This is a genomic window from Streptomyces geranii (genome assembly GCF_002954775.1).
GTDB lineage: Bacteria > Actinomycetota > Actinomycetes > Streptomycetales > Streptomycetaceae > Streptomyces > Streptomyces geranii.
Genome location: NZ_PJME01000033.1, coordinates 1 through 107,710, shown reverse-complemented (window position 1 = coordinate 107,710; position 107,710 = coordinate 1). Strand labels below are relative to the sequence as shown.

Below are 107,710 nucleotides of genomic sequence, written 5' to 3'. Positions count from 1 at the left end.
CAAACTCCGGACGGGCTGGGTATCTCAGCCCGTCCGGCGTTTGAGGACGAGGCCGTTCAGCGGGGGTCTGGGGGCGCAGCCCCCAGAAGGATGGGAACGGGTAGGGGCGGCGGGGGCGAAGAAAAGGGGCCTCAGTCGTCCAAGCCCTCCGCCGCTCTTCTCTCCCTCAGTTCCATGATCGCCCTCCTCCGGGCCAAGCGGTGGGTGCGGCGGATCTGGGCCTCCTGGTAGCGGCGTTCGTCTCGGTCCGTCTCCGGGAGGACCGGGGGGACCCTGCGGGGCTTGCCCTCCTCGTCCACCGCCGCGAAGACCAGGTACGCCGAGCCCACCTGTGTCGCCGGGGTCGACTCGTTCCAGCGCTCCGCCAGGACCCGTACGCCCACCTCCATGGACGTGCGGCCGGTCCAGTTGACCTGGGCCTTCACGTGGACCAGGTCTCCCACCCGCACCGGCTCCAGGAACGCCATCTCGTCCATGGACGCCGTCACCGCGGGGCCCCCGCTGTGCCGGCCTGCAACCGCGCCCGCCGCGTCGTCGACCAGTTTCATGATCACGCCGCCGTGCACCGTACCGAGGAGGTTGGTGTCGGCGTGGGTCATGATGTGGCTGAGGGTGGTCCGGGAGGCGGAGGTCGGCTTGCCCGGGGGCGCCGCTTCTGTGCCGGTGGCCTGGTCTGTCATGGCCCTCACCTTATGCCGGGCGTACACATGGGCGATTTGTGTCAGCTTCGCAACAGCCCTGCTCCTAATTTCCTTCGACCCTTGTATAGGAGACACCCCGGCACTGCACACTGGTCGGCATGAACGATTGGCCTGACGCCTGGTCCGACGACAACCGCAACAACCGGTACGGTCGCGGCAGCGCGAACGCACAGCCCGAGGGTGCGCGCGTGATGCGACAGGTCCAGCGCGGCCAGGGTGGCCAAGGCGGCCAGTACGGGCAGGGGGCCTCCGCACCGCCGTACGGTGGCGGGGTTCCGCAGCAGCAGCCGTACGCCGACGATCCCTACGGGAACCAGAGCGGCAACGGCTACGGCAATGACTACGGCAACGGCGGCTACAACACCGGGCAGGTCTACGGCGGCGGCAGTGGAGGCGGTGCCGTGGGTGGCGGTGGGCGTGGGGAACGGTCGGCTCCCGACTGGCGCAAGCGGATCAAGTGGACCGCCATCACCCTCGTGACGCTGCTGGTCGTCGTCTCCGTCAGCACGTACTTCTGGGCCGACTCCAAGCTGAACCGCGAGGTCGACCTCTCCAAGGTCATCGACCGGCCGGACGCGGGCAAGGGCACGAACTACCTGATCGTCGGCTCCGACAGCCGCGCCGGGCTGTCCGCCGAGGAGAAGAAGAAGCTGCGTACCGGCTCCGCCGAGGGCAAGCGCACCGACTCGATGATGATCCTGCACACCGGCGACAACGGCCCGACCCTCGTCTCCCTCCCCCGTGACTCGGACGTGGAGATCCCGAGCTTCGTCGGCTCCGAGTCCGGCAAGACGTACAAGGGCACCGGCAGGCACGTGAAGCTGAACGCGGCCTACGCGGAGGACGGTCCCGAACTGCTCGTCCGTACCGTCGAGTTCAACACCGGACTGCGCATCGACCACTACGTCGAGATCGGCTTCGCCGGCTTCGCCAACATCGTGGACGCGGTCGGCGGCGTGGAGCTGACCATCCCCAAGGGCGGGATGAAGGACACCAAGTCCGGCGCCAACTTCACGGCGGGCAAGCAGACCCTCAACGGCGAGCAGGCGCTGGCCTTCGTCCGTACCCGGTACGCCCTCGCGGGCAGCGACCTGGACCGTACGAAGAACCAGCAGAAGTTCCTCGCGGCGCTGGCGAGCCAGACCGCGACGCCGGGCACGGTCCTGAACCCCTTCAAGCTGTACCCGACGATGAGCGCGGGCCTCGACACCCTGATCGTCGACAAGGACATGGGCCTGTTCGACCTGGCCGACATGTTCTGGGCGATGAAGGGCGTCACGGGCGGCGACGGCAAGTCCATGAACATGCCGATCTCGGGCTCGACCGGCGGAAACCTCCTCTGGGACAAGGCGAAGGTGAAGACCCTCGTGACCGAGCTGAAGAACGACGACAAGGTCACCGTCACCGGTAACTGAGCGCCATAGCGCCCTAGCGCCATACGTGAGTCGGCCCCTGCCCGGTACTTCGGGCAGGGGCCGACTCACGTCCTCGGGTGTTACGGCAGGTTCCTCGCCATCACGATCCGCTGGACCTGGTTCGTGCCCTCGTAGATCTGGGTGATCTTGGCGTCGCGCATCATCCGCTCCACCGGGTAGTCACGCGTGTAGCCGTAGCCGCCCAGCAGCTGGACCGCGTCCGTCGTGACCTCCATCGCCACGTCCGACGCGAAGCACTTCGCCGCCGCGCCCTGGAAGGTGAGGTCGCTGTCGAGGCGTTCCGAGGCGGCTGCCGCCTGGTACGTCAGGGCGCGGGCCGCCGCGATCTTCATCGCCATGTCGGCCAGCATGAACTGGATGCCCTGGAAGTCCGCGATCGGCTTGCCGAACTGCTTGCGCTCCTTGACGTAGCCCTTGGCGTAGTCGAGGGCGCCCTGGGCGATGCCGAGGGCCTGGGCGGCGATCGTGATGCGGGTGTGGTCCAGGGTCTTCATCGCGGTGGCGAAGCCGGTGCCCTCGTCGCCGATGATGCGGTCGGCGGGGATGCGGACGTTGTCGAGGTAGACCTCGCGGGTCGGGCTGCCCTTGATGCCGAGCTTCTTCTCGGGGGCACCGAAGGAGACGCCCTCGTCCGACTTCTCGACGACGAAGGCCGAGATGCCCTTGCTGCGCTTCGTCGGGTCGGTGACCGCCATCACCGTGTAGTACTCGGACTCGCCCGCGTTGGTGATCCAGCGCTTCACGCCGTTGAGGACCCAGGAGTCGCCCTCGCGGACCGCCCGCGTCTTCATGCCGGCCGCGTCCGAGCCCGCGTCGGGCTCCGAGAGGCAGTACGAGAACATGCCCTCGCCCTTGGCGAGCGGGGTCATGTACTTCTTCTTCAGCTCCTCCGAGCCGGAGAGGATCACCGGGAGGGAGCCCAGCTTGTTGACGGCGGGGATCAGGGAGGAGCTGGCGCAGACCCTCGCCACCTCCTCGATCACGATCACCGTGGCGAGGGCGTCGGCGCCCGCGCCGCCGTACGACTCCGGTACGTGCACGGCGTGCAGGTCGCTGGCGACCAGCGCGTCGTGGGCCTCCTGCGGGAAGCGGGCCTCCTCGTCCACCACCGCGGCGTACGGCAAGATCTTCGCCTCGGCCAGGGAGCGGATCGCGTCGCGGAGCATGTCGTGCTCCTCGGACGGGCGGTACAGGTCGAAATCAGCCGATCCGGCCAAGGTCTCTCACGCTCCAAAGACGCTGTGTGACTGACGTCGTGCGACGCAGGCTGACTGCCAGGCTAACTACCGTTAAGTAACCCAAATTTTAGCGCCCGCCCACGGGACTGATACGTGAGCTTGGCGACAGGGGGAAATCTGCCCGGTGAGGGGCCTTGTGACGCCCCGACTATGCTCGTTGATCGCACGTACGACCCATACCCCAGGAGCACCGATGGCTCTCAAGATCACTGTGATCGGCACCGGCTATCTCGGTGCCACCCACGCCGCCGCCATGGCCGAGCTGGGGTTCGAGGTGCTGGGGCTGGACGTCGTCGAGGAGAAGATCGACCTGCTGCGGCGCGGGCAGGTCCCGATGTACGAGCCGGGGCTGGAGGAGCTGCTGCGCAAGCATGTCGCGGGGATCGAGGGGTCCACCGGGCGGCTGCGCTTCACCATGGACTGGGCCGAGGTGGCCGCCTTCGGCGACGTCCACTTCGTCTGTGTGAACACCCCGCAGAAGCACGGCGAGTACGCGTGCGACATGTCGTACGTCGATGCCGCGATCGAGTCCCTGGCCCCGCATCTCACCTCCCCCGCCCTGGTCGTCGGCAAGTCGACCGTGCCGGTCGGCTCGGCGGACCGGCTGGCCCGGACGATCAGCGGGCTCGCGCCCGCCGGCGCGGACGCCGAGCTGGCCTGGAACCCGGAGTTCCTGCGCGAGGGCTTCGCCGTGAACGACACGCTGCACCCGGACCGGATCGTGGTCGGCGTGCGCAGCGAGCGGGCCGAGAAGCTGCTGCGCGAGGTGTACTCGACGCCGATCGGGGAGGGCACGCCCTTCGTCGTCACCGACTTCCCGACCGCCGAGCTGGTGAAGACCTCCGCGAACTCCTTCCTGGCCACCAAGATCTCGTTCATCAACGCCATGGCGGAGGTCTGCGAGGCCGCCGACGGGGACGTCGCCAAGCTGGCGGAGGCGATCGGGTACGACGACCGGATCGGCGCGAAGTTCCTGCGGGCCGGGATCGGCTTCGGCGGCGGCTGTCTGCCCAAGGACATCCGGGCGTTCATGGCGCGCGCCGGTGAGCTGGGCGCGGACCAGGCGCTGACCTTCCTGCGGGAGATCGACTCGATCAACATGCGCCAGCGCGGCCAGATGGTGGAGCTGGCCCGGCAGGCGCTGGGCGGCGGGCCCTTCCTCGGCAAGCGCGTCGCGGTGCTGGGCGCCACCTTCAAGCCCGACTCGGACGACGTCCGTGACTCGCCCGCCCTGAACGTCGCCGGGCAGATCCACCTCCAGGGCGGCCAGGTGACGGTGTACGACCCGAAGGGCATGACCAACGCGCGCAGGCTCTTCCCGACGCTCGCCTACGCCGACACGGCCATGGAGGCGGTCCGGGGCGCCGACGCCGTACTGCATCTCACGGAGTGGCGGGAGTTCCGCGAGCTGGACCCGGCGGCGCTGGGCGAGGCAGTGTCCCAGCGGCTGATCCTGGACGGGCGCAACGCCCTCGACCCGCAGCTGTGGCGGAAGGCCGGGTGGACGTACCGGGCGATGGGGCGGCCCACGGCCTGAACGACCCCTGGTCCGCGCGCGGGGAGGCCGGTGTCTCCTGAGTGCGGAGGGACGCCGGTCCGGCCGAGGCTCAGTCGGCCGGACCGGCGCCTGGGCCCATTCTCCACATCCCCGCCACACTTCGGGAACCACATTCCAAATCCTGGGCGCCCGCAGCACATGGCCAGCCTGTGCGGGCGCCCTATTTCGCGCGGTACCGCCGCATCTTCGCGCGCGCCCCGCACACCGACATGGAGCACCAGCGGCGCCGGCCCGCGGGGCTGCGGTCGAAGTACGCCCAGTGGCAGTCGGGGAGTTCGCAGGCCTTGAGGCGCAGCCAGGTGCCGTCGGTGAGCGCCTCGGCGACGGCGGCGGCGACGCGGGAGAGCAGCGGGCCCTCCTCGGCGGGGGTCAGGCGGGCCGAGCCGTCCTGTTCGTCGACGGTGACCAACAGGGGTGCGCGGGCGAGCAGTCGACCCAGGGGCTGGACGGTGTCGTGCGGTGGGTGACCGGCGTGGGCGAGGCAGACGGCCCGCAGGGACTCGCGCAGGTCCTTGATCTCCGCCAGCTCGCGCTCGGCGATCTCCTCGATGCCGAAGGGGACCCGTCCCTCGGCGGTGTCCAGCGCGTCCCGGTCCGAGTCCAGGCTCCGGGTGTTCACCAGGGCCTCCACGAGGGCCAGTCCCCCGGGTGCGGACGCGTTCTCGCTCATGTCGCCGACGTTACCTCCTAGGCGCGGGCATACGGTAACCGCTACGGTGAGGGCGTTACCTGATGACACCCATCAATAGGTAACGGTGAAGGCAATCAACGGAGGAAGCCATGCCCATCGCCAAGCTCGAATCCGTCGTACTGGACTGTCCCGACCCCGGCGCGCTCGCCGCGTTCTACTCCGCGCTGCTGGGCGGCACCCCCGTGGTCGAGGAGGACTGGGTCGACCTGCGGCTCCCGGACGGGCCCACGCTGGCCTTCCAGGCCGCCCCCGGCCACGTACCGCCGAAGTGGCCGTCGCCCGACGCCTCGCAGCAGTTCCATCTGGACGTGGCCGTGGCCGACCTGGACGTGGCCGAGCGGGAGGTGCTCGCGCTGGGCGCGAGGCCGCTGGAGACGGAGGACCGGGCGCGTTCCTTCCGGGTGTACGCCGATCCGGCAGGGCATCCGTTCTGCCTCTGCCGGATCGGGTGAGCGTCGGAGGGCCCGGCGGCCGTCAGCCGTCCAGTTCCGCGATGCGGGCCGTGGAGGGCTCGCGGCGCTGCTGGGCGGCCTTGGCCGTGAAGTCGGCGGTGCGCAGGACTCGTTGGACGTTGCCCCAGGTGAGGAGGGCGATGTCGGGTTCGGTCCAGCCTCGGCGCAGGAGTTCGGCGATCAGGTTCGGGTAGCAGGAGGCGTCCCCGAGTTCCTGCGGGTGGGCGCTGCCGGAGTCGTACGTGCCGGACAGGCCGACGCACTCCGGGCCCGCGACCGCGCGGACGTGGTCGAGGTGGTCGGCGACGTCGCGGACGGTCGGCCCGGTCTGCTCGGCCGTCAGCGGCACCAGGCACAGGCCGCCGGCCGCGCCCAGCTCGGCGAGGGTCGCGTCGGGCAGGTTGGCGGGGTGCGGGCGCAGGGCGCGGGCGGCGGAGCGGGTGCACAGGACCGGCGCCTTGGAGATGCGGACGGCGCGGTGGATGGTGGCGTCGGAGGCGCCGGAGAGGTCGGCGAGCACCCCGAGCCGGTTCATCTCGCGGACCACCTCCTCGCCGAACCGGGTGAGCCCGGCCTCGCTCGCCCAGGACGTACCGGAGAGAGTGAGCACGCGCAGGCCCAGCGAGTGCAGGACGCGCAGGATGCCGAGCGAGTCGTCGAGGGCGGCTGCCGCGGCGGGCCCGAGCACGACGGCGACGCGTCCGCAGTTGCGGGCGTCGGTGACCTGGCCGGCGTCGCCCGCGAGCCGCAGGCCCTCGGGGTGGCTGCGGGCGACCGTCTTGACCAGGTCCAACTGCTCCAGGGTGGCCCCGACGGCCCGGTCGACCGCGAGGCCCTCCGGCAGGTGCAGCGCCCAGAACAGCGCGCCGACGTGGCCACGGCGCATCCGGGGCACATCGGTGTCGATGGTGCTCTCGCCCAGCTCCAGGTCGTACCAGGGCAGGTGCCGCAGCGCCCAGGGCAGCCCGCTGTAGCCGTCGGCGACGGGGTGCGCGGCGAGGATGGTGTGGGCGCGGTCGAGGGGGGCGGCGTCCTGGTCGGAAAGGGGCGCGAGGCAGGGCTCCGCGACGAGGGCGTGCTCGTCGAGGTCCGGCAGCTCCGGCAGCTCCGGCAGAGGGGTCGGCGGGGACACCGGCGGGTCGAGTTCCCCGACCTCGGCTGTGATGTGCAGTTCGTCCTGTAGGTCGGCCATGACGGGGCTCCGTACGTCGTGATCTACCTCGTGATCGCAATACGGTCACCGTCGCACGGAGGCGAGGGGGCTACCTGGTGGGTGGGGCGTTCGGGGGTACGCCCCACCCGGGGCCTGTCCTGGCCCCTCGTCTCAGCCGTCCAGCTGCTCCAGCGTGGCGTTGGAGGGGCCGCGCCTCGCCTGTACCTCTTGCGCCACGTCCTCCGCCGCGCCCAGGACCCGCACCGCGTTGCCCCAGGTCAGCTTGGCGAGGTCGGTCCTCGACCAGCGCCGGTCGAGCAGCTCGGCGACGAGGTTCGGGTAGCCGGAGACGTCGTCCAGGCCCTCCGGGGTGAACGCCGTGCCGTCGTAGTCGCCGCCGATGCCCAGGTGGTCGATGCCGGCCACCTCGCGCATGTGGTCCAGGTGGTCGGCGACCGTCGCGACCGTGGCGACCGGGCGCGGGTTCGTCTCCTCGAAGGCGCGGTGGACCTTCATCGCCTCGGGGGTGGTGGCGAGGTGGTGGAGGCCGTGGGCGCGCATGTTGTCGTCGGCGGCGGCCGTCCAGTCGACGGCGGCCTGGAGGACGAACTTCGGTACGAAGGTCACCATGGCCATGCCGCCGTTGACGGGCAGGCGCTCCAGCACGTCGTCGGGGATGTTGCGGGGGTGGTCGCACACCGCGCGCGAGGAGGAGTGGGAGAAGATCACCGGCGCGACGGAGGTGTCCAGTGCGTGCCGCATCGTCGTCGCGGCGACGTGCGAGAGGTCGACCAGCATGCCGAGGCGGTTCATCTCCCGGACCACCTCGCGGCCGAACTCCGAGAGCCCGCCGACGCCCGGTTCGTCGGTCGCCGAGTCCGCCCACGCCACGTTGTCGTTGTGGGTGAGGGTCAGGTAGCGCACGCCCAGCTCGTACAACTGCCGCAGGGTGCCGAGGGAGTTGGCGATCGAGTGACCGCCCTCGGCGCCCATGAGGGAGGCGATACGTCCCTCACGGCGGCCCGCCTCCATGTCGGCGGCGGTCAGCGCGGGCCGCAGTTCGCTGCCGTACCGCGCGATCAACTGACGTACGCAGTCGATCTGTTCGAGGGTCGCGGGCACCGCGTCGGGCAGGTCCGAGCGGACGTACACCGACCAGTACTGCGCGCCGACCCCGCCCTCGCGCAGGCGCGGGAGGTCGGTGTGCAGATGGGCGCCCTGGTGGGTGGCGATGTCGCGGGCGCCGAGGTCGTAGCGGACCTGTTCGCGCAGCGCCCACGGGAGGTCGTTGTGGCCGTCGACGACCGGGAACTCGCGCAGGAGTTCCCGGGCCGCCGCCAACGAGCCGCTCACGGGCGTCACTTGCCGAAGCCGAAGCCGCCGCTGCCCGCGCCGCTCTCGACCTTGGCGCGCAGCCGCTTGCCCTTCTCGGTGGCCTGGTCGTTCAGCTCCTGCTGGAACTCCCGCATCCGGCCGAGGAGTTCCTCGTCGTGCGAGGCGAGGATGCGGGCCGCGAGCAGACCGGCGTTGCGCGCCCCGCCGACCGAGACGGTCGCGACCGGCACCCCGGCCGGCATCTGCACGATCGACAGCAACGAGTCCATGCCGTCGAGGTACTTGAGGGGGACGGGCACGCCGATCACGGGCAGCGGGGTCACCGAGGCGAGCATGCCGGGGAGGTGGGCGGCGCCCCCGGCCCCCGCGATGATCGCCTTCAGCCCGCGCCCGGCGGCCTGCTCGCCGTACGCGATCATCTCGTGCGGCATGCGGTGCGCGGAGACGACGTCGACCTCGTACTCGATCTCGAACTCGTCCAGGGCCTGGGCGGCGGCCTCCATGACGGGCCAGTCCGAGTCCGAACCCATGACGATGCCTACAACGGGGCTCATTCGGTGATGGTCCCTCTCAGATAGCCGGCTGCGTGACGGGCGCGCTCCAGCACGTCGTCCAGGTCGTCGCCGTAGGTGTTGACGTGGCCCACCTTGCGGCCGGGCTTCACGTCCTTGCCGTACATGTGGATCTTCAGCTGGGGGTCGCGGGCCATGCAGTGCAGGTACGCGGAGTACATGTCGGGGTAGTCGCCGCCGAGGACGTTCGCCATGACCGTCCACCTGGCGCGGGGGCGCGGGTCGCCGAGGGGGAGGTCGAGGACCGCGCGGACGTGGTTGGCGAACTGGCTGGTGATCGCGCCGTCCTGGGTCCAGTGGCCCGAGTTGTGCGGGCGCATCGCCAGTTCGTTGACCAGGATGCGGCCGTCGGCCGTCTCGAACAGCTCTACGGCCAGGTGGCCGACCACGCCCAGTTCCTTGGCGATGCGCAGGGCCAGCGCCTCCGCGTGGAGGGCCAGTTCCTCCGCGATGCCCGGCGCGGGCGCGATGACGGTGTCGCACACGCCGTCGACCTGCTGCGACTCGACCACCGGGTACGCGACCGCCTGGCCGTGCGGGGAGCGGACGACGTTCGCCGCGAGTTCCCGTACGAAGTCGACCTTCTCCTCGGCCAGGACCGGGACGCCCGCCCGGAAGGGGTCGGCGGCGTCGGCCTCGGACCGGACGATCCACACGCCCTTGCCGTCGTAGCCGCCGCGGACCGTCTTGAGGACGACCGGGAAGCCGTCCCCCTCGGCCGCGAAGGCGACGACGTCGGCGGGATCCGTCACGATCCGGTGCCGTGGGCACGGCACGCCGATCTCGACGAGTTTCGCCCGCATCACGCCCTTGTCCTGGGCGTGCACGAGCGCGTCCGGGCCGGGGCGGACGGGGATGCCGTCCGCCTCCAGGGCCCGTAGATGCTCGGTCGGGACGTGTTCGTGATCGAAGGTGATCACATCGCACCCCTGCGCGAACGCGCGCAGCGTCTCCAGGTCGCGGTAGTCGCCGACGACGACATCGCCGACGACCTGCGCAGCGGATTCCTGCGGGGTGTCACTGAGGAGCTTGAACCTGATGCCGAGCGGGATGCCCGCCTCGTGTGTCATACGAGCGAGCTGCCCCCCGCCGACCATGCCGACTACCGGGAACGTCACCCTCCAAGAGTATCGGCCCGGCCGTCCCGCCCTCATTACACGCCTGTGACCCCGTACACACAGGCGAGCCCCAGAGGGGGTGGTTAGCATGGCTGGGTTGACGAAATCCCACAGGGCGATCCCACAGACGGGGGCCGACAGACCATGGAACGTGGTTCCAAACGCGGTTCCGACGGGCCGCGTACGAAGCCTCCGGGCGCCGTACGCCGGCGCTTCGACCAGTTCGCGGCCGAGGTCGCGAAGTTCGGGGCGGTGGGCACGGCGGGACTGCTCGTCAACCTCCTCGTCTTCAACCTGGTCCGGCACACGACCGACCTTCCGGTGGTCCGCGCGAGTGTGGTCGCCACGGTCGTCGCGATCTGCACGAACTACATCGGCTTCCGGTACTTCACCTACCGGGACCGCGACAAGAGCGGTCGTACGAAGGAACTGTCGCTGTTCCTGCTGTTCAGCGCGGTGGGGCTGGTCATCGAGAACGGGGTGCTGTACGCGGCGACGTACGGCTTCGGTCTTGACAGTCCGCTGCAGAGCAACGTCTTCAAGTTCGTGGGGATCGGGGTCGCGACGTTGTTCCGGTTCTGGTCGTACCGGACGTGGGTGTTTCGTACGTTGCCCGCGCGGGAGGCTGTGGCGAGTGCGGAGGCGTTCCTGGAGGAGGCGCCTCTCCCCGAGGGTGGGGCGATCCCGGGGCGCCGGAATCAGCGGCAGCGGGTGGGTTGAGCGGGTTCGGTTCGGTGCAGTGCGGTGCGGCGCCGTCGTGGCTGGTCGCGCAGTTCCCCGCGCCCCTGAGGGGCGCCCCCTGAGCGTCACCCGTTAACGCACCGTGCGCTCTTCCTCGCCGCCCTGGTTCTTCTTCAGCGGGGTCCGGGACAGGAAGAGGCCGAAGACCGGGGGCTGCTGCTGGAGCAGCTCCAGGCGGCCCGCGTCGGCCTCTGCCAGGTCTCGGGCGACCGCCAGGCCGATGCCCGTGGAGTTACGGCCGCTGATCGCTCGCTCGAAGATGCGGGCGCCCAGGTCCGCCGGGACGCCTGCGCCCTCGTCCGTGACCTCGATCACCGCCTGGTTGCCGATGACGCGGGTACGCAGGGCGACCGTGCCGCCGCCGTGCATGAGGGAGTTCTCGATCAGGGCGGCGAGCACCTGAGCGACCGCGCCCGGGGTGCCGACGGCCTGCAGATGGCGTTTGCCCGAGCTGACTATGGCCCGGCCCGCGCTGCGGTAGGCGGGGCGCCACTCGGCCAGCTGCTGCTGGATGACCTCGTCGAGGTCGAAGGAGACGGCGGAGCCGGTGCGCGGGTCGCGGGCGTTGGTGAGGAGCCGTTCGACGACGTCCGTGAGGCGTTCGACCTGCGTGAGCGCGATCGTGGCCTCCTCCTTCACCGTGTCCGGGTCGTCGGTGAGGGTGATCTCCTCCAGGCGCATCGAGAGCGCGGTGAGGGGCGTACGGAGCTGGTGCGAGGCATCTGCCGCCAGGCGCCGTTCCGCCGTGAGCATCCGGGCGATACGTTCCGCCGAGCTGTCCAGCACGTCCGCGACCCGGTCCAGCTCCGGGACGCCGTACCGCTTGTGCCGGGGGCGCGGGTCGCCGGAGCCGAGGCGTTCGGCGGTCTCGGCGAGGTCGGTGAGGGGTGAGGCGAGGCGGTTGGCCTGGCGTACGGCGAGCAGGACGGCGGCGATGACGGCGAGCAGCGCGACGGCGCCGATGATCAGCAGCGTGCGGCCGACCTCACGGGTCACGGAGGAACGGGGTTCCTCGACCCGGACGGTCTCGCCCTCCTCGCCGTCCTCCTCGGCGGAGATGACGTCCCCTACGGGCTGGTCCCCGACCTCGATCGGCGCCCTCCCCGGGATGCGTACGACGGCGTACCGGTCCCCGGTGACGAGTCCGCGCAGCACCTTTGAGTTGATCTGCTCGTCACCGAGTATCCGGCTGTCCACGATGCTGGCCAGCCGCACGGCCTCGGAGTCCACCCGCTCCTGAGCACTGGCACTGATCGTCCGCGTCTCGACGATGACGAGGGACACCCCGAACACGGCGATGACGACGAGCACGACAGCGAGGGTGGATTGGATGAGACGACGACGCACGGCCCCTCCGGGCGATGACTGACGGATGGGGGGACGGGCCCTGGGCGCCCCGCAGGGGCGCTTCCAGGGGCGCGGGGAACTGCGCGATCAGCCCCCACCGGCGGCCGGCCGCGCACCGAACAGAACCCCCAGGACGTTACGCGCGTCCAGCCCCGTCAACTCTTCTCGAACCGGAACCCGACACCCCGGACAGTAGCGATGTACCGAGGGTTAGCCGCATCGTCGCCCAGCTTCTTCCGCAGCCAAGAGATGTGCATGTCGAGCGTCTTGGTCGACGACCACCACGTCGTGTCCCACACCTCGCGCATCAGCTGGTCGCGGGTCACCACCCGCCCCGCGTCGCGCACCAGCACCCGGAGCAGGTCGAACTCCTTGGCGGTGAGCTGCAGCTCCTCGTCGCCCATCCACGCCCGGTGCGACTCGACGTCGATCCGCACTCCGTGGGTGGCGGGCGGCTGCTGCGGTTCCGAGGCGCCGCGCCGGAGCAGGGCCCGGACGCGGGCGAGCAGTTCGGCGAGCCGGAAGGGCTTGGTGACGTAGTCGTCGGCGCCCGCGTCGAGGCCGACGACGGTGTCCACCTCGTCGGCGCGCGCGGTCAGGATGAGGATCGGGACGGTCAGCCCCTCGGCACGCAGCCGGCGGGCCACTTCGAGGCCGTCCATACCGGGCAGTCCCAGGTCGAGCACGACCAGGTCGATACCGCCCTGGATGCCTGCGTCGAGCGCGGTCGGTCCGTCCTCGCGCACCTCGACCTCGTAACCTTCCCGGCGCAGTGCGCGGGCCAGCGGCTCCGAGATGGACGCGTCGTCCTCAGCGAGCAGTACACGGGTCATGACCTGATGGTAGACCGCCCTGGACGCCGTCTGGGGTGTGACCAGGCGTTCTTGCTTCTTACCTTCGGACGCTATGACGGGTACGCCCCGCACGACGCGGCCGGTGAACACCGCACCCCCACCACCGGACCTGTGTCTCTGCGATGAGATCCTGTCTCTTACCTTCGAATAAGCGACTGCCGCGCACCCGTCACCTGTGATCCGCGTCTCAAGTCCTTTCATTTACCATAGTGAACTGTCGTATGGTGAAAGCAGCTCTTAACGGCACCTGGGGACCTTTGGCGAATTATCTGCCGAAGGTCTTTTTTCGTGCGCCCCGACAGCAAGGAACGACCCATGGCGTCCAGCCTGACGAAGGACTCCCCCGTCTCCGGACGGTCCTTCTTCGGCCACCCCCGCGGACTGGCCACGCTCTTCATGACCGAGATGTGGGAGAGGTTCTCCTACTACGGCATGCGGGCACTGCTCCCCCTGTACCTGATCGCGCCGAGCGGACTGCACCTCAGCGCCACGGCCGCGACCGCGATCGGCTCCGTCTACGTCTCGCTCGTCTATCTGCTCGCCCTGCCGGGCGGCTGGTTCGGCGACCGGGTCTGGGGTCCCCGGAAAACCGTCGCCGTGGCGGGCGGCATCATCATGCTCGGCCATCTGACACTGGCCCTGCCCACGGCGGGCACCTTCTACGCCGGGCTCGGGCTCGTGGCGATCGGCTCGGGTCTGCTCAAGGCCAACATCTCCACCATGGTCGGCCACCTGTACGACGGCCCGGACGACCCGCGCCGCGACGGCGGCTTCACCGTCTTCTACATGGGCATCAACGCGGGCGCCTTCGCCGCGCCGCTGGTGATCGGCACGATCGGCGAGAAGGTCGACTGGCATCTGGGCTTCGCCCTCGCCGCGCTCGGCATGGCGCTCGGCCTCGCCCAGTTCCTGCTGGGCAGCCGCCACCTGGACGCGCGCTCCAGCGTCGTCCCGACCCCGCTGTCCGCCGCCGAGAAGTCGGCGACGCTGCGCAAGGCGGGCCTCTGGGCGGGCATAGCGGCCGTGTTCTACGCGTTCGTCGGCTTCTCCGGCCACTACACGCTGAACTGGGTCATGGTCCCGCTGATCCTGCTCGGTCTGATCGTCCCGGTGGTCGTCCTGGCCCGTATCAAGCGCGACAAGGACCTCGGCAAGGCCGAGCAGTCGTCGATGTCGGCGTACATCTGGTTCTTCGTCGCCGCCGCCGTCTTCTGGATGATCTACGACCAGGGCGCCACGACCCTGTCGATCTTCGCCGACGGCAAGGCCGAGAACACGGTCTTCGGCTGGGAGTTCCCGGTCTCCTGGTACCAGTCGGTGAACCCGGTGCTGATCATGGCGCTGGCCCCGGTCTTCGCCTGGTTCTGGCTGGCGCTGAACCGGATGGGCAGGGAACCGAGCACGATCGTGAAGTTCGCCTCGGGTCTCGTCCTCGTCGGCGTCTCGTTCTTCCTCTTCCTGGCGCCGCTGTCGATCGCCGGGGACGGCCACAGGGCGGCGGCGATGTGGATCGTGGCGATCTACTTCGTCCAGACGGTCGGCGAGCTGACCCTCTCCCCGGTCGGTCTGTCGGTCACGACGAAGATGGCCCCGGCGAAGTACGCCTCCCAGATGATGGGCGTCTGGTTCCTGGCGGTCACGGCGGGCGACGCGACGACCGGCCTGCTCTCGGTCGCGGGCGTCAACCTCGACCGGATGGGCGTGGTGGCCCTGGAGGCGGTCCTCGCCGTGGCGGCGGGCGCGGCGGTCTGGGCGTACCGCGACAAGGTCAAGCGGCTCATGGGCAGCGTCAACTGAGCCTCAACTGGCCATGCTCGACAGTTGGTTGTACGCGGCTGGGGCCGCCGTGTCCGGACGGGCGCGGCGGCTCCGGCCGTTTCGGCGGTACGTCGGTCAGCGGGCACGGCCGGCCTGCAACGCGCCCCCCGCCGAACGTGTCAACCCGGCCCTGTCCGCGACGTTTTCACCCGGTTCAGGCGTCATGCTCGTGGCCCAGGCATTCGCCGGTACCGCCCGCCCGAGGAGTGAACCCGCATGACGACGACCACCCTCCCCCTGCTCCCCCGCCGTGTCCCCGCCCCCGTCGCCCGCCGTACCGCCCCGCTCCCGGCGCCGGTTCCGCCGCCCGGCGTCTGGGCCGAGCCCACCGTCGAGGTCCTGCGCTCGCTCGCGTCGGCGCTCGCCAGGTGGTCGGCGTGACGGCGGTGCCCGCCGGGGCGGAGCCGGCGCCCTGCGATGTGTGCGAGGCGCTGGCCGCACAGCGGGACGCGGCACGGGAGGCCGGGCGCGCTGGTGAAGTCGTCGACTGTGAGCGGGAGTTGAGCGAGCACGGCCGGCATGTGCGGGAGTGCGCGCCCTGACCCCGCGCCGGCCCGGCCTGGCAGTCCTGGATGCCGGACCCCGCCCGGAGATGGTGCTCCGGAGCGGGGTCCTGACGTTTCCTCGGGTCAGCCGTCAGCGGTCAGCCGTCAGCGCAGGCGCTTACGGCCCGGCATGAAGGTGAACACCGCCACGCCAGCCAGGATCGCCGTCCCGGCGACCAGGCCCAGCGCCTTCAGGGCGCCGTTGTCCTCGGCGCCCGTGTTCGCGAGGCCGCCACTGGTCGACGTACTGCCGGAGCCGGAGGTCGTGCCGCCCGATGTCGAGGAGCCGCCGGAGGCTCCGCTCGCCTGTTCCTCGGTGTCCAGGGTGAGGGAGACCATCGTGGTGGTGGGCGTGCAGGTGGTCGTCGTGCCGAGGGCGCTCACCGTCAACACGCCTGGTGCCAGGGTCGATTCACCGGTCGCGCCCGGCTTGTAGGTGCCGGTCATGTCGGAGATCGTCATCGGGTCGCCGGTCTTGATCGGGTCGGCGTTGGCCGGGCCCTCGACATGGACCGTGCCCGTGTCGGACCCGCCCAGGACGACCTCCATGGACGGCTTCACCGAGTCCGCCGGAAGGTCGGCGGGACTGTTCATCACCGAGCCCTTGAACTGGACCGTGAGGTCGTAACTCCCGCCGTTCTTCTTGGCGTTGATCTGGATCGGCGAGGTCACGTCCTTGTCGCCGATGGGCGTCACGCACTTGTACGGGACCTGCACGAGGTCGCCGGTGAAGTCGGTCTGGCCGTCGTCCGACGGGCTCGCCGAGCTGCTCGCCGACTCGCTCTCGCCGTCCGTCGGGGTCGGGGTCGAACTCGGGGTCGGGGACTCGGAGTCGGTGGGGGTCGGGGTGGGTGTCGTCGTCGGGGTGGGGGTCGGGCTGGTCGAACCGCCGTCCCCCGCCGTCACCTTGATCGTCACCGACGGCTGCACGGTCTCCGTCGGCGCACACTTGGTGTCCGTGCCGAAGGCGTTGATCGTGTAGGCGTCCGGCGTCAGCGTCACGTCCCCCGCCGTCGTCAGCTTCACCTTGCCCTTCATGTCGGACAGGACCATCGCCCCGCCCTTGGGGATCGCCGGGTTCTCGCGCGGCCCGGTCATCGCGACGTCGGCGGTCTGCGCTCCGGCCGCCTTCAACACCCCGCTGGGCTGCACCGAGTTGGCGGGCAGGTCGATCAGGTCGGGGTTCTTGGAGGCGGCCTGGGTGAACTTCCAGACCACGTCGACCTCGTCGCCCACCTTCGCCGTCGCGGGCGCGGTGATCTGCACCTTGGTGGTGCCGTTGACGGGGTCGAGGCCGGAGGCCGCCGGGGGCACGCATCTGGTCGCGTACGACACCTCGGCGGCCTGGGCGGGCCCCGCCGCGGCCATGCCCAGCAGGACACCGCCCGCTCCGCCGAGCAGCAACAGGGCCCCTGCCGCACTCGCGCTCCGTCTCCGTTGCGTTCTCACGTGTTCCCCTTCGTCTTCGTCGTGCTCGTCGTCGGAGTGCTCGTGGTGTTCGTGGTGTTCGCGACGCCTGCCGTGGTCGTCGCCTCTGCCGTGGTCGCCGTGTCCGCCGCGCTCGTCGTGGTCGTCGTGCTCGTGCCGGGGTCGGCGTCCGGGGTGAACCACGGCAGGGCCGAAGTGGCCTCCACGGGCGCGGAGTTGTCCGGGTGCGGAGAGTCGGCGTCCGGGTCACTGCGTACGGGCCGCCCGCCGCGCGGCCGTACCCGGTCCACCACCGCCATCCCGACGCGGAACAGCGCGGCCGGTACGACGACCGCGGCCAGGAACCAGAACAGGGTCACGCCCCAGGGCCGGCCCACGCCCCACGGCTGCTCGGCGAGCACCTTGCCGCCGTACCGCAGTGAGATCGAGTAGTCGCCGTGCGCCCCGCTCGCCAGGGAGACAGGTACCTCGACGCGGGCCTTCTTCCCCGGGCCGATCGTGCCCTGCCACTGCTGTTCGTCCCACTGCGGGGCGAACACCCCGTGGGCGGTGCCGACTTGGAAGACCGGGTCCTTGACGGCCGCCGTGCCGAGGTTGCCGACGGTGACGACGAGGGTGCGGGTGGGCGGTGCCCCGAACCAGGTCAGCAGCCCGCTCGAACCGTCGAGCCGGGGGGTCGTGAGCACGGTGAGGCGTCCGGTGCCGACCGCGTCGGGCAGCGGCTCGACGGCGTGGCCGGCCACCGCGAACACCGCGTCTGCGGCCGTGTCGGACGATCCGGTCACCGTCGTCACATGGACCACGCACGGGCACGGCACCGGCGGGCCGACCACCGGCAGGCTCTGGCTGAAGGCGCCCTGGGTGTCCGTGGTGACGGCTCTGCCGTCCGCGTTGGCACAGGAGTTGGTGCCGCCGATGACTCCCCGGGACGGCTCGGACCGGCCGCAGATCAGCATCATCAGCAGCGTCTTCGGCCGCCAGCCGGTCCCGGTCACGATGATCGAACCCCCGGTCGCCGCCTGCGACTTGGAGACCTTCACGGTCGGCCCGTCGGCCGCCGCGGCGGTCGTGGCCGACAGGGGGCCGGGCAGCAGGAAGGCGAGCGCCAGTGCCGCCGCCACCAGTGCGGGAATCCGCCGCTTCACGTCATCGCCCCTGTCAGCTCGTCCGCCAACCGCCCTTGCCCGTACGTCGGTTCGCCGTGCCCACGGCCTCGCGCGCAGCGGCGGCTGCCGTGGTCGACCGGCCGTGCCTCAGCGGCGTACCGTCTGCCCGTCCCGTGCCGTCGGATTGCGGCGGGTCAGCCACAGGGCGCCCGCCGCGCCCACGAGCAGGACCGTGCCGCCGAGGGTGCCCAGTGCGATCACCGAGTCCTCGGGGCCGGTCTGCGGGAGTTCGGAGCCGCCGCTCGTACCGCCCGACCCGCCGGTGCTGCTCGAACCGCCCGTGCTCCCGCCGTCCGAGGCGCCCGTGACGTCGAGCGTCAGGGACGGGCCGGGGTTGTTGGTGGGCGTGCACGTGGTGGTCGTACCGAGGGCCTTGATGGTGAGGATGCCCGCGGTGAAGGTGACCTTGCCGTTCTTCGCCGGTTTGTAGGTGCCGCTCAAGTCGCTGATCTTTATGGGGGTGTTGGCGGGCACCGCCTCGGCGTTCGCGGGTCCGCTGACGTTCAGGGTGCCGCTGTCCGCGCCGCCCAGCTTGATCGTGGCGCTCGGGTTCATCGCGCCCTTGCCGAGTTCCACCGGGCTGGACGAGACGCCCTTCTGCCAGGACATGGTGATCTGGTAGGCGCCGCCGCTCTCCACCGCCTTGATGTCGATGGGCGAGAGGGCGCTCTTGTCGCCGATCGGCGTCTTGCACTGGTAGTTGACGTCCACGACCTCGGCCCGGGCGGCGGGGGCGGCCAGCAGCACCGCCGATCCGGCCAGGGCCGCGACAGAGGCGAGCGCGGCGCTTCGTTTCGGGTGCGTGCGGCGGCATGTCCGGTGGTACGACATCGTCGTCCCCCATTCCTGGCGGTCCGGCAGCGTTTCTGACGGCACATCAGATCGCGGATCGGCCGTCAAGGTACGCCGGGGAACTAGGAGAAGGAAGACACAGCGCACACCGGATCGGCGGAAAATCGACCGCGCCCGGCGGGATCCCGGTGGGGTGGCGGAGGCCCAGCGGCAGCGGTCACGCCGGAGCGCCCAGCTCCGCCCACACCTTCTTGCCCGCGACGCCCGGGGTCCGTACGACCCCCCAGTCCAGGCACAGCCGCTGCACGATGAACATGCCGTGGCCGCCCGGGCGCCCGGCGCGGTGCGGGGTGCGCGGGGCGGGCTGGCCGGTGCCCCGGTCGGCGACCTCGACGCGGATCACCTTGTTGTCGCAGGTGATCCACATCTCGTCCGGGCCGTCGGCGTGCAGACAGGCGTTGGTGACGAGTTCGGAGACGACGAGCAGCACGTCCTCGGCGGCGGCACGCCGGTCGGCGGTCTCGGCGGGCAGCCAGCCCCAGGCGTACAGCGCCTGCCGGGCGAAGTCCCGGGCGAGCGGCACGACTCCGCTCTCACCGCCGAGACTCAGACTGCGGGTCTGCCGACCCCCGGAAGCGCCGCTGGACTCGGCGGACTCCGGAGAGCCCGGCGAGTCGGGCCGGGTGGTGCTCATCAGCGCTTCACCTCACCGATTCACCAATTCACGTACACGGTCGTCGTTGCGCGCGGTTCACCGCGCACAGTTCACTACGCATCACTACGCACGCCCTTGTGCGCATATTCAGGATGTCTCCTGCCCGGCAGGACCGACAGAACACCCCTTGGACGTCGCACATGGGAAGGCTAGGCCGACTCGGGCGGTTCATCGGCCAGGGCGTCGGCGAGCGAGTCGTGCACGGTGAACACCGCGTCCGCCCCCGTGATCTCGAACACGCGCGCGACCACCGGCTGCATTCCGGCCAGATGGACCCCGCCGCCGGCGGCCTCCGCCTTCAGCCGGGCGCCGAGCAGTACGTTCAGGCCGGTGGAGTCGCAGAACTCCAGCCGTTCGCAGTCGACGACCAGCCGCGCGAGACCCTTCGCGAGGCAGTCCTCAAGCGGCTCACGCAGCAGATCGGCGGTGTGGTGATCCAGCTCACCCGCCGGAGTCACGACGGCGCTGGAGCCCTCCTGCCGCACTTCGACAAGTAGCCGGCCAGACTGTGCGCTGCCGACCGTCCCGCGGTCCATGCCGTCTGTCTCCCGAGGTCTTGGCTGCTCGCCGGCGCTCGCCCGCGCCCGCAGATGTCCTCGAACACTACGCCTTCCTCACACTCTCCGACACCTGAACTAACGCCCATATATGGACATACCGCAAGGGAACGCACTTGCGGCGGGCTCGGGAAACCGGGTAGGGCTAGAGACACGTACCCGACACGGCCGGCATTGGAGGCGCCGCTACACCGCACGTGCACACGCACCGGCTTCGGCAGCCTCATGCCGAGAACCATGGAGGACACCATGTCACCCCGGCTCGACGCATCGCATACCCAGACGGCGACGTCGACACCCCCTCCGGAACACACGGACCCTCGACTCCCCGAATCCCACCTTCCGGACCCCCTGGACGGGCTCCCCGAGATCCCGCCGTACGACGAGGTGGGGGCGGTCGACGCGCGAGCCCTGTCGAAGACCCTCTTCGCGCGGCTGGAGTCCCTCGAAGAGGGGACGCACGACCACGCCTACGTCCGCAACACCCTGGTCGAGCTGAACCTCGCCCTGGTCAAGTTCGCCGCCTCCCGCTTCCGTACACGAAGCGAACCCATGGAGGACATCATCCAGGTCGGCACCATCGGCCTGATCAAGGCGATCGACCGCTTCGAACTGAGCCGCGGGGTCGAGTTCCCGACCTTCGCGATGCCGACGATCGTCGGCGAGATCAAGCGTTTCTTCCGCGACACCTCGTGGTCCGTCCGGGTACCGCGCAGGCTCCAGGAGCTCCGGCTCGACCTGGCCCGCGCGGGCGACGAACTGGCCCAGCAGCTCGACCGCGCCCCCACCGTGGGCGAGCTGGCCGACCGTCTCGACCTCTCCAAGGACGAGGTGGTGGAGGGCATGGCGGCCTCGAACGCCTACACCGCCAGCTCGCTCGACGCCCAGCCCGAGGAGGACGACTCCGAGGGCGCCCTCGCCGACCGCATCGGTTACGAGGACCACGGCATCGAGGGCATCGAGTACGTCGAGTCGCTGAAGCCGCTGATCGCCGGACTCCCGCCCCGGGACCGGCAGATCCTCTCGCTACGGTTCGTCGCCAACATGACCCAGTCGGAGATCGGCGAGGAACTGGGCATCTCGCAGATGCATGTGTCACGGCTGCTGTCGCGGACACTGCACCGGCTGCGGAAAGGCCTGACGGTCGAGGACTGACCCGCCCCGGGCCCACCGGCCCGGGAGCGGCCTCCGCCGGGGAGGGGTTCTCCGGTTACTCACAGAAACCCCTCCCCTCTTTCCTCAAAGGCCCCATGCGTCACCGGCGCCGCCCTCAGACTGGCTGGTACGTCAGGACGGACGGGGGTCCGAGGAGGCGGCCGGATGGCTCAGCACATCGACGACAGCGGGCTGTACGCGAGCGTGTCCGACGCCCGCCTCACCGAGCTGCTGCGGACCAACTCCCCCACCGCGTACCTGGCGTTGCAGGAACTGCGGGCCCGCCATCGCGCGGCCGTCCTCGCGTACGCCAGGCTGTGCACGACGAGCGACTCCACGGCGGGCCAGCTGGCGGCCCAGGCCTTCACGAAGGCGGCCCGGGACACGGCCCGCGGCGCCGAGCCGAGCGTACCGTGGCGCCACCAACTCCTGCTGCTGACCGCGGAACTGGCGGCCGGCTGGGCGACGGACGAGCGGGCGGCGGGCCTCGACCCGAGCCTGCTGCTCGTCCTGAACACCCTCAACACCGCGGCCGGGGAGCAGCTGTTCACGCCCCCGCCCATGCTGAGCCCCTTCCAGTCGCTGCCCGCCCGCACCCAGGGGCTCGTCTGGTACGGCATCGTGGAGCGCGAACCCGAGGAGCGGGCCGCCGAGTTGCTCGGCCTGACGCACGAGGACGTGACGCACGAGACGGAGTCGGCGCTCCAGGCCCTGGCGCAGGCCTGTCTGCGGTCCCGGCTGGCCGCCTCCCACGACCCGCGCTGCCAGGACTTCCGGCGGCTGATCGAGGAGTCGGTCCGCCCGGTCAGCCCCCGGCACAGCACCGACCTGAACTCCCACATGGTCATCTGCCCGCACTGTTCGGTGGCCTACGAGGAACTCGCCGCCCTGCGCGACAACCCGCGTACTGCGCTGGGCGAGGGCCTGCTGCCCTGGAGCGGCACGGCGTACGCACGGGACGCGCCGACCGTCACCCGCACCAACTCCCTCCCCTCGAAGGCCGGTTGGCCCCCGCCGCCACCGCCGCCGGGCCCGGCCCCTGCCAAGTCTCCGTCTCGCCGTCGGTTCGCGCTGGCTTCGGCGGTGCTGGGCGTGACGCTGGTGCCGCTGCTGATCGTGCAGCTGTCCTCGGGCGACGGCTCGTCGAGCCCCCAGGGCGCCTCCAACACCTTCCCGGTCGCCGTGCCGAGCAGCTCCGGGGCGACGGCTCCCTCCGCACCTCCGGTCACCAAGTCGCCGTCCCCGTCGCCGACTTCACGGCCGCCGACCTCGTCCGCCCCGGCACCGGAGCCGACCCCCACGGCCAGCCCCACCCCGGCGCCCACGGTGGTGTTCCGGGCGCCGGGAGCCTCGTACGCCCAGGTGGTGAACGTCGCCAACGGTCGCTGTCTGGACATCCGGGACGGGCTGCTGGAGAAGGGCACGGATGTGCTGACGGCGCCCTGTTCCGCGACGTCCAAGACCCAACGCTGGTCCGTGGACACCGACTTGGGGGTGCTGCGCTCGGGCGCGGACACCGAGCTGTGCCTGGACAGCCGGGGTGATGTGGCCAAGCGCGTCGGGATCTGGGAGTGCTCGGCGGTGGACGGTGACAACGGCGACAACCTGCGCTTCACCGTGGACGACGACGGGGTGATCCGTCCGGCGATCGCCTTCGCGACGGGGCTGGTCCCGGCGGCCGACGGCGGGGTGAAGTTCGTGGGGCTGACGGGCGGGACGGGGCAGCGGTGGCGGGCGGGCGCCGGTTGAGAGGCGTCCGCCGTAGCCGAAGAACGCGGGCCCGCCAACCGGCCCCGGGGGCGGCGCGTTTCACTCCGGTGCGGGCGGAGTGAGTGAAAAGCGGCCGGGGGCGGGTCGGCAACCCCGGCTCCGGGCGGTGGCGACCCGTGGGTGAATCCCGTTCCCCACAAAGGGAGTTCACCGATGCGCAAACACATCGCACGTCTGCTGGCCGTGCTGGCCGCACTGGCCGCGCTGATCGCGGCCCCCGGTCTGCCGGCCGCGTTCGCCGCCCCCGGCACGGCGGCGGCACCGGCACCGGCCGCGGCTGCCGTCTGGAACCCGCCCACGAACCTCGTACAGCCGCTGAACGAGGTGTGGAACCACGTCGAGTCGACCTATCCGAACCTCTACGGCTTCCGCAACTACGGCTGGGACCAGATCATGGCCAACCGGGGAAGCGTCAACTACTGCGTCCGCTGGGAGTCGGACGCGCCCGTCAGCGCCGCCCTGCGCGACCGGATCCACACCGCGCTGAAGAAGCAGTTCGGCAAGTGGATGTCGGCCATGCTCGACAACGGCACCGGTCACAACGCGTGGCCGTACACCAACGTGCCGGTCAATATCGTCGGTTGGGCCGTGAAGAACCGCTCCACCCTTCAGTGGACGGACAGTTCGGTCGACATCTACGCCGGGAACCTCGACGGCGGCGGCGCCCCGCAGTGTTCCCCGGACTGCGGGCGCTTCTTCCACCAGGACGGCAACTACTCGCGCTGCCCGGGCGGTGCGGCCCGCCACTACGACCAGTCGCTGTGGCTGACGAAGGGCCTGTCGGGCGGCTTCGGCGGTGACTGGGGCCAGCGGGTCGGGCAGGAGTACTTCGTCAACACGCTGGACCAGGAGAACATCCACATCTTTCTGCACGAGGTCGGCCACACCTTCGGGCTCGACGACTTCTACGACTGGAGCCCGACCGGCCAGTGCTGCTTCCTGATGAAGGCGGGCAGCGCGGCGCAGATCACGGAGTTCGACAAGTGGATGTTCCGTGACTTCTGGCGCCACCTGAAGAGCCGGTACGGCCTCTGAGCAGCGGCTTTCAGAGGATCATCGGTACGCCCCGCCGCCACACCCCGCTGACCAGCGGGACGCCCGGCCGGTAGGCCAGGTGTACGTGGCTCGGGGCGTCGAGGAGGGTCAGGTCGGCGTACGCCCCCGGCGCGATACGGCCGATGTCGTCGCGCCGGAGGGCTTGCGCGCCCCCCGCCGTGGCCGACCAGGCCGCCTCGTCCGGGGTCATGCCCATGTCCCGTACGGCCAGGGCGATGCAGAAGGGCACGGAGGAGGTGAAGGAGGACCCCGGGTTGCAGTCCGTGGACAGCGCGACCGTGACGCCCGCGTCGAGGAGGCGGCGGGCGTCCGGCCACTGGGCGCGTGTGGAGAACTCGGCGCCGGGGAGGAGAGTCGCGACCGTACGACTGTTCGCGAGGGCGTCCACGTCGGCGTCGGTGAGGTGGGTGCAGTGGTCGGCGCTGGCGGCGTCGAGTTCGACGGCCAGTTGGACGCCGGGGCCGTACGAGAGCTGGTTGGCGTGGATGCGCGGATGGAGCCCCTTCGCCTTCCCGGCCGTGAGGATCGCGCGGGCCTGGTCGCCGTCGAAGGCGCCCTTCTCGCAGAAGACATCGACCCAACGGGCGTACGGGACACAGGCGTCGAGCATCTCGCCGGTGACCAGGGCGACATAGGCGGCCGGGTCGTCGGCGTAGTCCGGGGAGACGATGTGGGCGCCGAGGTAGGTGACCTCGTCGGTGTGGGCGGCGGCGATGCGCAGGGCGCGGGCCTCGTCCTCGACGGTCAGGCCGTACCCCGACTTGGTCTCGAAGGTCGTCGTGCCCTGGCGGAGGGCCTCGCGGAGGTAACGGGTGAGGTTGGCCTCCAGTTCCGCGTCGGTGGCGGCGCGGGTGGCGGCGACGGTCGTACGGATTCCGCCCGCCGTGTAGCTCCGCCCGGACATGCGGGCGTTGAACTCCTGGGTCCGGTCGCCCGCGAAGACGAGGTGGGAGTGGGAGTCCACGAAGCCCGGCAGAACGGCCCTGCCACCTGCGTCGACCCGATTGTCAGTGGCGGGTGCTTTGCTGTTCTCACCGGTCCAGACGACGCGGTCGCCCTCTATGACGACGGCCGCGTCCAGGATCAGTCCGAGAGGGGATTCGTCGCCGAGAGAGGGGTCGTTGGTGACCAGGCTGCCGATGTTCGTGATGACGGTCGTCGTGCCGGTGGTGGTGTCGGTCGTGCTGCCGATAGCGCTGTTCGTCCGGTTCGGGCTGCCCGGACTGCTCGGCGTGCTGGTGCTGTTCATGGCGTCCTCGTGGGTGGCGGGGCGGAGGGCCGGGGTGCGTACGGGAGGGGTGCGTACGGGGGTCAGGCGCGCAGGGCTTCGACAGCCGCCGCGAGCGCCTGCGGCACCTCCGGTACGAGGGTGTGGACCCCGTCGCGCACGACGTGCCGACCGCCCACGACCGTATGGCGCACATCCGCTGCCGACGCTGCGAATACCGCCGTCTCCGCGCCCAGCCGAGGCACCGGTCCCGCAGTTCTGACCGAGTCGAGCGCGATCGTCGTGAAGTCGGCGAGGGCGCCCGCCTCCAGGTCGCCCGCGTCCGCCCAGCCGAGCGCCGCGTGGCCGTCGGCGGAGGCCGCCCTGAGCAGGGCTGCCGCTGTCCAGTGACCCCGGGTGCGGGTGCGCAGGCGCTCGTTCAGCTCCATCGCGCGGGCCTCTTCGAGCAGGTCGATGACGGCGTGGCTGTCGGAGCCGAGACAGAGCGGTGAGCCCGCGCGCTGGAGGGCGACGGCGGGGCCGATGCCGTCGGCGAGGTCGCGCTCGGTGGTGGGGCACATGCAGGTGCCGGTGCCGCTGTGGCCGAGGAGCGCGATGTCCTCGTCGGTGAGGTGGGTGCTGTGGACGCCGGTGGTGCGGGGGCCGAGGACCCCGTGGTCGGCGAGGAGGCGAGTGGGCGTGCGTCCGTGGGCGGCGAGACAGGCGTCGTTCTCGGCCGTCTGCTCGGACAGATGGACGTGAAGGGGCGCCCGGCGTTCCTCGGCCCAGCGGGCCACGGTCGCCAACTGCCCGGCGGGCACGGCCCGTACGGAGTGGATGGCGGCGCCGATCCGCGCGTGATCCCGTTCCTTGAGAACTGAACAGCGTTCCGCCCAGGCGTCGGCGGTGCCGTCGGAGAAGCGGAGTTGGTGGCGGTTGGGGGCCTGTCCGAAGCCGGAGGAGAGGTAGGCGGTGTCGAGGAGGGTGATACGGATCCCGGCGTCGGATGCCGCTTCCAGCAGGGCCTCGCCCATGGCGTTCGGGTCGGCGTAGGGGGTGCCGCCGGGGGCGTGGTGGACGTAGTGGAACTCGCCCACCGCGGTGATGCCGGCGAGGGCCATCTCGGCGTACACGGCCCGCGCGAGGGCGTGGTAGGTGTCCGGGGTCAGCTTGTCGGCGAAGGAGTACATGAACTCGCGCCAGGTCCAGAAGGTGCCGGAGCCGACCTGGACGGTGCCGCGCAGGGCGCGGTGAAAGGCGTGCGAGTGGGCGTTGGCGAGCCCGGGGAGGGTGAGTCCGCGGAGGATCTCGGCACCCGGGGGCGGGGAGTCGACCCCCGTCCGGACGGCGGCGATACGCCCGTCTTCTATGTCCAGGGCGACGCCCGGCTCGACGTTGGTGTCGAGCCAGGCGTGCTCCAGCCAGTACGTCCGTGCTTGGGGGTGGGTCACGTGCGGTCCAGCCCTTCCAGTACGTCGGCGAGTGCGGTCACCCCGGCCACGCAGTCGTCCTCGGCGGCGTACTCCGCCGGGGAGTGCGAGACGCCCGTGGGGTTGCGCACGAACAGCATGGCGGTCGGGATGCTCCCGGAGAGGATCCCGGCGTCGTGTCCGGCACCGGTGCCGAGGACGGGGACGGTGAGGGCGGTGTCCTCTCCGCTCCTGCCGAGGATGCGGGCGAGTTCGTCGCGCAGGGCGTGGTCGAACTCGACGACGGGGGTGAAGGACTCCCGGACGACGTCGAGGTCGATGCCGTGCGCGTCGGCGTACTCGCGGGCCGCCCGTTCGACGCCGGAGACGACGGTGTCGAGGGCCTTCTGGTCGGCGGCGCGGGAGTCGAGCCAGCCGCGCACGAGGGAGGGGATGGCGTTGACGCCGTTGGGCTCGACGGAGATCTTCCCGAAGGTGGCGACGGCACCGGCGAGTTCGGCCTCGCGGCGGGCGGCGAGGACGGTCTCGGCGTACGACAGCATGGGGTCGCGCCGGTCGACGAGCCGGGTCGTGCCGGCGTGGTTGGCCTCGCCCCGGAAGTCGAACCGCCAGCGCCCGTGCGGCCAGATGGCACTGGCGATACCGACCCGGTCGCCGCTCAGGTCGAGCGCGCGTCCCTGCTCGACGTGCAGCTCGACGAAGGCACCGATCCGGGCGAGCCGCTCGGGGTCGGGCCCGATGGCGTCGGGGTCGTACCCGGCGGCCTCCATGGCACGCGGGAGGGTGATCCCGTCGCCGTCGGTCAGCCGCAGCGCCTGCTCGACGGTGACGGCCCCGCCGGTGAGCCGCGACCCGACACAGGCGAGCCCGAACCGGGCGCCTTCCTCGTCCCCGAAGTTGACGATGCCGAGGGGCTTGGAGAACTGCACCCCGCGCGCCCGAAGCTCGTCGAGAGCGGCGAAGGAGGACACGACACCGAGGGGCCCGTCGAAGGCCCCGCCATCGGGCACGGAGTCGAGATGCGACCCGGTGACAACAGCGTCCCCGGCGGCGGGGTCCCCGAGCCAGGCCCACTGGTTCCCGTTCCGGTCGACCTCGTAGGCCAGCCCCCGAGCCTCGGCCTGCTCCCTGAACCAGGCCCGACATTCGAGATCGACCCCGGTCCAGGCGTAACGGCGGTAGCCGCGGGATTCGGGGTGCCGGCCCAGAGGGGCGAGGTCGCGCCACATCGCGTGGAAGGAGGCGCCAACCAGGCCGGGCTTCGGCCCGCCAGGCTTCCCGCCACCGGCTTCCGCCGCGCCTGGCCGGGCAGCCGACCCTCCAGGCTGCGGGGTATCGGCGCCTCTTTCAGCGGACGGCGCACCAGTCCGGGAACCACCCGCGCCCGCAGGCGTGTCCGGCCCCCCAGGCTGTGGGCAGGCGTTCCGCAGGGCGATGGGGGTCCCCCCGCTCGAACGGAGTTGAGAGTGGGGGAGGGTGGGCACAGACGCACCACCCGCAGTCGGCGACGAACCCTCAACCCCCACCGAGGAGTTGCCGTCCCGCCCGTCAGAACCCTCGCTCACGCGTCGTCCCCTTCACGCATAGGCACCCGCACACCCCGCTCGTCAGCGACCGTCTCCGCGATGTCGTACCCGGCGTCCACGTGCCGGATGACACCCATCCCGGGGTCGTTCGTCAGTACCCGGCGGATCTTCTCCCCCGCCAGCTTCGTGCCGTCCGCCACCGACACCTGACCGGCGTGGATGGACCGCCCCATGCCGACGCCACCACCGTGGTGGATGGAGACCCAGGACGCGCCCGAGGCGACGTTCACCATCGCGTTCAGCAGCGGCCAGTCGGCGATCGCGTCGGAACCGTCGAGCATGGCCTCCGTCTCCCGGTAGGGGGACGCGACGGACCCGCAGTCCAGGTGGTCGCGGCCGATCGCCAGCGGTGCCGCCAGTTCGCCGCTCGCCACCATGTCGTTGAAGCGCTCGCCGGCCTTGTCACGCTCGCCGTAGCCGAGCCAGCAGATGCGGGCGGGGAGGCCCTGGAAGTGGACGCGCTCGCCGGCCAGCTTGATCCAGCGGTGCAGCGACTCGTTCTCCGGGAACAGCTCCAGCATCGCCTTGTCCGTCTTCGCGATGTCGGACGCCTCGCCCGACAGGGCCGCCCAGCGGAAGGGGCCCTTGCCCTCGCAGAAGAGGGGGCGGATGTACGCGGGTACGAAGCCGGGGAAGGCGAACGCCCGCTCGTATCCGGCGAGTTGGGCCTCGCCCCGGATCGAGTTGCCGTAGTCGAAGACCTCCGCGCCGGCGTCCATGAAGCCGACCATCGCCTCCACGTGCCGGGCCATCGACTCGCGGGCCCGGGTGGTGAAGCCGGCCGGGTCCTTCGCGGCGGCGGACGCCATGTCGTCGAAGTCGACGCCGACGGGGAGGTACGCGAGCGGGTCGTGGGCCGAGGTCTGGTCGGTGACGATGTCGATGGGGGCGCTCTCGGCGAGCATGCGCGGGAGCAGCTCGGCCGCGTTGCCCAGCAGGCCGATGGAGAGCGGGCGGCGGGCGTCCCGGGCCTCGACGGCGAGCTGGAGGGCGTGCTCCAGGGAGTCGGCCTTGACGTCGAGGTACCGGTGCTCGATGCGGCGCTCGATGGCACGGGGGTCGACGTCGATACAGATGGCGACGCCGTCGTTCATCGTCACGGCGAGCGGCTGGGCGCCGCCCATGCCGCCGAGGCCGGCGGTGAGGGTGATCGTCCCGGCGAGGGTGCCGCCGAACTTCTTGGCGGCGACGGCGGCGAAGGTCTCGTAGGTGCCCTGGAGGATGCCCTGGGTGCCGATGTAGATCCACGAACCGGCGGTCATCTGCCCGTACATGGTCAGGCCGAGGGCCTCCAGGCGGCGGAACTCCTCCCAGTTGGCCCAGTCGCCGACCAGGTTGGAGTTGGCGATCAGGACGCGCGGGGCCCACTCATGCGTCTGCATGACACCGACCGGGCGGCCCGACTGGACCAGCATCGTCTCGTCCTGCTTCAGGGTGCGCAGGGTGCGGACCATGGCGTCGAAGGAGCGCCAGTCGCGGGCGGCCTTGCCGGTGCCGCCGTAGACGACGAGCTTGTCGGGGTGTTCGGCGACCTCGGGGTCCAGGTTGTTCTGCAGCATCCGCAGGGCGGCTTCCTGCTGCCATCCCAGGGCACTCAGTTCCGTACCGCGCGGGGCTCGTACGGGGCGGGGTCCTGACATGGTCTGCCTCCTGGAGGTTGCTTAGTTATTCACATCCTGAACCCATGAATAGAACTAGTCAATACGTTCTTGCGCCACCATATGGACATCGGCGCGGACATCCACACCACGGGGGATGCAATGGACAGCAGCGGGCCCAGCCGTACGAGCCGCCGGGACGACGCCGTACGGGCCGCAGTGGAGCAGGGGCTGCTCCGTACCGACGTACCCATCGTCGGCCTCCTCGACGTCACCGGCATCCGCGAGTCCGCCGCCGAGCTGCGCGCCGCCTTCGACGCGGTCGTGGCGCCGGGCACGCCCGTGCTGCACGCCTTCGCGGTGAAGGCGACCCCGCTGGTGCCCGTACTGCGGCTGCTGCGCGAGGAGGGGATCGGGGCCGAGGTGGCGAGCCCCGGGGAGCTGGCGCTGGCGCGGGCGGCCGGGGTGGCGCCGGCCCGGACGGTGCTGGACTCGCCCGCGAAGACGCCCGCCGAGCTGCGGGAGGCGCTGGCACTGGGCATCGCGGTGAACGCCGACAACCCGCAGGAGCTGGCCCGCCTGGACGCCCTGATGCGGTCGGCGACCAGCCGGTCCCCGATCGGGATCAGGGTCAACCCGCAGATCGGCGGTGGGTCGATCGGGGCCACCTCCACGGCCACCGCGACGTCGAAGTTCGGGGTCGCGTTGTTGGACGAGGGGGCGCGCGAGTGGCTCGTGGGGGCGTACGCCGAGCGCCCGTGGCTGACCCGGCTGCACGCGCACACCGGCTCGCAGGGCATCCCGCTGTCCCTGATGGCGCGGGGCACGGCGGAGACGTACGCGCTGGCCGAGGAGATCAACCGGCGGGTCGGGCGGCGGCAGATCGACACCATCGACATCGGCGGCGGGCTGCCGGTCGACTTCGGGTCGGACGCGACGAGTCCGACGTACGCGCAGTACGCGCGGCTGCTGAGGGACGCGGTGCCGGGGCTGTTCGACGGGCGGTACGGGCTGGTGACCGAATTCGGCCGGTCGCTGCTGGCGAAGCACGGCACGGTGGTGGCGCGGGTGGAGTACGCGAAGAGCGCCGGCGGGCGGCCGGTCGCGGTGACGCACGCGGGCGTGCAGGTCGCGACGCGGACGGTGTACGCGCCGGGGTCGTGGCCGCTGAGGATCGCCGCGTACGACGCGAAGGGGCGCCCCAAGTCGGGGGCGGACGTGGTGCAGGACGTGGCCGGACCTGCCTGTTTCTCCGGCGACCTGCTCGCCGAGGGGCGCGCGCTGCCGCTGCTGGAGCAGGGCGACTACGCGGCGGCGCTCGACACGGGCGCGTACTACTTCGCGCACCACTACGCCTACAACTCCCTCGCGCGGCCCGGGATCTACGGCTTCGTGCCGGGCGGGGACCGGGAGGGGGACGTCGTCTTCGCGGTCGTACGGGAGCCGCAGACCGTCGCCGAGATCGTGGCCGAATCCGGCGGGGCGCACGTTTCCGCGCTCACCACCCTGTCCGCGACCAGCTCCCCCGTCGCACGCCCTTGACCGATCTCGGGGAACATGCAGGTCAACTGCTCTGAAATCCGGGCCAGCCGACCCACCTTAGTCATCTGTCGCATGTTCCACCGGAAAATGCCAGATCTCTCACTCCTCATGCACACGTTGCGTAGCGTCTGCGTCACTCAGCCGAACACCCGGCGGGGCGACCGAACACCGGCAGGACCGACGCGAGCGGGACAAGGCAGGAGGGGCGAAGGGTGCCCGGAATCGACGAGTGCTTACTGGAAGCCATGCGGCTGCCCGGTGCCCGGGGCGCCGCGCTGGTCGACTGGACCAGCGGGCTGGCACTGGGCACCGTCGGGGACTCCCCGGGCGGTGACCCGGAGACGATGGCGGCGGAGGCGGCGGAGCTGGCCCGGCTGGCCGCCGAGCACCGCGCGTTCGCCCCGGAGGGCGACGACGGGGAGTCCGGTCCGGGCGGGGCGGGCGGGACAGCCGCCGGCTGGGGGCAGGAGCCGCCGGTCGAGGATCTGATCATCAGCAACCGGGACAGCTATCACGTCCTGCGGTTCGTGACGACGAGCTTCGACAGCAGTGTGTTCCTGCATCTGTGGCTGGCCCGCGCGGAGGGCAATCTCGCGCTGGCCCGTATCCGGCTCGGCGAGATGGCCGGACGGCTGGTGCTGGGATGACGGCGGTGGACACGAACCTGACGACCCCGCCCCCGCGCCTGCCGGTGCGGGACAGGGCGGCGGCCCGGCAGCGGGCGTGGGGCGGGGTCTCGCCGATACTCGGCCGGCTCGCCGCCGAGCGGGCCACCGGCGCCCTGGTCCGGGAGCACGGCTCGCTCTATCTGGCCGAGGGCCGGGTCGTGCACGCCGAGAGCCCGGCCGTACCGGGGCTGGACGTGCTGCTCACTGCGCGCGGGACGCTGGACGCGGACGGCTGGCGGGACGCCGTGGGGGTGGCCGCCGGGCGCAACCGGGTCGGGCGGTTCCTGGTGGAGAGCGGGCGGATCGGCGTGGGGGCCCTGGAGGTGTGCCACCTGGGGGCGCTGTACGACGCGGCGTACTTCGCCCTCGCCCCCAGCGGCTCGCCGGGGCACTTCCGGTACGGGGACACGCACTGGCTCGGTCCGGTGCGCCCGGTGCCGGTGGCGGCGGTCGAGCACGAGACGCTGCGCCGCCGCGCCCTGCTGCACCGCATCTGGCCGGACCCGGCCCCCGACAGCGCCCCGCTGCTCCGCTCCGACAGCCCCGGGGCACCGGCGATCAGCGCCCGCCAGCAGGCCGTACTGGACCTGGTGGACGGGGTCCGTACGGCGGCGGACATCGCCCTGGCGCTGGCCCGGCCGACCTTCCACACCCTGGTGGACGTACGTCGGCTGGCCGCGGCGGGGGTCGTCGCCCCGGCGCCCGCCCCACCACCGCCGCTCCTGCCACCCGGGCCACCCGGACCGTCCGGGTCGTCGGCTCCCCCGGCTCCCCCCGGAACGCTGCCGCCCGCTTTCGCCGACCCCAACATCACGCTGCTGAAGAGGCTCAGGGATGCGCTGGAGGCCCTTTGAGCGGCAACGCCCGCGTGCCGAGAGGAGGCTACTCATGGCAGCCGAGGCCGAAGTCATGGACGAACTGCGCCGGTTGCGGGCCCGTGTGCCGCAGCTCACCGGCGCGCTGGCGGCCAGCGTGGACGGTCTCGTCCTCGTCCAGGACACCCCCGGCGTCGAACCGGAGACGGTCGCGGCGCTCACCGCCACCGCGCTCAGCGTCGCCGTGCGGATGGCGGACGCGACCGGGCAGGGCGACTTCCGCGAGCTGCTGGTGCGCGGGGTGTACGGCTACGTGGCGACGTACGCGGCCGGCCGCAGTGCCGTCCTGACGCTGCTCGCCCAGGACCGGGTCAACGTCGGCCGGCTGCACCTGGAGGGCCGGCGGGCGGGCGCCCGCATCGGGGAGCTGGTGGACGCGTCGGCGGAACGGACACCGGGACCGCCGCCCGCGACAACACCCGCGCCCACACCCGCACTTGGGCCCGGCCCCGGGTCCGTGTCCCCGCCCGTGCCCGTATCGCCGCCGCCACCGATGCCCACTCGAACCACCAGAACCCCGCGCGCGCCACGCACACCGTCAACCACGCCCAACGCGCGCACCACCACTGATAGCTGAACCCCAAGCAGGAGAGGAACACCGTCATGGCCACCACAGAGACCGCGTTGAAAGAGGCGCTCACCTCGATCGAGGGCGCCACCGGAGTCGCACTCGTCGACTACACCAGCGGCATGGCGCTGGGCACGATGGGCGGCAGCAAGACGTTCGACCTGAACGTCGCCGCCGCCGGCAACACCGACGTCGTACGCGCCAAGATGCGCACGATGGAGCACCTGGGGCTGAAGGGCGAGATCGAGGACATCCTGATCACGCTCTCCAGCCAGTACCACCTGATCCGGATGATGAAGGGGCGCGGCGGCAACGGCCTCTTCCTCTACCTGGTGCTCGACATGAACCGCTCCAACCTGGCGATGGCCCGCCACCAGCTGAAGCGGATCGAGGCGGAGATCGAGGTCTGATCCCCACCACCACCGGCCCGGCGAGAGCGACGGGCCGGGTCCTGTCCGGCGGATCGGGCCGCGCCTGCGGGAAACCGACGGCGTGCGAAACCCCGTATCCGCGGCCTGACCCGCCGGACGGGAGCTAGACCAGGACGTCGCCGCGGCGGCGTGACCCGCCCGGGGTCGCGTCGCCCGCGGCGATTCCGGTGGAGCGGTAGGCCTTGACCGGCTTGCCTGCCGGGGCGCCGGAGCGCGGGCCGAGCCAGTCCACGCGGACCCACAGCAGTACGTCGTCGGCGCGTTCGCGGCGGCCCAGCCAGGCCGCCTTCAGCCGCAGCCCGGTACCGGCCCCGGCGAGCAGCATGCCGCCCGCGGCGGGCACCGCGAAGGAGCTGCCGAGCGCGGCGGCGAAGGCGAGCAGCAGCCACCAGCGGTGGCCGCGGCGCCAGTTGCGTACGGTCACCGCGCGGTCCTGGAGCACGTCGTGCCGGCCGGCCCGGGCGGCTCCCGCGGCGAGCGCGGTGTAGCGCCCGCGCCTCCGGTACGCCACGACGGCGACCGTGACGATGAACAGCGCGGCGCCCGCCATGACGCCGATCCGGCGCCCGGTGATGCCCGGCGGCACCACGCCGACACCCGCCGCGAACACCCCGAGCCACCACATGGGCGCCGCTCCGGCCCGTACCACCACGGCCACCCGAGCCAGCCCCTGCCCTCCGCGTGCCATGCCCGCCTCCCGGTTCGTCTCGCCCGGCACAGTCCTGCCTGTCGGAGCGGGAGAGTAACGAGCGAACGTGAAACGAGTCTGAGAGCCGCCGAGGGCGCCGGTAAAAGCTCCTACTCGACGAACAGCCCGCGCGTCGCCGCCCGCGCGTCGAACTCCTCCAGGCGGGCCTGGGCGTCGGGCAGGTCGTCGCACATGGCCTCCAGCAGGACCCGGCCCAGCAGCATCGGCGCGCAGGCGGTGTCGAAGGCGAGCCCGGTGCCGACGGCGGCGGGCAGCAGCAGGTCGGAGACCTTGGCGACCGGCGCGAACGCCGAGTCGGCGACGGTGACGACGGTCAGGCCGACCGCCTTCGCGTAGGCGAGGGTGTCGACGACCTCGCGCGGATGCCGGGGCAGCGCGAAGCAGAGCAGGGCGGTGGCGCCGGCCCGGACGGCCGCGTCGATACGGTCGTTGATCATCGTGCCGCCCTCGTGGAGCAGCCGGACGTCCGGGTGGACCTTGGCGGCGAAGTAGGCGAAGCCGTACGCCTGCGCGGCGGCGGCACGCAGCCCGAGGACGGGCAGCGGACGGGACGCGGCGAGCAGCCGCCCGGCCCTCAGCACCGGACGCGGATCGGCCAGCACCTCGGCGAGGTGCCGCAGGTTCTCGATCTCGGCCTCGACGGCCTGCTGGTACTCGTTGTACGAGCCCGGTTCGGCACTCGGCTCGGCGGGCGCGACCTCGCGCAGATGCCGGCGCAGGGCGGGATACCCGTCGAACCCGAGGGCGACGGCGAACCGCGTGACGGACGGCTGACTGACCCCGGCCAGCTCGGCCAACTCGACACTGGAGAGAAACGGCACGTCAGCGGCCCGCCGCACCATACTGTGCGCGATACGCCGCTGGGTAGGCGTAAGCCGATGCCCCTCGAAGAGAGCCTGAAGCCGCCCGGCGGGACTGTCGGGCAGAGCCCCGCCCGCACCGACGTCCCCAACCAGCCCGGGGCCCCTGCCCGGGACGCCGGCGGCAGCCCCACCAGAACCCCCGCCCCCACCCACGCCCGCCTCCACACCAACGCCCCTCTCCGCACCGCCGCCCACACCCGCACCGGCACCCGCACTCCCGCGATCGTCCACCGCGCTCATCCCCCGCTCCCCCTCCAGATCTCCGTGAACCGGTCCAGCAGTGTCGCCGCCATCGTCACGTCGTGGGTGAGGGGGCGGTCGGTCGAGTCCGCGTCCAGGGTCGACTCGGCCAGGGTCAGGGCCTGGCTGATCGGCAGCTCCGGGTCCGGGCGCAGGTCTCGCTGGCGCAGGGCCCGTACCGCCGCGACCAGTTCGCAGCCGACTACGAGACGGTACGCGTCGCAGGCGCGGAGTGTCTGGCGGGCGGCGAGGGAGGCGAAGCTGGCCTGTTCCTCGACGCCACGGGAGAGTACAGCGTGCCCGAGCGAGGCGGGTGCCGAGAAGGCCCGCAGGTCGCCGAGGGCGGCGCCGGCGGCGTACTCCAGGATCATCACGCCGGAGGCGGCGGGCTCGTGGTCGGCCAGGAAGGGGCGCAGGCGGGTGAAGGCCGGCTCGTTCAGGGTCGAGAGGCGGGAGGTGGACAGGCGTGCCACCTGCGTGACCGCCAGTCTGAAGTGGTCCAGTGCCAGGGCCAGTTGGGCCTGGTAGAAGCCGCCGTGGTGGTAGGCGGCCAGGTCCTCCGGGGAGATGAGCGGGTTCTCCGCAGCGGCGTTGATCTCGATCGCCAGCACTCCCTCCAGCGCGTCCGCCGCGTCGTGCGCGGGCCCGTGGATCTGCGGCAGGCAGCGGAAGCCGTACGGGTCCTGGATGCGGCCGAGGGGCGGGGTCGGGCGGTCCGCCGAACCGATCAGCTCCCGCATCCGGCGCGCCACCTCGACCGACCCCCGGTGCGGGCGGGCCGCGTGCACGGGAGCCGCGTACGCCTCGTGCGAGCCGTCGACCGCCAGGAGGGAGAGCGCGGCCACGACCTGCGTCGCGGCGATGAGGCCGCGCAGTTCGTGCAGGGCCAGCGCGGACTGGCCGAGGGTGAGGGCGTTGCTGCTGATCAGGGCCAGGGCGTCGTTGTTGTCGAGGGCCTGGGGCTCGGGGGCGCCCGGGACGGTCCAGCCCCGGACCGCCGATCCTCCCGCCACCGTCGGCGGCGCGATCCACTCGTGCTCGCCCGCCAGCGCCAGTCCCATCTGGGCCAGCGCCGCGATGTCGCCCGTACCGACCGAGCCGAACTCGTTGACGACGGGATGCGCGCCGTTCTCCAGCGCCTCGCACAGCGCCGTGACCACGCCGGGGCGCAGTCCGGCGCCCCCGGCCAGGAGCTGGTTGGCGCGGACGGCGAGCATCGCCCGGACCTGCCGGGCGGGCAGCTCCGCGCCGATGGCGCCCGCGTGACTGCGCAGCAGCCGTAGGCCGTGGTCGGCGGCGGCCTCCGTCGGGACGTTCTCGTTGCGGTTGGCGCCGACGCCGGTGGAGCGGCCGTAGACGCGGCCGGACGCGGCGATCTGGCGGGCGGCGTCCCAGACCTCCTCGACGCGCTTCATCGCGTCGGTGCCGGGGACGGGCCGCGCGGCGCCGTCAGCGAGGCGGACGACGTCCTCGACCCCGAGACCGACACCGTCCAGCACGACGATGCCGGTGGAGACCGGCGACACCGAAGACGGCACCGGCGGTGGCACCGGAAGCGATGCATCCACGATCCGAGACGACATAAGGCGCAGACTCCCCTCAAAACGGACGTTCGATCTTGCTTACCGGACGTCCGTTACCTCGGATTAACACCAGGGCATTGACAATCTATTCAGACACGGAGAACTCTGCATGACGTTATACAGGCCCGGCAAGGGACACCCCATGATCCAGTTCGACGCGGTCCACAAGCGCTTCCCGAACGGCACCACCGCAGTCCACGACCTCTCGCTCCGGATGCCGGAAGGCGGCGTGACCGTGCTCGTCGGATCCTCCGGCTGCGGCAAGACGACCACCCTGCGGATGATCAACCGGATGGTCGATCCGACCTCCGGCACGATCCAGGTGAACGGCAAGGACGTCCTCCAGCAGGACGCCGCCGACCTGCGGCGATCCATCGGGTACGTCATCCAGCAGTCCGGCCTCTTCCCGCACCGCACGGTCCTCGACAACATCGCGACCGTACCCCTGCTGCTGGGCTGGGGCCGGAAGAAGGCCCGCGCCCGCGCCGCCGAACTGCTGGAGACCGTGGGCCTCGCCGCCGACGCCGGCAAGCGGTACCCGCACCAGCTCTCCGGCGGCCAGCAGCAGCGCGTCGGCGTGGCCCGCGCCCTCGCCGCCGACCCGCCCGTCCTCCTCATGGACGAGCCGTTCGGCGCGGTCGACCCGGTGGTCCGCACCCAGCTCCAGGACGAACTCCTGCGCCTGCAGAAGGAGTTGAACAAGACCATCGTCTTCGTCACGCACGACGTGGACGAGGCCGTGCGGCTCGGCGACCAGATCGCGATCTTCCGCACCGGCGGCCACCTCGTCCAGTGCGCGACCCCCGCCGAGCTGCTCGCCCGCCCGGCCGACGACTTCGTCGCCGACTTCCTCGGCGCCGAGCGCGGCCTCAAGCTGCTCTCGCTGAAGACCCTCGCCGACGTCCCGCAGGGCCCGGCCCCGGAGGGCGGCGCCTGGACCCTCGTACTGGACGAGGCCCGCAAGCCGCTGCACTGGCACGCGGCGGCCGACGGCACCGAGATCCCCGTACGACCGCTGCGCGACAGCGACTCGCTGCTCGCGGCGCTCAACGAGTCGGTCGCCTCCCCCACCGGGCTGACAGCCCGCGTCGACGCGGCGGGCACCCTCACCGGCGTCTCGTCCCGGGACGACATCCACGCACACGCGGGCCGCGCCCACGTGGCAGCCCGGGCAGAAGCCCAGACGGCGGCCTCCGTACCTGCGGAAGCCCAGGTCGAGGCATGACCATCGACTGGTCGTGGATCGGCGACCACACCGACGACCTCACCACCCTCACGGTCTCCCACCTCCAGGCGGCCCTCTCAGCGGTCTTTTTCGGCCTCCTGATCTCTCTCCCGCTGGCCGTGATCGCACACCGGGTCCGCCCCCTGCGCGGCTTCCTGCTCGGTCTCTCCAACGTCCTCTTCACGATCCCGTCGATCGCGATCTTCGTCCTCCTGCTGCCGGTCAGCGGTCTGACCCGCACCACCACCGTGATCGGTCTGACCGTCTACACGCTGGTCGTGCTGCTGCGGAACACGGTCGAGGGCCTCGACTCGGTGCCGGTGAAGACGAAGGAGGCGGCCAAGGCGATGGGCACGCGCCCGCTGCGCACCCTCCTCACGGTCGAACTCCCGCTCGCCCTCCCGGTGATCATGGCGGGTGTCCGGATCGCGACGGTGATGTCGATCTCGCTGGTCTCGGTCGCGACCTACATCGGCGACGGCGGCCTCGGCCAGCTGTTCACGGACGGTTTCCAGCGCAACTTCCCGACCCCGGTGATCGCGGGCGTGGTCCTCACGCTGCTCCTCGCGGTGGTCGCGGACGCGCTGCTGGTCGCCGTCCAGTACGCACTCACTCCGTGGACGAGGCGGCGAGCCTGACATGTACGAACTCTTCAAGGATCTCGGCGCCTGGCTGACCAGCGGCGACCAGTGGTCCGGCTACGACGGCATCGCGCACCGCCTCGCCGAGCACCTCCAGTACTCGCTGCTCGCCACCCTCATCGCGACGGCCATCGGCCTCCCGCTCGGCCTGCTCATCGGCCACACGGGCAGGGGCGCGTTCATCGCCATCAACCTGGCCTCCTTCGGCCGCGCCCTGCCCACGGTCGGCCTGGTCGTCCTCGTCTTCCTGGCCAGCGGTCTCTCGATGTGGCCGGTGTACATCGCCCTCGTGGCCCTCGCGGTCCCGTCCATCGTCACGAACACGTACGCCGGTATGACCGCAGTCGACCCGGACGTGAAGGACGCGGCACGCGGCCAGGGCATGCGCTGGCACCAGGTCCTCTTCCAGATCGAACTGCCGCTCGCACTCCCGCTGATCATGACCGGCCTGCGCCTGGCACTGATCCAGGTGGTCGCCACGGCCACCATCGCCGCGTACGTCTCCTTCGGGGGCCTCGGCCGCTACGTCTTCGACGGCCTCGCCCAGCGCGACCTGGTCCAGGTGATGGGCGGCGCGGTGCTGGTCGCCGTGGTCGCCATCACCCTCGACCTGGCCCTCTCCGGCGTCCAGCGCTTCCTCTTCCGCCACCGCCCCGCCTGATCACCCGCCCCGCGTGCCCACCGCCCCGCGTGACCCGAACCGCCCAGGAGTTCTTCCGATGGCCCTTCCGATGAACCGACGTGCCCTCCTCGGCGGCCTCTTCGCAGCCGCCTCCGTCCCCGCCCTCGCCGCGTGCGCCGGCGGCATCACCTCCCTCGACGAGGGCTCCGGCAGCTCCGGCGGGGGCAGCGGCTCCAGCGCGGGCGGCCTCACCATAGGCACCGCCAACTTCACCGAGAACCAGGTGCTCGGCTACCTCTACGCGGCGGTACTGGGCGCGGCGGGTGTGAAGACGAAGGTCCGCCCGAACCTGGGCAGCCGCGAGATCCTCATCCCCGCGATGAAGAGCGGCGACATCGACCTCCTCCCCGAGTACCAGGGCGCCCTGCTGCACTACGTGGCCCCCAAGGCGACGGCGACGGAGGAGGGCGAGATGCAGAACGCCCTGACCATCGCCCTCCCGGCGGGCCTCCAGGTGCTCCCGTACGGCATGGCCGAGGACTCGGACGCCTTCGTCGTCACCCGCGAGACGGCCACGAAGTACGGCCTGACCTCGCTGGCCGACCTGAAGAAGCAGAACGGCAAGCTGGTCATCGGCGCGGCGGCGGAGGTGAAGACGCGCGAGGTGGGCGTGGTGGGCCTCAAGGAGGTGTACGGGGTCGAGTTCAAGGAGTTCAAGTCGCTCGACTCGTCCGGTCCGCTGGTCAAGGGCGCGCTGAAGAAGGGGGATGTCGACGTGGCGAACATGTTCACCACCGACACCGACATCCTCGACAACGGCTGGGTGATCCTGACGGACCCCAAGAACCTGATCCCCGGCCAGCACATCGTCCCCCTGATCGCCGACCGCAAGGCCGACTCCAAGGTCCGCAAGGCCCTCGCGGAACTGGGCAACGTCCTGACGACGGCCGACCTCACCGAGCTGAACCGCGAGGTGGACAAGGACAAGAAGGACCCGGAGGACGTGGCGAACGCGTACGCGAAGGAGAAGGGCCTGACGAAGTAGGCACCCTGCGGGTGTCCCGTCGGCGGTCCCCTAGGGGCCGGCCCAGGGGCAACAGGGGGGCTATCCCCAGTGCCGGTCGGGCGCGGTTTCTCTACCGTGGTGTGCATGACCGGTATGGACACGACGGGGGCGCACGACGCCGACCTGAAGAAAGAGCTGAACGCCACCTTGCAGGCCCGCAGGGAGCTGGGCGACGAGTACGAGTCCGCGCTGGTCGACTCGTTCCTGGAGAAGGTCGACCAGCGGATCGACAGCTCGGTGGAGCGCCGGGTGCGGCGGCAGCTCGCCGAGCAGCAGATGGTGGTGGCGCGCGATTCGCGCGGCCCGAAATCCACCGACACCTTCGGCGAGCGCTTCGGCTTCGGCATCGTCTCGCTGATCGTCGCGATACCCCTGTCCGGCATCGGCGTCGGCGGCGCGGGCCTCCCCGGCCTGCTGGTCGCCTGGGTGGGCATCGTGGGTGTCAACGCGGTCCAGGCGGCGCGCAGTTCGGCGTGGATGTTCGGGCAGCACCACCGGAGGGGCGGCAAGGGCAGCGACAAGTGGGAGGACTGACACTCCCTGGGACGCGTCCAGAAAAAGCTATGCGCGGGGACCGCCGCACCCCCCGTTGCCGGGAGGGCGGGACGACGGCGGTCCCCGCGAGGGACGCGGGCCGGGTCAGGGCCGGGCTGGCGCGTCCTAGGCGTCGGTGGAGGTCCGGGAGCCGCTCCGGAGGTCCGTGACGCCGTTCGGTTGCCGGCCTGGGCGGGGAGCCGCTCCCGCCCTGCCGACACCCACTAATCTGCCGGACTCGTGTTAAGCGTGTGCTGCGCGGACGTGACGCCCTCGTACCACTTCCACGAAGTCTCGGTCCGAGAGGGAATCCGCCCGGAAGCCGAGCGGAACCCGAGAGGAAGCAGGCCGGGACATCGCGGCGGACACCGCAAGTTCCGTTCCGCCACGCCCCGTTCACCGGACGTTCGCTACTGCTTGCCGCCCTTGGCCAGGAAGGCCAGCAGGTCCTGCCGGCTGACGACACCGGTCGGCTTGCCCTCGACCAGCACGATCGCCGCGTCGGCGACGCCCAGTACGGACATCAGGTCGGCGACCGGTTCGCCGGAGCCGACCTGCGGCAGCGGCGCCGACACATGCTTCTCCAGCGGGTCGTCGAGGGAGGCCCGCTGGGTGAACAGGGCGTCGAGCAGCTCGCGTTCGACGACCGACCCGACGACCTCCGCCGCCATGACGTCCGGGTGACCGGCGCCGGGCTTCACGATCGGCATCTGCGAGACGCCGTACTCGCGCAGCACCTCGATGGCCTGGCCGACGGTCTCGTCGGGGTGCATGTGGACGAGGGTGGGGATGCGGCCGTGCTCCTTGTATTCGAGGACGTCGGCGACCCGGGCGGAGGGGCCGGTGTCCTCCAGGAAGCCGTAGTCGGCCATCCACTCGTCGTTGAAGATCTTGCTGAGGTACCCGCGCCCGCTGTCAGGAAGGAGAACGACAACCACATCGTCCGGCCCGAGCCGCTCCGCGACCCGCAGCGCGGCGACGACGGCCATCCCGCAGGAGCCGCCCACCAGCAGGCCCTCCTCCTTGGCGAGCCGCCGGGTCATCTGGAAGGAGTCCTTGTCGGACACGGCGACGATCTCGTCGGCGACGGTCCGGTCGTAGGCGCTGGGCCAGAAGTCCTCGCCCACGCCCTCGACGAGGTAGGGCCGCCCGGAGCCGCCGGAGTACACGGACCCCTCGGGGTCGGCGCCGACGACCTGGACGCGTCCGTCACTGGCGTCCTTCAGATACCGCCCGGTCCCGGAGATGGTCCCGCCGGTGCCGACACCGGCCACGAAGTGGGTGATCCGCCCCTCGGTCTGCTCCCACAGCTCGGGGCCGGTGGAGTGATAGTGCGAGAGGGGGTTGTGCGGGTTGGAGTACTGGTCGGGCTTCCAGGCGTCCGGCGTCTCGCGCACCAGCCGGTCGGACACGTTGTAGTACGAGTCCGGGTGCTCGGGGTCGACGGCGGTGGGGCAGACGACGACGTCGGCACCGTACGCGCGCATCACGTTGATCTTGTCGGTGGAGACCTTGTCGGGGCACACGAAGATGCACTTGTACCCCTTCTGCTGGGCCACGATGGCCAGCCCGACACCGGTGTTTCCGCTGGTCGGCTCGACGATCGTGCCGCCGGGCCGGAGCTCCCCGCTCGCCTCCGCCGCCTCGATCATGCGCAGGGCGATGCGGTCCTTCACGGACCCGCCGGGGTTGAAGTACTCGACCTTCGCGAGGACGGTCGCCTGGATGCCCGCGGTCACACTGTTGAGCCTCAGCAGCGGGGTGTTGCCGACGAGGCTGATCATCGAGTCGTGGAATTGCACCGTTGTCTCCGGTTGCCGCACATAAATGTGGTTGTCATTGGTGCGGCCAGCCTAAGGCTCCGCCTCGGCATTCACCTCACGCCGCGATTGGCGGACGGCCTGTTCGGGGCAAGGAGTGGTTGTACGGCTACGAGGAGGTGGCGGCGACGCATGACGAGCATGTCCAGGGCAAGGGTGGCCCGGCGGATCGCGGCCGGCGCTGCGTACGGCGGTGGCGGGATCGGGCTGGTGAGCGCGGCGGCCGTGGGTCTGGTGCTGGCCGAGGTACGGATGGCGAGACGCCAGGTGGGCAACGGCGGCGGCCCGCACCCGCCGAGCGCGGACGGGCTGTACGGACGCGGGTACGCCACCCCCGGTGAACCCCCGCTCCGACTCGTCCTGCTGGGCGATTCCACGGCGGCCGGCCAGGGCGTCCACCGGGCCCGTCAGACCCCGGGCGCGCTGCTCGCGTCGGGCCTGGCGGCGGTGGCGGAGCGCCCGGTGGAGCTGAGGAACGTGGCGCTGCCCGGCGCCCAGTCCGACGACCTGGACCGCCAGGTGGCGCTGACCGTCTCGGCGTCCGACTGGGTCCCGGACATCTGCGTGATCATGGTCGGCGCGAACGACGTCACCCACCGCATGCCTCCCACGCGCTCGGTCCGCCACCTCTCCTCGGCGGTACGACGGCTGCGTACGGCCGGTGCGGAGGTGGTCGTGGGCACATGTCCCGACCTGGGCACCGTCGAGCAGGTCCAGCAGCCGCTGCGCTGGCTGGCCCGGCGGGCGTCCCGGCATCTGGCGGCGGCGCAGACGATCGGGGTCGTGGAGCAGGGTGGCCGCACGGTGTCGCTGGGCGACCTGCTGGGCCCCGAGTTCGAGGCGAACCCGCGCGAGCTGTTCGGCCCGGACAACTACCACCCCTCGGCGGAGGGGTACGCGACGGCGGCGATGGCGGTCCTCCCGACGGTGTGCGCGGCCCTGGGCCTGTGGCCGGCGGAGGAGGAGCGCCCGGACGTCTCCCGCCGCGAGGGCTTCCTGCCGGTGGCACGAGCGGCGGCGGAGGCGGCCTCGGAGGCGGGCACAGAGGTCACGGCGGCGATGCCGACCGGCCCGAGGGGCCCCTGGGCACTCCTCAAGCGCAGGCGCAGGCGCCGGGTCCCGGCCACGGACCCGACCCCCACGCCGACCACATCACGGGAGGTCCCGAGCAGCTGACCACACCGAGACCACCGTCGCGGGCGACCGTGGCCGCCCGCCTCGGGATCTCCCTGGGAACACCGCGACTGGTACACCGACGAGTTCCTCGCCCCGCCGCCGTGGGCCCATGCCTTCGCCGACCACGGGTTCGCCGTACTCGACCGCGCCCGACTGACCCTGCCGCTCCCGGACGTCGACACCTCGGTCCTGACCCAGGGCGAGTGGCGCCAGCTCCGCCTCTACGGCGTCACCACACTCGGCGGCGTCCTCTTCAACGCGTGGGACTGACCTACCAGAGCGTGGACGGCCCCGAGACGACCCAGCCCGCGTCGACCGGCTTGACCCAGAAGCCCAGGGACACGTCGAGCGTCCGCGCGAGGCAGCCGATCTCGACGTAGAAGCTGCCACCGGCGTCGCCCCAGTGGAAGTCCCCGAGCCGGAGTTCGCGGAGCCAGGACAGATCCCGCTCCCAGGACTCGTCCGCACCGGCGTCCGCTCCGGCCGAGCCGGTCCACAGCGCCCTGAGCACATGCCGGAGCGAGGTGTGGTCGACGAGTTGTTCGGCCTCGGGGAACGCGCCCGCGCGAAGCAGGTCGAAGTAGCGGCGGACGACCTCTTCGACGTCGGTCCTGGCAGGGGGCTCCGTCCAGATCTTCACCGCGAGATCGTACGGCGGCGATGAAGCCCCCTGCCTCACCTCTCCTCGTCCCTCCCTCACCCCAGCCGGTATCCCCGGATCACCCGGTACTCCACGGTCCCCCCGTCCGCGAACCCGGCGCTCGCCCGCAGCGACACATACCGCCCGGCGACCGGCTTCCCGCCCCCGGCCAACGGCACCACCCACGCGTCCCGTCCGACCTTCACCGGCCGCACCTTCCGCCAGCTGCCCCCGTCGTCGTACGACACCTCGACCGCCACCGACCGCACCGCCGAGGCCGCCGCCCCCGGCTGCCGTACCAGCCGCATCGGCAGGACCCGTGAGCGGCCCGTGTTGCTCAGGTCGACGGCCGGGGCGAAGTCGAACGCCGACAGGCCGACCGGCGTACGTCCGCCCGTGACCTCCCCCGACCGGAAGGTCCACGCGCCGCTGATGCTCGTGCCGAGCCCGAAGCCGCCGTTCGCCGCGCTGCGTTCCGCGGAGTACTCCAGGCGGTAGGGCGCCTCCGTCGCCGGGACGATGCCCGAGGCGTCCGTCCAGGGGTAGTTCAGCTCCACGAGTCTCTGGTCGCCGTAGTAGAAGGCGACCCGGCTCCTGTCGTACAGGGAGTAGCCCGTGTGGCCCGCCCGGTCGCCGGCCATCGGGACGTTGAAGGAGAGGCGGTTGCCCTCGCGGGCGACGAACGTGAGGCGGCCGAAGCGTGGGCCCGGTACCGCCTTCTGCCAGGTCACCGTGTAGCGCCTGCCGGGCGCGAAGGTCTCGTAGTCCTTGGACCAGAACTGGGTCTGGAAGGTGCCGTCGGCCGCGTACTGGTTGTACCGCGTCTCCCACCGCACGTCGTCGGCCTTGTAGTACAGGGTCCGGCCGCTGCCCGGGGTGTCGAACCAGATCGCGCCCGCCGACAGCGCGCTCCCGCCCTCCGGCGGGAAGCCGAAGTTGTGCTGGAACGCCCTCGAACCGGCACCCGGAGCAGTCGCCGCCGTCACCCCGTAGTACCGCTGCTTCAGCTCCGCCAGTTCGCCCTGCCGCACCACCCTGCTGAAGTCCGTCGGCAGATGCCCCCGCTCGAACCACACGAGCACGTATTCGTACGGCGAGTCGTTGTACGTGCCGTCCGCGCCCTTCTTCGCCCAGAAGCCGCGTACGTCCGCCACCAGCGCGCCCTCGCCGGGGCCCGCGTCGTCCCCGACGGCACCCGTGAACAGCTTGTCGAAGGAGTCGGCGGTGGCCCGGAGGCCGAAGCCCATCCCGTTGGTCAGGGTGCGGCGGAAGCCGACCGAGGCCAGGCGCAGGCTCGCGTCCTTGCGCGGGAGGGTCGCCGAGACGGCGGTGGCCGTGCGGGCGTCGAGGACGATCTCCGTGTCGCCGGTCACCGTGAGGGTGGGGCGGGCCAGCAAAGTCGTACTGCCGTCCGCCGCCGTGATCACCGACGCGTCCACCGTGTAGCGGCCCGCCGGGAGGGACACCGTGCCGGAGCCCGAGGGGTCGTAGACGAAGCGGTACGTCGAGCCGTCCAGGCTCATGATGTCGGTCCAGTAGTTCGCCGCCGGGTTGCCCGCGCGGTCGACGACCCTGACCGTCAGCTTGTGCGTGGGGGTCGCCTTCGTGATCGTCAGCGGTACCCGGACCGATACGCCGCCCGTCGCGTCCGTGCCCACCAGCGCGCCCTCGAAGACGCCCGTCGCGCTCTGCACGCGCGTGTCCGCGGTCACCGTCACCGTCGTCGAGCCGCCCGCCGGGAGCGTCGCGAGCGCGGGGCTCACCGTGAACATGCCTGCCGGGGCGGCGGCCCCGCCCGGGCCCGTCACCCGCGCCGCGAAGTCCAGGGTCACCGGGGCCGCGCCCTCGTTCCGGTACGTCACCGTCCTGACCACCGGTACGTCGTCCTCGGCCGGCGCCTCCTGCGTGCCCAGGGCGAGGGCGGCCGGGGTGGGCAGGACCGCCTGCTGCACCGCCCGGCCCACGTCCGTGCGGCCCGCGCCCTGGGCATTGACGTTCGCGCCGGGGGTCGGCGTCGCCGACGCCATCAGGGCCGCCTTCAGCTCGGCCGCCCGCCAGGCCGGGTGCTGCCCGGCGAGCAGCGCCGCCGCGCCCGCCACATGCGGGGTCGCCATGGACGTACCCGAGACCGAGGTGTAGCCCGGCTCGACCTCCACGTAGTCGCTGCCCGCGTGGGCCGCCCGGGCCGCGACGATGTCGACGCCCGGTGCCGTGATCTCCGGCTTGACCGCGCCGTCCGCGCGCGGGCCCCGGCTGGAGAAGGACGCCATCACGTCCTGCTTGTCGACCGCGCCCACCGACAGCGCGGCGTCCGCCGTGGACGGCGAGTCGACCGAGCCGTCCGCGCTGCCGTCGTTGCCCGCGGCGAGCACGAAGAGGGCGCCGGTCTTCGCCGTCAGCGTGTTCACGGCCTCTTCGAGGACGTCCTCGCCCGGGGTGTCGTCACCGCCGAGGCTCATGCTGACGACCTGCGCGCGGGGCGCCGCCCACTCCATCCCGGCCAGGATCGCCGAGTCCGGGCAGGAACGGTCCGGGCACACCTTGCCGATCAGCAGCGAGGCCCCCGGCGCGACCCCCTTGTACCTGGCGCCGCCGCCCGCGACCGTCGACGCGACATGCGTGCCGTGCCCGACCGTGTCGTCGGCGTCGGGCGCGTCCGTGAAGTTCACGGCCTCCTTGATACGTCCGGCCAGGTCGGGGTGGGTCGCGTCGACACCGGTGTCCAGGACGGCGACCGTGACGCCGGTGCCGTCGTACCCGGCCCGCCAGGCCGTCGGCGCACCGATCTGCGGCACACTCCGGTCCAGGCTCACCTGCCGCTTGCCGTCCAGCCAGAGCCTGGCGACACCGCTCGCGGCACGCAGTCCGCCCGTACGGCCGCCCGCGGTCACCCCGTCTCAGAAGGCACCCGCGGTCTCCTTGCCCACGGCCACCGCCGCGCCGTCGACGGACGGCAGGGCGCGGGTCACGCGTGCGCCGTCCGCCGCGCGCAGGCTGCGGGCGCCGAGCGCCGGGTCGGTGTACGTGACGATCGTCGGCAGTACGGCCGTACTCGCGTCGTCGTACCCGGCCGCGACCAGCCCCGTCACATCGAACAGCCGCTCGTCCACCTGCCCGCCGGCGACCAGCGGGCGGGCGTCGTTCGGTACGACGTACTGATGACCGTCCCGCTCCAGCTGCTGGAAGCCGACCGCCTCGCGCCCCGGCCCCGGCTCGATCGCGACGGCGGCCCCCGACACCTCCACGCGGTCGCCGGTGACGAGGGTGACCCGGTGGGTGGTGGCTGCCCGCTGCCCGGAGCCACCGGTCCAGACGGGGACGGCGGTCGTGTCCGTCTCCGTGGCGCCGGACGCGGGCGTGACCGCCACAACTCCCTGCACCAGCAAGGCCGTTACCAGCGCGCCGCTCAGTCTTCGGGACATGCGGGACATACGGCCTCCACTGCTGCGGTGGTGACGGTCGTGACTCCGGTCGCGTCCGACTGTCCCGCCCGAGGCGATCTTCCGGGTACTCCCAACCGCCCATAACATCGCGCTATGGATCTGGAGATCCGCCACCTGCGCGTCCTGAACGCCATCGCCGACACCGGCTCCATCACCCGCGCCGCCGCGTCCCTCGGCTTCACCCAGCCCGCGCTGACCGCCCAACTCCAGCGCATCGAGCGCGTGTTGGGCGGCTCGCTGTTCGTACGGGACGGCAGCGGCTCCCGGCCGACGGCGTTCGGCGCGATGGTCCTGGCGCACGCGCACGGCATCCTCACCGCCCACGAGGACCTCATGCGTGACGTACGGCAGCGCGGCCCCGGCGACGGCGACCTGACCACCGTCCGGCTCGGCTCGGTCCCCGGCCCGCTCACCGCCGTGCTCGTGACCACCGCGCGCCGGCTGCTCCCCCGGGCCGAGATCACCCTGCACACCTGCGACACGGAGGAGGAGCAGCTCGAACTGCTCGCCACCGGCCGCCTGGACTTCGGGCTGGTCGTCGACTACCCGGAGTACGAGATCCCGCTGCGCCCCGGCCTCAGCGACGCCCTTCTCGCCGTGGACCCCGTCTTCGTGCTGATCTCCGAACGGCACCCGCTCGCCGCCCGGCCCGAGATCCCGCTCACCGCGCTCGCCGACGAGGCCTGGCTCGCCGGGGAGAACAAGGACGTACGGATGCGGGCGCAGTTCCGGACCGCGTGCCGCCGGGCCGGGTTCGTCCCGCGCCGGGTGCAGCGGCTGAGCGGGAGCGTGGTGTTCCCGCTGGTCGGCCAGGGTCACGGGGTCGCCCTCGCCCACCCGCTGGTGACCGAGCGCGAGGGAGTCGTCGTACGGCCGCTGACCGGCGACCCGATGGGCGTGCGGCAACGCCTGGTGTGGGCGGCGGACAGCCCCCTCGCCGAGCATGCGCCCGCGCTCCACGACACGCTCACGAAGGGGTACTGGGCGGAGGTGCAGCGGGCGGGGGTGTACTGGGAGTGGCTGGAGGGGCGGGGCCTGCTGCCGACACACCAGCACCCCTGAGCAGCCTCTGAGCAAGCGCTTAGAAAAGTGCGGCCCTAGTCACACCGCCACACCCGTGACCGAGGCCATACGTACGGGTAACTTCCCAAGCAGGTCCGCTCACCCCCGTACGCCAATGGAGCCGTCATGCCGGAAGCCGTCATCGTCTCGACCGCCCGCTCCCCCATCGGCCGCGCCTTCAAGGGCTCCCTCAAGGAGCTGCGCGCGGACGATCTCACCGCCACGATCATCCAGGCCGCGCTGGCGAAGATCCCCGAGCTGGACCCGCGGGACATCGACGACCTGATGCTCGGCTGCGGTCTGCCCGGCGGCGAGCAGGGCAACAACCTCGGGCGGATCGTCGCCGTACAGATGGGCATGGACTACCTGCCCGGCTGCACGATCACCCGTTACTGTTCCTCGTCGCTCCAGACCTCCCGCATGGCACTGCATGCCATCAAGGCGGGCGAGGGCGACGTGTTCATCTCGGCCGGGGTCGAGATGGTGTCGCGGTTCACCAAGGGCAACTCGGACTCGCTGCCGGACACGCGGAACCCGATCTTCGCCGAGGCGGAGGCCCGTACGGCCGCCGTCGCCGAGCAGGAGGGCACCTCCTGGCACGACCCGCGCGAGGACGGTCTCGTGCCGGACGCCTACATCTCGATGGGGCAGACCGCCGAGAACCTCGCCCGCATCAAGGGCGTGACCCGGCTCGACATGGACGAGTTCGGCGTGCGCTCGCAGAACCTCGCCGAGGAAGCCATCAAGAACGGCTTCTGGGAGCGCGAGATCACCCCGGTGACGCTGCCCGACGGCACGGTGGTCAGCAAGGACGACGGTCCGCGTGCGGGCATCACGCTGGAGGGCACCCAGGGGCTCAAGCCGGTGTTCCGGCCGGACGGACTGGTCACGGCCGGCAACTGCTGCCCGCTGAACGACGGCGCGGCGGCGGTCGTCATCATGAGCGACACCAAGGCCGCCGAGCTGGGCCTGACCCCGCTGGCCCGGATCGTGTCGACCGGCGTCTCGGGCCTCTCCCCCGAGATCATGGGCCTCGGCCCGGTGGAGGCGTCCCAGCAGGCGCTGCGCCGCGCGGGCCTGACCATCGACGACATCGACCTCGCCGAGATCAACGAGGCGTTCGCCGCCCAGGTGATCCCCTCCTACCGCGACCTCGGCCTCCCGCTGGAGAAGCTGAACGTCAACGGCGGCGCCATCGCGGTCGGCCACCCCTTCGGCATGACGGGCGCGCGCATCACCGGCACGCTCATCAACTCCCTCCAGTTCCACGACAAGCAGTTCGGCCTGGAGACGATGTGCGTCGGCGGCGGCCAGGGCATGGCGATGGTCATCGAGCGCCTGAGCTGACGGTAGTTGACCGGAAACCCTGAGTGAACATCCGGCCCGGAACCCCGCAACCACCGGGGTTCCGGGCCGATTTGTGATCCAATCTCGCCCAGGATGTGACCTATCTCGCTCCGGAGAGGTATTTGCGCAGGTCAGCTGGGGTTCGACCCCAAACATCGGGCCCAAAGTCCTGTCCGTTTCGTGACGTTACGCACTGACAGGTGGTTAGTCCACCCTTCAAGCTGATGTAGGAAGTCGGGGGTCGACTTTGAACCGGGAGTACGTCAGTGAGCGCTACGCCTCTTGCTCTGCTGCTCGCCACAGCCACCGTCACCACGGCTGTGGGCGTCGCCGTTCTGCGCACCCTGCTGGGGCTGCGTCGACAGATCGCGGCCCTGCACACCGAGCTGGCCGCCCAGAGTCTCGCCGTCGGCGCGCAGGGTCTCGTGCCGCAGGCCCGCACGTCCCGTGACACCGCCGAGATACGCGCTGCGGTGGCCGAGGCGCTCGCGGAGGAGCGGGAGCGGGAGCTTGCCGAGGCCCGTGCCTTCTGGGCCGCCCAGGAGGCACGTGACGCCTCCGACGCCCCCTCCCTGCTCGGCCTCCCCGACAGCGAACTGTTCCTGCCGCGTCCGGCGGACTTCGCGGGTCTGGAGTCCCTGGAACCGGTGACGGAGCCCAGCACGGAGCCGGACGAGTTCGCGGGAGACTCGGCCGAACTGGCCGCGGCCCGCCGCCGGCACCCCTCGCACCCGGACTTCGTCCCGGCCCAGTCGCCCATCGTGAACGACCACGAACGCACGGTCGCCTGCCTGGAGGACCTGGCCGAGACCCGCACTGCCCTCGCCGACGTCCGCCCCGGCCCCCTGGGCACCCTCGACGTCTACGTCTTCACCGACGGCACGACCCTCTGCATGACCCCGGGCCACCGCGAAACAGCGGAACGCCTCTCCGCGGCCCTGAGGTCAGGAGAAACCCCGGTCCTCCTGGGCGGCTCCGGCATCTCGGGCGCCTACGCCCTCACCTTCGAATGCGGCGAGGAAACGGTGTACGTCCTGGCGGACAGGGTCATAGCGTCCCTGTAGCACGGGGCTGGGGGATGGCCGGGCGATGACGGTTCGCGGGCGCGGGCGGGGCTGGTCGGGGTGACGGTTGCTCGCGGGCACGGCAGCGGGCCAAGCCTCAAAGCACCGCGACCCGAAGCGCCCTGCCTTTAGGGGCGCGAGGAACCGCGCGACCAGCCCCCACCCACCGCAACCCGCCAACGAACCCCTCAAACCCCCGCGGCAGCAGACCGGGCCTTCAAACACCGTGCCCCGAAACCCCCCGCCTTTAGGGGCGCGAGGAACTGCGCGACCAGCCCCCACCCACCGCAAGCCGCCAACGAACCCCTCAAACCCCCGCCCGCTGCTGCGCCTCCGCAACCAACGCCAGCGCCGAAGCCAACTCCCCCTCGCTCCGCACCACCAACGCCAAATCATGCGCGGCCACAGTCACTTGATCAGCCGCCGCGAACATCCCCGCGTCAGGCATCACCCGAGGCTCCTCCCCAGGCAACTCCACCCGCTGGGCACGCAGTGCCAACTCCCTGGCCAGCCCCAACGCCTCAGCGGCAGCGCCCCTCTGCAGCCGGCTCTGCGGCGCCGCCCGCAAACGGTCGGCAAAGTGATCCACTGCGCGCGTCAAAGGCGAGGTATCCAGCACGCCGCGAGACTAACGGTCGTACCTGGACTGTTGCCAATGCCCCAACCCTGAGGCACGGTGGCGTGAAGGACCGGCTTACATCCCCTTTGCGTCCGGAGGCGCCGATGTCCCACGTCCTCTCCGAGGAGACCCACCGCAACATGCTCGCCCGCATCCCCCACTGCACCGGTCGTGAAGTAGCCGACTGGTTGCGCACCGTCGACGAAGGCCCCTCCCTCTTCCGCTTCGAGGAGAAGGTCAGCTGGCTCCGGCACGAGCACAATCTCGCGTACGGCCACGCCAAGGCGATCATTCACGAGTACGACATGAGGAGGGCCGCGCGCAAGCTCCTCTGAGAGCCCGGGGCGCACACGACAAAGGGCCCCGGGAGTGACCCCGGGGCCCTTTCACTGCCTACTGGAAGCAGCGGTACTAGTCGTCACCCTGAAGGATGGCGATCAGCCGCAGGAACTCCAGGTAGATCCAGACCAGCGTCATCGTCAGACCGAAGGCCGCCAGCCACGCCTCCTCGCGCGGTGCGCCGTAGGCGATGCCGTCCTCGACCTGCTTGAAGTCGAGCGCCAGGAAGCACGCACCGAGCAGGATGCCGATGACCCCGAAGATGATGCCGAGCGGGCCGCTGCGGAAGCCGAGGCCGTCACCGCCGCCGAAGACGGCGAACAGCAGGTTCACCGCCATGAGCAGCACGAAGCCGAGCGCGGCGGCCATCACGAAGCCGTAGAAGCGGCGGTTGACGCGGATCCAGCCGGCCTTGTACGCCACGAGCACGGCGGTGAAGACCGCCAGCGTGCCGATCACGGCCTGCATGGCCGCACCGCTCGCGATGCGGTTGTCGACCACGCTGGAGACGACGCCGAGGAAGACACCCTCGAGCGCCGCGTACGTCACGATCAGCGCGGGCGAGGCCTTGCGCTTGAAGGACTGGACGAGGCCCAGGACCATCGCGACCAGACCGGCGCCGATGGCGATGCCGTACGACCGGCCGATGTTCGCGTCGTCGACCGGCAGCAGCGCCCAGGCGAGCGCGGCCGTGACGACCAGGATCCCGAGGGTGGTGGCGGTCCGCATGACGACGTCGTCGATGGTCATCCGGCCGGTGGTGGCCGGGGCCTGCGGCGGTGCGCCGTGCTGAAGGTCCTGCTGGGCGTAGGGGTTGGTCGCGTACGGGTTGCCGCCCTGCTGGGCCTGCTGGTCCGCATACGGGTTGCCCGACTGCGTACCGACAGCGGCGCCCCCGGCCTGCGGCGCGGTGTTGAAGCCCGCGTAGCCGTTGTCGCGGCTGAACCCCCGTCGCGAGAAGACCGGGTTGCTGCTCCTCATTTCACTCCTCCATGGCCACCCTGCGTGGCCTTGGCTCAAGAGTAATAGGTGGGCAAAGGATTGACCCTAGTGCTTGGGGAGGATCTTTCCCTTGTCCTGTCACGATCACGCTACAGCGGGAAGCCCGTGTACCCCTCGGCGAGGTCGGTCTCCGCGGCACGGTTGCCTGCGATCCGCTCCAGCCGCGCCAGCTGCAGCCGGTCGTCGAAGGGGGTGGCGTCCGGGGAGCGGTGCAGCAGGGTCGTCATGTCGTACGAGAACCGCTCGGCCTGCCAGACCCGGCGCAGACAGGTCTCGGAGTAGGAGTCGAGCAGCTCCGCCGATCCCGTCTCCTTCTCGTACGTCAGTGCCCGCGCGAAGGTCACCACGTCCCCGACGGCGAGGTTGAGCCCCTTGGCGCCGGTCGGCGGCACGATGTGCGCGGCGTCCCCGGCCAGGAACAGCCGTCCGTACCGCATCGGCTCGTGGACGTAGCTGCGCATCGGGGTCACCGACTTCTGCGTGATGGGTCCCCGGTCGAGCTTCCAGCCGTCGGCGGTCTCGAAGCGCCGCTCCAGCTCGTCCCAGATCTGCTCGTCGCTCCACGTCTCGGCGTCGGTGCCGTCCGGGACCTGGAGGTAGAGGCGCGAGACGGACGGGGAGCGCATGGAGAGGAGGGCGAAACCGCGGTCGTGGCGGGCGTAGACCAGCTCGTCGTGCGAGGGCGGTACGTCGGCGAGGATGCCGAGCCAGCCGAAGGGGTACGACCGCTCGAACACCCGGGTCAGCTCGGCGGGGATCGCCGTACGGGCCACCCCCCAGAAGCCGTCGCACCCGACGACGTAGTCGCACTCCAGTACGTCCTCACGCCCCTCGTACCGGAACCGGACACGAGGACTCCCGCCGCCCGCCCCTTCCAGCCCTTCCAGTCCCTCCACGGCGAGCGCCTCGGCCTCGAAGAGGAGGGGGCCGCCCTCCGCCAGCTGGAGGGCGATGAGGTCCTTGCAGACCTCGGTCTGCGCGTACACCATCACGGACCGGCCGCCGGTGAGGGCGGGGAAGTCGACGCGGTGGCGCCTGCGGTCGTAGCGCAGCTCGATGCCGTCGTGGCGCAGGCCCTCGCGGTCCATACGGGCGCCCGCCCCGGCCGCGCGCAGCACGTCGACGGTCCCCTGCTCCAGGATCCCGGCCCGCTGCCGGTGCTCCACGTACTCCCGGTCGCGGCTCTCCAGGACGACCGAGTCGATACCGGCGTTGTGGAGCAGCCGCGCGAGCAGGAGCCCGGCCGGGCCGGCTCCGATGATGCCGACGGTGGTACGCATCGATCGTTCCCTTCACGCGTCCGTGTTCGATCCACCCATGTTCGCGCGCTCACGTTTGTTCGCACAGTGAAATTTTCTTCACGAACAGGGTATGAAGAGTGTCCGGCCGCACACACCCGCTGTCAACGGTTCCGCGATGAAGTCCTCAATGGCCGCAGCACCGACAAATCCGGCATACGACGGTCAGAAGTGCCCGGAGCCGGACTTGAACCGGCACGCCCGCGAAGGGGCAGCGAGGTTTAAGCTCGCCGTGTCTGCATTCCACCATCCGGGCAGGCCCTGGGCTCCGCATCGAGGTTCCGAGCCTATCGGGACCCCTCCCCCGAACTACGGGCGAGGGACCCGATGTTGTCTTATTTTATTGACGTCTGAGGGTGCATCAGCACCTGGAACGAGCCATCCGCACTTGCCAATAGCCTTTCGCGAGGCAGCCCGGCGCGCATGCGGAATGACGGAATTTCACCGTCCGAACAAGGGGGCTCCACCTGTTCTTGTCATGCCCCATGTAGGGGACGCCCGTCATCCCCAGGTATGACACAGGCTCGCCGGGTCCGTCCCAAGGCTGCCTTCGGAACCGGAACAGGGGGTGACTACACGGCGGAACCCGGCCATGACGATGGTTCACGAGCGTCAGAGACACCGAACGCCGTCGAACTCCCCATAGGAGCCCGCCCGTGACCACCACCCCCCTCGCCGACCGGCACGCCACCACCACGGTGGCCGCCCGCGCCACGGAACTGTCCAAGATCTACGGCCAGGGCGAGACGCGGGTCGTCGCCCTCGACCAGGTCTCCGTCGACTTCAGGCAGGCCGAGTTCACCGCGATCATGGGCCCGTCCGGCTCCGGCAAGTCCACGCTGATGCACTGCGTCGCGGGCCTGGACTCCTTCTCCTCCGGCTCCGTGCGCATCGGCGACACCGAGCTGGGCTCCCTCAAGGACAAGCAGCTCACCAAGCTCCGCCGGGACAAGATCGGCTTCATCTTCCAGGCCTTCAACCTGCTGCCGACGCTGACCGCCCTGGAGAACATCACCCTCCCCATGGACATCGCGGGGCGCAGGCCTGACAAGCAGTGGCTGGACTCGGTGATCTCGATGATCGGCCTCGCCGACCGGCTCACCCACCGCCCGTCCCAGCTCTCCGGCGGCCAGCAGCAGCGCGTCGCGGTGGCCCGGGCACTGGCCTCCCGCCCCGACATCATCTTCGGCGACGAGCCGACCGGGAACCTCGACTCCCGCGCCGGCGCCGAGGTACTGGGCTTCCTGCGCAACTCCGTGCGCGAGCTGGGCCAGACGGTCGTGATGGTCACCCACGACCCGGTGGCGGCGGCGTACGCGGACCGGGTGGTCTTCCTCGCGGACGGCCGGATCGTGGACGAGCTGTACGACCCGACGGCGGACGCGGTCCTCGACCGTATGAAGCGCCTGGACACGAGGACCGTCCGCACCAGCTGACACCCGCTCAATTCCCCAGCCGCTGACCCGACTTCGTACTCCCGACGACGGACTGAGACGACACCCCCATGTTCCGTACCGCCCTGCGCAACGTACTCGCGCACAAGGCCAGGCTTCTGATGACCGTGCTCGCCGTGATGCTCGGCGTGGCGTTCGTGTCCGGGACCCTGGTCTTCACCAACACCCTCTCGAACGCCCTCCAGAACAGCTCCGCCAAGGGCTTCGACCAGGTCGACGTCGCCGTGCAGCCGCGCGCCCAGCGGGACGTGGGCGACACGATCGGCAGGACGCCGGAGCTGACACAGGCCCTGCTCGACGCGACCACGAAGGTGCCGGGTGCCGCCTCCGTCATCGGTGTCGTGGACGGGTTCACCGCCGTCGCCGACAAGGACGGCAAGCTCGTGGGCGACGGTTTTCAGTCACGCGGCGGCAACTACTGGGGGGACAAGGACGCCCGTTACCCACTGACGGAGGGCACCGCGCCGCAGGGCGCGAACCAGGTCGCCCTCGACGCGAAGACCGCCGAGCGGGCCGGGTACGAGGTCGGTGACACCGTACGGCTCTCGGTGGACGGCCCGGTGCTCTCGCCGACCGTCTCCGGCATCTTCACCACGGACGACGGCAATGTGACGGCCGGCGGCAGCCTCGCCCTGTTCGACACGGCGACGGCGCAGAAACTCTTCGGCAAGACGGGCACGTACGACGAGATCGACGTCAAGGCGGCGGCCGGCACGAGTCAGACGGCGCTCAAGGCGGCCCTGGACAAGGCCCTGCCGCGCGACACCGTCGAGACGACGACGGCGGCTCGGCTCGCCGACGACCAGGCGCGGATCATCTCCTCCTCGATGAGCGGGCTGAAGCAGGGCCTGCTGGTCTTCGCGGGCATCGCGCTGTTCGTCGGTACGTTCATCATCGCCAACACCTTCACCATGCTGGTCGCCCAGCGCACCAAGGAACTGGCGCTGCTGCGGGCGGTCGGTGCCTCGCGCCGCCAGGTCACGCGGTCGGTGCTGATCGAGGCGTTCGTGGTCGGCGCGGTGGCTGCGGTGACGGGCCTGATCGCGGGCATCGGCATCGGCGCCGGGCTGAAGGCCCTGCTGGGCACCCTCGGCGCGACCGTGCCCGACGGACCGCTGGTCGTCACGCCCGGCACGGTCGGCGCGGCCCTCGCGGTCGGCATCCTCATCACCATGCTGGCGGCCTGGCTGCCCGGCCGCCGGGCGGCGAAGATCCCGCCGGTGGCGGCGATGAGCAGCGTCCACGCGACCGCGACGACCAAGTCGCTGGTGCTGCGCAACACGCTGGGCGCGCTCTTCTCGGGCGCGGGCGTCGCCGTCGTCCTGGCGGCCACGACCATGAGCGGCTCGGACGGCCAGGCCCCCATGGGCATCGGCGCGGTGCTGCTGATCATCGGCGTCTTCATCCTCACCCCGCTCCTCTCCCGCCCGCTGATCGCCGCCGCCGGCCCGCTGATGCGCGTGTTCGGCGTCTCCGGGAAGCTGGCCCGCCAGAACTCGGTCCGCAATCCCCGCCGTACGGCCGCCACGGCCTCCGCGCTGATGATCGGGCTCACCCTCATCACCGGCATGACGGTGATGGCGGGCAGCCTGCAGAAGTCGATCGACAAGATGGCCGCGGCGTCGATCAGGGCGGACTACGTCGTCTCGATGGCCAACGGCTACGAACTCTCCCCCGACGTCGCCGAGAAGCTGGCGAGGACGTCCGGCGTGACCGCCGTCAGCCCGCTGCGCAGCGCCCCCGTACGCATCGACGGCGGGACGGAGTCGGTGACCGGCGTCAACGGCTCCACGATCGGCGAGCTGACGGCGCTGACCCTCGACGAGGGCACGTTCAAGGTCGGCGGCAGCCAGGTGGTCGTGGACGCGAGCACGGCCAAGTCCTATGGCTGGAAGGCGGGTTCGGCCTTCACGGCCTCCTACGAGGACGGTGAGAAGCAGCGGCTGACGGTGGCGGGCGTGTACGAGGGCAACGAGATGATGAGCGGCATCGTCCTCGACAACACCCTCCTGACCGCGCACCAGAGGGACGCGGCCGACCAGGCCGACCGCCAGGTCATGGTGAAGACGTCGACGGGCGCGACGGACGCGACGAAGGACAGCCTGGAGAAGGCCCTCGGCTCCAACCCGGCCATCAAGATCCAGGACAAGAAGGACCTCTCCAACGAGATCGCGCAGATCTTCACGCTGATGCTGAACATGCTCTACGGCCTGCTGGCGATGGCGGTCCTGGTGGCGGTCCTCGGGGTCATCAACACCCTGGCGATGTCGGTCTTCGAGCGCTCGCAGGAGATCGGCATGCTCCGCGCGATCGGCCTGGACCGCAAGGGCATCAAGCGCATGGTCCGCCTGGAGTCCCTGGTCATCTCGCTCTTCGGCGGCGTCCTGGGCATCGGCCTGGGCGTGTTCTTCGGCTGGGCGGCCGGCGAACTCATGGGCACGAGCATGCCGACGTACGAACTCGTCCTGCCCTGGGCCAGGATGGCGTTCTTCCTGCTCCTGGCGGCCACGGTGGGCGTCCTGGCGGCCCTGTGGCCGGCGCGGCGCGCGGCTCGCCTGAACATGCTGGCGGCGATCAAGTCGGAGTAGGGGGTGGGGTGATACGGCGGTGGGGTCCCGCACTCCTGCGAACGGGACCCCACCGCCGTACACCCGCGGCTCCCACAACTCCTGTACTGCGGCCGGTCAGTTCCAGGTGCGGGTGCGCAGGGGCATCCGGGAGTCGCCGTTCTCCGGGGTGCGGACGGCGACGACCTGGTTGACTCCGATCCGGTTGTGCTCGAAGGCGAGGGCGGAGGCGGCCATGTACAGCCGCCAGACCCGGGCCCGCCCCGGGCTCGTGAGCTGCTGGGCGCGCGCCCAGTCGCCCTCCAGATTGCCGACCCAGCGCCGTAGCGTCAGGGCGTAGTGCTCCCGGATGGACTCGACGTCACGCACCTCGAACCCGGCGCGTTCGAGCTGGGTGACGGTGGTGCCGACGGGCGCGAGTTCGCCGTCCGGAAAGACGTAGGCGTCGATGAACCCGTCAAGACTGTACGAACCCTCGTCCAGATGCGGCCGACGGGCGATCTGATGGTTGAGCAGCCGCCCACCGGGCTTGAGCAGGGCATACAGATCACGCGCGTACGTCAGATACTGCTCGCTGCACACATGCTCGGCCATCCCCACGGAGGACACGGCGTCGAAGGGCCCGTCGGCGACGTCCCGGTAGTCCTGCACCCGGATCTCGACCCGGTCGGTGAGCCCCTCGTCGGCGACGCGCTTACGGGCGTACGCCGCCTGCTCCTGCGAGAGGGTGACCCCGACGACACGTACGCCGTACTCACGGGCGGCGTGGATGGCGAGCGAGCCCCAGCCGCAGCCGACGTCGAGGAGACGCAGGCCGGGGGCGAGGGCGAGTTTGCGGCAGACGAGGTCGAGCTTGTCGCGCTGGGCGCCTTCGAGGGTGTCGGCGCCGGATGTTCCTCCGGGGGCGTCCCAGTAGGCGCAGGAGTACACCATGGACGGGCCGAGGACGAGTTCGTAGAAGTCGTTGCCGACGTCGTAGTGGTGGCTGACGGCGCGTTTGTCGGTGCGCTTGGTGTGCGGGTGCCGGCGCCGGAGGGGGACCTCTTCGCGGGGCGGGGACGGCGGCAGGGGCAGCCCGGCGATCTTCACGAGCCCACGCACCGCTGCCCGCACCTCGGGTTCGCGGAGGGCCTGAGCGAGGGTACGGTCGCCCTCCCCCCGCTCCCACACGAACCCGGAAAGCAGATCCAGGGCGGCGTAGAAGTCCCCCTCGATGCCGAGATCGCCGGCGACCCAGGCTCGGGCGAGGCCCAGTTCGCCGGGTTTCCACAGCAGCCGGCGCAGGGCGCGGCGGTTGCGGACGACCAGGGTGGGGGCGTCCGGCGGGCCGGCCTCCGAGCCGTCCCAGGCGCGGATGCGCAGCGGGAGCGGGGTCCCCAGCAACTGTTCGGCGAAGCTCTGCAGCCGCGACGCGGCTTCGGGCATGGCGCACACCTCCGTTACGACACAACCGGGAATGTCCAACACCCACGAAAACACCAACGCGCCGGGCTCGCAGTCCCCCATGCCGATCACAACTGGGCAAAGCCCCAAGAAACGGTTCTCGCCCCCGCCGCCCTTACCCGTTCCCATCCCCGGGGGCTGCCGCCCCCGGACCCCCGCTTGTCGCGCTGAACACGCTCGTCCTCAAACGCCGGACGGGCTGAGTGGTGCCAGCCTGGGCTGCAAATGGTGCCGGCCGGCGCTTGGTTCTTCAGCCCGTCCGGCGTTTGAGGACAAGCGGGGGTCTGGGGGCGGCAGCCCCCAGGGATGGGACGGGTAGGGGCGGCGGGGGCGAGGAAAAAGCTGAAGGGGCCCCTCGCACCACGGATGGCGAGCGGCCCCTTCAGCTTCACGCAGGGGTACTTCAATGACCGGAGATCAAGAGGCCTTGGCCTCTGTCTTCTCCTCCGTCTTCTTCGCGGCGGCGACCGGCGCCGGCTTCGCGGCCTCGTAGAACTCCTCGCGAGGAGTCTCCAGCGCGCCCAGCGCGACGACCTCGCGCTTCAGGAACATCGCCAGCGTCCAGTCCGCGAACACCCGGATCTTCCGGTTCCACGTCGGCATCGCCAGACCGTGGTAGCCGCGGTGCATGTACCACGCCAGCCGGCCCTTGAGCGTGATCTTGAGCTTGCCCATGACGATCATCGCGACGCCCTTGTGCAGGCCGAGACCCGCGACAGCGCCCTTGTTGGAGTGCGAGTACTCCTTCTGCGGGAAGCCCCGCATACCGGAGACCACGTTGTCGCCGAGCACCTTCGCCTGCCGCAGCGCGTGCTGCGCGTTCGGCGGGCACCAGGCGTTCTCCACGCCGGCCTTGCGGGCGGCCACGTCGGGCACCTGGGCGTTGTCGCCCGCGGCCCAGATGTAGTCCGTACCCGTGACCTGGAGCGTCGGCTGCGCGTCCACGTGACCGCGCGGGCCCAGCGGCAGGCCGAAGCGCGACAGGACCGGGTTGGGCTTGACGCCCGCGGTCCACACGATCGTGTTGGAGTCGACCTCAAGGCCGTTCTTCAGGACCACGTGGCCGTCGACGCAGGAGTCCATCGACGTCGAGAGGTAGATCTCGACCCCGCGGCTCTCCAGGTGCTCCTTGCCGTACTGACCCAGCTTCGGGCCGACCTCGGGCAGGATCTTGTCGGCGGCGTCGACCAGCACGAACCGCATGTCCTCACGGGACACGCTGGGGTAGTACTTCGCCGCGTCGCGCGCCATGTCCTCGACCTCGCCGATGGTCTCCGCACCCGCGAAGCCACCCCCGATGAAGACGAAGGTGAGCGCCTTGCGGCGGATCTCCTCGTCGGTCGTGGACTCGGCCTTGTCCAGCTGCTCCAGGACGTGGTTCCGCAGGCCGATGGCCTCCTCGATGCCCTTCATACCGATGCCCTGTTCGGCGAGGCCGGGGATCGGGAAGGTGCGGGAGACCGCGCCCATGGCGATGACGAGGTAGTCGAAAGGCAGCTCGTACGCCTCACCCACGAGGGGGGCGATCGTGGCGACCTTGCGGTCCTGGTCGATGGTGGTGACCCGACCGGTGAGGACTTCCGCCTTGGGCAGCACACGTCGCAGCGGTACGACGACGTGGCGCGGCGAAATGCTGCCGGCGGCGGTTTCGGGGAGGAAGGGCTGGTAGGTCATGTACGACCGGGGGTCGACGACCGTGACGGTCGCCTCGCCGTAGCGCATCTTCTTGAGAATGCGCCGAGCTGCGTACAGGCCTACGTACCCACCGCCTACTACGAGGATCCTGGGACGCTCCGTGGTGCTCATGCCATCGAGTATCCACCCGGTCCAGGGGGGTCGCTCGTGCGCCCCTTCACAAGCTTGTGCAGCCCCTCTGCTACACTGCGCGGCCCGCGTGTCCGGGACGGGGTCTCCGGCGAGGAACCAGCGGGCGGTACGCCCCGATGTCAATGCCGCGTGAACTGCTCTTCCGGGTCCCCGGAGGGACTGAACCAGCCTCCCGCCGCACCCCCCGAAAACCGTGCCGGAACGCTCGCCCGAGCACGGTCCCGCCCCTGGTGAGCCCCCGAAAGAGTGCTGCGGAGCACGTTCGTCGCCCAACAGGACCGAATTCCTTGTGAAGAACTTCACGAAGTTTCTCGGCGGGGTGTCGCGAAGGGGCCCCGGAGGGCCCCACAAGTGCGCTCATACGTTATCCGACCTGCTCAGGAGAGGCCGAACCGGGGCCCGGAAGGGGTCCGGCGGGGACCCAACGGCCCCCCTTGAGAGTGCTCAGCACACGTCCCGGTAGGGCACGTCGGGCAGATAGCTCCGCCAGTCCTCCCGTGACAGGCCGCCGCCCGCCCGTTCGCACACCGTGGCGGCGACGTGCCCGGGGTCGAGGTCGTAGGAACGGGAGCGGCGGTGCGTGCTCGCGGCGTACAGGGTGCTGCCGTCGGGACTGAAGCCCACGGACTGCACCCGGCCGCCCAGGGCGGGGAACACCGTCGTACGGAGCTGGGGAGCCGCGGTCTGCCAGAGCTGGAGCGTGCCGCCGGTGGTGCCCACGGCGAGATACCGGGCGTCCGGCGAGAAGGCCACCGTCGTGACGGACTGGACGTCGTCGGACGTGGCCTTGCCGCCGCCGTCGGGGGTCGCGGGCAGGTTCGCCAGGCGCCGTCGGCCGCTGCCGTCCCAGACCGTGACCCCGCCCCTGCCGCCCACCGCGAGATAGCGCCCGTCGGGGCTGAAGGCGAGGGCCGACAGCGAGTCCGCGGCGTCGCTGCGGGTCACCTTGCCCGAGGGCAGGTCGACGAAGCCGCCCGAGGTGGCGATCAGCCGTCCGTCGGGCCTGACGACCGGGACGTCCCGCACACCGGACAGCACCCTGGTCCTGGTCCGGCTGCGCACGTCCCACATCTCGATCGTCCCGCTCGCCTTCGTGCGGGAGGCCAGCAGCGTCTTCCCGTCGGGGCTGAGCCCGATGCCCTCGACGTCCGCCGGGAGGGACAGCGAGGTGATCTGGCGATGGGTGCGGATGTCCCGGACGTAGAAGGTGATCCGGGAGTAGCGGCCGGCCGGGGGCTTGGCACCGTAGGCGAAGGTGCCGCCGTCGGCGCTGAACGCGGTGTGGTTCTCGCAGTTGGGGTCCGGCATGCAGAACATCTGCGGGTTGGGCAGCTCGGCCAGGACCTTCGCGGTCGCCGCGTCCAGGAGCTGGAAGCGGGTCGAGCCGTCGAGCCGTCGTACGGCGGCGAGGGTCCGGCCGTCCGGGCTGTACGTGGCCGCCCGGACCGGGCCGACCGGGTAGGCGGAGTCCAGCGCCTCGTCGAGGGCGAGGGAGGCCACCGAGGTGCGGCGCTCCCAGCCGCGCGTCTCCAGGTACCGGATCCTGCGCCGGTCCAGGTCCAGCCTGAGGTCGTCGGTCCCGCCGAGATCGTAGGAGCTGGTGGAGGTGAGCAGGTGCCGCAGGACGGGGACGGCCGGGTCCGCCGTACGCCACAGCACGATCTCGTCGGAGCCGGCCGCCGCGACGAACCGGCCGTCCGCGCTGAACGTCATCCGGGTGCGGGACCTCTCCGGCCAGGACTTCCCGATCCGCAGCCGCTGCTTCCCCGTCGTCAGGTCCCAGGCGCGCAGCCCGGAGCCGTCCGGGAAGTCGCCCACGACGGCGAGGCCGCGGCTGTCCGGGGTGAACACCAGCCTGCCCTCGTACGGATCGCCGGACTCGGCCCCGAACCCGGACTCCCGGGCCGGGCAGAGGTCGCGGTTCCTGGCCGCCCAGGGAGTGGGAAGTTGCCGCCGTCCGGCCACGTCCCACAGCTGCACCGGTCCGCCGAGCGGGCAGATCGCCAGCAGCCGTCCGTCGGGGCTGGCGACGCCGTCGGCGGCCTGGGTGCCGGTGACGACCCGTTCGAGGACCGTCCGGCCGAGGGTGGTGTCCCAGACGCGGAAGGTGACGCGGGGCGGTCCGATGTCGGGGCCGGAGAGGAGTATCCGGGTGTCGGTGACGAACGATCCGCTCGTGCCGACGAAGGACCGGTCTGCCGGGCCGACCCGGCCGCCGACCCGCCGCCCGGTCTCGATGTCCCACAGCCGCAGTCCGTCGGCCGTCCAGATCAGGAGCGTACGTCCGTCGGGGCTGATGTCCTCGACGCCGGGGAACTCCAGGTCTCCCGGTGCACCGGGGAAGGACCCGGTCCGCCGCTGGGTGGTGGTGTCCCAGCGTTCGATCCGGTCGTCCGTCACGGTGGTCAGGACGCGACCGTCACGGCTGAGGAAGCGCGCCCCCGTATTGACCCCACTTCCACTGCCACTGCCACTTTCGTCGGTGGCGGCCGATCCCTGCCCGGGGGCGAACCGGCCCTGCTCGGTCTGGGCGAGCGAGTCGAGGAGGGCCGCGCGGCTGTCGGGCAGGTCGGCGAGCCCGTAGGCCGCCGCGCTGAGCCGCATGGCGGTGCCGGGGTCGGAGGAGCGGATGCTGGCGGCAACCGCCGCGATACGGCGGGCCTCGGCCTGGAGGTGCTGCCGGGTGCTGGTGGTGTTCTGGTTCCAGGCGGTCAGACCGGCCACCGTGGCGAGGGCGACAAGAATCGTCAGCGCCGTGGTCAGTCCGCGCAGCCGACGGCTGGTACGGGTGGCCTGGCGTTGTTCGTGCCGGCGCGCGTCGAGGCTCGCGGTGAGGAAGGAGCGCTCCAGCGGTGTGAGCGGATCGGGTTCGGCGACCGGGGTGAACGCCTCCTCGGCCACGGTCAGCCGCGCTCCCCGGTACAGCCCACCGGCGTCCCGGTCGAGCTGCTCCCAGGCGGTGGCGGCCTCGGTGAGCAGCCGGTGCCTGCGCAGCAGTTCGCGGTCGCGGTCGATCCAGCCGCTCAGCCGGGGCCAGGCGGTGATCAGCGCCTCGTGGGCGAGGTCGACGGTGTCGTCGTCGAGGGTGATGAGCCGGGCCCCGGCCAGCCGGTCGAGCACGGCGGCGGCGTCGGCGGCCGAACCGGCGGCGAGTTCGGCGCGGCGGGCGGGGCGGCTGGTGTCGTCGGTCCCCTCGCCCGGGGCGACGAGCCGCAGCATCACCTGACGGGCCAACGTCGCCTCGTGCGCGGAGAGTTGGCTGTAGCACTCCTCGGCGGTGCGGGCGATGGCACCGTGCACCCCGCCGACGGCCTCGTACCCCTTGAGGGTGAGCGCCCCGCCACGGCGCCGCCGCCAGGTCTCCATCAGCGCGTGGGACATCAGCGGCAGCCCGCCGGGCTGGTCGGCGACGTCCGCGATGATCCGCGCGGTCAGCGCCCGCTCGACGACCAGTCCCTCGGCCGCGGCGGGCCTGACTATCGCCTCGCGCAGTTCGTCCACGCTCATCGGACCGACGAGCAGTCCGGCACCGCGGAGGGCGGCGGCGAGGTCACGGTGCTCGCCACAGCGGCCGTAGAAGTCCGCCCGTACGGCGACCACGACCCGCAGCCGGCTGTCCGGCCGCACGGCACCGAGCAGCAGCTCGATGAAGCGCGCACGCTCGCCGGGTTCCCGGCAGAGGGTGAAGACCTCTTCGAACTGGTCGACGACGACCCAGGTGTCCCCGGCGCCGTCCACGGGCACGAGCGCGCGGGCGTGCGTATGGGCGGGCCGCGCGCCAGGGCTGAGGATCCGGACGGCGGCCGGCCGCTCCCCACCCCGGTCCCCACTCCTCAGCACCGGTATGAGCCCGGCCCGCAGCAAGGACGACTTCCCGCTCCCGGAGGTACCGACGACGGCCACGAACCGCCGGTCCAGCACCAGTTCGGCCAGATCGGCCACCAACTGGTCCCGCCCGAAGAAACAGCCACTGTCCCCCGGCTCGAACCGCGCGAGCCCCCGGTACGGCGCCGCGCTCCCGTCGGCCGCGGGCGCCTGCCCGGCCTCGTCCTCGACGGCCCGCTGCCAGCGCCGCTCCCACTCGTCGGTGTCCCCGCCGCAGGCGGACACATACGCGAGCGCCACTGCGAGGGACGGCAGCCGCTCCCCCGCCGCCGCCCCGGACAGCGTCGCCGCCGTGTACCCGGCGCTCTTCGCCATGGCCCGGTAGGTCGTCCCCCCGGCCCGCCGCCGCAACTCCCGCAACTCGAAGGCGAACCGCTCGACGGGCCCACCCTCCGGATCCAACGGCCTCTCAGGACGCCCCATCCGGCTTCACTCCCCCACGAACCTACTGACCTACGGATCCCACGTAACGGTGTCCCACGTTCCCTCCCCTGTGCGGAACGTGGGACACCGCCCCTGTGCTCCTCAAGTCCAGCGGCGGAAGAGTTGATTGGCAGCCCCGATCCGGCCCACCAATCAATTCGAATACGACGGCCACGCACCGTCCGACCAGCGACAACGGGGTCCGAACCGGATTCTAACGGCGCATTACGCCAGCTCTTCAGCCGCTTTCCCGCGTCCCACAAACGGTTGCCTCGTCCTCACGCCCTGCCGCATGGGGCCCGGTCGGCGATCAGCGACGTGCGGCACGACGCAAGCACAAGCAGCTGATCACCACGCTCAGGGGGCTCAGCAGAAACATCCGGCCTCTCAGCTTCGCTCTGCCTGTATGACAACTCGCCCGAGGGCCGACAGAGATGCGCCCATGCCGGAGCAGGGGCGCAGCTGTGCCTTCAGCGCGTGCAGCCGTCAGCCTTTCAGCGCCGCGACCTCCCGCGCGCGTCCGACCAGTTCCCGAACCGGCCGCGCCGTCACGTTCCTCCGCAACTGCGCGCGCATCGTCTCGAAGTGGTCGTCGCCGCGGGCCGATGAGACGTGCTCGTACTCGTCCAGAAAGCGCCCCCACGACTCGCACGACGCGTCGAGATGCCCGTACCCGTACTGCCGTTGTGCCAACAGTGCGTACGAGTGCACGCGGCCTTGCCGCTCCACCTTCGGTTGCACCTTGATCGACTGCTGCAGAGCCTTGATGCTGCCGGGTAGATCGCGCTCCTCGTACAGCACATGAGAGAGGTGAAACAGCCACGCCGTCCGGTCGTACCCGCCGATCGCGTCCCGGCGGTCGTCCGCCTGGGACAGTGCGGCTTCGGCCTCCCTCAACCGGCTGTGCGCCATGTCCCGATCGCCGACCATGCTCGCCGCGTGTGCCTGCTGTCCGCGCAGGAACGCCACCAGGCGCGGCCCCGCAGCCGGTGCGGCCTCCGCCGCCGAGTCGGCAAGCTCCAGCGACTTTCGTCCGTGGCCGAGATTGGATGCCTGCAAGCTCATGCCGCGCAGCGTTCGGCAGTAGGTCACGTGGTCCTGCGCCTCGTTCGCCAGCTTCAACGCCTTGACGTAGTAGGTCTGGCCAAGGCCATGGGCCTTTTCGTACATGGCCATCCACCCAGTCAGATACGTCAGGTCGGATGCGGCGGCGAGCATGTCGAGGCGTACCTGTTCGCTCGCCTGAGCCCGCAGCCACGGCCCCACCGTGTTGACGAGGAACGCGGCAGCCATGGGCCGGGCGTGCCCCGCGCCGAGTTCGTCGAGGATGTCCGCGATGCGCTCCGTCATGGTGCGCACCGCCGCGACCTGGGAGGCACCGACACGGACGGTCCTTTTGCCGGGGCTGACCGGCTGATCCGCGGCATGCGCGGGGCTGGAGAAGCCAGGAACAGCAAGGGCCGCCGAGAACACGCCTACAGCGAGCAGGCCACGCCGTGATGGGCCCATGTCCGCCCTTCCGAGTTCTATCAACTCCTCGACAGTGTCAGCCTGTTCGGACCTCAGAACTGACGGGGCGGGTGTGAGCCCTGCTTCGGCATGGGTGACGGGCCGGCCCAACTGCGCCGAGAGCACCTCGACAACCAGGGCCCTGGCCTCGGGCTTCGGACGCACCCCGGCGATCCAGTGCGAACCCGTGGATTGGCTGTGGTGGAGATCCAATCCTGCTTGTACGCCAAGGCGGTTCACACGCTGAGCGAGCTGTGTCCGAGTCAATTTCGCCTGGTCGAGTAACCCCGCAAGAGCAGGGTTGGGCGTGCGCTTGTTCCTGGCCATGCCTCATCTCCCGACGACATTCATGGCGTTCACGTTCCCCTCGGCCTCCAACGGTACCTGCGGAGGGTGACCGAGTGGTTACCTCTTCACTGAACGTCGCACGATCTCGGCCTACTAGGAGGCCTGGTTTGACCACGACCGAGGAACACGTGTCCGGCACGGGCGAGCAAGTACGCCGTACGGTCCACACCGAACCTCAAGTCGGCCCGCCAGCGATCCTGTTGCTGGCGAGCCAGCCCGAATCAGCAGGAGCAGCCCGCAGGTTCGTACGTGAGTACGTCGGTCACCACGTGCCGGAGGCAAGCAAGGACCACGTCGAGACCGTCGTACTGGTCACGTGCGAGCTGGTGACCAACTCCCTCCGGTACGGCACCGAGCCCGATGACCTCGTACGCGTCGTGATCGACGCAGCCGACGGCCGAACCCGCGTCGAGGTACACGACCCTGTCCGGCGCCACCCTCGCGTACGGCCAGAATCCGACCTGCGCGACCGAGGGCGCGGCCTGCTCATCCTTGACTTCCTGTGCCATCGGTGGGGCGTGACCGACATCCCCATGGGCAAGGCCGTGTGGGCGGAGGTGACGGCCCTGTGACCGTGCCCGAGGCAACCCGCATCACCCAGCCCCGCGTTCGTCGCCGGTATCGGCCTGGGGACCGGTGTGTACCGCGGCTATGTACTCCCGGGCGCCCACACAACTGCCCGCCGCGCGGTCGTGGCTGGACGTGGTCGAGGCCGGCGGACCTGTCCGCGTCCTGGTCTTGTTCGAGCCGCTGACCGCTGGGACCGGAAAAGCAGACATCGACGCGCACGTACGCGCGTGTTTCGAGCCCGGCACGATGCGCTGGGGCACGACGTACCACGTCTGACCTGCTCATCACGCGTCAGGAGAACGGGCCGCCCCGAAAGGGGACAGACCCCGGGCCGACCCGCCGAAAGTCGAGCGTAAAGGGCCTGAAGCCCCGCCCCGTCCACCAGGCAGGAGCAAGGCCGAAAGCGGGCGGGGCGGTCAGCAGGTGCAAGCAACCATCCACCAGCCACGGAGGCAAGCACGTGACCACGATGCAGAAACACCCCGCAACCGACGCACGAACACTGCTCAGCGCGGAGATGCGGGCAACCCAGCGAGCAGCGGTTCGGCCGCTTCCTGCACCACCAGCCCGGATTCCTCGACAAGGAGGAGCACGGCGGCGGCAAGGCACTGCGTGCGCTGACCGTCGACTCGATCACCCTCGCCGGGTACGAGATCGACATGGAGTTCTGGCCCGAGCTGGACCTCGCCGACTGCTCGCAGTGTCACGCGAACTGCTCGGACAGCCCGAACCACCCGTAGCGGTTCCCAACCCTGTCGGTTCTCGGTCTGTGCCACGCTGTGGCCAGGTCGGGGGCCGACCCCGTTTCGCTCGACCACGCAGGAGACCGCGGGTGGACCGCATCGAATGGCACGACCTACCGGCAACGACCCGGGCCGCCGTCGAGCGCCACACAGGCCCGGTCGAGACGGCCGAGACCGCGCCGCACGGCGTCATGTCCCGGCTCGCCTGCACTGTCCACACATCAGCGGGACGAGCGTTCATCAAGGGCACTCGTCACGACGACCCACAGGCATGGGTGTACCGCCACGAGGCGCGGGTCACACGATGCGCCCCCCTCGCCCCCCGCGTGCTGTGGGAGGCCGAGGCCGGCGGGTGGACGCTCTACGGGTACGAGTACATCGAGGGGCGACACCCCGACCTGACTCCAGGCTCCGACGATCTCGCCCCTCTGCTGCGCACGCTGACCGTCATGTCCCGGGAGCCATGGCCCGAGGATTTGAACAAGAAACCGCTGCACACACGGTGGACCGAGTTTCTGCCCGAGGACGTGCCGCCCGGGCTGCAAGGCAGAGGGCTCGCCCACACGGACAGGTCCCCGCACAACATGCTGAGGACCCTCGGCGGCGAACTGCTGCTACTGGACTGGGCCCTTTCCTGCCCCGCCCCCGCATGGGCAGACACGGCACTGACGGTGCCCCGACTCATCTCCGCCGGCCACACACCAGAACAGGCCGAGACGCTCGCCCGGCAGGTCCCCGTGTACCGAGCAGCCGACCCTGCCACCATCACCACCTTCGCGCGCACCGTCTACACCGCGTGGGAAAACTGGGAACGCACCCGCCCGATACCTCACAGGGCCACCCTGACGGCCGCAGCCCGAACGTGGGCTACACATCGCCAGGCCGTACCGTCCGCGTAGAACTGCACCTTTCCAAGGGCTGCCCCGCGAGGATCTGCTGGTACGGCCCGACCGGAAAGGTACGGGGCCTGGGCGGCATGATGTCCACCGTGATGAACAGTGCAGACCTGCGTCCTGTCCGGATACCGGGTTACGACGGTGGCCCCCTGACGCATCAGCCCGGGCTTCTGGACGAGCCCTTGTTCTGGCTGGGGCACCTTTCCTCCTGTGCCCACAGCGAAGAGGGCGAAGAGCTGCTGTTCGGTGCGGACTACGACGCAGCCGACGACTACCAGCGGCGGTTGTGGGAACGGGCAGAGTGGCCGACCTTCACGGTTCCGCTCACCGCTGATCACCATCTCCACGTGGTCTACCGCACTTTCACAGACGACACCGGCATCGACTACCTCCTCCACCACCGCGGCTGGGACCGCGCCGAACTCCTTGCCCGGGACGACGGCCATTTCATGGGCCCGGGCCTGTCCTGGCCCGAGCTCGTTGCAGCCGCGGACAACACGCTGCCCGGCGGCAGCACCTCCGATCCCCATGCCCGCCTGCTGCTCCTGCTGCCTGCGTTCGGCGACGACGACGTACCCGACAACGCCGTCGGCCGCCTGACGGACGCGCTACGTGCCCGCACCAGCGTCGAAGACCCCGAGCCGCTCGCTTCTGTTCTCCTGGAGGGCCAAGGGGCTCCCGGTCCTGCACGCTGGACGACAGCCGGGCACGGCTTCTCGGTCAACAACGGCGAATACTCCTTCCGGAACCCCTCCAACCGCTTCGCGCTGCCAGCCGATCGCGCGGCCCGGGTGGCCACCGCGCTGGCGCCGTAACCTGGGGCCGCTGTGATCACGGCGACGCAGCCAGCGTGCATCACCCCGTTCATCGAGTTGAGCCTTCGGTGCTTCAACAAGTCGGGAGTCACGGTTCCGGACCCGTTGCATGCTCACTCGCGGTACGTCACCGCAGGTCAGGTTCCCTTCTTGCCCTCTTCGCCAGTGTCATGACCGAGGACTCCGTGACCGTCCGGGAAGCCCGCGCCCATCTCTCGGAGCGCATCGACCTGGCCGAGGAAGGCACCCCGACGGTCATCACGCGCAACGGCACTCCGGTGGCCGCCTTGGCGCCGATCGCCGATTTCGAGGCCCTGGAAGAGGCGGCCGACGTCATGCTGCTCGTCGTCCTCGTCGTCTAGGTGGGCGACCGGCGGGGCGTGCGCCGCAACCGGTAGGCGGTCAGGCCAGGGACCAGCCGATCCCGTCGAGGATGTCGTGCTCCGACACCACTACCTCCGTCGCCCCGACCCGCTCCATGATCGACAGCAGTACGAGCGCCCCCGCGCCGATCACGTCCACGCGCCCGGGGTGCATGGAGGGGATGGCAGCGCGTTCGGCGTGCGTGGAGCGCAGGAGGCTCTCGGTGATCTCGCGGACGCGGTCGTAGGAGACGCGGGAGTGGTGGATGGCCGCGGAGTCGTACTCGGGCAGGTTCTGCGCGATGGCCGACACCGTGGTGACCGACCCGGCCAGCCCGACCAGGGTGCGTGCCTCGCCCAGCGGGACCGTCTCGGCGGCCATGTCGAGGGCCGCCTCGATGTCGGCGCGGATCGCGGCGATCTCCGCCTCCCCCGGCGGGTCCACGACCTGCCCGTCCCGCACCAGATGCCGCTCGGTCATCCGTACGCAGCCGATGTCCACGGAGCGCGCGCCGCGCACCCGGTCGTCGCCGACCACGAACTCGGTCGAGCCGCCGCCGATGTCGACGACGAGGTAGGGCCGGGCGAGGTCGTCGCGTCCCGTCAGTTCCCTGGTGGCGCCGGTGAAGGAGAACTCGGCCTCCTGCTCGCCCGAGATGACCTCGGGCTCGACACCCAGGATGTCCAGCACCCCTCGTACGAACTCGTCCCGGTTCTCCGCGTCCCGGGAGGCGGACGTCGCGACGAAGCGCACCCGCTCCGCGCCGTGCTCCTTGATGACGGCGGCGTACTCGCGGCAGGCCGCGAAGGTCCGCTCCAGCGCCTCGGGGGCGAGCCGTCCCGTGCGGTCGACGCCCTGGCCGAGGCGGACGATGGTCATCCGGCGGTCCAGGTCGACGAGTTCACCGGTCGCCGGGTCCGCGTCGGCGACGAGGAGGCGGATCGAGTTCGTACCGCAGTCGATGGCGGCGACACGGGTCACTTGTCGTCCTCCCCGGACTCCACCGAGGGCGACGGATCCAATGGCCTGAACGCGAAGTAGCCGTTGCCGGACTCGCTCTCGTGCACCACCCACCCCTCCCCCTCCGGAGGACCCGAGCGCTTCACGCACGGCCCCTTGGCCCACCACTCCGGCAGCATCTCGATCGCCTCGTCGCCCAGCGGGTTCACCCCGGGGCCGGCCGCCAGCGAGTGGCCCACCAGGACGTGCAGGCACTTCACGCGGTCCGGCATGCCGCCCGCGCTCGGGAAGTTCTCCAGGACCTCGATCTCGTCCCGGCGCCGGATGTAGTCCTCGTGCGCGGCCCGGTACGCCGCCGCCAGCTCCGGATCCGTCGCCAGACGTTCCGTCATCTCCTTCATCACGCCGTTCGCCTCCAGCGTGCCGATCGCCGAGGCGGCGCGCGGGCACGTCAGGTAGTACGTCGTGGGGAAGGGCGTGCCGTCCGGCAGCCGGGGTGCCGTCTCGACGACGTCCGGGTGGCCGCAGGGGCAGCGGTGCGCGATCGCGCGCAGCCCGCGCGGCGGGCGGCCCAGCTGCTGTTCGAAGGCCTCGACGTCCGCGTCGGTGGGCTCGGTGCGCGGGGTGGGAGGCGGGGGCGTTTGCATGCCTGTACGTCTCTGTCTCTCTTGTTCAGTTCTCGTGCTTGGTTCGTGTTCGGTTCTCGTGCTTGGTTCTCGTGTTCGGTTCTCTTGCTTCAGTTCACCGGGTCGCGGCGTCGGCCTTCTCCACGCCGTCCCAGACGTTCGCGTACCAGGGGCGGTCGGCCGCGCCCAGGTCGGCGCGGGACTGCTTCGCCGCGTCCGGGTCGATCACGATGTATCCGGTCTCGCCCGGCAGCACGTAGTGCAGCCGCTGCCGGATCTGCTGCTCGGCGTACGCGTCGTCCTGCCAGCGTGCCTTCTGGTCACGGAGCTGCTCGACCCGCTGTCTGGCCTGGTCGCGTTCGCGCTCCAGGTCGGCGATGTCGGCGCGCTGGGAGACGTACTGCCTTATCGGGTAGGCGAGGGCCACGATCAGCGAGCACAGGACGAGGGCGAGCAGGGCCGCCCGGCCGGTCAGGCGGGAGCGGCGGGCCTGGCGCTTGGTCTGGGACCGGTAGACGCGGGCCGCCGTCTGCTCGCCGAGCAGCTTGATCCTGGTCGCGGTGGAGAACCGGTCCCGGTCCTTCACGGCCATGTTCCCCGCCTCCCCGAACAGCTGCGCTTGTATGTGCGTACGTCCCCGCACACGGTACGGGACCGGGTACGGGGACGTACGTACGACGCCTCTTACGGAGCCGTGGCTCAGCCCTTGAAGCGGGGGAAGGCGCTGCGACCGGCGTACACGGCCGCGTCGTCGAGGATCTCCTCGATGCGCAGCAGCTGGTTGTACTTGGCGACGCGGTCCGAGCGGGCCGGGGCGCCGGTCTTGATCTGGCCGCAGTTCACCGCGACGGCGAGGTCGGCGATGGTGACGTCCTCGGTCTCGCCGGAGCGGTGGGACATCATGCACTTGAAGCCGTTGCGCTGGGCCAGCTCGACGGCGTCCAGGGTCTCGGTGAGCGAGCCGATCTGGTTGACCTTGACGAGCAGGGCGTTGGCCGAGCCCTCCTCGATGCCGCGGGCGAGGCGCTCCGGGTTGGTGACGAAGAGGTCGTCGCCGACGATCTGGACCTTGTCGCCCAGCTTGTCGGTGATGGTCTTCCAGCCGTCCCAGTCGTCCTCGTACAGCGGGTCCTCGATGGAGATGAGCGGGTACGCGGAGACCAGCTCCTCGTAGTACTCGGTCATCTCGGCGGCCGTGCGGGACTTGCCCTCGAACTCGTACTTGCCGTCCTTGTAGAACTCGGACGCGGCGACGTCGAGCGCGAGACCGATCTGCTCACCGGGGACGTAACCGGCCTGCTTGATCGCCTCAAGGATGAGGTCGAGCGCGGCGCGGTTGGACTCCAGGTTCGGCGCGAAGCCGCCCTCGTCGCCGAGACCGGTGGACAGGCCCTTGGTCTTCAGCACCTTCTTGAGGGTGTGGTAGATCTCCGCACCCCAGCGCAGCGCCTCGGAGAAGGACTCCGCGCCGATCGGGGCGATCATGAACTCCTGGATGTCGACGTTGGAGTCCGCGTGGGACCCGCCGTTGAGGATGTTCATCATCGGGACGGGCAGCAGGTGCGCGTTCGGGCCGCCGAGGTAGCGGAAGAGGGGGAGGTCGCTGGCCTCGGAGGCCGCGTGGGCGACGGCGAGGGAGACGCCGAGGATGGCGTTGGCACCGAGGGAGCCCTTGTTGTCGGTGGCGTCCAGGTCGAACATCGCCTGGTCGATCAGGCGCTGCTCGGTGGCGTCGTAGCCGACCAGCTCCGGGCCGATCTGCTCGATGACGGCGAGGACGGCCTTCTCGACACCCTTGCCGAGGTAGCGGTTGGGGTCACCGTCGCGCAGCTCGATGGCCTCGAAGGCGCCGGTGGAGGCGCCGGACGGAACGGCGGCACGACCGGTGCTGCCGTCATCGAGGCCGACCTCGACCTCGACGGTGGGGTTGCCTCGCGAGTCGAGGATTTCCCGGGCTACGACGACGTCGATGGACGGCACGAGCATCTCCTTCTGGGATGTGACGCGGGTACGCGGGGCTGCTTGGGCCTCGCTTGTACGGGGCCGCGGCGGCTCCGCGTTGATGAGCCTAACCGGCCCGGGCGGATCGGCCAGCCGTCCGACCACCCCATGGACGGAACATGGACGGAACCGAGGGTAAACATTGTTCCTCGGGGAAACAAAAAGCCCCGCCCCGGTGCGTACGGGGGAGAACGCACCGGAGCGGGGAGCCCGTGGGGGACGGGGGTGACCCTCACGAGGTCTTCACTATGGAAGGCACGGATGTGAGGGCGCTGTGGTTCACCTTCGGGCTGACTGTATTTCGAGCGGCCTGTCAGCCCCTGGGGTCGGCCTTCGACCCTGGGATCAGCTGAGGTGGAGCTGCTGGCCCGGGTAGATGAAGTCGGCGTCGTCGATGATGTCCTTGTTCAGCTGGAACAGCTTCTGCCAGCCGCCCTTGACGTCGTGCGCCTCGGCGATCGCGCTGAGGGTGTCGCCCTTGACGACCTTGTACTCGCCGTCGCCCTTCTCGACCTTCTTGCCGGTCGGGGTGGTGACGGTCTTCTTCGCGGCCGGTCGCTCCTGCGAACGGGAGGCGGCCTGGTCGTCGGAGGAGCGGGTGGTGGTCTCCGTCGTACCGGTGTTGGTGCTCGCACCACTGTCCGAGCTGCTGCTGCCACCGTCGTAGGCGGCGCTGGACAGGCCGGTGCCGCAGACCGGCCAGGCACCCTTGCCCTGGCCCGCGAGGACCTTCTCGGCGATGGTTATCTGCTGGGACTTGGAGGCCTGGTCAGCGGTGGAGGCGTACGCCGTGCCGCCGTACGCGGCCCAGGTCGAGGCGGAGAACTGCAGGCCGCCGTAGTAGCCGTTGCCGGTATTGATGGACCAGTTGCCGCCGGACTCGCACTGGGCGACGGTGTCCCACTCGGCGGAGGTGGCGGCGGAGGCGGAGCCGGCCGCGAGCAGCGGAGCGGCGACGGCTGCACCGGTCACGCCGGCGAGGGCGACGACGCGGGTGGCCTTGGACGGGCGGCGGTGCTTGCCCTTGCCGGAAAACAGCATGAATGATCCCCTCACCGACGCCTGCGAGGTGAGCTGTCGGGTTCGGGCCGGTTGAGTTGCCCGGCCGTACGCCCCGTTCGGGCGGCGTACGGCTTAACCCCAAGCCGCTCCGGCCAACTGCCCGGTGCGGCACTTACCTTGGGTCCCCCGCTCCTGCCTACGGCGCTTGATAGCGACGACTGTTCCCGTACGGCCGCTGGCAGGATTCGGCGTTGCGACAGACGGGGCCCGCTGTGGCGAGCGGTCACGACCGTAAACAGGTGATCCTCTGAAATACAAAGACGATCAGGGCTTCTGAGATCTATCTCTCACTGCATCCATATTGGACATTTCCTGTCGAATCATGACGCGAACTCCGGCTACTTTTGCCCGAGTTCGTCACCGACAGCAAGGGTCTGACCGGGGAGGATGTGGTTGGGATCAGTACCGAGGACGCTCGCGTTCTCGGCGTACAGCTCGGACCATCCGCCAGGAAGATCAAGGGAGTCGGCGATGGCACACAGGGTGTCGCCGACCCGGACGACGTACGAGCCCCCAGCACTCTGCCCGGAGTTGCCCTGTTCCTCACCCTTTGTTCCGTCGATGGACGAGCTGTCACTTTCCTGCGAGACGCCCTGCCCGGAGGAACCGGAGGAGGGGGAGACCGAGGGGGTCGAGTCGGCACCTTCGGCCGAGTCGGTCGTGGCCTTGAGGGAGGGCGTGGCCTTGAGGGAGGGCGTGGAGTCGAGGGAGGGCGTGGAGGAGGGGGTGGGAGTGGAAGAGGGGGTGGACGAGGGCGTGGGAGTGGAGGAGGGGGCAGGGGAAGCCGCCGACGCATCCGCGTCCACACCTGCGTCCGTACTCGCCTCCGCACCCGCGTCCGCGTCCGCACCCACATCCGACGACGAACCCAGCGCATCCCCGGCCAGCCCGGTGTCGACGCCGGCCGGGCGGGTGTCCTTGCCGAGCCCGGAGAGCAGCGCGCAGGCCTCCCAGGCCCCGGCGCCCTGGTCGGCGAGCACCTTCTCGCCGACGGCGATCTGCTGCGAACGGCTGGCCTGGTCGGCGCTGGGGGCGTAGGCGATACCGCCATACTTCTCCCAGTCGGCCTGGGTCAACTGGAGCCCGCCGTAGTACCCGTTGCCCTCGTTGGCGCTCCAGGAGCCACCGCTCTCGCATTCCGCGACCCGGTCCCAGGTGGTCGCACTGGCCGCGCTCGCGCCGGTCGCCGCGAGCAGCGGAATGACGACGGCGGAGCCGGTGACGCCGGCCGCGACCAGCAGAGCCGGGGCCTGACGGGGGCGACGGTGACGACCGTTCCCGGAGAGCATGCGGTTGCCTTTCGCGAGACAGCGGGGACCGGTGCGACGGATGTTGCCGGGGGGCGGGGGGCGTCGCACTGGTGCTCGAACGTATCGCCAGACGATCACTTGTCACAAGTTAATGCCGCGCAGATCACGTGAAGATCACATTGTTGAGAGTGTGTCACCTTCCTGTGATCTTCTACGGCGCCACTGTCGCCGTTTGCCCGGATTCGCGAACGGGCGTGAACTCGACGGGCAGGGTACGCAGTCCACGCATGATGAGCCCGCCCCGCCACCTCAACTCGCCCGGCTCGACGGCGAGTTCGAGATCGGGGAGCCGGGTGAGGAGGGTGCCGAGCGCGCTCCGCCCCTCCAGACGGGCGAGGGGGGCGCCGAGGCAGTAGTGGATGCCGTGGCCGTAGCCGAGGTGCTGGTTGTCCCGGCGCCCGAGATCGAGGACGTCGGGGTCGGCGAACCGCGCCGGGTCCCGGTCGGCGGCGGCGAGCACGACGAGGACGGGGTCACCGGCACCGATGTCCTGCCCGCCGATACTCAGAGGCTGGGTGGCGAACCGCCAGGTGGCCAGCTCGACAGGACCGTCGTACCGGAGGAGTTCCTCGATGCCGGTGTCGAGGAGGGAGGAGTCCTTGAGGGCGAGGGAGGCCTGGAGTCGGGCACGCTGCTCGGGATGGGCAATAAGGGTGTAAACCCCATTACCGATCAAATTGACCGTAGTCTCAAAACCTGCAAAAAGTAGGATGAAAGCCATGGCGGTGACCTCGTTCTCGGTGAGGTGCTCACCCTCGTCCGAGGCCCGGATGAGCCCGGAGATCAGATCCTCACCGGGTTCGGGCAGGTCGGTCAGCGCCTCGCGCTTGCGGTGGATCAGCTCGGCGAGATAGCCCCGCATCTTCTTCACGGACCGGGCGACCCCGCCCCGGGGCCCGCCCCCGTGCCGGATCATCATCCCGGCCCAGTCCCGGAAGTCGTCCTGGTCCTCGCGGGGTACGCCCAGCAGGTCGCAGATGGCGTAGATGGGCAGCGGAAAGGCGAACTCATGGATGAGATCGGCGGAGCCGCGCGCGGCGAACCGGTCGATGAGCTGATCGGTCAGTTCCTGCACCCGGGGCGCGAACTCGGCGACACGACGAGGAGTGAACGCCTTGGCGACGAGCCGACGGAGCCTGGTGTGGTCCGGCGGATCGATATTGAGCAGATGGGTCATCAACTCGGCCTTGCGCTCACCGGGAATCCCGGTCTTGCCCTTGGCGTGCGCGGGCTCGTCATGGTGGGCGGGATTCTTGGAGAGCCGAGGGTCGGCGAGGGCCTGCTTGGCATCGCCGTACCGGGTGACCAGCCAGGCCTCGACACCGCTGGGCAACTTGGTCCGGTGCACGGGCGCGTGCTCACGGAGCCAGGCGTAGGCGGGGTAGGGGTCGGTGGCGAACTCCCAGGTGAAGAGTTCGGGGGCCGGGGCCGAGGCCGAGGGCGGAGGCGTGGAGCGGGGCTGGTTGGTCACTCGGCGACGGTATCGGGCGTGCCGGGCTTCTCTCCGAGGGCCTTCTGGGCTCCGAAGTGACCCATGTCGGCGGCTTTCCGGTACCAGACCTTGGCTTTCTCCGGCTCGTCCTCCTTGTCGAGGAGGACGGCCAGACGATAAGCGCCGTAGGCGTCTCCGGCCAGATAGCCCTGCTGGTACTTGGCTCGGGCCTCGTCCGAGAGGCCCTGAGCCTCCAGCAGGAAGCCCAGGTGCGCACTGTCCATCGGAAAGAGGTCGACAGAGTCCCAGAATTGTCCTTCGGGGCCCTCCGGACCACATCCGAGGGCGTCCAGCAGGGCGAGCGCTCCTTCGTCACCCAAGGCCACCGCTCGGGCAAGCCACACCTTGGCTGCCTCGGACTCGTTGTCCAGGATCAGCGACGCACCCATACTCCTGGCGACCTCCTCGTACCTGAGGTTCTCCGCGAGTCCGTAGCTGTGTCTCGCACTGTCGTAGTCGCCGCTCCCGAGGTACAGGTCTCCCAGGAGATGGGCCGCCTCCGGATTCCCCAGCTGTTCCCCCTTCATCAGCCACTTCGCCGCCCGGTCCCGAAGCGCCTTCCCCAGCAGGGTCGCCGCCACGTGATCCCCCGCCTCCGCGGCCATCTCCAGGAAGGGTTCCGCGTCCCTCGTATCACCGCGCTCCGCCAGCAACCGCCCCACCCGCCCCGCGGCCTCCGCATGCCCTGCGTGAGCCGCTCTCCGGAACCAGTTCTCCGCTTCCGTCCCGTCCCCCAGGCTCTCCTCCAGCACCCCCAAGCTGTGCATGGCCTGCCCGTCCCCCGCCTCCGCAGCCACCCGAAACGCCCCCCGCGCCCCCTCCACGACCACCTCGAAGTCGTACGCGGAGTCCGTCCGGGCCACCTCCAGCGCGACCCCCCACACCTCCCCGCCCACCACCGGAAACGCCTCGTCCCTGGACGCCGCGTCCACCAGGCAAGGGGCCGCCTCCCACTTGCTCTCGCCGCTGGGCCTGAGCATCCGCAGCACGCCGTCACGTTTCTCCGCCGCCCAGGTCAACGCGTCGGCCACGGGCTCCCGTTCCAGGTCGGCCGCGGATCCGTACCCCTCGTGGACCTTCACCAGCAGGTTCTCGGGCAGCGGGCCCCGCAGGCCGCACCTGGCCAGGTCGACCGCCGCCCGCACCAGGGCGTACCCGCGTGGATGGCTGTCCGCCCGGCGAGCCCGCTGCCACTCCTCCCACAGCATCGGGCCGACCGCGAGGTAGGCCGCCACACCCTCCGCCCCGCAGTGGCGGGCGGCCTCCGTCAGTCGGGGGTCGTCGGTGTCCGCCGCCCGCTTCCGCTCCCCGTGACTCCAGTCACGAGGCAGCTCCACGATGTGCGCCAGATCCAGCACCCGCCCCCGGGACAGCCTGCGGAACCTGTCGTACGCGTCCTCTCTCGTCGTCGCGATCACCGGCACCCGCTGCGCCTCCAACTGCGCCAGCAGCCTCGGCTCCAGACCGTCCGCCCCGAGGTGGCCGTCGAGGTCGTCGAGCCACACCGCGCAGCGTTCGCCCGGCATGCCTCTCAGCAGGGCCGGCAGCCCGCGCAGGTTCTCGTGCCTGGCGGGTGCGAACACCCGTACTCCCCGGAGCACTTCGGCCATCGCCGCCAGCGCCGTCCGCGTCTTGCCCGCGTACGCGTCCCCCCGGACCACCACCAGCCCGCCCTCCGAAGCGGCCGTCTCCACCGCCGAGTTAACCGCCCGGTCGGCGTCCCGGCCGACGTACGGCGGCAGTTGGGGCAGGCCCTTGTCCCGCCGGGGCGGCCGTACTCCGTACGCCAGCGGTGCCATGTCCTGCGCCTGCGGCCAGTCCACCGAACCGGACCCAGCCGCCGGCTCCGGCGCCTGCTGGACGTGCTGCACGCCGACGAACTGACCGTTGACGGTGATCCCCTGGAAGTCGAAACGGTCGCCCGGCTCGGCCGGAGCAAGTTCCGGAGCCGGAACCGGAACCGGAGCCGAAGTTGGAGCCGGAGTTGGAGCCGGAGCCGGGATCGGAATCGGTTTCTTGGTCGGCGGGGGCGTGTCCAACTTCGTGATGAGGGCGATGAGTTCGTCGGAGGCTTCCAGGTCCCACGCGTCGGAGAGGTGCTCGTTCAACCGGCGGAGCCAGGTCAGCTCCTCCCCGCGGCTGAACGTCCTCGGCCCCTGCACACTCCGCAGTTCAGCGGCGTACTCCTCCTGCACTCGCTGCTCGAACCACTGCGCGAACCCGTCCCGTACCCGCCGCCAGTCCGCCGACATGAGCCCGTTGGCCAACACCCCGGCTCCGTCGACCGCCAGCTGGTCCATCCCCTGCTCCACGCCCGCCCCCACGCCTCAACACCACCGTGGGCCAACGGTACTGAGAAACCGTCAGTCAGAGTGGTCAGGCCCCCCGTCTCCCTGCCACCCCCTCCTTCACCCGCACCGCGTCCCGATACGCCCGCGCGGCCACCCGCAGCGCCGCCTCCGGGTCCACGCCCTCCGCCTCCGCCCGTACCGCCAGCCCCAGCAGCTCGTAGCCGATGCCCTCGCCCGTCGGCAGCGGGACGTCCAGGGCCGCCGTGTGCACCCGCGACGCCAGCTTCGCCGTCAGGGCCAGGGCCGGCTGGCCCAGGGGGATGCCGTCCGTCACCGACTCCCGCTGCTTCTCCACCGCCTTGGTGCGCAGCCAGTGCGCCTTCACCTCCTCCGGTGTCGTCGCCGTCGCGTCGCCGAAGACGTGCGGGTGGCGGTGGATCAGCTTCGTGACGATGCCCGCCGCCACGTCGTCGATCGAGAAGGGAGCGGTCCCTTCCTCCTCGTCTCCGTCTCCCTCTCCACTGCCCTCCCCCTCCTCCGCGATCCGCGCGTGGAACACCACCTGGAGCAGTACGTCCCCCAGCTCCTCGCGCAGCTCGTCCCGGTCGCCCTCCTCGATCGCCTCGACGAGTTCGTACGCCTCCTCGATGCCGTACTTCGCCAGGCCCTTGTGCGTCTGGCGGGACGACCAGGGGCACTCGCGGCGGATGCGGTCCATGACCTGGACGAGGTCGAGGAGGCGGGCGCCGGGGAGGTCGTAGGAGGCGGGGAGGAGTTCCAGGTCCGGCATGTGTACGCGGCCGGAGCCCGCCAGGCGGGCCAGGCCGTCCGTGAGGGACGGGTCGCCCTCGCCCGTCGTCACGACCACGACCGTCCGGCCGTCCGCGCAGGCGTCGATCAGTTCCTCGGCGGTCGGGGCGGACTCCTCCACCGCTATGCCCGCCTCCCGGAGGTAGGGCAGCTGCGGATGGCCGCCGTCCGCGCACAGCACCCGGTCCGCCGCGCGCAGCGTCTGCCAGGCGGGCCAGGACAGCAGGCCGGGGGCGACCCGGTGGCTGGTGGTGAGCAGGACGATCCGGCCGGGGGCGGTCCCGTCGGTCTCCGGAGCGGTCTCGAAGCTGCTGGTTGCGTTCACCATCCGAACGTAACGCACGCCGCCGACAGCCCCGGAGTTATCCACAGGCCGGGGGCACGCATCCTCACCAGGGCCCGCACACCCGTACGGACAACCGTTACGCCGTGCCCTGTGCCGCCTTGGCCGCCGTGATCTCCCGTACCCATGGCGTCTTCGCGTCGGCGCGGCTGCTCTTCTGGACGTCCCAGGTGCCGTAGCGCGGGTTGAGGTCGACGTCGAGGGTCTTCGAGGCCTCGGACATCGCCTTCCAGAAGGTGGCCTGGCCGTCCGTCGTGTTCATGTCGGCGCCGAGCGCGGCGGCCAGCTTCTGGGCCACGATCTCGGTGTGCAGGCTGTCGTCGAGGTGGGCCGGGGCGACGCCGTACTGCTGGAGCCAGGCCGCCTCCAGCGGCTTCGCGCCGCCCGCCTGCTGCTCCAGGGCCGCGCGCAGGTCCTGGACGTCCTTGCGGGTCACGCTGACGTCCGCGCTCTTCGCGGCCTGGTTCAGGACGCGGTCGAGGACCATGGTGTGCAGGGTGTCCCGGGTGAGGCTGCCGGTTCTGGCGACGGTCTGCGCGTACTGGGCCTGGTCCGGGGTGGCCGCCCGCTGCGCCGCGCGTACCTCGTTCACCCTGCTCTCCAGCTGCGAGACCGTGATCCGCTGCCCGCCGACGACGGCCGCCGCGCCGGGATGCGCGTCGTTTCCGCAGGCGGTGAGGAGAGGTGCCGCCGCGACGATCGCGGCGGAGAGGAAGAGCGCGGTGCGACGACGGCGGTGCAAGGGAGCCTCCCGAGGAGATTGTGCGGCGATGCACAAGGTCTTGCGGTGATCGATGTTAGGCAGTGGCCGGGCTCCGGCCAAGCCATTCGACCAACGATTCACCAGCAGTTCGGGCACCGCCGCACTCTCCCCCGAGGCTTCGCCCGTCTCAGCCCGTGATCGCCACCGGTGCGTCCCACGCGTCGCGGTCCACGGTGATCGTGTAACCGCCGCGCTTCTCCTTGCTGTTGACCAGGTACTGGTGGGCCCGGCTGTGGTTCGTCCACTGGGTCACGCCGAACGGCCAGTCCTTGGTGGTGGTGTTCTGCTGGTCCCACAGCGCGTACCACAGGTTGCCCGGCAGGTCGGTGCGGTCGGTGGCCCGGGCGATGGCCTGCGCGCTGGAACTGCGGAAGCCGTAGAAGCCGGTGCGGTACGTCTTGGCGTGCAGCGCCTTGTCGAAGGCGCGGACGTACGTCAGTACGGCGTCGTCGCACGCCTTGTTCGTGATGTCGTACGACTCCATGTCGAGGTAGACCGGGCTGCCGGCCTTCATGCCGAGCGCCGAGGCCTTGGCGACCGCGTCCGCCGCGTCCTTCGTACCGAGGGAGGCGGCCGTGGCGGCGGTGAGCTTCTCGGGGCTGGAGCCGGTCTGGCAGGACGGCTGGGCGCCGACGTACAGGGGGATGAGTTTCCAGCCCTGCGCGCTGACCGACCTCACCCAGGACGCGGTGAGGTTGGGCTGCGCGCAGCCGCGGTTCCTGCCGCCGATGTAGACGGCCGCGGCGCCGTAGAACTTGTCGGTGCGCCAGGCCTTCATCGCGGCGGCGGAGGGCGCGGCGCAGGTGTCGAACGCGCGTCCGGTGTACGTCCGCTGGGCGGGGAAGGCGGTGGCGGCCATCGAGGTCTGCGCGGCGAGCCCGGCCCCGGCGACGACGGCCGCCCCTGCCACCGTCCACGTGAGATACCTGCGCTTCTTGGACTGCCGGTGACCGGACGCCATATGACCCACCCCTGGTTCTGTGACGCGACGTTCTGGTGACGCGATGTTCTGGTGACGCGAAAGCAGGTCGCAACGTAACCAGCGGCGCCTCCGTGTTCGGGAAACACCCGCCCCAGAGGCTCACAAGATTCCCTCACGGCACGGCAAAATCCGGCCACTGGCCGGTTTGGCGAGGGCGGGTCCTAGCCGCGCACCTGTCCCAGCCACGCCAGCGTCCGCCGGATCTCCGCCGCGAGCGGGTGTCCGGGGCCGCGCAGGCGGTCCACGTCGTGGAGGAGGCGGGCGAGGGTGTCGTGGGCGGCGGTGCGGTCGCCGAGGGCGAGGAGGAGGTGGCCGATGCGGCGGCGGACGTCGAGGGAGAGTTCGGGGTCGCCGGCGACGTACTGGTTCTCGTAGTACGGGAGGAGGGCGCGGTACTCGGCCAGGGCCGCCGCCGGTTCGCCCAGCTGTTCGAGGCATTGGGCGGCCTCGTAGCGGAAGCGCAGTGACTGGGGGTCGGCCTGGCCGGCCTCGGTGGCGCGTTCGTCGGCGAGGCGGCGGAGTTCGGGCAGGGCGCGGCGGTACTGGCCGTCGTCCATGAGGGTGGCCGCGTACTGCTTGCGCAGGGTGCGTACGACCGGGGAGTGCTCGCCGTGCTGTTCGGCGGCGGCGGGCAGGATCGCGCCGAGGATGTCGACGGCCTGGGTGATGCGGCCCTCGCCGAGCAGTCGCTTGACCTCGTCGACGGCCCCGGCGACATCGGGCCGCTCGGCGGCGACGGGAGCGGCCGTCGGCCGGGGCGCGGGGGTGCGGGCGCGGTCCGGCCAGGGGGCGTGCGGGCGCAGGAAGGGGCGCGTGGGGTCGAGGGGCGCACCGGTGGGTATCCCGCGCTCCGGGAGGAGCAGCGCCAGGTGCTCGTACACCTCCTGCGCGGAGGCGGGCCGGTGCTGCGGGTCCTTGGCGAGCAGCCGCAGGACGAGCGCCTCCAGCGACTCGGGCACCTCGGGTCTGAGGCGGCGCACGGGCAGCGGCGGCTCGTACAGGTGCCGGTGGAGGACGCCGAGGGCCGTCGAACCCGAGAACGGCACGTCCCCGCTGAGGAGTTCGTGCAGGAGTACGCCGAGTGCGTACAGGTCCGTGTACGGGCCGACCGCGCCGCCCATGGCCTGCTCGGGGGCCATGTAGGCGGGCGAGCCGATGGGCGAACCGGTGTGCGTGAGGCGGGTGGTGTCGGTGTCCATGACGGACGCGACGCCCAGGTCGAGGACGGTGACCGTGCCGTCCTGCTTCACCATCACGTTGCGCGGCTTGAGGTCGCGGTGGACGATCGGCACGGCGTGCACGGCGCTCAGTACGGCGCACAGTTGCGCGGCCACCGCCACCGCCCACTGCCAGGGGTAGGGGTCGTGCTCGGCGAGGTGGTCGGAGAGGTCGGCGCCGTCGACGTACTGCATGACGAGGAACAGTTCCGCGCCCTCGCTGCCCGCGTCGTGGACCGTGACGAGCCCGGGGTGGTCGACCTGCGCGGTGACCCGGCACTCGCGGACGAACCGGCGGCGCAGTTCGTCGGCCTCCTGCCCGGCGACCTTGTCGGGCCGCAGCAGTTTCACGGCGACCCTGCGGTCGAGGCGCTGGTCGTACGCCGTCCAGACCTGGCCCATGCCGCCCTGCCCGATGAGCGTGGACAGTTCGTACCGCTCGGCGATGACCCGTCCGCCGCCCGTCCCCGTCGCCACGCTCACCGTCCGCCCTCGTGACCGCCGTTGGCACCGCCGCTGCCGCCATTGCTGCCGTCGTGCTTGCGCAAGTAGTCGCTCAGCTCGTCGAGTTCGGCGCGCACCTGGTCGATCCGGGCGGGCGCGGGGCGCTGCGGCGGGGGCGGCGGTACGGGGCCCGGAACCGGGGGCCGGTGCTGGTGCTGGGGTGTGGGCGTGTGGTGGGGCGCGGGGGACCCCATGCCAGGGGGCGGTGTGTTCGCGTACGGCGACGGGGGCGGGTAGCCGTACCCGGGCGGCATGTTCGGAGTCGGGGTCGGGCCCTGGGGGTAACCGGCGTACCCGTACTGCTGGTTGCCCGGCCGCCCGGCCAGCCGGATGTCCGTGATCAGGAAGTAGGCGCTGCCCAGGGCGCCGAGGATCATGACGGCGGCGAGGGCGACGTCGCCCTTGGCGTTGCTCTCCTCCACCGTGCCGACCACCGCGAAGCACGCGATGGACAGCGGCAGGCTGACCCAGGCCGCGACCCAGTCGAACCACCGGCCGCGCAGGATGGCGACCCGGAACAGCGGCAGGCACGCGAGGAGGCCGCACGAGAGGAAACCGGCGGCGGCGAACAGCACGCGCAGGGTGATGACGGTGCCCGCGCTGCGGGCGGGCGGCTGCGCGCCGGGGCCGTACATGACTGCTCCTGGACCGGGTGATGCCGACGGGGACGGACGAGCGACAGGCTATGGGCGGCGGACTACGAGGCGACAGGTTACGGGCCGACAGGTTCGCTGTCGGAGTCCGAGCGTATAGGCCGCCACCGACAACGGGTCCGGGTTGTACCGAACCGTTGTCGTGCGGATGTCAGGTCGATGTAGGGCCGGCGTAGGCCGACCTCCGGGCCGGTCGTGGCTCGTGGGCCCGCGGAGCACCGTCAGCGTGTCGGTCAGGCGCGGCGATCCCGTCCGTAGGCGCGTCAGTCGGGCGCGACCGTGCCGTCCGTAAGCCCGTCGTACATGCCGCGGACGAGCTGTCCGCCGAGCCGGCCGGCGTGCCGCAGGGCCTCCTCGAACTCGGCGAGCGCCCTGAACCGGGCGCCGTAGCGCCGCTGTTCGTCGAGCGTGAGCCGGGGCAGCTGCAGCCGGCGCACGTCGAGCCGGGTCGCCGTGGACGCGTAGCTGCTGGCCTGCCGGTTGTTGGCGGTGCCGCGCAGGAACCCGGCGAGGAACCACGGGTCGAGGGCGGCCGGATCGGGCCGCAGGACGACGAGGCTGCGCCCGAGAACGGCCCCCGCGGTGGCGTCGTCGACCACGCGCGCGATGGACCCGCCGCCGAGCACCGGCACGACGACGTCTCCGGCCTCGACGAGCACGGCCTCCTCGTCGCTCTCGGGCAACGTCCCGGAGGGCGCGGTTCCGGCGAGGACGTCATTGTCGGTGAGGACGGGCACGCGCGCGTGGCCGCCGTTTCCGCCGGTACGCAGCACCAGGGCGCCCCCGCGCGCGAGGTCGCCGATGGTGATGAGCGGCCAGCGGCCGAGCTGTCCCGGGGTGGGTTCGGGGGCGGGCGGGGTGAGGTCGGCGGTCAGCCGCAGGGTCTCGCCGAGCCGCTCGCGTACGTCGCTCAGGTGTTCGCCGTCGCCCGCGGTGGCCGGGGGGAGGTGGCGGGCGGGCGCGAGGTCGACGTCGTCGTCGAGGAGTTCGATGACGGGCACGGAACGCGAGACCCCCGGCTGCTCGACCGCCGTACCGGCCCGCTCGAAGGGCCGCCAGGCACCGAGGACGGCACCGCGCACGGCCTCCCAGTCGAGCCCGCCCCGCCCGGACTGCCCGGCGTGCTCGGCGACGCTCCCGGTGTCGGCGAGCAGCACCTCGGGCTGCGCGGGCGCCTTGTCGGGCCGCCGAAGTACCCAAAGGTGCAAGGGGATGTTGTACGGGGGTGCAGCACCGACGGGCAGCGCGATCACCGCGCGCAGCGCCCCGCGCCGCAGCAGATCGGCGCGGATACGACGCCCCGAACGCCGGGACGCCGCGGCCGGCGGCATCAGCAGCACGGCGGTGCCACCGTCCCGCAGCCGCGCGAGGGCGTGCTGCACCCAGGCCAGCTCGGACTCGTTGCGGGCGGGGAAGCCGTACTCCCAGCGGGCGTCGTACGCGAGTTCGTCGTGCCCCCAGTTCCGCTCGTTGAACGGCGGATGACAGAGGACGACGTCGGCCCGGAGGCCGGGGTAGGCGTCGGCCCGGAGGGTGTCCCCGACCGCCGTACGCACGACCACGTTCCGCCCCTGCAGCGCGAGCCGGAGCGCGGTGAGCGCGGCCAGCTCGGGCGCGCTGTCCTGCCCGTACACCTCGCGCTCGACCTCGTCCCGCTCGGCCTCCCGCGCCCCCGGCACGGGCACGGCCCGCAGCAGCGCCCCGGTCCCACAGGCCGGATCGAGCACGGTACGGCCGGCCCCGGCGAGGTCCCCCATGAGCCGCGCCAACTCGGCCGGCGTGAGCGTGTACTGCCGCGGGTTGGCATCAAGATGCCGCCCGACCAGAAACTCGTACGCCTGCCGCGCCCCCATCTCGGCGGCGAGATCGGCGACGCCGCGGAGGAGGGGGGCGGAGGGGAGGAGTTCGGGGCCGGTGGGGGTGTGTACGGCGGGAGTGGCGGGGGTCGTGTGAACAGAGGGGGTGGTGTGTACGCCTGAGGCGGCGGGCGGGGTGTGAACTCCGGGTGGGGCGGTGGAGGTGTGAACGGCGGGGATGCCGTGTACCCCGGGGCCAGCGGGTGGGGTGTGTACGGCGGGGCCGGCAGGCGTGCCGTGTACGCCGGGCGTCGCGGCACCGCCGTGAACGCCGGACGCGGCGGGCGGCGTGTGTACGCCGGGCGGAGTGTTCACGGCACCCGGCCCGTTCACAGCACCCGGCGCATTCACACCCGGCGAGCCCGGCGGAGCGGCAGCCGAGGCGCCGTGTACGCCGCCCTCGCTGTTCACACCCCCCGGCCTGTTCACAGCAGCCCCGCCCCCCGACCCCGGCGGAGTGTGAACTCCCCGAACACCAGTCGGACTGTGAACTCCTTGAGCGACCGCCGCCCCGTGAACCCCCTGCCCCGCCACCGGCGTGTGAACTGCCCGCCCCGCAGCCGCCCTGTGAACTCCCCGCTTCCCGGCAGCGCCGAAGCGCGGGACGATCACCTGCTCCAGCTCGCCGGGGAGGCGGGCCGCGAGGCGTTCGTCGGAGACCGCGCCCAGTTCCAGCCAGACGGTCGGGCGGTCGTGGATCAGGAGCAGGACGCAGCCGGCGTGGACCAGGGCGGTGGCCGGGCCCTCGGGGTGGCCGACGAGTTGTTGCCAGACGCGTTCGCGTAGGGGTACTTCGGCGAGTTTTCCCTGGCGGCGGAGCCAGGACTCGACCTCGGCGAGGGCGAAGGCGGGGCTGGTCTCGGTGCCGCCGACCGGCTTGGGGAAGTCGGCGTGACGGCGGCGCCAGTTGCTGACGGCGGCGCGGCCGACGCCCGCGAGCCGTGCGATGCCGGCGGCGGTCACTTCCGTGGCGTTGTCCTGCACGCGCCGCGCTCCCCTCGTTCCGCGCACGGCACCGGCGTTCCCGCGTGCGGCTCCGGTCACCCGTCGCCCGTACACAGCCGTGGTCGTGCAGCCCTGGTTCACATGTGACGCCGAGCATAGCGGCGTACGCAAGATCTACCCATTCACGAGCGTGTACACACGACTTCACGTGAAGCGTGTTGACTCGGTTCACACGATCTGGTCCTATTGACCCAGCGAACGAGTGACCGCCGGAAGGAGGCTGTCGCCGTCGTAACGGGGAGGGGACTGTCATGGGTACGAAGGGCAAGGTCGCGCTGGGAGTCGTCGCGGGGATCGTCGTCATCGGGGTCGCGTCGGCGACCTCGGGGGGCGACGGGGACGGCGGGTCCGGGAGCAGCGGCGGTGGCGACAAGGGGTCGTCGGCTTCGGCTGGGCAGAAGCCCGGGGGCGGGACGGGGGCGGACTCCGCCGACTCCGCCGACGGGTCGGACGGTTCGGAGGTTGCCGAGAAGGTCGTCGCCGTCGAGGGGGACGGGGACTTCCAGGTCGGCTCGGACGTCAAGCCCGGTACGTATCGGACCAGCGGGAACACCGACGACCTCTGCTACTGGGAGCGGGCCAAGGACGCCTCCGGCGAGATCGACTCGCTGCTCGCCAACGACAACGTCAGCGGCACCAGCTACGTGACGATCCTGGCGACCGACAAGCTCTTCAAGTCCAGCGGCTGCAAGGACTGGGAGGCGGTCGACCTGAAGGCGAAGGGCACGCCCGCCGCGAAGATGGCCGGCAACGGCGGCATGTTCAGAGTGGGTGCGGACGTCGCGCCGGGGACGTACAAGTCCGCGGGCAATGCCGATGACCTGTGCTACTGGGAGCGGTCGAAGGACGCCTCGCACTCCGTCGACTCGATCGTCGCGAACGACAACGTCAACGGCACGGCGGTCGCGACGATCAGCGCGTCCGACGGCTACTTCAAGACGACGGGCTGCAAGGACTGGGTGAAGACGGGCTGACGTCCGGCTCCCCTCTCCCCCCTTCTCTCCACCTCCGTCCCTCTCCCTACCTCACTCCCCTCCCCCCACCTACCTCTCTCCCTACCCCCCTTACCTACGCCCCGCCTCCCAGCCGGGCGGCGGTGGTGAAGCGCCGGGGACTGCGCCACCGCCGCCCACATTCCTCAGCTCACACCAGGAACCCTCGAAGGAACTGCCATGCGCCGAACCACACTTGCCGCCCTCTGCCTCACCGCTGTCACCTTCACCGTCGCCGGAGTCGCCGGCTGCCAGTCGGGGGAGGACAAGGCGGGCGGCTCACCGTCCGGTCGGGCCTCCGGGAAGCCTGCCGCCAAGGCGTCCGAGGGCCCGTTCGCCGGACTGACCGGCGGCCAGATAGCCGAGCGGGCGCTCACCGCGACCTCGGGTGCCTCCTCGCTCCGTATGACGGGCGATGTGCCGGACGACGAGGGCGGCGGCACGATCCGGATCGACATGGCGCTCGACAAGCGGGGCGAGTGCGCCGGGACGCTGAGCATGAACGGCGAGGGCAAGGCCGATGTCGTGAAGACCGGCAGCACCCTCTATATGCGGTACGACGAGAAGTTCCTGCGGGCGCAGAGCGACGGTTCGTCGAAGGAGGAGACCGACGGGGTCGTGGACATGCTCGCCGGGAAGTGGACCAAGATGGCCGCGTCCGGCGCCGACGCCAAGGACATCGCCGGGTTCTGCGACCTGGACAGTGTGCTCGCCGACTTCGAGGACGCCGGTTCCGGGCCGGGCGCCGGGGTGACGCGCGGCAGGGCGACGACCGTTGGCGGCAAGCCTGCTCTCGCCGTCAGCGAGAAGGACGGCAAGGACAGTTACACGCTGTACGTCGCGACGCAGGGCAAGCCGTACATCCTCCGGCTCGAAAGCAAGTCCGTGAAGGACCCGGGGACCATCGCCTTCAGCGAGTACGACAAGCCGGTCGCGGCCACCAAGCCCACCGGCGAGATCCTCGACCTGGACGCGCTGGGCGGCTGAAGCGGCCCCCACCGCTCACAACCGGTGCCGCATCCACACATTGGGCTCGACATAGACCCCGTACCCATGTTCGAGATCGCACCGCACCGGTACCAGCGCTCCGGGCACCTCCACATCCCCCTCCCGGTCGAAGGGCAGGCCGGTCCAGGCGCGCCACTCCTCCAGCGGGGCCGCGATGCACATCGAAGCCGGTGCCACGGCGGCAATCGTGGCGCCGGCTCTGGCGTGCACGCGCAGCCACGGGTCGTGGGGCAGGCCGTCCGCGCGCACGCGGTACGCGTACTCGGTGATCGGGGTACGCGGCTCCAGGTGCTTGGCGCTGGGCCGGACCGGTGCGACGACCTCGCGGAAGCCGTGGGCGGCGGCGTTGTCGCGCATCGCGGCGAGCATACGTCCGGACAGTCCCGTGCCCTGGGCGTGCGGGGCGATGACGATCGAGATCGCGCTCACCGTGTCCGGCGCGGTCCCGGCACGCAGGTCCTGGAACGCCCACACCAGCACCTGGTCCCAGCCGCGCGCGGGCAGTTCACCCCCGCGCGGGGCGAGCGCGAAGGGTACGGCGTAGGCGTGGGCGACGACCTCCCCGTGCTCGTCCTCGGCGAACAGGACGTACTCGGGGAGTTCGGTGGCGATCCGGTCGTAGTGGGCGTTGCCGGTGAAGTCGTGCTGCATCAACTCCGGCCAGGTGTCCGGCATTTCGACGACCGCGCGGTACATCTCGGGGCGTTCGGCGAGGGACGAGACCTTCAACTCCATGGGGAGCCACGGTACTCCCCGCCGCCGCTGCTCCCCATTACTCCCCATCGCCTGCGCTCCCCGCAGACCGTGCTCCTCACAGGCTGCTGCGCTCCTCGCCGTCCGCACTCAGCTCGCGTGGAACCGCGCGGGCGCCGAGGTCGGGTTGCCGCCCGTCGGCAGCTTCTGCCCGCCGCACCCCGAAAGCACCTTCTTCATCGCGGCCTTCTCCGCCTCCGTGACCCACAGTTCGTACTTCTTCTTCACGGCGACCTGGTTGGCGACATACGTGCAGCGGTACGCCTTGTTCGGCGGCAGCCAGGTCGCCGCGTCGCCGTCGCCCTTGCTGCGGTTGGTGCTCGCGTCGACGGCCCGCAGGTTGAGCGGGTCGTTGGCCAGAGCTATGCGCTTGCTGGGGTCCCAGTACTTGGCGCCCTTCTGCCAGGCGTCCGAGAGGGCGACGATGTGGTCGATGTCCACCTCGCTGCGCCCGCGCGTGAACTTCACGTCCTTGCCGCTGTAGGGGTCGGGCTCCAACTCCCCCGAGGCCACCTTGCAGTCGTCGCCGCTACGGAACTTCACGCCGGCGAGATCCCGTATGAGGATGTCGTCGCGGGTGTCGCACTTGTTGGAGTCGGTGTCGGCCCACGCGCTGCCGAACCGGTCCCGGGCGTAACCGGTCTTGGGCGCCCGCCCCTTGACGGTCAGCGAGTCGACGGCGGCGAGCGCCGCACCCCCGCCACCACCGTTCGCCCCGCCATTCGCCCCGCCGTTCGCACCGCTCGCGCTCTCCTCGGGCCCGGCGGACCCCAGGGTCGTACCGTCACACCCGCCCGCCCCGAACATCACCACGAGTACGACAGCGGCGGCCACGCCCCCACCCCTCACACGCACCACGATGCGCCCCTCCCCTGCTCCCCGTGTACGGAATTCCACTGTTCGACCGTTTTCCCCGTCAACAGGTCGACAGGCTAGCGGCCGGGGTTTCCGCACCACAGGGCGCCCACCGGCGCTCAAGGGGCGTATTTCGCATACCGGGCGTATCGTCGTTGCTGACTCACCTCCGGAAGGAGCTCTGGATGGGCATCTTGGACAAGATCAAGGAGCAGATGCGCGGCAAGGCGGGCCAGACCGCCTCCGACACTGCGGAGAAACAGATCAACAAGAGGACGGGCAACAAGTACGAGAGCCAGGTCGACGACGCGCAGCAGAAGATCGAGGGCGCGATCGGCATGGACCGGGATCGCGACAGGCCCCAACAGCCCTGACCCCGGAGGTCCCGAGGTCCCGAGGACCCACCCACCGACCAGAGCAGAGGCCGCCCGCGGACACCAACTGTCCACGGGCGGCCTCTACTTGACCATTCGTTGCGGCCTCTACTTGACCACTCGTTACCTCGGGTCGGTTCAGGACCCCAGGATCGAAGCCAGGAACTCCCCGGTCCACCCGAGCAACTCCCGCCCGACCAACGGCTTTCCGCCGACCCTGGCCGTCTTGGGACGCGGTACGAGGATCTGGTGGGCGGCGGGCTTGATGACCGTCCCCGGATAGAGCCGCTTCAGCCGCAGCTCCTGCGACTCCCTCAACTCCACCGGCGCGAAACGGATGTTGGTGCCCTGGAGCACGATGTCGCCGACCCCGCAGGCCCGCGCGAGCATCCGCAGCCCGGCCACGAGCAGCAGGTTCTCGACCGGCTCGGGCAACTTGCCGTAACGGTCGACGAGTTCCTCGCGTACGGCCTTGATGTCGGCCTCCGTGTTGGCGGAGGCGATGGAGCGGTAGGCGGCCAGGCGCAGGCGCTCGCCGGGGGCGTAGTCGTGCGGGACGTGGGCGTCGACGGGCAGCTCGATCTTGACTTCGAGCGGCGGCTCCTCCTCCACCCCGCCCTCAAGCGAGGCCCGGTAGTCGGCGACGGCCTCGCCGACCATCCGTACGTACAGGTCGAAGCCGACTCCCGCGATGTGCCCGGACTGTTCGCCGCCGAGGAGGTTTCCGGCGCCGCGGATCTCCAGGTCCTTCATGGCGACGTACATACCGGCGCCCATCTCGGTGTGCTGGGCGATGGTCGCGAGCCGTTCGTGCGCGGTCTCGGTGAGCGGCTTCTCCGGCGGGTAGAGGAAGTACGCGTACCCACGCTCGCGCCCACGCCCGACTCGCCCGCGCAGCTGGTGCAGTTGGGAGAGCCCGAAGTTGTCACCGCGCTCCACGATCAGCGTGTTGGCGTTGGAGATGTCGATGCCGGACTCGACGATCGTCGTCGATACGAGGACGTCGTACCGCTTCTCCCAGAAGTCGACGACGACCTGCTCAAGCGCCTGCTCGGACATCTGGCCGTGGGCGGTCGCGATCCGCGCCTCGGGGACGATCTCCCGGAGCCGTGCCGCGGCCCGGTCGATGGACTCGACCCGGTTGTGGATGTAGAACACCTGGCCCTCGCGCAGGAGTTCACGGCGGATGGCGGCGCCGATCTGCTTCTCCTCGTACGGCCCGACGAAGGTCAGCACCGGGTGGCGTTCCTCGGGCGGGGTGGTGATCGTCGACATCTCGCGGATGCCGGTTACGGCCATTTCGAGCGTACGGGGAATAGGGGTCGCGGACATGGTCAGCACGTCCACATTCGCGCGCAGCTTCTTCAACTGCTCCTTGTGCTCGACGCCGAACCGCTGCTCCTCGTCGACGATGACGAGCCCGAGGTCCTTGAACTTGGTCTCGGAGGAGAAGAGCCGATGCGTACCGATGACGACGTCGACAGACCCTTCTCGCAAGCCCTCCAAGGTGGCCTTGGCCTCGGCGTCGGTCTGGAACCGGCTCAACGCCCGCACATTGACGGGGAATTGGGAGTACCGCTCACCGAAGGTCCCAAAGTGCTGCTGCACAAGGAGAGTTGTGGGGACGAGGACAGCCACCTGCTTGCCGTCCTGAACGGCCTTGAAGGCGGCCCGGACCGCGATCTCCGTCTTGCCGTAGCCGACGTCGCCGCAGATCAGGCGGTCCATCGGGACCGTCTTCTCCATGTCGTCCTTGACCTCGGCGATGGTGGTCAACTGGTCGGGCGTCTCGGCGTACGGGAAGGCGTCCTCCAGCTCACGCTGCCAGGGCGTGTCGGGCCCGAAGGCATGCCCGGGCGCCGCCATCCGCGCGCTGTACAGCTTGATGAGGTCGGCGGCGATCTCCTTGACGGCCTTCTTGGCGCGGGCCTTGGTCTTGGTCCAGTCGGCGCCGCCGAGCCGGTGAAGCGTGGGTGCCTCGCCACCGACGTACTTGGTGATCTGTTCGAGCTGGTCGGTGGGAATGTAGAGCCGGTCGCCGGGCTGCCCCCGCTTGGCGGGCGCGTACTCGACGACCAGATACTCACGGGTCGCACCCTGCACGGTCCGCTGCACCATCTCGACGTACCGGCCCACGCCGTGCTGCTCGTGCACGATGTAGTCGCCGGTTTCGAGGGTCAGCGGGTCGATGGTCTTGCGGCGCCGGGCGGGCATACGGGCGCCGTCCTTGCCGGCGGCCTTCTGCCCGGTGAGGTCGGTCTCGGTGAGCACCGCGAGCTTCAGCTTCGTATCGACGAACCCGAAGTCGATCGAGCCGCAGGCCACCTGTACGACGGAGGGCGTCAGGGAGGCCAGGTCGGACTCCAGCCGGGCCGCGATGCCCTCGCCGCCGAGCACCTCGACCGTACGGGCGGCCGGGCCGTGCGCCTCGGTGACGTACACCGCGCGCCAGCCGTCCGCGAGCCAGCCCTTGGTATCGGCGAGGGCCTTCGCGGTGTCACCGCGGTAGGTCTCGGGCGCGTGCATGCCCAGCTTGAGCGTGTCCGCGTCGAGTTCTTCATCGGCGGCGAAGGGCGAGACGGACCACCACATCATGTCCAGCTCGCGCGCCCGGTCCCGTACATCGGCGATGGACCACAGTGAGGCCGCGCCGACGTCGATGGGCGCCTCGCCGCCGCCCGCGGTGGCCGCCCAGGACGCCTGGAGGAACTCGTGCGAGGTCGCCACCAGATCCGCGGCCCGCGTCCGCACCCGCTCCGGATCGCATACGACGGCCATGGCGCCCTTGGGCAGGACGTCGAGCAGCAGCTCCATGTCGTCGACGAGGACGGGCGCGAGGGACTCCATGCCCTCGACGGCGATCCCCTCGGCGATCTTGCCGAGCAGCTCGCCCAGCTCGGGATGGGCCTCGGCAAGGGCGGCGGCCCGCTCCCGCACCTGGTCGGTGAGGAGCAGCTCACGACAGGGCGGCGCCCAGAGCCCGTGCTCGGCGACTTCGAGGGACCGCTGGTCGGCGACCTTGAAGTACCGGATCTCCTCGATGTCGTCGCCCCAGAACTCCACCCGGAGGGGGTGCTCCTCGGTGGGCGGGAAGACATCGAGAATGCCACCGCGTACGGCGAACTCACCCCGTTTCTCGACCAGCTCGACGCGCGAGTACGCGGCGGCGGCGAGCGCCTCGACGACGGTGCCGAGGTCGGCCGTACGCCCGGTCCGCAACGCCACCGGCTCCAGCTCGCCGAGCCCCTTGACCTGCGGCTGGAGCACGGAACGCACAGGCGCGACGACGACCGAGACCGGGCCGGTCTCCGGGTCGTCGGTGCTGGGGTGGGTCAGCCGGCGCAGTACGGCGAGGCGGCGGCCGACGGTGTCGCTGCGGGGGGAGAGCCGCTCGTGCGGGAGGGTCTCCCAGGCCGGGTACTCGGCGACGGTGTCCGACGGCAGCAGCGACCGGAGAGCGGCGGCGAGATCCTCCGCCTCCCGCCCGGTCGCGGTCACGGCCAGCACGGGCCGCCCGGCCTCCCTGGCGAGCGCGGCCACGGCAAAGGGCCGAGCGGCGGGCGGCCCGACCAGGTCGACGTGCATACGGTTGCCGTCACCGGCGGCCTTGACCGCTTCCGCGAGGGCGGCGTCCTTGACGACGACGTCGAGCAGACCGTGCAGGCTCATGAGGGGGGCTTTCGTGTGTGGTCCGTCTGGGGTCCGAGCAGGATGGGCAACGCGAACCGCCCGACACGTGTGACGGGCCGGGGGGTGTCCAGGGTACGTCGCCGCAGGGATGGACGCGGCGCCTGTGGATAACGTGCGCGGCACTGGTCCCCTGGAACAGCCCGGTCCTCGCGACGGTGTTTCCCACTCACCTACCCCGGGCGCTTCTCCAGCCCAGATCCCGGGCACGCCCGTCTCACCTTCGCTTGAGCCCCTTGGCCGACCGAAGCCGACACCGAGCCCACGCGAGCCGCTCTCTCCAGCGGACCCGGGGTTTACTCAGCCCGGGTCACGTCGGCCGGCAGCTCGCTACTTCGGCCGGCCATCACAGCAATGTTAACCCTTGCATTAACATGAGGGTCGTGGCTCAATGGGAAGTAGTCCTTGTCAAGGAGGTCGCAGCATGGTTCGAGGCCCTGGCTGAAGACGACTGGGACAGCGCCGAACAGGTAGAAGACGCCATCGACATGCTGGCGGCCACAGGGCCGACACTCGGCCGTCCGCTGGTCGATCGGATCAAGGGTGCCGAGAACCATCACCTGAAGGAGCTGAGGCCGGGCTCATCCGGGAGCAGCGAGATCCGCATCCTCTTCGCCTTCGATCCAGTGCGCCGAGCAGTGTTGCTGGTGGCCGGCGACAAGGCCGGTAACTGGCAACGCTGGTACGACAGCAACATCCCGCTTGCTGAGGAGCGGTACCGGGAACATCTGGGCGACCTTGAAGCCAGGGAGTACGAATGAGCACCGTGAGCTGGGAGGAGACCAAGCGCCAGGCGCGCGAGCGGCGTGCGGCGGCGGGGCTACCTGTGCGGTCACCTCAGGAGAAGCAGGCAGCCATGGACCGGCTGACCGCCGAAGTACGCGCTCACAAGCTTGCGGAGGTCAGGCGGGAACAGGCGTTGACTCAACGTCAAGTGGCCGACTCGATGGGGGTCTCAGCACCTCGGGTCTCCGCGATCGAGCACGGCGAACTGGATCGCACGGAGGTTGCGACCCTCAGGGCGTACGTCGAAGCGCTCGGCGGTCGATTGCGCGTGGTCGCGGACTTCGGGGACTCGGAGTACACCGTCGCCTGAGGCGCGGGCAACGCCCTTGTCTATCAACAGGGCCCGGGTCTCGGACCTGGGCCTTTCACCGTGATTCCCCGCTGCTCCCCGCCCGATCTGGTGCGCTTGTGGTGCGAGCCGCACAGTGTCAGAGGACGTGCCCTTGGGGCGCATTGTCAGTGCTCATGGCTAGGGTCTCTGACGCGCGGCCGGCTTCCGAGGTGTCCAACTCTGTAGAGCAGCTTCATCCCCTGTTCTGTTGGGGGTGGCCCGGGTACAACCTAGGACCTAACCAACGGCTGGGCTTCGTCGATGGCCAAGGAGAGACCTGCCAGCGCCGGCCGCGCACACCGTGGTTCCCCGTCAGTTCCCGGGTGATCGGGCACGAAAGGGGCACGGCGTCACTCGTAGAACCGTGCTGCGCCGAGGGCCCGTGCCATGAACGCCCAGTCGCCCTCAGGCGGGAACTCCTGGGCGCTCGTTGGGCTCCAGGGGGAGGGGCTCGCGTTCGTCTCCCCAGTCATCGAGTCTGAGCCTGACTTGGAAGTTGCGCTCCGCGTGATCGACCACGCTCCCACTGATAGCGAACCCCAGTGGGGGAGGGACGGTTCCGGGCGGTGAACCGAAGATCTCCGCCAGACCCACCGCGTCTGGCACCCCGTCGATCTCTACGAACACGCCGAATCGCTGTCGGCCGATGACCTTGCCAGTCACGGCGGCACCCACTGGCAGCGCGGTCACGGTTGCCGGCCAGGCCCGTCGTATGTCCTCGGGCGTCGGATCCCCCGCACCGTTCGGCCACGTGTACTCCGTCATGCGCCGCATCCCTCCCGGTGAGCGTGTACTTGAACCTCTGACCCCATCCTTATCAGGTCGATCGAGGGGCCCCGGCGACATGGGTCAACCGACCGTAGGCCTCGTCTGATCGTCCGTAGTGGTCCGCCGCTGACCGGCGCAGTACGGGTTGGGCCAGGACCGTGTCGGGGGCGAGTTGGGCCGGCGGCTGCTTCTTGAGCCGTAGAGCCTTGCTGCGCTCGTAGTCGATTTCCGAGTGGCCGCAGATTTTGCGGCTGTGTGCCTACGGACAGGCCGATGACCCCTGGGTCGTACAGGTGGAGTGGTTCCGGGAGGAGAACTCGCTGCGCGTCGAGGTGCACAACCCGGGCTTCCCCGCGAACGTACGACTGCGGCGCCCCGACGCCAACGACGCACACGGGCGTGGACTGCTCCTCGTCGACGCGATCGCGGAGTCGTGGCACTCCGGACCCAGTCGCTTCGGCGGAACGGTGGTCTCCTTTGTAGTCGCCGACGCCTGGCCGTCCTGACCAGGGGAAAGTCTGATTGACCAGGCGACTTGGGAATGGACGGACCACCGCCCCCCCACCCCAGCACAAAGCCCGGCGCCAGGAAGTCCGCAGACTCCCCGGCACCGGGCTCCCCCATACCCCCGTTCCCCGTTCCCTCTGGCCGCTCAGTCCGTAGCGATCGCGTTCAGCACATTCATCCGCCCCGCCCTGAACGCCGGCACCAGCGCCGCGAACAACCCCACGAACGCCGACCCGGCGAACACCCCGCCGATCGTCATCCACGGAATCTCCAGCACCTTCAGGCCCTCAAGGGCGAGGAGTTGCTGAGCCGTCGCCCCCCAGCCCATCCCCAGGCCGAGGCCGAGCAGCGCGCCGAACAACGCGATCACCACCGACTCCAGGCGGATCATCCGGCGCAGTTGACGTCGCGACAGGCCGATCGCTCGCATCAGGCCGATCTCTCGCGTCCGTTCCACCACCGACAGCGCCAGGGTGTTGACGACCCCCAGTACCGCCACCACGATCGCCAGGGCCAGCAAGCCGTAGACCATGTTCAGGAGTTGGCCGATCTGGTCCTTCAACTCCTGCTTGTAGTCGGTCTGGTCGCGGACCTGGTACTGCGGGTAGGGGTCGAGGGCCTTCTTCAGGGCCGCGTAGGCCTCCGCCTCCTTGCCCTTCTCCGCCTTGCCGAACAGCAGGTCGCTCGGCGGGATCCTGTCGGCCGGGAGGTACCTCTCCATCGTCGCGATCGACAGGTACTGCGAGCCCTTGTCGATGGCCACGTCGTCGTCCGTGATCGCGGCGACCTTGAGCTTGGCCGTCGAGCCGCCCTTGAAGGCGACCGTCATCGTGTCGCCGACCTTCACGCCGTGCTCCTTGGCGTAGCCGGAGCCCACCGACATCGCGTCCTTGCCGTAGGCCGCGGTCAGGGTGCCCGACGTGGTGACGCGGCGCAGGTCGGAGGCGTACGTCGGGTCTGCGGCCGTCAGTTCGGTCTTCTCGGCCTTGCCTCCGGGCGGCGTCAGCGTGACCTCGACCTCCTTGTAGCGGGTGACGTGGGCCAGGTCCGGCGAGTTGCGCATCGCCTGCTCCGCCTGCGGCACGAACCGCTGGTTGCCCTGGACGATGAAGTCCGCGCCGACCGACGCGTCCAGCTCACTCGTCGCCGAGGCCACCATCGACGAGCCGACCACCGACAGGCACGCGACCAGGGCCAGGCCGATCATCAGGGCCGCCCCCGTTGCGCCCGTACGGCGCGGGTTGCGCAGCGCGTTGCGTTCGGCGAGGCGGCCGACCGGGCCGAAGCCCCGCAGGAGTACGGCGCTGAGGACCCGTACCACGCCTCCCGCCAGCAGCGGGCCGATGATCACGAAGCCGATGAGGGAGAGGACTATGCCCGCGGCCAGGACCAGTGAGCCGTCCTTCGCCTTGTCCGCCGTGGCCGCCAGGAACAACGCATAGCCACCGGCACCCGTCAGCGCCAGGCCTATCAAGCCCCTCACCACTCCCGCCTTGCCGTCCGCCGGCGTGCCCGCGTCGCGGAGTGCGGCCATCGGGGAGACCTTGCCCGCCCTGCGGGCCGGGAGGTAGGCGGCCAGGACCGTCACCACGATGCCGAGGATCAGGCCGATCACCGGGGTGGCCGTCTTGATCGTGAGGTCGTCGGTGGAGAGGTTCATGCCGGCCATCGACATCAGCTTCATCAGGCCGACCGCGATGCCGACCCCCGCGCCGACACCGAGGACCGAACCGACGAAGCCGAGCAGCAACGCCTCCAGCAGTACGGACCTGTTGACCTGCTTGCGGGAGGAACCGATCGCCCGCATCAGGCCGATCTCGCGGGTGCGCTGGGCGACCAGCATCGAGAAGGTGTTGATGATCAGGAAGATGCCGACCAGGAACGCGATCCCGGCGAAGCCGAGCATGGCGTACTTGATGACGTTCATGAACTCGCCGATGCCCTCACGACTCTCGTCGGAGAACTCCTTCTGCGTCTGCACCTTGAACACACCGGTCGCGGTAAGGGTGTTGCTGACGTTCTGCTTCAGCTGCGCATCACTCACCCCGCCCTCCGCCGTGACGTTCAGCTGGGTGAACCGGCCCGTGGCGCCCAGGAGTTCGCGCTGTGCGGTGGCCGTGTCGAAGTACACGACCGCGGCGCCCGGGTTGGTCACCTTGAAGGTGGCGATGCCGACGATCCGCGCCTTGATGTCACCGGTCTGCGCGATCGTGCGCAGCTCGTCGCCCAGCTTCAGGTCGTGCTTGTCGGCGGTGTCCGCGTCGACCATCACCTCGGTGGGCCCGCGCGGTGCGTGTCCGCTGGTGATCTCCATCGAACGCAGGTCGTTGCGCGTCCAGTTGCCCGCGATGGTCGGGGCCCCGGTGCTGGAGCCCATGTTGTCGTTGTCGCTGTCGACGACGGTCACGTTCATCGAACTGACCGCGCCCTCCGCCGACTTGACGCCCTGCGCCTGCTGCGCCTGCGCCAGCACGGAGGCCGGCATCGACTCCGGAACCCCGTTCTGCGGGGTGCTGCCGTCGCTCTTGGCGCCCTTCGGGGAGACCGTGACGTCGGGTGCCGTGGTCGAGAAGAGTTTGTCGAACGTCGTGTTCATGGTGTCCGTGAAGACGAGCGTCCCGCACACGAACGCCACCGACAGCATCACGGCCACCGCCGAGAGGGCCATCCGGCCCTTGTGCGCGAAGAAGTTGCGCATCGAGGTCTTCAGCACAGTCATGACGTACGCCCCCGGGCGTCGAAGTCCTTCATCCGGTCGAGGACACTGTCGGCGGTCGGCCGGAACATCTCGTCGACGATCCGGCCGTCGGCCAGGTACAGGACACGGTCCGCGTACGAGGCGGCCACCGGGTCGTGCGTGACCATGACGATGGTCTGGCCCAGCTCGTCCACCGAGCGGCGCAGGAAGCCCAACACCTCAGCGCCCGCACGGGAGTCGAGGTTGCCGGTCGGCTCGTCGCCGAAGATGATCTCGGGCCGGGCGGCCAACGCCCTTGCCACGGCGACGCGTTGCTGCTGGCCGCCGGAGAGCTGGTTGGGCCGGTGCTTGAGCCGGTCCTTCAACCCGACCGTCTCCACGACCTGCGCCAGCCAGCCCTTGTCGGGCTTGCGGCCCGCTATGTCCATGGGCAGCGTGATGTTCTCCAACGCGCTGAGCGTCGGCAGCAGGTTGAACGCCTGGAAGATGAACCCCACCCGGTCCCGGCGCAGTTGGGTCAGCTTCTTGTCCTTGAGCCCGGTGATCTCGGTGTCGTCGAGATGGATCTGGCCGCTGGTGACGGTGTCGAGTCCGGCGAGGCAGTGCATGAGGGTGGACTTGCCGGACCCCGAGGGGCCCATGATCGCGGTGAACTGTCCCCGCGCGATGTCCACGTCCACATGGTCCAGGGCGACGACGCGGGTCTCACCGGACCCGTACGCCTTGACGACCTGCCGCGCCCGGGCGGCAACGGCCGTACGTCCTCCAGTGCCCCCGTGCCTGGTGATGGTCACAGCCGATGTCACGGTATGTCTCCTAAGTCGGTCAGTGCGAAGCCGCACTGATAGCCGGTGGTGGCAGGTGGTCCGCCGGCGGCCGGTAGTGCGTCGCCGCTCTTCGGTACGTGTATGAGTCTGCTGTCGGGAGGGGGTCCGGGTCTCTGACGCCCAGCGCAGTCTTGTGCGGGGGAAAACCCCACCCCCGGTGGTCAGGTACGCCGCCCCCGAGCGGCATAAGACCAGGTTAAGGACGGTGGGCGCCCCATCTCGTCCTCCGTCGGTACGAACCCTCCCCGAGCCGAAGTACGGAGGTCCCCCTAGGGGCTGTCCACCCTCCGGAGGACCACGTCTCGGGGTTGCCGACTCAGGTTTGCCGTGTGCGGGTCAAGTGGCAGAGTGGTCGGCGGCAGATAGATGCAGGGGGAAAGGAACCCGGTGGGCAGCAGTCGCCGTACGAGACCCACGACACCCGGCACCCCGCAGCGCACCGGCGCCGGTGCCGAACCCGGCAAGCGGCGGGGTGCGGTCGTCGCCGCGCTGATGCTCTCGATGGCGCTGGCCGCGCTCGACTCCACCATCGTGTCGACGGCCGTACCGCAGATCGTCGGCGACCTCGGCGGCTTCTCCGTGTTCTCCTGGCTGTTCTCGGGCTATCTGCTCGCCGTCACGGTCACCCTCCCCGTGTACGGCAAGCTCTCCGACACCTTCGGCCGCAAACCGGTCCTGGTCGTCGGCAGCGCCCTGTTCCTCCTCGGCTCCCTGCTCTGCGCACTGGCCTGGAACATGGGCGCGCTGATCGCCTTCCGGATCGTCCAGGGCCTGGGCGGCGGCGCCCTCCAGGGCACGGTCCAGACGCTCGCCGCCGACCTGTACCCGCTCGAACAACGCCCGCGGATCCAGGCGAAGTTGTCGACCGTATGGGCGGTCTCAGCGGTGGCGGGCCCTGCCGTGGGAGGGGTGTTGGCGGCCTACGCCGACTGGCGCTGGATCTTCCTCGTCAACCTCCCTGTCGGAGCGGTGGCGTTGTGGCTCCTCGTCCGCCACCTCCACGAACCGCAGCGCGACACCTCCGGCCCCCGCCCGCGCATCGACTGGGCCGGCGCGCTCGCGGTATTCGCGTGCGGCGGCGTACTGCTGACGGCCCTCGTCCAGGGCGGAGTCGCCTGGCGGTGGCTGTCCTGGCAGTCGACCACCCTGCTCTGTACGGGACTTGCGCTGGTGTTCCTCGTGGTCGTGATCGAACGCCGGGCGGCGGAGCCGATCATCCCCGGGTGGGTGTGGAAGCGCCCGACGATCGCGGCGGTCAACGTGGCCCTCGGCGCGCTGGGCCTGCTGATGGTGGCGCCGACGGTGTTCCTGCCGACGTACGCCCAGTCGGTACTCGGGCTGGCCCCGATAGCGGCCGGATTCGTGCTGTCCGTATGGACGTTGAGCTGGCCGGTGTCGGCGGCGCTGAGCCAGCACGTGTACCGCAGGATCGGCTTCCGCGACACGGCGCTGCTCGGCATCGGCACGGCCACCCTGGTCCTGCTGGCGTTCCCCTTCCTCCCCTACCCCGGCTCCGCCTGGCAGCCCACGCTCCTGATGCTGCTGCTCGGCGGCGCGCTCGGGCTCTTCCAACTCCCCCTGATAGTCGGGGTGCAGTCGACGGTCGGCTGGTCGGAGCGGGGTACGGCGACGGCGTCGGTCCTCTTCTGCCGGCAGACCGGGCAGACGATCGGCGCGGCCCTGTTCGGCGCGGTCGCCAACGGCGTACTCGCGTCCCGGCTCGGCGACGCGGGCGATCTGGACACGGTGGCAAGGGAGTTGGGCACGAGCGCCGCGCCGGAGGCGACCCGGCGGGCCGTCGCGGACGCGGTGCACGCGGTGTACTTCGGCGCGGCGGGAGCGGCGGCACTGGCGTTCGTGGCGCTGCTGGTACTGGCGCCGCGCCGCTTCCCGGTCCTCAAGGAGAGCCCCTAGCCCACGACTTGGGGCCCAGCGACGGAAGCCGTACGGAAGCCGTACGGGAGCCATACGGAAGCTATTCGGCCGCCGCGGCCCGTCCCGTGAGCGCGGTGAGGCTGCTGCGTACGTGGTCCATGTGGGCCTGTACGTCGTCCCACTCCTCCCCGTGCTCGCGCAGCACACGCTCCGTCTCGCGGGCGATGCGGTCCTCCTGGACGCGGGCCTCGCCGAGGATCTCGGCGGCGCGGGCGCGGGCCTCGTCGTCGCTGCGGCCGACCGACTCCTCGGCCTCGGCGAAGGCGAGCCTGGCCTCGGACAGCGCGGCCTCGGCGGCCGTCACCCGCTCCATGTGCCGTGCGTCCAGGGCGACTTCGCGCTCGGCGGCGAGCCGTTCCAGCTCGGCCCACCGGTCGGCGTACTCCTTCTCCTGCTCGGCGAGCAGCCCCGAGGTCCGCGACCGCATCTCCCGCAGCGCGGCCAGCGCCTCCCCGCGCCCCTCCTTGACGACCCGCCGGGCGCCGATCCGGATCTCGTCGGCCTCGGCGCGGGCGGCGAGCAGCCGGTGCCTGGCACGTTCGTCGGCCTCGGCACGTACGGCTTCGGCGGCGTCCTCCGCGCTCGCGCGCAGGGCGTCGGCGCGGGCCTCGGCCACCGCGACCAGCTGCCGCGCCTCGCTCCGGCCCCGCTCCCGTACGGCGTCGGCCTCCTCGGCGCCCAACTCCCAGAGCCGGTGGGCGCGTTCACCCAGGCTGTCGTACGTCTGCGGGGCGAGCCGGGCGACGACGTCCCGCAGGCGGGCCGACTCCGCGTCCATGTCCCTGGCCAGCACGGTCAGCCGGGCGGCCCGTTCCCAGGCGGCGTCCCGCTCCGCGGAGAGGGCGGCGGCGTACGCGTCGACCTGGTCGGGCCGGTAACCGCGCCCTCGTCCGGCTCCGAGAATCGCTGCGTTGCTCATCCTGCAACCCCTCTCCACGTACGAAGTAATGATTTCGCGCACATCTTGATGGATAGGGATGAAATGTGCCTAACGCGACACTCCGGGCAAGGTCACGCCAGACATGCGAGAGGGGGGTGGGTCGCCGTGCGGCAGCCCACCCCCCTCTCGCTTCTCGAACGGCTACAGCAACCCGTCCCACATCTGCTCAAGCAGCACCGACCACCAGCTCTCCGGCGAGCCGAGCGCCGCCGGGTCGAGGGAGGCGAGCTGGGCCTGGAAGTCGACGGTCCAGCGGCCCGCCTGCTCCTGGTTCAGGCCGTAGCGCAGCCGCCACATCCGGCCGAGCAGGGCGAGGCAGCGCGCGAACTCGGGCAGCCCCGTGTTCACGAACTGGGGCGGTACGGGTGCTCCGCCCGGGCCCGCCTCCACGGGTACGGCGACGATGTTGGCGGTCCCGTACTGGACGCAGATCGCCTTGCCGAAGTCGCTGCCCATGACGAGGTAGGAGCCCGCGTCGGCCGCCGGCCGCACCCCGCGCTCCTGCGCGAGTTCGGCGAGCGTCGGCACGGGTCGGCCCGGCTGGGCCTGCGCCCAGAAGAACGGCCCCATGTCGGCGGGCAGTCCGGCGACGACCAGGGTGTGCGCCACGATCGGCGGCACCCCCTGCCGGGACACCGCGGCCTGGTCGAACCGGAACACCCCCGGCCCGAACGCCCCCGCCAGCTCCTGCGCGACCGACTCCGGCGGGATCGGCGGCGCGGGCTGCACGGGCGGCAGCGGCGCGCGTACCGGCCCCGGGCGGGCGGGTCCGTCGGCGACCTGGTGCAACTCGCCCTGGTGCGCGAGGAGTTGGGCCATGCCCTGCTGACGGCTCGCGTGGTCGGTGCCGTAGGGGGCGATGCTGGTGATCCGGGCGTTCGGCCACTGCTCGCGGATCATGCGCGCGCAGTAGGCACCCGGCAGCTCGCAGCTCTCCAACTCCGTGTGGAGCTCGAGGACTTGGTCCGGCGGGATGTTCATCCCGCGCAGCTCGTGAAAGATCTGCCACTCCGGATGCGGCGTCCCCGGCGCGGACCGCCGGATGACCTGCTGCTCCGACCCGTCGGGCGCGCGGTACCGGAGGACGGCCTGATAGCCGGGCCCGACCGTGGGCTGGCCCGGCGGGGGGGAGCCG

At 70.8% G+C, this 107,710-nt stretch carries 92 protein-coding genes, 1 tRNA gene, 2 pseudogenes and 1 riboswitch; of the genes and pseudogenes, 39 read left to right on the top strand and 56 right to left on the bottom strand.

All coding sequences use genetic code 11. The annotated features are described in order from the left end of the window. Positions 1–131 precede the first annotated feature (131 nt). A complete protein-coding gene (locus CW359_RS30580; protein ID WP_198655445.1) occupies positions 132–680 on the bottom strand; it encodes an acyl-CoA thioesterase in 549 nt (182 codons plus the stop codon). A gap of 119 nt (positions 681–799) precedes the next feature. Here CW359_RS30580 and CW359_RS30575 point away from each other — a divergent pair, with 119 nt between their 5' ends. Further along, entirely contained in the window at positions 800–2,116 is a 1,317-nt protein-coding gene (locus CW359_RS30575) for an LCP family protein (protein WP_105973421.1), read from the top strand. Between the two features lie 80 nt (positions 2,117–2,196). Here CW359_RS30575 and CW359_RS30570 read toward each other — a convergent pair whose 3' ends face one another. Next, positions 2,197–3,354, bottom strand: a complete 1,158-nt coding sequence (locus CW359_RS30570) for an acyl-CoA dehydrogenase family protein (protein WP_105973420.1) — start codon at positions 3,352–3,354, stop codon at positions 2,197–2,199. Between the two features lie 214 nt (positions 3,355–3,568). On the opposite strand from CW359_RS30570, the gene CW359_RS30565 reads away from it, so the two are divergent. Next, positions 3,569–4,912, top strand: coding sequence for a UDP-glucose dehydrogenase family protein (locus tag CW359_RS30565; RefSeq protein WP_105973419.1), 1,344 nt, complete (start codon positions 3,569–3,571; stop codon positions 4,910–4,912). A 181-nt stretch (positions 4,913–5,093) separates the two neighbouring features. Here the strand turns inward: CW359_RS30565 and CW359_RS30560 are convergent, their stop codons facing one another. After that, entirely contained in the window at positions 5,094–5,603 is a 510-nt protein-coding gene (locus tag CW359_RS30560) for a CGNR zinc finger domain-containing protein (protein WP_105973418.1), read from the bottom strand. A gap of 110 nt (positions 5,604–5,713) precedes the next feature. On the opposite strand from CW359_RS30560, the gene CW359_RS30555 reads away from it, so the two are divergent. Next, positions 5,714–6,076: a VOC family protein gene (locus CW359_RS30555; protein ID WP_105973417.1), complete on the top strand. Its 363-nt coding sequence runs from the start codon at positions 5,714–5,716 to the stop codon at positions 6,074–6,076. Between the two features lie 22 nt (positions 6,077–6,098). Here CW359_RS30555 and CW359_RS30550 read toward each other — a convergent pair whose 3' ends face one another. The 4 genes from CW359_RS30550 to CW359_RS30535 all read right to left on the bottom strand — a co-directional run bounded on the left by CW359_RS30550 (position 6,099) and on the right by CW359_RS30535 (position 10,254). Continuing rightward, positions 6,099–7,268, bottom strand: coding sequence for a dipeptidase (locus CW359_RS30550; protein ID WP_105973416.1), 1,170 nt, complete (start codon positions 7,266–7,268; stop codon positions 6,099–6,101). A 132-nt stretch (positions 7,269–7,400) separates the two neighbouring features. Next, positions 7,401–8,582 carry a dipeptidase gene (locus CW359_RS30545; protein WP_105973415.1) on the bottom strand — a complete coding sequence of 394 codons (1,182 nt, stop codon included), beginning with the start codon at positions 8,580–8,582 and terminating at the stop codon, positions 7,401–7,403. Positions 8,583–8,587: 5 nt separating this feature from the next. After that, positions 8,588–9,118, bottom strand: coding sequence for a 5-(carboxyamino)imidazole ribonucleotide mutase (gene purE, locus CW359_RS30540; RefSeq protein WP_105973414.1), 531 nt, complete (start codon positions 9,116–9,118; stop codon positions 8,588–8,590). Beyond that, positions 9,115–10,254: a 5-(carboxyamino)imidazole ribonucleotide synthase gene (locus tag CW359_RS30535; protein WP_105973413.1), complete on the bottom strand. Its 1,140-nt coding sequence runs from the start codon at positions 10,252–10,254 to the stop codon at positions 9,115–9,117. The genes purE and CW359_RS30535 overlap by 4 nt, the downstream gene beginning before the upstream one ends. A 144-nt stretch (positions 10,255–10,398) precedes the next feature. Here CW359_RS30535 and CW359_RS30530 point away from each other — a divergent pair, with 144 nt between their 5' ends. Beyond that, entirely contained in the window at positions 10,399–10,974 is a 576-nt protein-coding gene (locus CW359_RS30530; protein WP_105973412.1) for a GtrA family protein, read from the top strand. Between the two features lie 93 nt (positions 10,975–11,067). Here CW359_RS30530 and CW359_RS30525 read toward each other — a convergent pair whose 3' ends face one another. Together CW359_RS30525 and CW359_RS30520 are read right to left on the bottom strand one after the other, a co-directional pair. Further along, a complete protein-coding gene (locus tag CW359_RS30525; RefSeq protein WP_105973411.1) occupies positions 11,068–12,342 on the bottom strand; it encodes an ATP-binding protein in 1,275 nt (424 codons plus the stop codon). A 155-nt stretch (positions 12,343–12,497) separates the two neighbouring features. After that, the gene (locus tag CW359_RS30520; RefSeq protein WP_006383781.1) at positions 12,498–13,175 is read right to left on the bottom strand and encodes a response regulator transcription factor; all 678 of its coding nucleotides are present in this window, start codon (positions 13,173–13,175) and stop codon (positions 12,498–12,500) included. Positions 13,176–13,511: 336 nt separating this feature from the next. Between CW359_RS30520 and CW359_RS30515 the strand changes: the two genes are divergently transcribed. The 3 genes from CW359_RS30515 to CW359_RS45470 all read left to right on the top strand — a co-directional run bounded on the left by CW359_RS30515 (position 13,512) and on the right by CW359_RS45470 (position 15,556). Then, on the top strand, positions 13,512–14,993 hold the full coding sequence (locus CW359_RS30515; RefSeq protein ID WP_105973410.1) for an oligopeptide:H+ symporter: 1,482 nt from the start codon (positions 13,512–13,514) through the stop codon (positions 14,991–14,993). Between the two features lie 237 nt (positions 14,994–15,230). Then, the gene (locus CW359_RS45475; RefSeq protein WP_157968664.1) at positions 15,231–15,395 is read left to right on the top strand and encodes a hypothetical protein; all 165 of its coding nucleotides are present in this window, start codon (positions 15,231–15,233) and stop codon (positions 15,393–15,395) included. Beyond that, positions 15,392–15,556 carry a hypothetical protein gene (locus CW359_RS45470; RefSeq protein ID WP_157968663.1) on the top strand — a complete coding sequence of 55 codons (165 nt, stop codon included), beginning with the start codon at positions 15,392–15,394 and terminating at the stop codon, positions 15,554–15,556. Before CW359_RS45475 ends, CW359_RS45470 begins: the two co-directional genes overlap by 4 nt. Positions 15,557–15,664: 108 nt before the next feature. Here the strand turns inward: CW359_RS45470 and CW359_RS30510 are convergent, their stop codons facing one another. From CW359_RS30510 to CW359_RS30490, 5 genes are all read right to left on the bottom strand, one after another. Then, complete coding sequence (locus tag CW359_RS30510; protein WP_105973431.1) at positions 15,665–16,960, bottom strand: hypothetical protein; 1,296 nt, start codon at positions 16,958–16,960, stop codon at positions 15,665–15,667. A 44-nt stretch (positions 16,961–17,004) separates the two neighbouring features. Continuing rightward, on the bottom strand, positions 17,005–18,132 hold the full coding sequence (locus CW359_RS30505) for a hypothetical protein (RefSeq protein ID WP_105973409.1): 1,128 nt from the start codon (positions 18,130–18,132) through the stop codon (positions 17,005–17,007). Positions 18,133–18,240: 108 nt separating this feature from the next. Next, a complete protein-coding gene (locus CW359_RS30500; RefSeq protein ID WP_105973408.1) occupies positions 18,241–18,984 on the bottom strand; it encodes an LPXTG cell wall anchor domain-containing protein in 744 nt (247 codons plus the stop codon). A gap of 178 nt (positions 18,985–19,162) precedes the next feature. Beyond that, positions 19,163–19,639, bottom strand: a complete 477-nt coding sequence (locus CW359_RS30495; protein ID WP_105973407.1) for an ATP-binding protein — start codon at positions 19,637–19,639, stop codon at positions 19,163–19,165. Between the two features lie 170 nt (positions 19,640–19,809). Continuing rightward, positions 19,810–20,196, bottom strand: coding sequence for an STAS domain-containing protein (locus CW359_RS30490; RefSeq protein WP_105973406.1), 387 nt, complete (start codon positions 20,194–20,196; stop codon positions 19,810–19,812). 270 nt (positions 20,197–20,466) lie between these two features. Between CW359_RS30490 and CW359_RS30485 the strand changes: the two genes are divergently transcribed. The 3 genes from CW359_RS30485 (at position 20,467) to CW359_RS30475 (ending at position 24,177) form a co-directional block, all read left to right on the top strand. Further along, on the top strand, positions 20,467–21,372 hold the full coding sequence (locus CW359_RS30485; RefSeq protein WP_105973405.1) for an RNA polymerase sigma factor SigF: 906 nt from the start codon (positions 20,467–20,469) through the stop codon (positions 21,370–21,372). A gap of 165 nt (positions 21,373–21,537) precedes the next feature. Continuing rightward, positions 21,538–23,121 carry an RICIN domain-containing protein gene (locus tag CW359_RS30480; RefSeq protein WP_105973404.1) on the top strand — a complete coding sequence of 528 codons (1,584 nt, stop codon included), beginning with the start codon at positions 21,538–21,540 and terminating at the stop codon, positions 23,119–23,121. Between the two features lie 174 nt (positions 23,122–23,295). After that, complete coding sequence (locus CW359_RS30475; RefSeq protein ID WP_198655443.1) at positions 23,296–24,177, top strand: hypothetical protein; 882 nt, start codon at positions 23,296–23,298, stop codon at positions 24,175–24,177. A gap of 10 nt (positions 24,178–24,187) precedes the next feature. On the opposite strand, the gene hutI is transcribed toward CW359_RS30475, so the two are convergent. From hutI to hutU, 4 genes are all read right to left on the bottom strand, one after another. Next, positions 24,188–25,447 carry an imidazolonepropionase gene (hutI, locus tag CW359_RS30470; RefSeq protein ID WP_105973403.1) on the bottom strand — a complete coding sequence of 420 codons (1,260 nt, stop codon included), beginning with the start codon at positions 25,445–25,447 and terminating at the stop codon, positions 24,188–24,190. 62 nt (positions 25,448–25,509) lie between these two features. Then, on the bottom strand, positions 25,510–26,856 hold the full coding sequence (locus CW359_RS30465) for a formimidoylglutamate deiminase (protein WP_105973402.1): 1,347 nt from the start codon (positions 26,854–26,856) through the stop codon (positions 25,510–25,512). Further along, on the bottom strand, positions 26,853–28,064 hold the full coding sequence (locus CW359_RS30460; RefSeq protein ID WP_105973401.1) for an allantoate amidohydrolase: 1,212 nt from the start codon (positions 28,062–28,064) through the stop codon (positions 26,853–26,855). The genes CW359_RS30465 and CW359_RS30460 overlap by 4 nt, the downstream gene beginning before the upstream one ends. Positions 28,065–28,396: 332 nt before the next feature. Then, positions 28,397–30,061 (bottom strand): urocanate hydratase, encoded by a 1,665-nt coding sequence (hutU, locus tag CW359_RS30455; protein WP_105973400.1) that lies wholly within the window; start codon positions 30,059–30,061, stop codon positions 28,397–28,399. Positions 30,062–30,181: 120 nt separating this feature from the next. Here hutU and CW359_RS30450 point away from each other — a divergent pair, with 120 nt between their 5' ends. The 5 genes from CW359_RS30450 to CW359_RS30430 all read left to right on the top strand — a co-directional run bounded on the left by CW359_RS30450 (position 30,182) and on the right by CW359_RS30430 (position 34,082). Further along, positions 30,182–31,561, top strand: a complete 1,380-nt coding sequence (locus CW359_RS30450) for a type III PLP-dependent enzyme domain-containing protein (protein ID WP_105973429.1) — start codon at positions 30,182–30,184, stop codon at positions 31,559–31,561. Positions 31,562–31,773: 212 nt separating this feature from the next. Next, entirely contained in the window at positions 31,774–32,208 is a 435-nt protein-coding gene (locus tag CW359_RS30445) for a hypothetical protein (RefSeq protein WP_105973399.1), read from the top strand. Next, positions 32,205–33,083 (top strand): hypothetical protein, encoded by an 879-nt coding sequence (locus CW359_RS30440; RefSeq protein ID WP_105973398.1) that lies wholly within the window; start codon positions 32,205–32,207, stop codon positions 33,081–33,083. Before CW359_RS30445 ends, CW359_RS30440 begins: the two co-directional genes overlap by 4 nt. Positions 33,084–33,117: 34 nt before the next feature. Further along, positions 33,118–33,681 carry a roadblock/LC7 domain-containing protein gene (locus CW359_RS30435; protein WP_105973397.1) on the top strand — a complete coding sequence of 188 codons (564 nt, stop codon included), beginning with the start codon at positions 33,118–33,120 and terminating at the stop codon, positions 33,679–33,681. Between the two features lie 26 nt (positions 33,682–33,707). Then, a complete protein-coding gene (locus CW359_RS30430) occupies positions 33,708–34,082 on the top strand; it encodes a roadblock/LC7 domain-containing protein (RefSeq protein ID WP_105973396.1) in 375 nt (124 codons plus the stop codon). Positions 34,083–34,206: 124 nt separating this feature from the next. Here the strand turns inward: CW359_RS30430 and CW359_RS30425 are convergent, their stop codons facing one another. The 3 genes from CW359_RS30425 to CW359_RS30415 form a co-directional block, all read right to left on the bottom strand. Then, a complete protein-coding gene (locus CW359_RS30425; protein WP_105973395.1) occupies positions 34,207–34,791 on the bottom strand; it encodes a hypothetical protein in 585 nt (194 codons plus the stop codon). A gap of 110 nt (positions 34,792–34,901) precedes the next feature. Further along, positions 34,902–35,915, bottom strand: a complete 1,014-nt coding sequence (locus CW359_RS30420; protein ID WP_232838671.1) for a MurR/RpiR family transcriptional regulator — start codon at positions 35,913–35,915, stop codon at positions 34,902–34,904. Next, on the bottom strand, positions 35,912–37,498 hold the full coding sequence (locus CW359_RS30415) for an aromatic amino acid ammonia-lyase (RefSeq protein ID WP_105973394.1): 1,587 nt from the start codon (positions 37,496–37,498) through the stop codon (positions 35,912–35,914). The genes CW359_RS30420 and CW359_RS30415 overlap by 4 nt, the downstream gene beginning before the upstream one ends. A 142-nt stretch (positions 37,499–37,640) precedes the next feature. Here CW359_RS30415 and CW359_RS30410 point away from each other — a divergent pair, with 142 nt between their 5' ends. From CW359_RS30410 to CW359_RS30390, 5 genes are all read left to right on the top strand, one after another. After that, on the top strand, positions 37,641–38,723 hold the full coding sequence (locus CW359_RS30410; protein ID WP_105973393.1) for an ABC transporter ATP-binding protein: 1,083 nt from the start codon (positions 37,641–37,643) through the stop codon (positions 38,721–38,723). After that, positions 38,720–39,361, top strand: a complete 642-nt coding sequence (locus tag CW359_RS30405) for an ABC transporter permease (protein ID WP_105973392.1) — start codon at positions 38,720–38,722, stop codon at positions 39,359–39,361. The genes CW359_RS30410 and CW359_RS30405 overlap by 4 nt, the downstream gene beginning before the upstream one ends. A gap of 1 nt (position 39,362) precedes the next feature. After that, on the top strand, positions 39,363–40,025 hold the full coding sequence (locus CW359_RS30400) for an ABC transporter permease (protein WP_105973391.1): 663 nt from the start codon (positions 39,363–39,365) through the stop codon (positions 40,023–40,025). Positions 40,026–40,095: 70 nt separating this feature from the next. Then, on the top strand, positions 40,096–41,031 hold the full coding sequence (locus tag CW359_RS30395) for an ABC transporter substrate-binding protein (protein WP_105973427.1): 936 nt from the start codon (positions 40,096–40,098) through the stop codon (positions 41,029–41,031). 105 nt (positions 41,032–41,136) lie between these two features. Continuing rightward, a complete protein-coding gene (locus CW359_RS30390) occupies positions 41,137–41,586 on the top strand; it encodes a hypothetical protein (protein ID WP_105973390.1) in 450 nt (149 codons plus the stop codon). A gap of 410 nt (positions 41,587–41,996) precedes the next feature. Here CW359_RS30390 and CW359_RS30385 read toward each other — a convergent pair whose 3' ends face one another. After that, positions 41,997–43,388: a cystathionine beta-synthase gene (locus CW359_RS30385; protein WP_105973389.1), complete on the bottom strand. Its 1,392-nt coding sequence runs from the start codon at positions 43,386–43,388 to the stop codon at positions 41,997–41,999. Between the two features lie 150 nt (positions 43,389–43,538). Here CW359_RS30385 and CW359_RS30380 point away from each other — a divergent pair, with 150 nt between their 5' ends. Further along, a complete protein-coding gene (locus tag CW359_RS30380) occupies positions 43,539–44,582 on the top strand; it encodes an SGNH/GDSL hydrolase family protein (protein WP_105973388.1) in 1,044 nt (347 codons plus the stop codon). A 271-nt stretch (positions 44,583–44,853) separates the two neighbouring features. Here CW359_RS30380 and CW359_RS30370 read toward each other — a convergent pair whose 3' ends face one another. The 3 genes from CW359_RS30370 to CW359_RS30360 are packed head-to-tail and all read right to left on the bottom strand — an operon-like array spanning position 44,854 to position 48,644. Then, positions 44,854–45,222, bottom strand: coding sequence for a hypothetical protein (locus tag CW359_RS30370; protein WP_105973387.1), 369 nt, complete (start codon positions 45,220–45,222; stop codon positions 44,854–44,856). Between the two features lie 56 nt (positions 45,223–45,278). Then, positions 45,279–48,113, bottom strand: coding sequence for a S8 family serine peptidase (locus tag CW359_RS30365; protein WP_105973386.1), 2,835 nt, complete (start codon positions 48,111–48,113; stop codon positions 45,279–45,281). A gap of 6 nt (positions 48,114–48,119) precedes the next feature. Further along, positions 48,120–48,644 (bottom strand): hypothetical protein, encoded by a 525-nt coding sequence (locus tag CW359_RS30360; RefSeq protein WP_157968662.1) that lies wholly within the window; start codon positions 48,642–48,644, stop codon positions 48,120–48,122. 114 nt (positions 48,645–48,758) lie between these two features. Between CW359_RS30360 and CW359_RS30355 the strand changes: the two genes are divergently transcribed. The 3 genes from CW359_RS30355 to CW359_RS30345 all read left to right on the top strand — a co-directional run bounded on the left by CW359_RS30355 (position 48,759) and on the right by CW359_RS30345 (position 52,138). Further along, positions 48,759–49,727, top strand: a complete 969-nt coding sequence (locus CW359_RS30355; RefSeq protein WP_105973384.1) for a LysR family transcriptional regulator — start codon at positions 48,759–48,761, stop codon at positions 49,725–49,727. Positions 49,728–49,853: 126 nt separating this feature from the next. After that, positions 49,854–51,074: an acetyl-CoA C-acetyltransferase gene (locus tag CW359_RS30350; protein WP_105973383.1), complete on the top strand. Its 1,221-nt coding sequence runs from the start codon at positions 49,854–49,856 to the stop codon at positions 51,072–51,074. 266 nt (positions 51,075–51,340) lie between these two features. Next, the gene (locus CW359_RS30345) at positions 51,341–52,138 is read left to right on the top strand and encodes a hypothetical protein (RefSeq protein ID WP_105973382.1); all 798 of its coding nucleotides are present in this window, start codon (positions 51,341–51,343) and stop codon (positions 52,136–52,138) included. 307 nt (positions 52,139–52,445) lie between these two features. On the opposite strand, the gene CW359_RS30340 is transcribed toward CW359_RS30345, so the two are convergent. Next, the gene (locus CW359_RS30340) at positions 52,446–52,757 is read right to left on the bottom strand and encodes a hypothetical protein (protein WP_198655442.1); all 312 of its coding nucleotides are present in this window, start codon (positions 52,755–52,757) and stop codon (positions 52,446–52,448) included. 104 nt (positions 52,758–52,861) lie between these two features. Between CW359_RS30340 and CW359_RS30335 the strand changes: the two genes are divergently transcribed. Beyond that, the gene (locus CW359_RS30335; RefSeq protein WP_105973381.1) at positions 52,862–53,092 is read left to right on the top strand and encodes a DUF4287 domain-containing protein; all 231 of its coding nucleotides are present in this window, start codon (positions 52,862–52,864) and stop codon (positions 53,090–53,092) included. A gap of 76 nt (positions 53,093–53,168) precedes the next feature. On the opposite strand, the gene CW359_RS30330 is transcribed toward CW359_RS30335, so the two are convergent. The 3 genes from CW359_RS30330 to CW359_RS30320 all read right to left on the bottom strand — a co-directional run bounded on the left by CW359_RS30330 (position 53,169) and on the right by CW359_RS30320 (position 55,652). Next, complete coding sequence (locus CW359_RS30330; protein ID WP_105973380.1) at positions 53,169–54,077, bottom strand: Bax inhibitor-1/YccA family protein; 909 nt, start codon at positions 54,075–54,077, stop codon at positions 53,169–53,171. 110 nt (positions 54,078–54,187) lie between these two features. Beyond that, positions 54,188–55,378 (bottom strand): 4-hydroxybenzoate 3-monooxygenase, encoded by a 1,191-nt coding sequence (locus CW359_RS30325; RefSeq protein ID WP_105973379.1) that lies wholly within the window; start codon positions 55,376–55,378, stop codon positions 54,188–54,190. A gap of 190 nt (positions 55,379–55,568) precedes the next feature. Beyond that, positions 55,569–55,652 (bottom strand) — tRNA-Leu (locus CW359_RS30320). 400 nt (positions 55,653–56,052) lie between these two features. Here CW359_RS30320 and CW359_RS30315 point away from each other — a divergent pair. Then, a complete protein-coding gene (locus tag CW359_RS30315; protein ID WP_105973378.1) occupies positions 56,053–56,832 on the top strand; it encodes an ABC transporter ATP-binding protein in 780 nt (259 codons plus the stop codon). 68 nt (positions 56,833–56,900) lie between these two features. Then, on the top strand, positions 56,901–59,438 hold the full coding sequence (locus CW359_RS30310) for an ABC transporter permease (protein ID WP_105973377.1): 2,538 nt from the start codon (positions 56,901–56,903) through the stop codon (positions 59,436–59,438). Positions 59,439–59,534: 96 nt separating this feature from the next. Here CW359_RS30310 and CW359_RS30305 read toward each other — a convergent pair whose 3' ends face one another. The 4 genes from CW359_RS30305 to CW359_RS30285 all read right to left on the bottom strand — a co-directional run bounded on the left by CW359_RS30305 (position 59,535) and on the right by CW359_RS30285 (position 68,831). Further along, entirely contained in the window at positions 59,535–60,842 is a 1,308-nt protein-coding gene (locus tag CW359_RS30305) for an SAM-dependent methyltransferase (RefSeq protein ID WP_105973376.1), read from the bottom strand. Positions 60,843–61,277: 435 nt separating this feature from the next. Further along, positions 61,278–62,666 carry an NAD(P)/FAD-dependent oxidoreductase gene (locus CW359_RS30295; RefSeq protein WP_105973375.1) on the bottom strand — a complete coding sequence of 463 codons (1,389 nt, stop codon included), beginning with the start codon at positions 62,664–62,666 and terminating at the stop codon, positions 61,278–61,280. Between the two features lie 465 nt (positions 62,667–63,131). Continuing rightward, the gene (locus CW359_RS30290; protein WP_105973374.1) at positions 63,132–66,995 is read right to left on the bottom strand and encodes an nSTAND1 domain-containing NTPase; all 3,864 of its coding nucleotides are present in this window, start codon (positions 66,993–66,995) and stop codon (positions 63,132–63,134) included. Between the two features lie 486 nt (positions 66,996–67,481). Then, entirely contained in the window at positions 67,482–68,831 is a 1,350-nt protein-coding gene (locus tag CW359_RS30285) for an NsdA family TPR-like regulatory protein (protein WP_105973373.1), read from the bottom strand. Positions 68,832–68,980: 149 nt separating this feature from the next. Here CW359_RS30285 and CW359_RS30280 point away from each other — a divergent pair, with 149 nt between their 5' ends. Next, complete coding sequence (locus tag CW359_RS30280) at positions 68,981–69,424, top strand: ATP-binding protein (protein WP_408647536.1); 444 nt, start codon at positions 68,981–68,983, stop codon at positions 69,422–69,424. Positions 69,425–69,503: 79 nt separating this feature from the next. Beyond that, positions 69,504–69,698 (top strand): hypothetical protein, encoded by a 195-nt coding sequence (locus tag CW359_RS30275; protein ID WP_105973372.1) that lies wholly within the window; start codon positions 69,504–69,506, stop codon positions 69,696–69,698. 230 nt (positions 69,699–69,928) lie between these two features. Here the strand turns inward: CW359_RS30275 and CW359_RS45465 are convergent, their stop codons facing one another. Further along, on the bottom strand, positions 69,929–70,129 hold the full coding sequence (locus CW359_RS45465) for a hypothetical protein (protein ID WP_157968661.1): 201 nt from the start codon (positions 70,127–70,129) through the stop codon (positions 69,929–69,931). 125 nt (positions 70,130–70,254) lie between these two features. On the opposite strand from CW359_RS45465, the gene CW359_RS30270 reads away from it, so the two are divergent. The 3 genes and pseudogenes from CW359_RS30270 to CW359_RS30260 all read left to right on the top strand — a co-directional run. After that, a complete protein-coding gene (locus CW359_RS30270) occupies positions 70,255–71,064 on the top strand; it encodes a hypothetical protein (protein ID WP_105973371.1) in 810 nt (269 codons plus the stop codon). Between the two features lie 77 nt (positions 71,065–71,141). Further along, a complete protein-coding gene (locus CW359_RS30265) occupies positions 71,142–71,876 on the top strand; it encodes a hypothetical protein (protein ID WP_105973370.1) in 735 nt (244 codons plus the stop codon). Positions 71,877–72,046: 170 nt separating this feature from the next. Further along, positions 72,047–72,217 (top strand): annotated as a pseudogene (locus CW359_RS30260) (type II toxin-antitoxin system Phd/YefM family antitoxin); the annotation flags it as partial. A 61-nt stretch (positions 72,218–72,278) separates the two neighbouring features. Here CW359_RS30260 and CW359_RS30255 read toward each other — a convergent pair. The 14 genes from CW359_RS30255 to CW359_RS30190 form a co-directional block, all read right to left on the bottom strand. After that, positions 72,279–73,220, bottom strand: coding sequence for a Ppx/GppA phosphatase family protein (locus CW359_RS30255; RefSeq protein ID WP_105973368.1), 942 nt, complete (start codon positions 73,218–73,220; stop codon positions 72,279–72,281). Beyond that, on the bottom strand, positions 73,217–73,846 hold the full coding sequence (locus tag CW359_RS30250) for a DUF501 domain-containing protein (protein ID WP_105973367.1): 630 nt from the start codon (positions 73,844–73,846) through the stop codon (positions 73,217–73,219). The genes CW359_RS30255 and CW359_RS30250 overlap by 4 nt, the downstream gene beginning before the upstream one ends. A 94-nt stretch (positions 73,847–73,940) precedes the next feature. Continuing rightward, positions 73,941–74,417: an FtsB family cell division protein gene (locus tag CW359_RS30245; protein WP_105973366.1), complete on the bottom strand. Its 477-nt coding sequence runs from the start codon at positions 74,415–74,417 to the stop codon at positions 73,941–73,943. A 107-nt stretch (positions 74,418–74,524) separates the two neighbouring features. After that, positions 74,525–75,805, bottom strand: coding sequence for a phosphopyruvate hydratase (gene eno / locus CW359_RS30240; protein WP_105973424.1), 1,281 nt, complete (start codon positions 75,803–75,805; stop codon positions 74,525–74,527). Between the two features lie 366 nt (positions 75,806–76,171). After that, entirely contained in the window at positions 76,172–76,867 is a 696-nt protein-coding gene (locus CW359_RS30235; protein ID WP_105973365.1) for a transglycosylase family protein, read from the bottom strand. A gap of 3 nt (positions 76,868–76,870) precedes the next feature. Next, positions 76,871–77,042: riboswitch (cyclic di-AMP (ydaO/yuaA leader) on the bottom strand. 184 nt (positions 77,043–77,226) lie between these two features. Next, complete coding sequence (locus CW359_RS30230; protein WP_105973364.1) at positions 77,227–78,177, bottom strand: LysM peptidoglycan-binding domain-containing protein; 951 nt, start codon at positions 78,175–78,177, stop codon at positions 77,227–77,229. 172 nt (positions 78,178–78,349) lie between these two features. Then, a complete protein-coding gene (locus CW359_RS30225; RefSeq protein WP_105973363.1) occupies positions 78,350–79,669 on the bottom strand; it encodes a cytochrome P450 family protein in 1,320 nt (439 codons plus the stop codon). Continuing rightward, entirely contained in the window at positions 79,666–81,990 is a 2,325-nt protein-coding gene (locus CW359_RS30220) for a hypothetical protein (RefSeq protein WP_157968660.1), read from the bottom strand. Before CW359_RS30220 ends, CW359_RS30225 begins: the two co-directional genes overlap by 4 nt. A gap of 76 nt (positions 81,991–82,066) precedes the next feature. Further along, complete coding sequence (locus tag CW359_RS30215; RefSeq protein WP_408647535.1) at positions 82,067–83,116, bottom strand: nucleoside triphosphate pyrophosphohydrolase; 1,050 nt, start codon at positions 83,114–83,116, stop codon at positions 82,067–82,069. Between the two features lie 97 nt (positions 83,117–83,213). Beyond that, the gene (locus CW359_RS30210) at positions 83,214–83,876 is read right to left on the bottom strand and encodes a SurA N-terminal domain-containing protein (RefSeq protein WP_105973360.1); all 663 of its coding nucleotides are present in this window, start codon (positions 83,874–83,876) and stop codon (positions 83,214–83,216) included. 148 nt (positions 83,877–84,024) lie between these two features. Further along, positions 84,025–84,858 carry a glycoside hydrolase domain-containing protein gene (locus CW359_RS30205; protein ID WP_105973359.1) on the bottom strand — a complete coding sequence of 278 codons (834 nt, stop codon included), beginning with the start codon at positions 84,856–84,858 and terminating at the stop codon, positions 84,025–84,027. Positions 84,859–85,040: 182 nt separating this feature from the next. After that, the gene (locus CW359_RS30200) at positions 85,041–86,525 is read right to left on the bottom strand and encodes a serine/threonine-protein kinase (RefSeq protein ID WP_269805613.1); all 1,485 of its coding nucleotides are present in this window, start codon (positions 86,523–86,525) and stop codon (positions 85,041–85,043) included. A gap of 50 nt (positions 86,526–86,575) precedes the next feature. After that, the gene (locus tag CW359_RS30195; RefSeq protein WP_105973357.1) at positions 86,576–87,235 is read right to left on the bottom strand and encodes a hypothetical protein; all 660 of its coding nucleotides are present in this window, start codon (positions 87,233–87,235) and stop codon (positions 86,576–86,578) included. 281 nt (positions 87,236–87,516) lie between these two features. Beyond that, entirely contained in the window at positions 87,517–90,093 is a 2,577-nt protein-coding gene (locus CW359_RS30190; protein ID WP_105973356.1) for an N-6 DNA methylase, read from the bottom strand. A 272-nt stretch (positions 90,094–90,365) separates the two neighbouring features. Here CW359_RS30190 and CW359_RS30185 point away from each other — a divergent pair, with 272 nt between their 5' ends. Both CW359_RS30185 and CW359_RS30180 read left to right on the top strand, forming a co-directional pair. Further along, on the top strand, positions 90,366–91,088 hold the full coding sequence (locus CW359_RS30185; protein WP_105973355.1) for a hypothetical protein: 723 nt from the start codon (positions 90,366–90,368) through the stop codon (positions 91,086–91,088). A 198-nt stretch (positions 91,089–91,286) separates the two neighbouring features. After that, positions 91,287–92,093, top strand: a complete 807-nt coding sequence (locus tag CW359_RS30180) for a hypothetical protein (protein ID WP_105973354.1) — start codon at positions 91,287–91,289, stop codon at positions 92,091–92,093. 15 nt (positions 92,094–92,108) lie between these two features. Here the strand turns inward: CW359_RS30180 and CW359_RS30175 are convergent, their stop codons facing one another. Then, positions 92,109–92,849 carry a GNAT family N-acetyltransferase gene (locus CW359_RS30175; protein ID WP_105973353.1) on the bottom strand — a complete coding sequence of 247 codons (741 nt, stop codon included), beginning with the start codon at positions 92,847–92,849 and terminating at the stop codon, positions 92,109–92,111. Positions 92,850–92,957: 108 nt separating this feature from the next. Further along, positions 92,958–93,722, bottom strand: a complete 765-nt coding sequence (locus CW359_RS30170) for an HNH endonuclease family protein (RefSeq protein WP_198655446.1) — start codon at positions 93,720–93,722, stop codon at positions 92,958–92,960. 185 nt (positions 93,723–93,907) lie between these two features. Between CW359_RS30170 and CW359_RS30165 the strand changes: the two genes are divergently transcribed. Beyond that, positions 93,908–94,096 carry an Rv0909 family putative TA system antitoxin gene (locus tag CW359_RS30165; RefSeq protein ID WP_105973352.1) on the top strand — a complete coding sequence of 63 codons (189 nt, stop codon included), beginning with the start codon at positions 93,908–93,910 and terminating at the stop codon, positions 94,094–94,096. A 138-nt stretch (positions 94,097–94,234) separates the two neighbouring features. Here the strand turns inward: CW359_RS30165 and mfd are convergent, their stop codons facing one another. Further along, entirely contained in the window at positions 94,235–97,765 is a 3,531-nt protein-coding gene (gene mfd, locus CW359_RS30160; RefSeq protein ID WP_105973351.1) for a transcription-repair coupling factor, read from the bottom strand. A 392-nt stretch (positions 97,766–98,157) separates the two neighbouring features. On the opposite strand from mfd, the gene CW359_RS30155 reads away from it, so the two are divergent. Next, complete coding sequence (locus CW359_RS30155) at positions 98,158–98,544, top strand: type II toxin-antitoxin system RelE/ParE family toxin (protein WP_105973350.1); 387 nt, start codon at positions 98,158–98,160, stop codon at positions 98,542–98,544. Continuing rightward, positions 98,541–98,879 carry an XRE family transcriptional regulator gene (locus CW359_RS30150; RefSeq protein WP_105973349.1) on the top strand — a complete coding sequence of 113 codons (339 nt, stop codon included), beginning with the start codon at positions 98,541–98,543 and terminating at the stop codon, positions 98,877–98,879. Before CW359_RS30155 ends, CW359_RS30150 begins: the two co-directional genes overlap by 4 nt. Before the next feature lie 426 nt (positions 98,880–99,305). Here the strand turns inward: CW359_RS30150 and CW359_RS45995 are convergent, their stop codons facing one another. After that, positions 99,306–99,665 (bottom strand): hypothetical protein, encoded by a 360-nt coding sequence (locus CW359_RS45995; RefSeq protein WP_198655441.1) that lies wholly within the window; start codon positions 99,663–99,665, stop codon positions 99,306–99,308. Positions 99,666–99,928: 263 nt separating this feature from the next. Between CW359_RS45995 and CW359_RS30140 the strand changes: the two are divergent. After that, positions 99,929–100,174 (top strand): annotated as a pseudogene (locus CW359_RS30140) (ATP-binding protein); the annotation flags it as partial. Positions 100,175–100,320: 146 nt separating this feature from the next. Here CW359_RS30140 and CW359_RS30135 read toward each other — a convergent pair. Together CW359_RS30135 and CW359_RS30130 are read right to left on the bottom strand one after the other, a co-directional pair. Next, positions 100,321–102,894, bottom strand: a complete 2,574-nt coding sequence (locus CW359_RS30135) for an ABC transporter permease (RefSeq protein ID WP_105973348.1) — start codon at positions 102,892–102,894, stop codon at positions 100,321–100,323. Next, positions 102,891–103,679: an ABC transporter ATP-binding protein gene (locus CW359_RS30130; RefSeq protein ID WP_105973347.1), complete on the bottom strand. Its 789-nt coding sequence runs from the start codon at positions 103,677–103,679 to the stop codon at positions 102,891–102,893. The genes CW359_RS30135 and CW359_RS30130 overlap by 4 nt, the downstream gene beginning before the upstream one ends. A gap of 387 nt (positions 103,680–104,066) precedes the next feature. Between CW359_RS30130 and CW359_RS30125 the strand changes: the two genes are divergently transcribed. After that, entirely contained in the window at positions 104,067–105,614 is a 1,548-nt protein-coding gene (locus CW359_RS30125) for an MFS transporter (RefSeq protein WP_105973346.1), read from the top strand. A gap of 61 nt (positions 105,615–105,675) precedes the next feature. On the opposite strand, the gene CW359_RS30120 is transcribed toward CW359_RS30125, so the two are convergent. Both CW359_RS30120 and CW359_RS30115 read right to left on the bottom strand, forming a co-directional pair. Continuing rightward, positions 105,676–106,554 carry a cellulose-binding protein gene (locus CW359_RS30120; protein ID WP_105973345.1) on the bottom strand — a complete coding sequence of 293 codons (879 nt, stop codon included), beginning with the start codon at positions 106,552–106,554 and terminating at the stop codon, positions 105,676–105,678. Positions 106,555–106,716: 162 nt separating this feature from the next. Next, positions 106,717–107,710, bottom strand: a 994-nt coding sequence (locus CW359_RS30115; RefSeq protein WP_198655440.1) for an SUKH-4 family immunity protein, incomplete at its 5' end; no start/stop codon positions are given.

Excerpts from the sequence above, each read along its gene's own strand:
- CW359_RS30325 (WP_105973379.1), bottom strand. The coding sequence starts at position 55,378 with ATGCGTACCACCGTCGGCATCATCGGAGCCGGCCCGGCCGGGCTCCTG.
- CW359_RS30265 (WP_105973370.1), top strand. The coding sequence starts at position 71,142 with ATGATGTCCACCGTGATGAACAGTGCAGACCTGCGTCCTGTCCGGATA.
- CW359_RS30395 (WP_105973427.1), top strand. The coding sequence starts at position 40,096 with ATGAACCGACGTGCCCTCCTCGGCGGCCTCTTCGCAGCCGCCTCCGTC.
- CW359_RS45475 (WP_157968664.1), top strand. The coding sequence starts at position 15,231 with ATGACGACGACCACCCTCCCCCTGCTCCCCCGCCGTGTCCCCGCCCCC.
- CW359_RS30275 (WP_105973372.1), top strand. The coding sequence starts at position 69,504 with ATGTACTCCCGGGCGCCCACACAACTGCCCGCCGCGCGGTCGTGGCTG.
- CW359_RS30250 (WP_105973367.1), bottom strand. The coding sequence starts at position 73,846 with ATGCAAACGCCCCCGCCTCCCACCCCGCGCACCGAGCCCACCGACGCG.
- CW359_RS30360 (WP_157968662.1), bottom strand. The coding sequence starts at position 48,644 with ATGTCCCGAAGACTGAGCGGCGCGCTGGTAACGGCCTTGCTGGTGCAG.
- mfd (WP_105973351.1), bottom strand. The coding sequence starts at position 97,765 with ATGAGCCTGCACGGTCTGCTCGACGTCGTCGTCAAGGACGCCGCCCTC.
- CW359_RS30520 (WP_006383781.1), bottom strand. The coding sequence starts at position 13,175 with ATGACCCGTGTACTGCTCGCTGAGGACGACGCGTCCATCTCGGAGCCG.
- CW359_RS30565 (WP_105973419.1), top strand. The coding sequence starts at position 3,569 with ATGGCTCTCAAGATCACTGTGATCGGCACCGGCTATCTCGGTGCCACC.
- CW359_RS30350 (WP_105973383.1), top strand. The coding sequence starts at position 49,854 with ATGCCGGAAGCCGTCATCGTCTCGACCGCCCGCTCCCCCATCGGCCGC.
- CW359_RS30305 (WP_105973376.1), bottom strand. The coding sequence starts at position 60,842 with ATGCCCGAAGCCGCGTCGCGGCTGCAGAGCTTCGCCGAACAGTTGCTG.
- CW359_RS30460 (WP_105973401.1), bottom strand. The coding sequence starts at position 28,064 with ATGTGGCGCGACCTCGCCCCTCTGGGCCGGCACCCCGAATCCCGCGGC.
- CW359_RS30530 (WP_105973412.1), top strand. The coding sequence starts at position 10,399 with ATGGAACGTGGTTCCAAACGCGGTTCCGACGGGCCGCGTACGAAGCCT.
- CW359_RS30380 (WP_105973388.1), top strand. The coding sequence starts at position 43,539 with ATGACGAGCATGTCCAGGGCAAGGGTGGCCCGGCGGATCGCGGCCGGC.
- CW359_RS30330 (WP_105973380.1), bottom strand. The coding sequence starts at position 54,077 with ATGAGGAGCAGCAACCCGGTCTTCTCGCGACGGGGGTTCAGCCGCGAC.
- CW359_RS30405 (WP_105973392.1), top strand. The coding sequence starts at position 38,720 with ATGACCATCGACTGGTCGTGGATCGGCGACCACACCGACGACCTCACC.
- CW359_RS30180 (WP_105973354.1), top strand. The coding sequence starts at position 91,287 with ATGCGCCGAACCACACTTGCCGCCCTCTGCCTCACCGCTGTCACCTTC.
- CW359_RS30175 (WP_105973353.1), bottom strand. The coding sequence starts at position 92,849 with ATGGAGTTGAAGGTCTCGTCCCTCGCCGAACGCCCCGAGATGTACCGC.
- CW359_RS30400 (WP_105973391.1), top strand. The coding sequence starts at position 39,363 with ATGTACGAACTCTTCAAGGATCTCGGCGCCTGGCTGACCAGCGGCGAC.
- CW359_RS30165 (WP_105973352.1), top strand. The coding sequence starts at position 93,908 with ATGGGCATCTTGGACAAGATCAAGGAGCAGATGCGCGGCAAGGCGGGC.
- CW359_RS30295 (WP_105973375.1), bottom strand. The coding sequence starts at position 62,666 with ATGAGCACCACGGAGCGTCCCAGGATCCTCGTAGTAGGCGGTGGGTAC.
- CW359_RS30195 (WP_105973357.1), bottom strand. The coding sequence starts at position 87,235 with ATGTACGGCCCCGGCGCGCAGCCGCCCGCCCGCAGCGCGGGCACCGTC.
- CW359_RS30560 (WP_105973418.1), bottom strand. The coding sequence starts at position 5,603 with ATGAGCGAGAACGCGTCCGCACCCGGGGGACTGGCCCTCGTGGAGGCC.
- CW359_RS30155 (WP_105973350.1), top strand. The coding sequence starts at position 98,158 with ATGAGGGTCGTGGCTCAATGGGAAGTAGTCCTTGTCAAGGAGGTCGCA.
- CW359_RS30440 (WP_105973398.1), top strand. The coding sequence starts at position 32,205 with ATGACGGCGGTGGACACGAACCTGACGACCCCGCCCCCGCGCCTGCCG.
- CW359_RS30135 (WP_105973348.1), bottom strand. The coding sequence starts at position 102,894 with ATGACTGTGCTGAAGACCTCGATGCGCAACTTCTTCGCGCACAAGGGC.
- CW359_RS30285 (WP_105973373.1), bottom strand. The coding sequence starts at position 68,831 with ATGGCCAGGAACAAGCGCACGCCCAACCCTGCTCTTGCGGGGTTACTC.
- CW359_RS30415 (WP_105973394.1), bottom strand. The coding sequence starts at position 37,498 with ATGTCGTCTCGGATCGTGGATGCATCGCTTCCGGTGCCACCGCCGGTG.
- CW359_RS30120 (WP_105973345.1), bottom strand. The coding sequence starts at position 106,554 with ATGAGCAACGCAGCGATTCTCGGAGCCGGACGAGGGCGCGGTTACCGG.
- CW359_RS30355 (WP_105973384.1), top strand. The coding sequence starts at position 48,759 with ATGGATCTGGAGATCCGCCACCTGCGCGTCCTGAACGCCATCGCCGAC.
- CW359_RS30480 (WP_105973404.1), top strand. The coding sequence starts at position 21,538 with ATGGCTCAGCACATCGACGACAGCGGGCTGTACGCGAGCGTGTCCGAC.
- CW359_RS30310 (WP_105973377.1), top strand. The coding sequence starts at position 56,901 with ATGTTCCGTACCGCCCTGCGCAACGTACTCGCGCACAAGGCCAGGCTT.
- CW359_RS30150 (WP_105973349.1), top strand. The coding sequence starts at position 98,541 with ATGAGCACCGTGAGCTGGGAGGAGACCAAGCGCCAGGCGCGCGAGCGG.
- CW359_RS30475 (WP_198655443.1), top strand. The coding sequence starts at position 23,296 with ATGCGCAAACACATCGCACGTCTGCTGGCCGTGCTGGCCGCACTGGCC.
- CW359_RS30575 (WP_105973421.1), top strand. The coding sequence starts at position 800 with ATGAACGATTGGCCTGACGCCTGGTCCGACGACAACCGCAACAACCGG.
- CW359_RS30435 (WP_105973397.1), top strand. The coding sequence starts at position 33,118 with ATGGCAGCCGAGGCCGAAGTCATGGACGAACTGCGCCGGTTGCGGGCC.
- CW359_RS30230 (WP_105973364.1), bottom strand. The coding sequence starts at position 78,177 with ATGCTCTCCGGGAACGGTCGTCACCGTCGCCCCCGTCAGGCCCCGGCT.
- CW359_RS30235 (WP_105973365.1), bottom strand. The coding sequence starts at position 76,867 with ATGCTGTTTTCCGGCAAGGGCAAGCACCGCCGCCCGTCCAAGGCCACC.
- CW359_RS30450 (WP_105973429.1), top strand. The coding sequence starts at position 30,182 with ATGGACAGCAGCGGGCCCAGCCGTACGAGCCGCCGGGACGACGCCGTA.
- CW359_RS30485 (WP_105973405.1), top strand. The coding sequence starts at position 20,467 with ATGTCACCCCGGCTCGACGCATCGCATACCCAGACGGCGACGTCGACA.
- hutI (WP_105973403.1), bottom strand. The coding sequence starts at position 25,447 with ATGAACAGCACCAGCACGCCGAGCAGTCCGGGCAGCCCGAACCGGACG.
- CW359_RS30550 (WP_105973416.1), bottom strand. The coding sequence starts at position 7,268 with ATGGCCGACCTACAGGACGAACTGCACATCACAGCCGAGGTCGGGGAA.
- CW359_RS30335 (WP_105973381.1), top strand. The coding sequence starts at position 52,862 with ATGTCCCACGTCCTCTCCGAGGAGACCCACCGCAACATGCTCGCCCGC.
- CW359_RS30245 (WP_105973366.1), bottom strand. The coding sequence starts at position 74,417 with ATGGCCGTGAAGGACCGGGACCGGTTCTCCACCGCGACCAGGATCAAG.
- CW359_RS30580 (WP_198655445.1), bottom strand. The coding sequence starts at position 680 with ATGACAGACCAGGCCACCGGCACAGAAGCGGCGCCCCCGGGCAAGCCG.
- CW359_RS30430 (WP_105973396.1), top strand. The coding sequence starts at position 33,708 with ATGGCCACCACAGAGACCGCGTTGAAAGAGGCGCTCACCTCGATCGAG.
- CW359_RS30125 (WP_105973346.1), top strand. The coding sequence starts at position 104,067 with ATGCAGGGGGAAAGGAACCCGGTGGGCAGCAGTCGCCGTACGAGACCC.
- CW359_RS30185 (WP_105973355.1), top strand. The coding sequence starts at position 90,366 with ATGGGTACGAAGGGCAAGGTCGCGCTGGGAGTCGTCGCGGGGATCGTC.
- CW359_RS45995 (WP_198655441.1), bottom strand. The coding sequence starts at position 99,665 with ATGACGGAGTACACGTGGCCGAACGGTGCGGGGGATCCGACGCCCGAG.
- hutU (WP_105973400.1), bottom strand. The coding sequence starts at position 30,061 with ATGTCAGGACCCCGCCCCGTACGAGCCCCGCGCGGTACGGAACTGAGT.
- CW359_RS30490 (WP_105973406.1), bottom strand. The coding sequence starts at position 20,196 with ATGGACCGCGGGACGGTCGGCAGCGCACAGTCTGGCCGGCTACTTGTC.
- CW359_RS30205 (WP_105973359.1), bottom strand. The coding sequence starts at position 84,858 with ATGGCGTCCGGTCACCGGCAGTCCAAGAAGCGCAGGTATCTCACGTGG.
- CW359_RS30390 (WP_105973390.1), top strand. The coding sequence starts at position 41,137 with ATGACCGGTATGGACACGACGGGGGCGCACGACGCCGACCTGAAGAAA.
- CW359_RS30420 (WP_232838671.1), bottom strand. The coding sequence starts at position 35,915 with ATGAGCGCGGTGGACGATCGCGGGAGTGCGGGTGCCGGTGCGGGTGTG.
- CW359_RS30425 (WP_105973395.1), bottom strand. The coding sequence starts at position 34,791 with ATGGCACGCGGAGGGCAGGGGCTGGCTCGGGTGGCCGTGGTGGTACGG.
- CW359_RS30515 (WP_105973410.1), top strand. The coding sequence starts at position 13,512 with ATGGCGTCCAGCCTGACGAAGGACTCCCCCGTCTCCGGACGGTCCTTC.
- CW359_RS30410 (WP_105973393.1), top strand. The coding sequence starts at position 37,641 with ATGATCCAGTTCGACGCGGTCCACAAGCGCTTCCCGAACGGCACCACC.
- CW359_RS30290 (WP_105973374.1), bottom strand. The coding sequence starts at position 66,995 with ATGGGGCGTCCTGAGAGGCCGTTGGATCCGGAGGGTGGGCCCGTCGAG.
- CW359_RS30500 (WP_105973408.1), bottom strand. The coding sequence starts at position 18,984 with ATGTCGTACCACCGGACATGCCGCCGCACGCACCCGAAACGAAGCGCC.
- CW359_RS30555 (WP_105973417.1), top strand. The coding sequence starts at position 5,714 with ATGCCCATCGCCAAGCTCGAATCCGTCGTACTGGACTGTCCCGACCCC.
- purE (WP_105973414.1), bottom strand. The coding sequence starts at position 9,118 with ATGAGCCCCGTTGTAGGCATCGTCATGGGTTCGGACTCGGACTGGCCC.
- CW359_RS30220 (WP_157968660.1), bottom strand. The coding sequence starts at position 81,990 with ATGGACCAGCTGGCGGTCGACGGAGCCGGGGTGTTGGCCAACGGGCTC.
- CW359_RS30495 (WP_105973407.1), bottom strand. The coding sequence starts at position 19,639 with ATGAGCACCACCCGGCCCGACTCGCCGGGCTCTCCGGAGTCCGCCGAG.